This window comes from Streptomyces sp. ISL-99 (genome assembly GCF_018614005.1).
GTDB classification, from domain to species: Bacteria; Actinomycetota; Actinomycetes; order Streptomycetales; family Streptomycetaceae; genus Streptomyces; species Streptomyces flavidovirens.
Map to the genome: position 1 here is coordinate 1 of NZ_JAGGPC010000032.1, position 112976 is coordinate 112976.

Sequence of the window (112976 nt, forward strand, 5' to 3'; positions counted from 1 at the left end):
CCGAAGGCCGGTTCCGTCACCCACGCAGGGGTGACGGAACCGGCCTTCGGTCCCTACTGGCGCCGAGGGTCAGCGCTTGGCGCGCGAAGCCGTACGGCCGCGCTCCTTCTGGTCCAGGACGACCTTGCGGATACGCACGGTCTCCGGGGTCACCTCGATGCACTCGTCGTCGCGGCAGAACTCCAGCGACTGCTCCAGCGAGAGCCTGCGCGGCGGCACGACGTTCTCCGTGTTGTCCGCGGAAGCCGCACGCATGTTGGTGAGCTTCTTCTCCTTGGTGATGTTCACGTCCATGTCGTCGGAACGCGAGTTCTCACCAATGATCATGCCCTCGTAGACCTCGGTGCCGGCCTCGACGAAGATGACACCCCGCTCCTGGAGGTTGATCATCGCGAACGGGGTCACCGAGCCCGAACGGTCCGCCACCAGCGAGCCGTTGTTACGGGTGCGCAGCTCGCCGAACCACGGCTCATGGCCCTCGAAGATGGAGTGCGCGATGCCCGTACCGCGGGTCTGCGTCAGGAACTCCGTACGGAAGCCGATGAGGCCGCGGGACGGGACGATCCACTCCATGCGGATCCAGCCCGAACCGTGGTTCGTCATCGTCTCCATGCGGCCCTTGCGAGTCGCCATCAACTGCGTGATGGCGCCGAGGTGCTCCTCGGGGCAGTCGATCGTCATGCGCTCGATCGGCTCGTACTTCTTGCCGTCGACCATCTTCACGACGACCTCGGGCTTGCCGACGGTCAGCTCGAAGCCCTCGCGGCGCATCTGCTCGACCAGGATGGCCAGCGCGAGCTCACCACGGCCCTGGACCTCCCAGGCGTCGGGGCGCTCGGTGTCCAGGACGCGGAGCGAGACGTTACCGATGAGCTCCTTGTCCAGGCGGTCCTTCACCTGGCGGGCGGTGACCTTGTGGCCCTTGCCGCCCTTGCCGACCAGCGGCGAGGTGTTCGTACCGATGGTCATGGAGATCGCCGGCTCGTCGACCGTGATGAGCGGCAGCGCGATCGGGTTCTCGGGGTCGGCCAGGGTCTCGCCGATCATGATGTCCGGGAATCCGGCGACCGCGCAGATGTCGCCCGGGCCGGCCTTCTCGGCCGGCTTGCGGGTGAGCGCCTCGGTCATCATCAGCTCGGTGATGCGCACGTTGGACATCGTGCCGTCACGCTTGATCCAGGTGACCGTCTGGCCCTTGCGCAGCTCGCCCTGCTCGACGCGGCACAGCGCGATACGGCCGAGGAAGTTGTCGGCGTCGAGGTTGGTGACGTGGGCCTGGAGGGGGGCCGCCTCGTCGTACTCGGGGGCCGGGACATGCGCCAGGATGGTGGAGAAGAACGGCTCCAGGTTCTCGCTGTCGGCGGGGACGGTGCCGTCCTCCGGCTTGGTCAGCGAGGCGACGCCGTCACGGGCACAGGCGTAGACGATCGGGAACTCGATCTGCTCCTCGTCCGCGTCGAGGTCCAGGAACAGGTCGTACGTCTCGTTGACGACCTCGTCGATCCGGGAGTCCGGGCGGTCCGTCTTGTTGATGCACAGGATGACGGGCATCTTCGCCTGGAGCGCCTTGCGGAGCACGAAGCGCGTCTGCGGCAGCGGGCCCTCGGAGGCGTCGACCAGGAGCACGACGGCGTCCACCATCGACAGGCCGCGCTCGACCTCACCACCGAAGTCGGCGTGGCCGGGGGTGTCGATGATGTTGATGGTGATGACGTCGCCGCCATCCTTGGGGTGGTACTTGACGGCCGTGTTCTTGGCCAGGATCGTGATGCCCTTCTCACGCTCCAGGTCGTTCGAGTCCATCATGCGGTCGTCGAGGCTCTCGGCGGCGTGCGCGGCGAAGGCGCCCGCCTGCTTGAGCATGGCGTCGACCAGGGTGGTCTTGCCGTGGTCGACGTGGGCGACGATGGCTACGTTACGGATGTCGTGGCGCGTGGGCATGGGTGAGTTGCGCTTCTCTCGATCGTGGGATCGGGCGTCGTATTCGGTTCGTTTCCTCATACGCCCGCCGGGCGGTCGCGCCACGGCTACCCCCCATGGTACGGGGAGTGAGCCGCGTGAGCTTCCGGGGCGATCGGTACCGGCCCCGCACAAGGGCTCCGGGGGTCACGGGGAGCTGTGGCGGGGGACGGGATTCCGGCCGTGCGCGTGGGGGGTGGGGGTGCGGAGCTGTGCCGGGTCAAGGGGCATACAGCACCTTGCCCGCCGGGGCACCGGCGGGCAAGGGACTTGAGCCAATCCTGAGGGTTCTGAAGCGCTCCTGACCTGCTAGTTCTTCCCTTTCTTGGCGGTTTCGGCCTTCTTGAAGCCGATGTCCTGATAACGGGGGGTGGCGAAGCCGAAGGCGCCGGTGTTGGCGAGGCCGGGCTTGACCGCCACCAGCTCGGGACGCTGGAAGAGCGGGATGGACCCGGCCGCCGCCCAGATCCGGGCGTCGGCCCGTTTCACCAGGTCGCGGGCGGCTGCCTCGTCCAGCTCCGCCATGGCCTGGTCGAAGAGCTGGTCGATGTGGTCGGTGCCGACGCGCGTGTAGTTCTGCTCGACCACCAGCGTCCCGTCGGCGGCCGGCTCCGGCTTGGCGAAGATCGGGCGGGCGTCGGTGGCCGGGTAGGCGGTGGCGGGCCAGGAGTAGAGAGCCAGGTCGTAGTCGCCGGAGGCGATGTGGTCCTTGAAGTAGCTGTCGTCGGAAACCTTGACCATCTCTGTACGTACGCCGACGCGCTCCAGCATCCCTGAGATCTTCTCGCCGACAGTACGCAGTGACTCCGAACCGGGGCCCGACGGGAGCACGAAACGCAAGGTCAGGGGCTTGCCGTTCTTGCCGACGGGTCCTCGGGCGGCGTCGCCGGCCCTGGCCGGGGCGGCGGTCCCGAGCGGGGCGTAGGCGCCGGCGACGCCGCCCTTCTTCTTGCCGTCGGCGCTGTCCTTGGTTCGCGCGCTGCCGGCGCTGCCCTTGGCCCGGACGCTGTCCTTTGCCCCGATGCTGCCCTTCGCCCCGATGCTGCCCTTCGCCCCGATGAAACGTGCCTGCATGCGCAGCACCTGGCCCTGGAGCGCCGCGGCGGGCGCCGGGGCGAGGACGTACGTACCGGATTCCGTGCCGTAGGAGCCGCCCGGCTTGGAGTCGCCGGGCTTGGAGTCGCTGCCACTGTCGCTCTCGTCTCCGACGATGTACATGCCGTCGTCGGCTTCGCTTTCCGTACTCTTCTCCTTCTTTTCCGCTGTGCTGCCCGCCTTCGCACCGCCCGGCTTCTGCCCCGCCGCAGCCCCGCCCGGCTTCCAGCCCGCGTCCGCCAGCAGTGCCTGGGCGGCCTCGGTGTCCTGGTCGCCCAGCGCGCCGCTGCTGTCGGTGTACGCCTCCTGGCCGGCCAGCGCGAGGTGGCTGCCGAGGGGGTGCGCCGGCAGTCCGAGCGGCTTCAGTACGGCCTCGGCGAGCGCGCGGCGGTCGATGGCGCGGGCCACCGCGCGGCGTACCCGGTCGTCGGTGAGCGGGCCGGATGTGCCGTTGAGCGCGAGTTGCGTGTAGGCGGGTTCGAGGGACTTGCGGATGACGAAGCCGCGCAGTGCGGCCTGCTCGTCGGCGTACTTCTTGATCGCCTCGCGCGACTTCCTGCGGGCCTCCAGTTCCACGGCGGCCTCCTCCTCGGCCGACCCGTGGGCGATGGCCCAGGATCTGAGCGCGGAGGCGGGTGTGACGGCGGCGCCGGGGCCGTGGTTCAGCTGCTGCCCCTTGGCTCCCGCGTCCCTGGCGGCCAGGGCGACGCGGTCCGCGGTGCTGCGGCCGATGTCGGCGATGTCGAGCTCACCGGCGGCGAGCGCCGCGGCGCGCTTGTCGCGGGTCACCGTGCGGAAGACGAGCGTGTCGAGCTTCGAGGACTGCCCCCACCAGCGGGGATTGCGTTCGAGGGTGGCCTCGCCGCTCGCGCGGTCCAGCTCCTTGAGCGTGAAGGGTCCTGCCGTCGTCTTGAGGCCGGCGCGGGCGCCGTCGTTGAAGGAGTTGGGCTTGCCCATCACGTCCTTCGGGTAGAGCGGCGTGAAGAGCGAGCGCCAGTCCGCGTACGGCTTGGCGAAGGTGACCCGGACCTCCAGGTCGTTGGCGCCGCGCTCGATCCTCTCGATGCGCTCGTAGCCGGCGTTGCGGGCGGTCCAGTACGCCGTGTCCCTGCCGTTGAGCGCACGCCACTGGGCCACGAAGTCCGGCGCCCCGATCTCCCGGCCGTCGCTCCACACCGCCTGCTGGTTCATCTTGTAGAGCACGACCTGCTTGGGCTCGCGCTCGACGATCTCGGCGGACTCCAGGTAGTCGGGGTTGCGCTGCGGGCGGCCGCGCTCGTCGAGGGTGAAGAGCGACGGGAGTACGGCGCCCGCGATGCGCGTGGTGGAGGCGTCGGCGTCGGCCTGGAAGGCGTTGAGGGTGGCGGGCGTCGTGTCGACGGCCCAGCGGACCACGCCGCCGTCGGCGACCTGGTCGCGCCCGGCCGGGGCGATGTCCTGGGGGACGACCACCCCCTGCGCCTCGTCGTCGCCCGAGCCGCAGCCCGCCAGGGCGGGCAGCCCGAGCACCCCGGCGGTGACGAGCGCGAGGCAGCGGGCGGCTCGCGTTCGCTGAGGCCTGCGGTGGTTTGCCGGGGCTGCCTCCCCGCGTGGGACGCCGACGTGGGACATGGCTGGTACCTCCAGGGCCGGCCCGGCCCATCCCCTGTCGGAATGAGCCCGGTTTTTCACATTTGGCGGCATATGATGGTGATCACATCAACTCCGCTCAACTGAAATGGACCCCGCGCGTGAGCCGTCGGCGACACGGCGGCGAACCTCTCGAACCCCACCCGTGCGGCCCAACAGAAGGGGGCGCACGGGGGGCCGCGCGCCGAGAATCGCTGCACATCCCTTCACAAGAGGGGATGTGACGCGCGACACTCGCAGGCGCATGAGCGTTACCACGCGCCACCGTGGAAATGAGGGCACTACATGTCCCTGCAAAACGACCTGGCAGCGGTTCAGCGCTGCCTCGACAGTCTGGTCCAGTCGGTGGAACGGCTGGAGCAGCAGGTCGGCGGCGGCAGCCTGGAGATCAGGCGCGTACGCACCGACGCGGGCCATCTCCGCGAGAGCCTGGCCCTGCTGAGCGAGGCCGCTCCCACTCTGCGCCGGCCCGAGGCGCGTCCCGACCTGGTGTCCATCCCGGACGACCCGTACAACAGCGCGCTGTGGACCGACTCGGACGACGAGGGCCTCGGCGCACGCGACCGGCACGCGCCCTAGCGGTACGCACCGCCCCCGGCCCCCGCCCTGTCCCGACTGCCCGCTCCATACGGAGTCCTCGTTGGCCACTGGCACAGAACCCCAGCCCCGCACGGGCGTCCACGGCGTCCATGACGCCTCACGCGCCGCGATCACCGCCCGGCATCTGCGCACGGACCGCTGGTGGCTGGCGCCCGCGGCGACCGCCGCCGGGCTGCTCGCCTTCGTCGTCTACTCGACCTGGCGCGCCTTCGCGAACGCCGACTACTACGCGGCGCCCTACGTCTCGCCGTTCTACTCGCCCTGCCTGGCGGAGAACTGCGTACCGATGAAGGACGGCCCCAACTGGGAGATCTTCGGCAGCTGGTGGGGTCTGTCCCCCGCCCTGCTCATCCTGATCTTCCCGCTCGGCTTCCGGCTGACCTGCTACTACTACCGCAAGGCCTACTACCGGGGCTTCTGGGCGTCGCCCCCGGCCTGCGCGGTCGCCGAACCGCACAAGAAGTACAGCGGCGAGACCCGCTTCCCGCTGATCCTGCAGAACATCCACCGGTACTTCTTCTACGCCGCCGTCCCCGTCGCCGGGATCCTCACGTACGACACCGTGCTCGCCTTCCGCGACGAGCACTACGCGTGGGGCCACATGGGCCTGGGCACCCTCGTCTTCCTGGTCAACATCGTGCTGATCTGGGCGTACACCTTCTCCTGCCACTCCTGTCGGCACATCGTCGGCGGCAAGCTCAGACACTTCTCCAGGCACCCGGTGCGCTACCGGCTGTGGGGCTGGGTCGGCAAGCTCAACGCCCGCCACATGCAGCTCGCCTGGGCCTCGCTGCTCAGCGTCGCCCTCGCCGACTTCTACGTCTACCTGGTGGCGTCCGGTGCCTTCGACGACCCGCGGCTGTTCTAGATGACTAGGTGAAGGGTGTTTGATGACGCAGCTCGAACGGCAGGGGTGGGACGTCGTCGTGGTCGGCGCGGGCGGCGCCGGACTGCGCGCCGCCATCGAGGCGCGGGAGCAGGGTGCCCGTACGGCGGTCATCTGCAAGTCGCTCTTCGGCAAGGCGCACACGGTCATGGCGGAGGGCGGCATCGCGGCGTCCATGGGCAACGTGAACTCCGGCGACAACTGGCAGGTCCACTTCCGCGACACCATGCGCGGCGGCAAGTTCCTCAACCAGTGGCGGATGGCGGAGCTGCACGCGCGCGAGGCACCCGACCGGGTGTGGGAGCTGGAGACCTGGGGCGCGCTGTTCGACCGTACGCCGGACGGGAAGATCTCGCAGCGCAACTTCGGCGGGCACGAGTACCCGCGCCTCGCACACGTCGGTGACCGGACGGGCCTGGAGCTGATCCGCACGCTCCAGCAGAAGATCGTCTCGCTCCAGCAGGAGGACTTCCGCGAATTCGGCGACTACGAGGCCCGGTTGAAGGTCTTCCAGGAGTGCACGGTCACCCGGGTCCTGAAGGACGACGAAGAGCGGGTGGCGGGGACCTTCTGTTACGAGCGCGAGTCCGGCCGCTTCTTCGTACTGGAGGCGCCGGCTGTCGTGCTGGCCACGGGCGGCATCGGCAAGTCCTTCAAGGTGACGTCGAACTCGTGGGAGTACACGGGCGACGGCCACGCGCTGGCGCTGCTCGCGGGCGTCCCGCTGCTCAACATGGAGTTCGTGCAGTTCCATCCGACGGGGATGGTCTGGCCGCCTTCCGTCAAGGGCATCCTCGTCACCGAGTCGGTGCGCGGCGACGGCGGCGTACTGCGCAACTCCGACGGCAAGCGGTTCATGTTCGACTACATCCCGGACGTCTTCAAGGAGAAGTACGCGCAGTCGGAGGAGGAGGGCGACCGCTGGTACGAGGACCCGGACAACAACCGGCGTCCCCCCGAGCTGCTCCCCCGCGACGAGGTCGCGCGCGCCATCAACTCCGAGGTGAAGGCCGGTCGCGGCTCCCCGCACGGCGGTGTCTTCCTCGACGTGTCGACGCGCATGCCGGCCGAGACGATCCGGCGCAGGCTGCCGTCGATGTACCACCAGTTCAAAGAACTGGCGGACGTCGACATCACCGCCGAGGCGATGGAGGTCGGCCCGACCTGCCACTACGTGATGGGCGGCGTCGCCGTCGACTCCGACACCGCCGCCACCCGTGACGTCCCCGGGCTGTACGCCGCGGGCGAGGTGGCCGGCGGCATGCACGGCTCCAACCGGCTCGGCGGCAACTCGCTCTCCGACCTGCTGGTCTTCGGGCGCAGGGCCGGGCTGCACGCCGCGCAGTACGCGATCGGGTTCGGGGAAGGGGCCGCGCGTCCGCGACCGGACGCCGGCCAGGTCGACGCGGCGGCGGCCGAGGCGCTGCGTCCCTTCAGCGCGGAGGGACCCGAGCCGGGAGAGGCGGACGGGCGGCCGCCGGAGAACCCGTACACCCTTCACCAGGAGCTCCAGCAGACCATGAACGACCTGGTCGGCATCATCAGGCGCGAACCGGAGATGGAGCAGGCCCTGGAGAAACTGGCCGACCTGCGGGTACGGGCACACCGGGCCGGGGTCGAGGGCCACCGGCAGTTCAACCCGGGCTGGCACCTCGCGCTGGACCTGCGGAACATGCTGCTGGTCAGCGAGTGCGTCGCACGGGCGGCGCTGGAGCGTACCGAGAGCCGTGGCGGTCACACCCGCGAGGACTGCCCGGCGATGGAGCGGGAGTGGCGCCGGGTCAACCTGCTCTGCCGGCTGGCGGATGTGTCGGGCGGTCTGGCGCCGTCCGACGAGCCGTGGCGGGGCCAGATCTCGCTCGCACGGGAGACCACCGAGCCCATCCGCCCCGACCTGCTCGGCCTCTTCGAGAAGGAAGAGCTGGTCAAGTACCTCGCCGAAGAGGAGCTCCACTCATGAGCAGCTACACGGCGGCCTTCAGGGTCTGGCGCGGTGACGCGGACGGCGGGGAGCTGGAGGACTTCAAGGTCGAGGTGAACGAGGGCGAGGTCGTCCTCGACATCATCCACCGCCTCCAGGCGACCCAGGCGTCGGATCTCGCGGTGCGCTGGAACTGCAAGGCGGGCAAGTGCGGTTCGTGCAGTGCGGAGATCAACGGGCGGCCGCGGCTGCTGTGCATGACGCGGATGTCGGTCTTCTCGCGCGAGGAGACGATCACCGTCACACCGCTGCGGGCGTTTCCCGTCGTACGCGACCTGGTGACGGACGTGTCCTTCAACTACGCGAAGGCGCGGGAGGTGCCCGCCTTCGTACCGCCTCCGGGGGTCGCGGCGGGCGATTACCGGATGCAGCAGATGGATGTGGAACGCTCACAGGAGTTCCGCAAGTGCATCGAGTGCTTCCTGTGCCAGGACACCTGCCATGTGATGCGCGACCACGAGGAGAACAAGGCGTCCTTCGCGGGGCCGAGGTTCCTGATGCGGATCGCCGAGCTGGACATGCATCCGCTGGACGCGGCCGCCGGGGCCGGACTCGACCGCAAGAAGACCGCGCAGGACGAGCACGGGCTCGGCTACTGCAACATCACCAAGTGCTGCACGGAGGTCTGCCCGGAGAACATCAAGATCACGGACAACGCCCTGATCCCCTTGAAGGAGCGGGCGGTCGACCGTAAGTACGACCCGCTGGTCTGGCTGGGCGACAAGATCTTCCGGCGCACGGAATAGAGCCGGATCGTCCCGCGCTTCACCTGTGGCCCGAGCGCCGGAAGTCGGCGCGAAGCTAGGGACGAGACGACGGGGTACGTACGCATGTGGAACGGTGACGCACTCGATCTGGACGCCTACCTGGCACACCTGGGGTACGAGGGAGACCGCTCCCCCACCCTGCAGACGCTGCGCGAGCTGCACCGCGCGCACGTGCTGAGCGTGCGCTGGGAGAACCTGGACGCGGTCCTGCGCGGGGATGTCCCGCTCGATCTCGCCACGCTCCAGAGCAAGATGATCGGCAACGCGCGCGGTGGCTACTGTTTCGAACACGTCTCCCTGTACGCCGCTGCCCTGGAGCGGCTCGGGTTCACGTTCTTCGCGGTGCTGGGCCGGATCCGGATGGGCTCCCCGAAGCTGCTGCCCACCACGCACGCCATGCTGATCGTGGACATCGACGGGCGACGGTGGCTGAGCGACACCGGCTTCGGGGCGAGCCCGCTGGAGCCGATCGAGATGAAGGCGGACGGGACCGGGACAGCGACGACGGACGGCGTGTGGGCCTACCGGCTCCGGCGCGGGGAGGTCACGCCGGGTGCAGAGGGGTGGACGCTCTACCAGCCGGCGCGCGAGGGGGAGAGCGACGACACCGGTGACGGGTGGATGGCGCGGCACACCTTCACTCTCGACCCGCAGTACCCGGTCGACTTCCGGACGGCGAACCACTTCATCGCCACCAGCTCACACTCCCCCTTCAGCTACCGCCCCTTCATCCAACGGGTGCTCCCGGACCGCCTCCACCTCCTGGACAACCGCACGCTGACCACGGTCCGGCCGGGCGCGGACGGGGGGCCGAAGGTGCGGGAGCTGGAGCCGGAGGAGGTGCCGAAGGTCCTGTCGGACGTGTTCGGGATCGACCTGACCCCGAAGGACGCAACCCTCCTCCTGACCAAGCTGGTCTGACCCCCTGCGGGCTCTGCCCCCGGCCCGGCCGTCCGGTCGCGGGTCGCGCAGCGTGGACATAACCTCGCAAACGTGACGCGATCCGCCGCCGCCCGGCTACTCCTCAGCACACTGCTGGCCGCGTGGTGCCTCGCCCTGCCCGCCGCCTGGGGCGCCCGCGCCGAAGACCCCATCGGCCTCTCCCGCGACGGCCAGATCACCGACAGAGTGGGCGCGCTCGGCAACCGTACGAACGACGTCGAAGCCGCGCTGGACCGGCTCTACGACACCCGCCGCGTCCAGCTCTTCGTCGCGTACGTCCGTGACTTCTCCGGGAGATCCGCGCAGAGCTGGGCCGACGACACCGCGGAGCGCAACGGGCTCGGCCGCGACGACGCGCTGCTCGCCGTCGCCACCCACGACCGGCAGTACGCCTACTCCGTCGACCAGGGCTCACGCCTCAGCGACGCCGAACTCGACGACGTCGCCAGGACCGCGATCGAGCCCGCCCTGCGGCAGAACGACTGGGCGGGTGCGGCGATCGGCGCCGCGGACGGTTACGCCGCCGTGCTTGCCGGGAGGCCCGTCCCGGTGCCCGACATCACGCCGGGCGTCGCGGACCCCGGCGGCGGGCCGGACGACGGCGCGAGCGGCGCCGGCGACCTGGTGCTTCCCGTGGTCGTGGTCGGCGCGGCCGGTGCGCTGGCGGCGTACACGTACACCCGGCGCAGACGGCGGTCGACCACCCGCACCACCCCTGGACACCGCGACCGGGCGGCCCAGGAGCCGCAGACCCCGCTGCCCGAACTCGACGCGCGGGCCACACGCGAACTCGTCGAGACGGACGACGCGATCCGCACCAGCGAGGAGGAACTGGGCTTCGCCTCCGCCCAGTTCGGCGAGGAGGCGGCCCGCCCCTTCGGCGAGGCGCTCGCGTACGCCAAGAAGGAACTGGCCGTCGCCTTCCGGCTGCGCCAGCAGCTCGACGACGCCTACCCGGAGGACGACGCCACCCGCCGCCGCATGCTCGACGAGATCACCGACCGCTGCACCGGGGCCAACCGCCGGCTCGACGCCGAGTCGGAGTCCTTCGACCAGCTGCGGGCCCTGGAGCAGAACGCCCCGCAGGCGCTCGCCACCGCCGAAGCGGCCTTTCGCGATCTCGCCGGGCGTGCGGGCACGGCCGAGGCGATGCTGACGGCCATGCGGCAGCGGTACGCCGACTCCGCGGCCGCGCCCGTCGCCGGCCACGCCGGGCAGGCCAAGGACCGGCTCGCCTTCGCGACCACCAGCCTCACCGAGGCCCGGCAGGCCGTGGACGCGGGCGACACGGGCAGGGCCGCGGTGTTCGTACGGGCGGCCGAGGGCGCCGTAGGCCAGGCGGCCACGCTCATCGACGCCATCGACCGCCGCGCACGCGAACTCGCCGAGGCGGCGGGCAAGCTCCCCGGCGCGCTGACGGAGACGGAGACCGATCTGGCCGACGCGCGCGGCCTCCTGGAGGGCGGGGGCGCGACGGCAGACCTGTCGGGACGTATCGCCCGCGCCGAATCCGTCGTGGCCGGCGTACAGGGCGAGAAGGAGTCGGGGCGCTACGACCCGATCGACGCCCTGCGCCGCGTCGAGGAGGCCGACGCGGTACTGGACGAGGCCCTGGCGGGGGCGCGCGAGCGCGAGACGGCGGGACGCAGGGCGCGCACACTGCTCGACCAGGCCACGCTCACCGCCCGCTCCGCGATCGGCGCGGCCGCCGACTACATCACGACGCACCGGGGCGCGGTCGGCAGCCAGGCCCGCACCCGCCTCGCGGAGGCCCAGCGCCACCTCGAACGGTCGGCCGCCGCCGCTGCCTCCGACGACGCGCGGAGCGCGCTCGCCGAGGCCCAGCAGGCGGACGCCATGGCCAGGCAGGCGCAGAGCCTGGCAGAAGACGACGTACGCGGGTACGGCGACCAGTTCGGCGGCGGCTTCGGAGGCGGAATTGGCGGCTTCGGAGGCGCAGGAGGCGGCGGAGGCCTGAACGGCGCGGTGCTCGGCGGCATCCTCCTCGGCGGCCTCCTCGGCGGCGGCCGGGGCGGGGGCTTCGGCGGCGGTGGCTTCGGCCGGAGTCCCGGCAGCTTCGGCGGCGGCGGTACGCGGGGGCGCAGAGGTGGCGGCGGCCGGTTCTGACCGTACGAACCGACAGGCCAGGACACCCAAGGACAGACACCCAAGGACAGACATCCAGGGACGTCAAGGAGACACGCATGACGAAGCAGACCATCCTCGGCCGCGTGACCCAGCTCGCGCGGGCCAACATCAACGCGCTCCTCGACCAGGCCGAGGATCCGCAGAAGATGCTGGACCAGCTGATCCGCGACTACACCAACAACATCACGGAGGCCGAGGAGGCCGTCGCCACGACCATCGGCAACCTGCGGCTCCTGGAGCTCGACCACAAGGAGGACGTGGACGCGGCCAGGGAGTGGGGCGTCAAGGCGCTCGCCGCCAGCAGGAAGGCCGACGAGATGCGCGGCGCCGGGCCGGCGACGGAGGCGGACCGGTTCGACAACCTCGCGAAGGTCGCGCTCCAGCGCCAGCTCCGGTCCGAGAAGGAGGCGAAGGCAGCCGAGCCGGTCATCGCGATGCAGACGGAGGTCGTCGACAAGCTCAAGGCCGGCCTGGTCCAGATGAAGACCAAGCTCACCGAACTGACCTCCAGGCGCGACGAACTCGTCGCCCGCGCCAAGTCCGCTCAGGCACAGAACCAGATGCTGGACGCCGTCAAGAACATCGACGTCCTGGACCCGACGAGCGAGCTGAGCCGCTTCGAGGACAAGATCCGCCGCGAGGAGGCGAGGGCCATGGGCAAGCAGGAGCTGGCCGCCTCGTCCCTGGACACCCAGTTCGAGCAGCTGGACAACCTGGGCGACGACGCGGAGATCGAGGCCAGGCTGGCCGCCATGAAAACCCAATGACCGGCGTACCGCCGTACCGCTGTACCGCCGTCAGAAGAGGCTCAGCAACTGGTCGAAACTGAGCTCGCCCTTCTTCTCCTTCTCCGCCTCCCCCGTCGGCAGCGCGAGTTCGAACCAGACCGTCTTCCCGCGCGGTGTACGCCGCGATCCCCAAGCGGCGCTGAGCAGCCCCACCAGCTGGAGCCCGCGCCCGCCCTCGTCGGTGTCGCGGGCCCGGCGCCGCCGCGGCTGTACGAGCCCCGCGTCCCACACCTCGCACACGAGCGTACGGTCGAGGAGCAGCCGGAGCCTGATCTCGCCCTCGCCGTACCGCAGCGCGTTGGTGACGAGCTCGCTGACCAGCAACTCCGTGGTGTCCACCAGGTCTTCGAGGCCCCAGGTGACGAGCTGCGCCCGCGCCAGTTCCCGGGCCCGGCCCACCGAGCGGGGCTCGCGCGGCAGGCGCCAGTCGCCGACCGACTCGGCGGGCATCCCCTGGACGCGGGCCATGAGCAGGGCGATGTCGTCCTCGCCGTGCCGGGTGTCGAGGGTGTTCAGTACGTGGTCACAGACGTCTTCCAGGGGATGCGCCGGACCGGCGAGCGCGGCGCGGAACGCCAGCAGGCCTTCCTCCAGCGGATGGTCCCGTGACTCGACGAGCCCGTCGGTGTAGAGCGCGAGCAGCGCGCCCTCCGGCACCTCGACCTCGACCTCCTCGAACGGCTCCCCGCCGACACCGAGCGGCATCCCCGGCGGTACGTCGAGCAGCAGCGCCTCCTCGCCCGGTTCGACGAGGACGGGCGGCAGGTGGCCGGCGTTGGCGAACGTACAGCGGCGGGTGACCGGGTCGTAGACGGCGTACACGCAGGTCGCGAGGTAGACCTCCGACAGGTCGGCTTCCCGCGCCTTGTGGGCGGCGCGCGACGCGTGCTGTGCGCCGCTGGGTGAGCCGAGGCCGCGCGCGATCTCGTCCAGCGCGGACAGGACTTCGGCCGGCTCCAGGTCGAGCAGGGCCAAGGTCCGTACCGCCGTGCGCAGTTCGCCCATGGCGACGGCGGCGCGCAGGCCGCGTCCCATGACGTCGCCGACGACCAGGGCCGTGCGGTGGCCGGGCAGTTCGATGACGTCGAACCAGTCGCCGCCCACCTCGGTCGCCGTGTTGCCGGGCAGGTAGCGGCAGGCGATGTCGAGTCCGGCGGCCTCGGGGTCGCCGGGTGGCAACAGGCTGCGCTGGAGGATCAGGGCGCGCTCGTGCTCGCGCCGGTAGAGGCGGGCGTTGTCGATGCAGACGGCGGCGCGGGCGGCGAGTTCGGTGGCGAGCGCCAAGTCGCGTTCCCCGAAGGGCTCGCTGCCCTTCGTACGGGAGAACTGGGCGAGGCCGACGACGGTGTCGTGGGCGACCATCGGCACGGCGAGCGTGGTGTGGACGAGGCTGCCGTCCGCACCGGGTACGGCCTGGACGCGGGCGGTGCGCAGGGCGCTCGCGCAGGGTGAGTTGAACGGGTAGCGGTGTACGGCGCCCACCTCGGTCGGTCCCGGATCGTCGCCGTCGGCGACGCATGCCGGAGCGGACAGCGGGCCCTCGGAGACGGCGCTGGCGAAGGCGACACGGCGCAGCTCGGCGCTGCCGTCGGCCCGGCCCGGCGGGGCTTCGTCGCCGGCCAGGAGGCCTTGGTAGAGATCGACGGACGCGAGGTCGCAGAAGCCGGGAACGGCTACGTCAAGGAGTTCACGGGCGGTGGTCTCCAGGTCGAGGGAGTTGCCGATGCGGGCGCCGGCCTCGTTCAGCAGGGCGAGGTTGCGGCGGGCGTCGGCGGCCTCGCGGGCGGCGACATGGCGGCGCGTCACGTCGGTGGCGAGCCCGGCGACGCCGATGGCGCGGCCGGATCCGCTGTGCACCCGGTAGAGGTTGACCGACCAGTGCCTGCGCTCCGTCTCGCCGGGGGCGGTGCCGACGATCTGCATGTCGGTGACGGCCTCACCGGTTTCCAGGACGCGCTCCAGGGCGGCGGTCATGCGATCGGCCTCGTTGCGGGTGAGGTAGTCGTGGACAGTGCGGCCACGGTGGTCTTCCACGGCCCCGCCGAAGACGGTGGCGAAGCGCCTGTTGGCGCGCTGCACGGTGAAGTCCGTACCGAACAGCAGGAAACCGAAAGGAGATTGGCCGAAAATGGCCTGCGAAGCGGCGAGATCCGTCTCGATCCGGCGTACGGCACTGACGTCGACGACCAGGCAGAGCGCGGCCTGTTCGCCGTCGGGTGTGACGCTGGGCATCACGTAGATCTCCGCGATGCCGTGCGCACGCGCCCCGTGGCGCACTCCGCCGCCTTCACCGCCGGGCATCCGGAAGGGGACGAGCCCCGTCCACTCCTTGCCGTCGAGGATCTCGGAGAGCCGGTGATGTCCGCGCACCCGCAGCTCGGGGGGCATGAACGCCTCGATCGGATCCTTCCCGACCACGTCGGACGCGGGCAGGCCGAACAGCTCCTCGGCCCGCCTGCTCCACTGCTCGACCAGCCCGCCCGGGCCGATCGAGAAGGACGCGACTCTTATGTAGTCGTAGATCGAGCCGGGCGGGCTGCTTTGCCACATCACTTCGCCCGCTGCCGCCGATATCTCGTTCACGCGACCGTCCCCTCCAGCTCAACGCACCGGACCGGTCCTTCCCGCAGTATTCAGCACTACGGCCACAACCGGCACGGCGTTCACGATCACAGCACGGTCTCGTTCCTTTTCGGCCAGGGGGCGGAGAGTCGCGAAGTGATCGTTGTCCCTTCACTCTTCTAACCAGGGAGAGCCAGCTCGAACCACACCGTCTTGCCCGTTCTGCCCCGGCGGGTACCCCACCGCCGAGCGGAACGGGCCACCAGTTGCAAACCGCGTCCTCCCTCGTCATCGGCGTCCGCGACCCGGGTCAGGGGCGGATCCGGAAGAGGGTCCGAGACTTCGACCACCAGTACGAGGCGAGCGTCCGCAGGGTGGCCGTCGATGTCGGGGCGTACGAGACGGACCCCGATCGGCCCGGAGGCGTACCGCAAGGAATTGGTCACCAGCTCACTGACCAGCAGTACGGTGACATCGCAGACGGTGTCGAGCAGGCCCCAGGCACCCAGCGCGTCGCGGACGGCGTGGCGGGCGCTGCGGACGGCGTCGGGCTCAGCAGGGAACGTCCACTCGGCGCAGTCGCCGTCGGTGTAGATCACGCCGCCCACATCCCAGATGCCAGACCAGCCGCAGACCCGCGCCCTTTTTCGAGGGGCTAATCAGGACATACCCGATATAAGGTCCGGGCTACCGCTGACCTGGAAGCACCGTGGCACGAACGGCGTACGGGGCGGCCACGCACGCCCTGCGTCAGTCGCCGAGTCTCAGGCCTGCGCGGCAGGCCCCGGCAGCGCACTCAGGCGGCGTACCGCCTCGGCCACGGCGGGGCGGTCCTGGGGCAGCCAGTCCACGGAGTCCGCCTCGTGCGGACGAAGCCAGCGCAGGTCGTCGTGGTCCTGGAGGGGACGGGGGGTGCCGGACAGCAGCCGGGCGGTCCACACGTGCAGGACGTAACCCGGCTTCAGCGGCCACTCACCTGGGATGCGTTCCAGCACGTCCGTCTCGACGCCCAGCTCTTCGCGCAGTTCGCGTACGAGCGCCTGCTCCGGCGTCTCACCGGGCTCCACCTTGCCGCCGGGCAGCTCCCAGCGGCCCGCCAGCTCGGGCGGGGCACTGCGGCGCGCGGCCAGCAGCCGGCCCTCGTCGAACACGGCCGCACCCACCACCACGACACGATCAGTCATGACCGGAGCCTACGACGGTCGTCCGCGCCTACTGGACGCTCTGGCCGATCCGCTCGACCCAGTAGAGCTGCTTGTGGCCGCGGTCGTCGAGACTGTCGGCGATCTCCTGCGCCTCGGCCCTCGTCGCGTACCGGCCGACGCGGTAGCGGTTGCCGTTGTCGTCCTGCCGAATGACCAGCCAGGGCAGCACAGCGCCGCTGTCGTTCATGGTGCGCCCCCGTCCACCGGTGAACTCGTCTCTAAGGATCTCCAGGAAACCGCAATCCGCATATGCCCGAGCCTACGCCTGACCTTTACGCAGCGGATACGCTTTTACACAAAGAGGTACGCATTGAGTCATGCGGGCAGGGGCGCACTCCGAAGAGTGCGCCCCTGCCCTTCCGCCGCGGCCCCCCTCAGCCCTTGCGCAGTACCGGCACAGGCATCAGCACGGGGCCCGCAGCCGCACCCCCCTTGCGGCACGCGTCACCGCAGTGCGCGTCGAGCGAGCAGCACAGCGAGCAGATCGGCCCCGACCGGGCGGGGCAGTCGGCGATGTCCGGCAGCTCGTACGCCGTCTCACAGACGGCGCACGTGTGAGTGGCGGTGACGTCGCCGGCCTCGACGTGGGGGCCGTTCACCGGGTTCGGGCGGGCCAGGTAGTACTTGCCCCGGGTGAGCCAGGCGATCAGCGGGCACAGGACGAGCGCGAGACCGGCCGCGATGAAGGTGGAGAAGGCTTCGGCGTACCGGCCGAAGAGTCCGAAGAAGGCGAGGATCGAGACGGTGGAGGCGATGACCATGGCCCCGAATCCGGCCGGATTCACCGCGTACAGATAGGCCCGTTTGAATTCGATGTACGGCGGGCTGAGACCGATCCGCTTGTTGATCACGAGGTCGGCGGCGACGGCGACGATCCACGCGATTCCGACGTTCGAGTAGAAGCCCAGCAGCTTGTTGAGGGCCGCGAACATGTTCATCTCCATCAGCGTCAGCGCGATGGCGAGGTTGAGGAAGATGTACCAGACCCGGCCGGGGTGCTTGTGCGTGATGCGGGAGAAGAAGTTCGACCAGGACAGCGAACCGCTGTAGGCGTTGGTCACGTTGATCTTGATCTGGGAGACGATCACGAAGAGCGCGGCGGCGGGCAGGGCGACGGACCCCAGCCACGGCTTGAGTGCCTCGATCTGCGGTGCGATCGGCTCAAGGGCGTGCGTCTTGCCGACGGCCTCCAGCGCGACGAACGCCAGGAAGGCACCGCCGAGCTGCTTGGCCGCGCCGATGACGACCCAGCCGGGTCCGGCGGCCAGCACGGCGAGGTTCCAGCGGCGCTTGTTCGCCTCGGTTTTGGCAGGCATGAAGCGCAGGTAGTCGGCCTGCTCGCCGATCTGGGCGATCAGCGAGAGCGCGACTCCGGTACCGAGTCCGAAGGCGATCCACGAGAAGCCGGAGCCCGCCCCCTCCGTGCCGCCGAAGGACGTGAACTCGCCCCAGGCGTCCGGCGCCTCGAAGGCCAGCACGAGGAAGGGCAGGACCAGACCGATCAGCCAGACGGGCTGCGTCCACGCCTGCACCTTCGCGAGCGCGCCCATCCCCCGGAAGACGATCGGGATGACGATGAGCGTGGTGATCAAGTACCCGGTCTCTACCGGGAGTCCGACGGCCTGGTGCATGGCCTGCGCCATGATCGAGCCTTCGAGCGCGAAGAAGATGAAAGTGAACGAGGCGTAGATGAGCGAGGTCAGCGTCGAGCCGAAGTAACCGAAGCCGGCGCCGCGCGTGATCAGGTCCATGTCGAGGCCGTACTTCGCGCAGGCCCTGGCGATCGGTATGCCGGTGAGGAAGATGATCGCGGCGGCACACAGGATCGAGGCGAGCCCGCTCGTGAAGCCGTACGTGAAGACGATCGACGCGCCGATCGCGAAGTCGGCCAGATACGCGATGCCGCCGAGTGCCGTGCCCGCGACCATCGACGGCGACCAGCGGCGGAAGGAGTGCGGCGCGTACCGGAGCGAGTAGTCCTCGCGGCTCTCGTCGGCGGCAAGCTTCGCGTAACTCCGCTTGGGCGGCTGTCCGTCAGGAGTCCTGGTAACAGGTGTGGCGGTGTCCGTCATCGGTGACTTCCCGTTCGTCGTTCGTCAGTCCGGTGTGCGGGTGCTGATACGAACGGGAAGTTAGGGCCGGGACATGACAGGGCGTCGCAGCCGTTGATTGCCCCGCTGTTACGGGACCGGACGAGGCGTTAACTCACGATCACGACGGACGGACAGGGCGTCCGCGTACCGGTCACTCATCGGTCACTTCACGGGCAGGTGGTATGCGATCCGGTACCGGTCGGCCGGGACCACCACATCGGCCGTCTCCACCGCCATCCCCGACGCGTAGTACGTCCGCTCGATGACCAGCACCGAATGCCCCGGTACGCCGCCGAGCCTGAGCAGCTCCTCCGCGAGGCCGGGCCGGGCGCCGACCTCCTCCACCACGTTGTCCACAACGATGTCGATGGCCGCCATCCGCTCGACGACGCCGCAGCCGGCCAGCGGCCCCTCCTCGGGGAGCATCACGGGCGTACGCCCCGTCACGGCCAGGGGCTCCCAGGAGGTGGAGAGCATCATCGCCTCCCCGGCGTCCCTGAAGACGTACCGCGTGCGCATCACCCGGTCGCCCTCCTGGATGCCGAGCCGCTTGGCGATGGACGAAGTCGCCTCCTCCTGCTCGCTGCTGGACTCCCAGGTGCCGCGCGCACCGGCCTCCGACTGCTCCTGCCGGAATGGTGTCGGGGGCACCGTCCCCCGGTAACCGCCGCGGGAGACGCGGCGCGGGACGGGCTGCTCCCGTACGTACGTACCGGAGCCGGAACGGCCTTCGACCAGGCCCTCCGCCATCAGGACCTTGCGGGCCTCCAGCGCCACGGTGTCGGAGACGCCGTACTCCTCGCGGATGCGGGCCTGCGAGGGGAGCCGGGTGTGGGGTGGCAGGGAACCGTCGACGATCTTCTGCCGTAGATCGCCCGCGACGCGCAGATAAGCCGGCTGCTCACCGAATGTCACTGGCCACTCCCATCAGGTTGACAGACAGCAACAGACTCGCAACCGTGGGTTGTTGACCGCAAGCGCAGGCCAAAGTTTCACCCGAAGTGATGACTTGTCTTTACGCAGGAACTTAGCGGGGTATAGAGCCCGCTGCCCCCTCCGGGACCCTCACCTCTTCGACAACTTCTCCGCCCCTCGCACCTCCGCCCGACGACGCACCGTCAGGTTTGCGGTGCGGAGGAGCGCGGCAGGGGGCGGCCGCCGAAGCGACCGCCCCCGCCGGGTTGTTCAGCGCGTCAAGTACGCCGCGTCAGGAACGCCACGTCAGAACGCCGCGTCAGGAACGCTCAGAACTGCAGCGCCCAGGAGTCGATCTTCCCGGTGTCGTACGCCGCGTTGTCGCTGACCCGCAGCTTCCACGTGCCGTTGGCCACCTCGGAGGAGGCGTTCACCGTGTAGGTGGTCATGAGGTTGTCGCTGCTGCCGCCCGTGCCGTAGCCCTTGAGGGTGTAGGCCGTGCCGTCGGGGGCGATCAGGTCGACCTTGAGGTCACCGATGTAGGTGTGCTTGATGTCGACCGGCACGCTCAGCGTCGCCGGTGCGTTGCCGGTGATGCCGCTGACGGTGACCGGCGACTCCACGGTCGCGTTGTCGCTGATCGTGTAGTCGGTGAGGTTCTCGAACTTCTTGCCCGTGGGAGGCGGCGTCGTGCCGGTGCCGACGTACAGCAGACGGTTCGGCGAACCGGTTCCCGGGCTGGTGACGACGCCCGTGGTGGCGGCCGAGGTCAGCGCGCTGGAGACCTGGGCCGGGGTGGCGGTCTTGTTGGCCGCCAGGTACAGGGCGGCCGCGCCGGCGACGTGCGGGGAGGCCATCGACGTACCGGAGATGGAGTTCGTCGCCGTGTCGCTGCTGTTCCAGGCCGAGGTGATCGACGAACCCGGCGCGAAGATGTCGAGGATGCTGCCGTAGTTGGAGTAGCTCGCCTTGGCGTCGGTGCTGGTGGTGGCGCCGACCGTGATCGCCTCGGCCACCCTGGCGGGCGACTTGGTGGAGGCGTCGGTGCTCTCGTTGCCCGCGGCGACCGCGTAGGTGACGCCGGAGGCTATGGAGTTGCGTACGGCCGTGTCGAGGGCGGCGTCGGCGCCGCCGCCGAGGCTCATGTTCGCGACGGCCGGCTTGACGGCGTTCTTCGTCACCCAGTCGATGCCCGCGACAACCTGGGCGGTGGTGCCGGAACCCTGGTTGTTGAGGACGCGGACGCCGACGACCTTGGCCTTCTTGGCCACACCGTACGCGCCGCCCGCGACCGTACCGGCGACGTGCGTGCCGTGGCCGTGGCCGTCCTGGGCGGTGTTGTCGTTGTCGATGGCGTCGTAGCCGTAGGAGGCGCGGCCGCCGAAGTCGCTGTGGGTGATGCGTACGCCGGTGTCGATGACGTACGCGGTGACGCCCTCACCGGCGGTGTCCGGGTAGGTGTAGCTCTGGTTCAGCGGCAGGGCCTTCTGGTCGATGCGGTCCAGGCCCCAGGACGGCGGGTTGGGCTGCGTCGCGCTGACCGTGAAGGTGCGGTTCTGTACGACGGAGTCGACGGCCGGGTCGGCGGCGAACTTCTTCGCCTGTGCCTCGGACAGCTCGACGGCGTACCCGTTGAGGGCCGCGGTGTACGTCCTCTTGATCTTGGCGCCGTACTCCTTGGCGAGCGCCTTGCCCTCCGCCGAACCGGCGTCGGCCGCCGCCTCGTCGAGGGTCACGATGTAGCTGCCCGCGATGGTTCCGGGGGCTCCGGCGTTCAGGATCCGCCCCTCGGCGGCGGTGGCCGCGGTGGCGGGCAGGGCGGAGGCGGCGCCGAGCGCGAGGGCTACGACGGCGGTGGCACTGGCTACGACAACTCTTCGCCGGGAACTACGCATCACGGACATGTGAGGGGTCCTCCTCATTGGCGGTGCGCTGGTGGGGGGCGGTGCGGCCTTACGGCAGTGCGCAGTGCGGCAGGGGCATGACAAATGAACGCTTCGGAGTCCGCGTCTTTCCCACGCCTTGCTGCCAGGCGAAAGATTGGCGCATCCATAGGAATCCCACAAGAGTCAATTCGGACCCGCAATGTGCCGGCCACACAGCCGTCATGAGCGTCCGCCGGGCACGCCGCTGCCTAGGCTTCCCGCATGACGATCCCGACGGCTTCGACCCCTCCGGCGGCTTCGACAGCGTCCATGACGTACCGCTGCCCGGCCGACGGCTCCCGCGCCCCCGTCGAATCCCTCGCCTGGCACTGCCCCACCTGCGGCGGACCCTGGGATCTCGACTTCACCCCCTCTTCGCCCGTACCGCTCAACTCCCTCACCGGGCGGGTGAATTCACTGTGGCGTTACGAGGAGGCGCTGCCGCTCGCGGGCCCGGCGGCCGGCGTGACGCTCGGGGAAGGCCGCACTCCGCTCATCCCTCTCACCGACTCTATTTCGGCCAAACTCGACTTCCTGATGCCGACGCTGTCGTTCAAGGACCGCGGCGCGGTCATGCTCGCCGAACTCGCCCGCCGCCTCGGCCCCGGCCGGGTTGCCCGCGTCGTCGCGGACAGCAGCGGCAACGCGGGCACGGCGGTCGCGGCGTACTGCGCACGGGCCCGGCTGCCCTGCACGGTGTACGTCCCCGAGGCGACCTCCCCCAAGAAGACCGAGCAGATCCGGGCGCACGGCGCCCACGTCACCCTGATCCCCGGAGACCGCGAGGCCACGGCGGTGGCCGCCCGAGCGGCGGCCGACCAACCGGGGACCTTCTACGCGAGCCACGTCCACAACCCCTACTTCCTGCACGGCACGAAGACGTACGTCTACGAACTGTGGGAGGACCTCGGCGGCCGGCTCCCCGACACCGTCGTCGTCCCCGTCGGCAACGGCACGCTGCTGCTCGGCGCGTGGCTCGCGATCGGCGAGCTGCACGCCCAGGGGCTCATCACCGGCCGCCCCGCACTGATCGCCGTACAGGCAAAGGCGGTGTCGCCGCTGGCGGCGGCGTTCCGGGCGGGCGCGCAGGATCTGCCCGGCGATACGCCGTCCCACACGCCGCCTCCCACGCTCGCCGAGGGCATCGCGATCCCCCGCCCGCCGCGCGCCGCCCAAATCCTGCGTGCTGTACGGGAGTCGGGTGGAACCTTCCTGACCGTGACGGAGGACCAGCTCCGCGCCGCCCAACTGGACCTCGCCGCACGCGGCCTCTTCGTCGAGCCGACCGGCGTGGCGTGCTGGGCCGCGATGAGCGCCCATCCTCCACAGGAGGGCCGCACCGCGGTGGTCCCGCTGTGCGGCGCGGGGGCGAAGACGGGGCTCGCGGCCCAGTAACTAGCCGATCGACGTGTCCCCGAAGGACTCCAGCAGCTTGCGCAGCGAGTCGCCGAGGCGGTCGCTCTCCTCGCGGCCCAGTTCGCTCAGCATGCGGGCCTCGTTGGCGAGATGGGCTGCCATGTACTCGCGGGTGACCTCGTGACCGTGCTCGGTGAGCCGGATCCTCACGGTGCGCCGGTCGCCGCCGCCCTCTTCGCGGACGCGCTCCACCAGCCCCTTGGCCTCCATGCGGTCGATGCGGTTCGTGATCGCGCCGGAGGTCACCATGGCGGCCTTGAGGAGCGCGCCGGCCGGCAGGGCGTACGGCGGGCCGGAACGCTGCAGCGTGGTGAGGACGTCCACCTCGCCGAGTTCGAGGCCGCGCCGGGCCGCGAACGTCCTGAACTCCTTGTCCAGTACGCGCCCGAGGCGCTGAAGCCGTCCGAGGACCTGCACGGGCCAGAGGTCTTCCACCAGGTCCGGGCGCTCCTTGGCCCACTGGCCGATGATCGCGTCCACCGCGTCGCTCATCCCTAACTCCCTTCAACCGCACACAATCTCAACGTTAAGAGACTTGACGTTGAGAGAGGAGGCCTGTTTTTATCTCAACGTTGAGATTATCAAGGTCGAACAACAGGAGCTCTCATGCCCGAGCCCGCCGCCGGCGCGAATCCCACCATCACTGCCGCCACCGCCCCGCCGGGCCCGGCCCGGGTGCGCCAAGTCCCGGCGCTCTGGCTCGCACTGCTCGCCACACCCGTCGCCGCAGGCGCCAACAGTCCCGTACTGATCCTCCCCGACATGGCCGGCTCGTTCGGGGTGCGGCCGTCGTCGGTCACCTGGCTCGTCACGGCGTTCGCGTGGGCCATGGCGGTCGGCACCCCGCTGATGGCGAGCCTGCTGCGCCGCCGCGGCCTGCGCACGACCCTGCGCGTGAGTACGGTCCTGGTCCTGGCCGGAACCCTGCTGGTCGCCCTCGCACCCTGGATGGCACTGGCCCTGCCCGGCCGGGCGGCCCAGGCGGTGGGCGGCGCGGGTCTCATCACCTCGGCCATGAGCCTTGCCGGTTCGGTACGCCGGATGGGCGTCATCACCGCCGGCTTCGGCGTGCTCGGCGCGGTCGGTCCGCTGCTCGGCTCACTGCTCGCCGACGCACTCTCCTGGCGCGTGTCGCTCGCGGTCTCCGTACTCGCGCTGCTGGCCCTCCCGGCGGTGACCCGCGATGCCCCGCGTACGCACCCGGCCCCCGCCACCCCCTTCGACGGACGCGGGGCAGCGCTCCTGGTGGCACTGGCCACCGCCCTGGTCTTCGTCCCGCACCTCCCGCTGCCGGCGGCCGGCGCGGCGCTCGCGGCGGCCGCACTCCTGGCCGCCCACGTCCGCGCCCGCCCCGACGGCTTCGTTCCCGCCGCACTCCTGCGCACCCCGGCATTCCCCCTGGCCGCGCTGCTGGCCTGCGCCCTGGCGACGTCGTACTTCACGCTGCTCTTCGCGGTGCCCCAGCTCCTCGCCGACCGTACGGACTGGTCCACCGCCACCATCGGCACCGGCCAGCTCGTCGCCCTCCTCGCGGGCTCCTTCCTCTCCCTGGCCCTCGCCGCGGTCTCGGCCCGGCTCGGCAGGCGACGGGTCCTCACGGTCCTGATCACCTTGGGCGCGCTGGCCCCGGTGACAGCCGCCGTGAGCCCCTGGGCACCGCTGCTCCTCCTCGTAGCCGCGGCGGCCGTCTTCACGACCACGGCGGGCAACGCCACCCTCGCGGTGTACGCGACCCAGGCCGCGCCGGCCTCCCAGCGCCCCACGGTGATCGGCCTGTTCAACCTCTGCTACCAGCTCGGTGGCGCCTTCGGCCCGGCGATCGCGGCACTGCTCACCCTCACCTGAGCCCTCACGCCGTACAGACCACGCTGTGGGAAAATGGTAGGGACATGCCACTACTCCGACCCGGAGGTGGATCATGGGGCAGGCACGTGAGGTCATGGACCGGCTCACTGAAGCGCTCACCACGGGCACGGACCTCAAAGCCGTCATGGAGTGTTTCGCGGAGGACGCGGTCGCCATCACCCCGGACGGGGAAATCCGGGGCCGGGACAACATCGGTGAGTACTGGCGTCAGATGACGGACGCGATCCCGGACAGCGAGTACAAGTCGGTGCACAAGCACGAGTCGGGCAACACGGCGATCGACGAGGGCTTCTTCACCGGCAAGAACACCGGCCCGCTCGTCCTGCCGTCCGGCGAGAGCCTGGAGCCGACGCAGAAGGACGTCAGGGTACGGGGGTGTGACGTAGCGACGGTCGAGGACGGCAAGATCGTCAGCTACCGGCTCTACTTCGACCAGCTGGACTTCCTCGGACAGCTCGGCCTCCTGCCGAACGCGCCGACTTGAGTCCCACGCCCCCAGGGGACTTACGGGCGACGTAATAGACGTTGAGGATGTCGCCCTCCACCTCACGCACCTCGACGTCGTCGAAGCCGGCCTCTCCCAGCATCTGGAGCGCCCGCTGCGTGCCCCACACCGTGCCGAGGCCGGCGCCGCCTTCACCGAGCGAGACGGTCATGCAGTAGAAGACCGAGAAGGTGTAGAGGGTGGGGCCGAGCGGGTGGTCGATGTTCTCCTCCAGCCTGCTGGAGGCGGCGATGTCGCCCATCAGGAACACCCCGTCGTCCCGTAGCGCGGCCGCCACGGCCGACAGTGTGCGCTCCGGCCGCGCCAGGTCGTGGATCACGTCGAAGGCCGTGATCAGGTCGTACGACCCGGCCAGTTCGGCCGAGTCGGACACCACGAACCTGGCGTTGTCGAGCCCGAGCAGCTCCGCCTCCTCCCGCGCCTCCGCGATACCGGTGTCGGAGATGTCCACGCCGAGGAACTGACTGGCGGGAAAGGCCCTGGCCAGCAGATTGACGGCGTGGCCCTGTCCGGTACCGATGTCGAGCGCGTTGATGCCCTCGCTCAGCCGCTCGGGGAGGCCGGGCACCAGCGGGATGACCGTGTCGACGAGCGCGGCGTCGTACACCCGCGCCGTCTCCTCCGCCTGGAGCTCCTGGAATCGCGGATACGCCGAGTACGGGACGCCACCGCCCCGGCGGAACGCGTCGAGCACCTTGTCCTCGACGTTGCCCAGCATCGCCAGGTCCTGCATGAAGGAGGCGAGGTTGCCGGGTCCGGCGGCCCGGACGAGGGAGGCGGCGTGCTCGGGCGGCAGCCGGTAGGTGCCGCGAGCCGGGTCGTACTCGATGAAGCCGCCGACGGTCATCCCGCCGAGCCACTCCCGTACGTACCGCTCGTCGAGGCGGGTGGCCTCGGCGATCTGCGGACTGGTCGACGGCGGCAGACCGGCCATGACGTCGAAGAGCCCCGTCCGGTGACCGAGGCTGCACAGATACCCCAGGCAGGAATCGTTGAGTACGCGAAGCATCCGCTCCGCGAACTGTTCCTTCCGTACGGGGTCGAGCGCCTGCTCCGTCATCTCGCTGTCCTCCCTGGCGCCCGCCAGGTCACCACCGACGGCGGGCGGAACGGGCTCCACCTTCCATGCTCCGCCGGTCGGACCACGCTCTCCACCCAGAACACTCACGGACTCACGGACTCACCCGAACGCCCCGGCCACCTTGATTCACGCCCCTTCCGCCCGTCGCATGGAGTGGACACAGGACGCGCGGGCTCATCGGGGGCTCGCCCCCTGCCGACGTGCGGAGAGGCCGCCATGTACGTTCGCACCACCTACGCGACAGGCGATCCGGCCAAGCTCGACGACGTAACCGAGGCCATCAGCACCGAGGGGCGCAGGCTGCTGGCGGAGCAGCCGGGTTACCGCGGGATGGGCTTGTTCGTCGACCGCGAGCTCGGGAAGCTCCTGGTGGGGTCGTGGTGGGAGGACGAGGAGAGCCGGCAGGCCAGCGACGAACGCCTGCGCGAGCGCCGCGCCGAGCTGATCGCGCCGTTCGCCGGCACGGTGGCGACCGACAACTGGGAGGCGGCGGTCGCCAGTCCCCCGGAGGGGCTGGAGCCCGGTGCGTGGTTCCGGCTGGTCCGCCTCGAATTCGAGCCCCGCGACGCGGACCTCCTGGTGGAGACTTTCCGCAACACCGTCCTGCCCAGGCTCCGCGACATCCCCGGATTCGCGGGTACGTCGCTGCTCATCGACCGCGCCAGGGGCCGGGCCACCGTGGGCGCGTTCTACACCGACCGCCAGGCGCTCGCGGCGTCCCGCAGCGCCGTAGCGGCGGTACGGGCGGAGGCCACTTCGCAGGCGCGAGTGATCACCCGCAGCATCGAGGAATTCGAAGTGGTCCTGGCCCAGGTGACCCGCCCGTCCTGACGGACGGAACGTTCGAAGCGGCCGCCGAACGACGATCTCCCTGTCCGTAACCCAGGTAGACGAGGGGGTGCTCGTCGTTCATCCCGCACAGTGGCGCGGGCAAGAGCAGGAGCCGCATCGGTGATGTCGTTGTCGGTGGCAACCCCTTCGGGCACCAGCAGCGACGCGGCCTCAAGTATCCCGACGACATCCATGCGCCGAAGACGGATCAGCAGCACAACGCCCCCTCTTGACGGCGGCAATCGCTAGGGTTGGCTCATGACCGCACTGCCCGACTGGATGCGCCCGCCGCGCGCGGAAGGCTGGTTCGCGGAGGACCTGGACCGCCTCCCCGAGGCGCCACGCCACACCGAGCTCATCGACGGAGCACTCGTCTTCATGATGTCGCCCCAGCGGGCCTGGCATGGCCGCCTCGTCACCGCCCTGACCACCACACTCATGGCGCAGGCGCCGGCTGGCTTCGAGGTCGAGCGGGAGATGACGATCCGCCTCGATGCCCGCAACCGCCCCGAGCCGGACCTCTTGCTGACGGACCTGCCCTACGACCCGGACCGCACCTGGTACGCCCCAGAGGACGTGAAGCTCGTCGTCGAGGCCGTATCTCCCGAATCCGCCCACCGCGATCGCACCGTAAAACTTCGCAAGTACGCAGAGGCCGGCATCCCGCACTACTGGTGCATCGAGGATGAGGACGGGGCCCCCGTCGTCCACGTCTACGAGCTCGACGAACCCACCGGCGCCTACGCGCCCGCCGGTATCTTCCGGGGCAGCCTCCAGCGCCCGGTGCCCTTCGAGATCAGCGTGGACCTCGACAAGCTCACACCGCCCCGAAGCAGCTGAACAGCCAAGCACCCTGTCAGCACGGGAATGCGGAAGGGGTCGGACTCGTCAGAGTCTGCCCCCTTCTGACCTGCACATTTGAAGAAATCTTTTCACGAGCAGTAACGGGATAGTCGCAGATTGAAGCGGAATATCGACCACAGAGCTGTGCCCTGTACGTTCCAGGAGGCGCGTCGAGCGCGATCCCAGCACGGTAGGAATCTCCCGTCACCTGGTGCCCGACCGCCACTCCGTGGTCATTAGCGAAGCATCACGCAGCACCCGCAGCAGAGTTCTCCGCATCCGGATCGATCAGCCTGTGCGGTTGAGTCCCGAACCCCACCCTTGCTGTGTGTCCGTTGCTTCGAGGAGAGCAGGGCACGCTTGTCAGTGGGATCCGGCATGCTAGAGGCGATCTAGAGCCGAGGGGGCGGGACGTGGGTGGAGTTGACACAGCACGGGGCATGGGGTTCCAGACAGCGTGTGCCATTCTGCAACTGATCCGTACCCCCGAGCAGTTTCCGGAGGCCGACACCTTTCGGGTGGAGGGCGCCGACGAGGCCATCGACTTCGAGGTGCGCGACGCGCAGGGGCAGCCGCTTTTGCTCGCCCAGGCAAAGACCCGCATCGAGCCGGGATCGTGGTCAGGTCCGGAGTTGGTGCGGCTTACCCGTCGATGGGGAGAGGCCGACCTTGGCGGTACTGCGGTGTTGCGGTTCCTCTCGGACGGTCCGGTGCACACGTCGGGGCAGGCCGTGCGGGACGCAGCAGCGCGGGCTCGCACCGAGCCGGACACGGACCGGTGGCTGACTGCGTGCGCGTCCCTGCGGACCTCGATCACGCTTACCGCCGAGGACCACTTGCTCCTGCGACGGCTGGAGATCGAGACCCGGATCGGCCCGTGGGACCAGATCCTCGACCAGGCCCGGTTGGAGCTATTGCGGCTGTCCCCCATCGCCATGGCGGCCGCCGAGGTCGACAGCACTGTCGAGGATTGCTGCCGGCCTGCGAGGGGGCGCATGTGCTGGTGACCACTCGCGACTCGGCCTGGGCGGCGGCGGACGGCGGGCTGGTCGTGGAACGGATGACGGCCGAGGAGGCCACTGCCTGGGCTGGGGAACGGCTACCAGATGTCTCCAAGTCCGAGGTGTACGCACTGGTCGACGCGGTGGAGGGTATCCCGCTCGGCATCGCCCAGGCCACCGGTTACATCGCGGCGACCCAATGCCCGGTCGGCGTCTATCTAACGGAACTCGCCGACTGCCGGTCCCGGTTGCTCGACGATCCCGGTTTCGTGCCGCTCGACTACCGGGAGGGGGCGACGCTGACCGCGACGGTGACCCTCAGTGTGGGAAGGGTGCTCGACCAGGCCCTGCATTCGCCTGAGACCTCGGGACGGCATCTCGCCGTCGGGGTGCTCGCCCGCTGTGCCTTGCTTGCTCCTGACTTCATTCCGCTCCATCTCGCGACGCTCGACCTTCCGCCCGGATCGTCCGTCTACGGTGCCGTGGCGGAGCTACGCCGGTTCTCCCTGGTCGACCCCCGGAACGGCATGCTGGCCATCCACCGCATCGTCCAAGAGGTCATCCGCGCGATGATGACGGAAGACTAGCGGTCAGTAGTGATAGCGAGCCGCGAGGATCACGATCTCCCTGTCCGTGACCAGGTAGACAAGGCGGTGCTCGTCGTCAATCCTCCTCGACCACGCCCCGGGCAAGTGATACTTGAGGGGCTCGGGCTTGCCGATCCCCGTGAAGGGGTCACGCTTGACGTCCTCGATGAGCTTGTTGATCCGAGCGAGCATCTTACGGTCGTTCTTGAGCCAGGACGTGTAGTCCTCCCAGCCCTGGTCCTCGAAGACGAGCCTCACTCAGCACCCTCACGTGCCGCATCCGGCGAGTCGGGGTCGATCAGGTCTCGCTCGGACACGTTGATGTTGGCCAGGGCGTTCTCGTACGCCTTGAGCAACCGGCGAGCGTTCGCCGGAGAGCGCAGGAGGTACGAGCCTTCGCGTAGCGCCGCATAGTCCTCGGCCGAGACGAGCACCGCGTTGCCGTGCTTGGAGACGATCTCGATGGCCTCGTGGTTGTCGTTGACCTTCTTGATCAGCGGAAAGAGTGCCTTGCGGGCTTCGCTCGCAGTTATGGACATGACCTAACCCTTCCCGATAGTGGTACCGAATAACGTACCACTATCACCGCTCACGGACAGAGCAGATGCCTGACGAAGGATCAGGAATCCCAGCACCATCCCAGCACGGGAAGCAGCAAGGGGTCGACTCCCCGGGGAGCCGACCCCTTGCCACCTGCCAACTTGACGCAGCACCTAGCTCGTAGTAACGAGCTGATCAAACGTTGAAGCGGAATGTTTGGTACAGAGCTCCCACCTGCGGAAACGTGGTTTCTGGGGTGCCCATCCCAGCACCATCCCAGCACGGGAGTTCTATCCCAGCACCATGCAGCTCAGTCGCCTCACCGGCCGCCCCTTGACCCGTCGCCTGGGTGCTGACGCCGGATCCGGTCGGCGCCTCAGCCGGGTCCGCCTCAGTGAGGGGTGCCGGCCGCATCGCGTTCTGCAGGACCGTACGACAGCGGCCCCAGGCGCTCGGCAGCAGATGCCCGTAGATGTCGATCGTGGTCTTGACTGACCGGTGGCCCAGCCAGCGTGAGACCTCGTGGATCGGGACGCCGTGGGCCAAGGCGGTCGAGGCGAAGAAGTGCCGCAGGCTGCCGGGTGTGTATGTCGCCTTGCCGTCCGGGCCGACCAGTCCGGCCGACTGGCACGCTTTTTTGAAGTGGTAGCCGTAGGTGGACGCGGTGGGCATCGTGCCTTTGCCGTGGGACCGCGGGGAGAAGAAGGCTTCAAGCCTGCGCCGCTTGCCCCTCTGCCCTATGAAGATCACGGGCACCGGCTTCCACGTCGACAGGTGAGCGTCCATCTCCTGATCAACAAAGAGGGCGGTCGGGACGTCGCGGTATTCACCTTCCGTCCGATTTTTGAGCGGTACGAAGACCGTGCGGCAGTCCGCACGGTGGGCCATGGCGCTGACCTGCCAACGGATCCTGACGAATCCGGACCGTCGACATTCGGTGGAGAAGGCGAGGGCCTCGCTTGGGCGCTGGCCAGTGCCCGCCTGCAAATAGACCGCGAGCCGGTATTGCGGCGATATATTCGCCGCAATCAGATCGACCTCCGTCGGCGTCGGGATGTCATCTTCATCCGCTGCTGCCGGCCTCGCTCGGGATATCCGGGCCCCTCGTGCGGGGTTGTCCGGGATCTGTTTGTCGACTACGGCCGCCTCCAGCATGGCGGCCACCACGAGCATGCGATCGTTGACCGTGGAAGCCGCCAGGCCCGCACCCGATCCGTGCAGACTCTTGGCGAACTGTTCGAAGTCGCGGCGCGCCAGACTGGTCAGAGTCCTATGTCCCAGGCGCGGCACGAGGTGGTTGCGAATGAAGCCCTCGTAGTTGCGGCGAGTCGTGTCACCGATGGCTCGCCGCTCGACCCAGTCCTGTGCCCAAACCTGCAGGCGCACGGCTCCCCGAGCGGGGTCCAGGAGAGTGCCCGACTTCTTGGCGTTCTCGACGTGGACGACATAGGCATCCGCACCGTCCAGGCCAACTCTCCGAGAGAACGACTTCTCCCGTTGCCGGCCCCGCCTGCCGCCCGGCTCCCGATATCGCACTGTCCACCTGTGGCCGCACCTTGGGCGTTCGCAGGGATAGCTCGGGTCCCGGACATCCCGCTTGCACTTCTGGAAAACGCTGGCCACCCACGCCTCCTCTGCTCGTGCCGAGAGCGAGGCAGGCCGCTGTATCGCTCTCCCTGCGGCACACCAGCCCACGGCCATCCGCGTCAGCGATCCGTCCAGACCGGCGCGTGCTCCGCTTAGGGACCTCACCGCTGCGGCCACCGTCCGCCGAGCGCAGTCCTCCCTGATTCGCCCCGCACCCGAAACCGTGCTCCCTCTAATCAAGACAGGCAAGGAGAAATTGACCAAACCACCCCTTGCGGTGAATGTGTAGTCCCGCTTGTGCACGCCCCGGGCCAAAGGGGAAGTTCGGCGCGCCCTTCACCCAGCCGTGGAGGGACCATCCGCCTCCCGCCCCAACTGACGGGCGGCGGCGGGTGGCAAAGCGCCCCGGTCGGCCGGAACGGGATCTTCGGAGCGAGTGCTCGCTTCTCGCTGGCAGATCCTCGATCCGGAAGCAGGCTGAGGGACTGAGGGACGCGGGTCCTGAGAGGGGCGTCGAGCGCGTAGGTTGCCTGCACTCGACCCTCGATCGGCATACATGATTCGGACATCACCGGCAGACGGCCCTGCCGCGGCCTGGGTGAGAGATGGATCCCAGGCCAGCAGGCTGCCCGGGTTCTGGCGCCACGATCCACTCATTCGGACATCCCGGCCAGTGGAGGATCCGGGCAGCAGCCTGGAGCCCAGGGCCGTACGATGCAGGCGCAGGGGCCCGCTGATTTGGGTATACCTCTTCTAACAGGCAGTCCACATCGGAGGGTGACAGGCGTATGGCGGCGAACGCCGATCACCTGAAAGCTCTGGTGCGGGCGCACTCCGAAGCCAACGACGATCTCTTCTACAGCGTCGCTCTGCAGGTGGCGGCGAAGTCCGCCCGCCAGGGGCAGGGGAAGTTCGCGGTAGAGCTGCGTGAGCTGGTCGAGACCGCCCAACACCGGCAGGGGAAGCCCGACACCCAGCGTGCCGCTACCCCGGTGGTGCAGCCCCGTGGTGAGCTGACCAGTCTCCTGACGGCAGGCTACCCGGACACCCAGCTCGACGACATGACTCTGGACGCCGGACTGCGTGCCTCGCTGGACCGCGTGCTGCACGAGCAACGACAGCGAGCACGGCTGGAGCGCTTCGGCTTTACCCCGGTGCACCGCATTCTGCTGTCCGGGCCTCCTGGGACGGGCAAGAGCATGACGGCAGCGGCCCTGGCCGGAGAGCTGAAACTGCCCCTGTTCACCATTCGCCTGGACGGTCTGATCAGCCGGTTCATGGGCGAGACCGCCGCCAAACTTCGTCTGGTCTTCGACGCCGTGGCTCAGACCCGAGCGGTCTACCTGTTCGACGAGTTCGACGCTCTGGGAGCCGAACGGGCAGCAGGCAACGACGTCGGCGAAGCCCGCAGGATCCTGAACTCATTTCTGCTGTTCCTTGATGAGGCGCCCTCCGAGAGTCTCGTGGTGGCCGGCACCAACCACCACCAGCTTCTGGACCAGGCTCTGTTCCGCCGCTTCGACATGATCGCCACCTATGGCCCTCCCACCGGGGAGGAAGCTGTACAGGTGCTGCAGCGACGTCTAGCCGGAATGGACACAAGCACACTACGGTGGGGCCTCGTGACAGAACGTGCATCGGGCCTGAGTCACGCCGAGCTGGTCAAAGCGGCGGAAGCAGCAGCCAAACGAGCCATCCTGGCTGACCGGGACGTGGTGGACGAGCAGCTGCTGCTGGAAGCCCTGAGCGAGCGGCACGCCTCCCACCATGCCTGAGCCCGACTCTTCCGCACGGCTCAGTCCGCACCTGATCGTGCCCTGGGAGGCCGCCACCCTCACGCCGCGCTCCGAGGCTGCCGGCGGGAGCGGTCCGGACCTGGTTCAGCACACGGACCGGCAGGGGCACACCGACGCTTTGGTGGACGGGCTGGAGAAGGCCCGCCGTGAGGCGACCCAGCTCATGCAGCAGACGCCCGAGGACCGTCAGCCTGACGGTTTCGCGGTGCGTATCGAGGCGGCTCGCGACCATCCCCTGAGCCTGGAGCGCCTGGACGCATCTGGCCTGACCCTCATGAGCAGCCACCCGCAGACCGAGAACACTCAGCAGGACGCGCTGGTCTGGATCCCCTTCGACAAAGTCGCCTCGTTCACCCAGCAGATCGCCGACTTCACGGATAACACCCCCGGCGGCAACCCTAAACAGGCCCTGCTGGTGGCCAATATGGAACAGGTCCAGCGGGCTCTGCTGGAGCACCTCTGGCAGGAGCGGCAGGATCTGCCGCCGTTGGACGAGGAGCGGTGGTGGGAGTTGTGGTTCGATCCGCGGATCTCGCCGACGGCGGTTGCCACCTTGCGTTCCCTGGCCGAAGAACGTCGCTGGCGGGTCAGTGAACGGGCGATCCATGTCGGGGAACGCCTGGTGGCGCACGTCGCGACGACCGGTAACGAGCTGGCGTTCCTGTTGGCCACGAACGCCTGCCCTGCTGAGATCCGCAGTCCTACCTTCGCCGAGGGCCTCTACACCGTTGACCGCGAGTTCCGCGTGGACCTTGTCAAGGATCTCGCCGCGCGAATCGAGCCGGCCGCACCGGAGTCCCCGGCGGTATGCATCCTGGACACAGGGATAGCCCAGGAGCACGCCCTGCTGAAGCCCGCGTTGCACGAGCGCGCCTACAGCGTGCTCCCTGGCAGCACACCGGCCGACCGGATCGGGCACGGCACGCAGATGGCCGGGCTCGCCCTCTTCGGGGACTTCGCCGCAGCCCTTGAATCACAAGGTCCCGTCGTGCTCGGTCACGGCCTTGAGTCCGTGAAGATCCTCAACGACGCTCACACACCCGACGCGTCCCCGCGCACCTGTGCGGAGACGACCGCGAACGCGGTCGCGACCGCTGAGATCGGCAACGGCGGCCCCGCACCGTCCGGACGGGTCTTCTCGATGGCCGTCACCCGGGAGTCCGGGGAAGGGGAGAACGGCGTAGACGGCACCGCGACCCTGTGGTCAGCCACCCTGGACGCCCTGGCAGCAGGCACGGACGTCACCGTCCGGGACGACCGGATCGAGCTGATCGGAGCGCCCGATCCTGAAGCATCACGTCTGATCATCGTCAGCGCCGGCAACATCCGCGGTGCCGTGCCCCACCAGATGCGCCGCGACGACGGCACGCTGGATCCGCTGCTTCTGTCCGACCTGTCGCGCATCGAGGAACCCGCCCAGGCGCACAACGTACTCACCGTCGGGGCGTGCACGCATCTGGACGCCGTCCCCGATTCCGCTCTCTTCCGGGGATACCGTGCGCTGGCGGCGCCGGGCGCCCTGTCCCCCTTCAGCCGGACCTCGGTGGCGCTGACAAACGCGGCCATCACCAAGCCCGACATCGTTCTGGAGGGCGGCAACATGCTCGTCGCCCCTGACGACAGCGTCCTGGACGCCCACGATCTGGTGAGCGTGGCGACCACCCACCACGACCCGGCGCGTCAGCTGACCTGGACGAACGCCACGAGCGCTGCCACGGCCCAGGCGGCTGCGCTCGCCGCCACGGCGATGAGCGCCTACCCCGGGCTGCGGCAGGAGACGGTTCGCGCCCTTCTCGTCCACGAAGCCCAGTGGACCCCGGCCATGGTCGAGCAGGGCCTGTTCAAGAAGACCGGCACCCCCAAACTCGCCAAGGGCGACGTGATGCGACAGGTGATCCGCCGGTACGGATGGGGCATGCCCACCGCCGAACGTATCCGCAGCAGCGCCTCGAACGCCGTCACAATGATCATCCAGAACACCCTGGTGCCCTACAAGGTCAAGGGCGGACAGGTTCGCCTGGCCGAACTCAAGCTGCACGAGCTGCCGTGGCCCCTGGAACAACTGCGCGACCTGGCCGAAACCACCGTCGACCTGCGCGTCACGCTCGCCTACATGATCGAGCCCAATCCCGGCCGGCGCGGCATGCTCGGCCGCTTCAGCTACGCCTCGCACGGCCTGCGCTTCGCCATCAAGGGCTCCGCCGAATCCAGCGACTCCTTCCAGAGGCGACTGGTCGAACAGGCCGAACACGAGAGCGACGGCCTTGGCAACCCCAGGGCATTCGAGTCCAACAGCAGGTGGCTGGTCGGCCCCCGCGCCCGCAATCTCGGCTCCCTGCACGCGGACATCTGGCGCGGATCGGCGGCCGAACTCGCCGACTGCGGCACGCTCGCCGTCTACCCCGTCGGAGGCTGGTGGAAGGCGAACAGGCGCAACGACCGCATCGGCCTGCCCGTCAGCTACGCCCTCCTGATCTCCCTGCGCACACCAGAGGTCTCCACCGACCTGTATACGCCCATCGCCACCCAGCTCGGCGTGTCGATCGGAGTGGCTCCACACGCCCAGACCGAAATTATGGACGGCATCCCCATTCAGATGGAATTCGGCTGGTAGCTCCCCAGGCGGGTTCATCTGTGACACCGAGCCCCGCCCCTCGACGTGAGGCCCCGGCCCGACGCCGCAGCTTCGGTTCATCGTCGGCAGATAACCAGAACGCTCGAAGTTGCGCCACAGCAAAGCGGGAGAGCCCGTGGGCATCGGCGCCCGGGCGCTATCGGGCGAGGAAGGCGCGTACGGTTTTGCCGTCCGCCTGGCGGTTCACAGTGGTGGCGCGGGCGAGGCGGTTGACCATGGGCCAGCCGAAGCCCCCGGCGCCGCCGTTCAGGTCAGGGGTGCGCATGCGGGGCACCTGCGGGCTACGGTCGCGCACGGCCACCTCGACGCTGTCTGGGTGAGCGATCAGCTCCAGCGTGCAGGCGCCACCGCCATGACGCAGGGCGTTGGTGACGAGCTCCGAGACGACCAGGACCACGGTGTCGGCCGCCTCGGCTTCAATCGCCGGTACGAGCCCGTCGAGAAAGCCCCGGGTGCTCTCGCGTGCGCCGGCGACGGACGTCGCGGAGTGGAGGGGTGAGACATTGACGCTCATCGTGTCCATCAGGTCTCCCTGGTCTCTGGATCGTCAATGCTTCCTGTGCGTCCGGGGCTTGTGCCCCGGCTGCGGCGCGTCAACCCGGTTCATCCCCAGCCTCCATCACTGTTCGAGGTCGATTACCTCGCCGTCGAACATGGGGAAATCTGTGTCAGCTGGAGTAGACATTGACCAGTGCCGTGGTTATGGTTTCTCTCGTAACCGAGATCAACACGGCTTGGCAGGGACGAACTGCCGGGCAGTAGTACCGCAGTTGTAGTTCGCAGGACGGTTCGGTGGTGGAGTTCCGAAGTCAGGGTTGTTGCAGGACGGCGACGGGACTGACGACCGAACTGGATGGCCCGCAGTGATCAGGGGCCGTCGTGAGCAGTACCGCAGTTCGGTAGGTGCAGTTCGCAGTACCCAGCAGTGAAGGAAGTGAGCAGCACCTCGGTGAAGGCGTCGGCTGCGGGCGCGCGCACCGGGAGGTTCGGCAGTGGGGTTCTAAGCCAGAGCAGACGCAGGACGGGCGACGGGGCTGGCTGCCGAAGAGTGGCGCTGTCGCAGGCCACAGAGCAGTTCGCATCACCAGCAGTAGTAAGTGATCGATCCCAGAGGGAAGAACGGAGGAGCCAGGCGCCATCAGGATCGCCCGGGCGGAAGTCTTGAGCCCGGGTACCGCAGGACATCGATAGTGAGGTGGTCTCCGGTCGAGCAACCGCGATCCCCGCAAATCCGACAGCATCTTGGTCGGGTCTGCGGAAACAGAAGGTCGGCGCAGTATCAGGGCCGGCAGATGGTGTAGCAGTTCCTTCGGGGCCCTGGTGCCAATGGCACCAGGGCCCCTCCAGCGTGTTCCACAGAGAGGTGAGATGACAGCAGACGACTCGTTCGGCCGCCTTGACGACGGCTACCCCGTCTGCCTCCTGCGCGTCCGGGACGCTGACGCGCCAGTCGGTCACCTTCGGCTACCGGAACTGGAACGGGACCTGGCAGTGCAGGAGCTTCTGGTGCGATGAGATGCCCGCGCGCATCTCTGTGCGTGGCCGACCGGCACGAGGGCGGATCGGTGGAGATGGTCGTGGGAGCCACCAGCGGCACCGCCAACACCTGCAACTACGGGGACGTCGAGTTCTACCGGATCGGTGAGTGATTCTCTGGGCTCAGCCCCAGGCTTTCGCCCGCGCGCGCAACAGGTGGTGCCTGCCGGCGGTGGGGAGTCGATGCGGCGGACCATGGAACCGCGGCCCTCGCCACCCCTGTCGTCCGGGGCATGGGTTCACTGCGCGCCTCGGATGAACAGGCGACCGGTAGGCGGAGGACGCCCCTTCGCCGCCTCGCGGCGGTGAAGTGGCCCCAGTCCATCCGAGGTTTCACCCTGCCGAGGTGCGCGGGCCGTGCCATTCGCAGAACAGGACGGTGGCGTCGTCCTCCAGTCGTCCCTGGTGGTAGTCCATGACGGCGTGCATGAGACGGCGCAGCGTTTCGTCGAGGGGGAGGTTGTCGGCTTGATGGCGGATGATGAAGTCGGTGAAGCGTTCCACGCCGAACTCGCGGCCGTCGGTGTCGCGGGCTTCGGTGATGCCGTCGGTGAACAGCAGCAGCCGGTCGCCGGGCTCCAGCTGTTCGGTGCTCTGCTGGATCGGCAGATTGAATCCGCTGCCCATCGGCCCGGCGGGCGGGCAGTGCAGCGTGCTGGCCCAGCGGCCGCCGCGGATCAGCACTGGTAGCAGGTGACCGCGGTTGACCCAGCTGAATTTTCCGGTGTCCAGCTCGAGGTCGGCGAGGATGCCGGTGGCGTAGCGGCTGTGTCCGAACTGCTCGATGAGGGTGTCCTCGATGGCCGCGCTGGCGTCGGGGATGGTGGCGCCGGCGCGGCGGTGGCTGCGGCAGGTGGCCATGGCCAGGGCCGCGGTCAGGCCGGCAGAGGTGTCGTGGCCCATGGCGTCGAAGACCGCGAGGTGCAGGACATCCTCGGCCACCGCGTACTCGAAGGCGTCCCCGGCCACCTCGTAGGCGGGTTCCATGAAGGCGCTGACCGTGACCCGCCGGTCGGAGAACGTCCGCGGCGGCATCATGCTCCACTGCAGTTCCGCCGGTATCCCCATCGGCCGGACGCGGGTCAGCCGGGCGTGGGAGTCGCTGTTGGCCCGCTTCGAGGTCAGCAGCAGCCCGGCCATCGACGCCAGCGCCCGCATGACTTCCTCATCGGGTCGGCCCCCGTCCTCGTCGCCAGGGTCGACGTGCAGGACCCCCAAGCGTTCAGCGCCGTCCCGTACCGGCACCCAGCACGCCCCGCCACGGGCCGGCGCCGTGATCTCAGCCGTCTGGTAGGTGCGGCCGGGCAGTGTGCCCTCGATCGCGTACTCCTCGCCGCCCTTGCCGGCGCTCAGACCGAGGCCGGTGACCTCGCGCAGCACCTCCTCCTGGAGATCCGCCACGAACAGCCGTGCCCCGCCCACACCGGCTTCCTTCGCGGCCGTGTCGAGAAGGAGGGGCACCTGCTCGAACGGCGCCGAATGGCTGGCTGCCAACAGGCCGGTCAGTGCTCGCGCCAAGCCGAGCGCTGTCACGCCCGTCTCCGCAGCCCAGACTCCAGCCCGCCGCCGACATATTCCTCTTCTGCCATGACCCATCCCCACCAGCGCACGACCACACAGGCCCGCGAATAGACACACGCATACGCCACCGGGAACCACGGGACCCAAGCCCGAAGAAACAACACCGGCACGCCCACCCGGGACCCCTCGACGAGGGGCCGGCCAGGACAGCGGTCCCCGCAAGTCTCCCACCTGCCGGCAGGAGACGTGTATGAGACGTACGGGCCTTCGGCTCGGCGCACCGCAGCCAAGGGAGACGACGGCAGGGTGCGTCACCGTAAGGCTGGTGGCGTCCCTGTGGGCCCGGTACCGGTTGGGCAAAGGCTCTTGGAGTTTCCGACGGTCGTGCGGTGCTTCCGGGCACCCGCACCCGTGGTGATCGTCGCGGCGGCGCGACGACGCCCTGATCGTCCAGATGAGCGGAGCTGAGGATTGTGGACGCGGTGGGACCTCTCGCACGCTCCGCCCGGTGCCAGCAGGCGGAGTGACGGCCTCACGTTCGCGGCCGGCTCGAGGACGGCAACGTCGAGCGCAGAACTGGAGACCACCCGCTCAGGAGCAGAGCCGACGACCACCAGGACCAGGTCCATCGTCCGGCCGATGGGTTCCCTGTCCGGGCCAATTGCCCTCGCCAACAAGGGGCCGCCGGGGCTGTCCGTGGTGACGGATTCGACGGTGGTGCCGGTGATGACCTCCACCCCGTGGGCGCGGAGTTCGGCGTGCACCAGGGCCCCGAGTACAGGATCGACCGTGGGCAGCGCCTGGGGCAGCGTCTCGATCTGGGTGACAGCGTTGCCGCGGGTGGTCAGCGCCTCGGCCATCTCCAAACCGATGTATCCGGCGCCGATCACCACGGCCGTGGCCCGCCGCCGCTCCTCGATGCTCCGCATGACCTCGAAGGTGTCGCCCATGCTGTGCAGCAGGTGGACGGCGTCATGCGGCCCGAGAGCGCCGGAACCCGTGAGGCCGCTTGATCGGCGGCCGGGCACTGACCGCGCCGGTCCCCACGATCAGGGTGTCGTAGGGAGCAGTTCCGTGCGGCCGTCGCGCTTGCGCGGAGCGACCCGCCGCCCGGATACGTCGATGGAGGTGGCCCGGGTATTCGTACGGACCTCCATCCCGGTGGCCTTGAGATCGTCGGCCGTGCGGTGGACCAGGTCGGTCCACCGCACGGCCTCACCCGACACGTAGTCCGGGTTGCCGCAGATGGAGAAGTTCGGGTAGGCGTCGGCCACTACGACGGTGACTTCGCTGTCCGGATCGAGCTCCCGGGCACGCAGGCCGGCACTGATGCCCGCGTCACTCCCACCGATCGCCACGATGCGCTCCGGTCACCAGGGCCTCCAGGAGCGGGCGTCGTCGTACGAATTGGAGCAGAGCACAGGACCGCATGCCTGTCCGGCACCGTGAAACTGCTGCCGGGCGGGCATGTGGTCAGCCGATGACGTCGCCGAGGTCGCGTTCGAGCGCGGCCTTCGGCTTCGCACCGACGATGGTCTTGGTGACCTCGCCGCCGATGTAGAGGTTCATCGTCGGGATGGACATGACGCCGTACTTGGCCGCCGTGGCCGGGTTCTCGTCGATGTTGAGCTTGACGATCTCGATCTTCCCGCCGTGCTCAGCGGCGATCGCCTCCAACGAGGGAGCGAGCTGGCGGCACGGGCCGCACCAGGCCGCCCAGAAGTCCACCAGCACGGGCTTGTCGCTCGTGAGGACATCGGCTTCGAACGAGTCGTCGGTAACGTTCTTGAGAGCCATGGCGGCCTCCTTGGTACGGGGGTGGTCAGACCGCGGCCGGTGTCTTGTCCGGCTCGGCGCTCTGGGTGGTGTCGGTGAGGGCGGCGAGGTAGCGCTCGGCATCCAGGGCAGCCGCGCAGCCGGAACCCGCGGCGGTGATGGCCTGCCGGTAGGTGTGGTCGACGACGTCACCGGCGGCGAAGACGCCGGGGACGTTCGTGCGGGTCGACGGTGCCTCGACCTGGAGGTAGCCCTCCTCGTCCAGCTCCAGCTGACCCTTGAAGAGTTCGCTGCGCGGGTCGTGGCCGATCGCGATGAACAGCCCGGTGACGGCGAGGTCGCGGGTCTCACCGGTGAGGACATTGCGGAGCGTCAGGCCGGAGAGCATGCCGCCCTCGTCCTTGATCTCGGCGATCTCGCTGTCGAAGGCGAAGGAGATCTTGTCGTCGGCGAAGGCGCGGTTCTGCATGACCTGGGAGGCCCGCAGCGTGGAGCGGCGGTGCACGACGGTGACGGACTTCGCGAAGCGCGTGAGGAAGGTGGCCTCCTCCATCGCGGTGTCGCCGCCTCCGACCACGACGATGTCGCGGTCGCGGAAGAAGAAGCCGTCGCAGGTGGCGCACCAGGACACGCCACGTCCGGAGAGCTCGTCCTCGCGCGGCAGGCCGAGCTTGCGGTAACCGGAGCCGGTCGCGACGATCACGGCCTTCGCGCGGTGGACGGCGCCCGCCGAGTCGGTGACCTCCTTGATGTCACCGGTGAGGTCGACGGAGACGATGTCGTCGTCGATCATCTCGGCGCCGAAGCGTTCGGCCTGCGCCCGCATGTCCTCCATGAGCTGGGGACCCTGGACGCCTTCGGGGAAGCCGGGGAAGTTCTCGACCTCGGTCGTCGTGGTCAGCGAGCCACCGACGAAGATCGCGCCTCCGAAGACCAGCGGCTTGAGGTCGGCGCGCGCCGTGTACAGGGCGGCGGTGTATCCGGCGGGGCCGGAGCCTATGACGATGACGTTCCGGATGTCGTTGCTCATGACGCGGGCTCCGGCGCGATCTCCTTGATAAGGCCCTCGACCATGACCTTGATCTCGTCACGGATCGGGCGTACGGCCGCGACGCCCTGGCCGGCGGGGTCTTCGAGCTTCCAGTCGAGGTAGCGCTTGCCGGGGAAGACGGGGCAGGTGTCGCCGCAGCCCATCGTGATGCAGACGTCGGACTCCTTGACCGCGTCCACGGTGAGGATCTTGGGAGTCTCGGCGGAGATGTCGATGCCGACCTCGGCCATGGCCTCGACAGCGGCGGGGTTGACCGCGTCGCCCGGGTTGGAGCCGGCGGAGCGGACCTCGACCCGGTCTCCGGCAAGGTGGGTCAGCCACGCGGCGGCCATCTGGGAGCGGCCGGCGTTGTGGACACAGACGAACAGCACAGAGGGCTTCTCGGACATCGGGGTCTCTCTTGTCTCACGAACGAGTCAGGCGCAAGTGACATCAGCACCCGGTGGCGTCAGCAACCACTGATGTGACAGTATCAGCACATGATGACGTCAGTCGACACTGAACTGATCCGGGTACTGGGCGATCCGCTCCGGCTCCAGATCGTGACCCTGCTCGCCCGCGAGACTCTGTGCACCAGCCACTTGGTGGAGGAGACCGGTGCCCGGCAGACCAACCTCTCCAACCACCTGAGAGTCCTGCGCGAGGCCGGGGTCGTGGAGACCGAACCGTGCGGGCGCTTCACGTACTACAAGCTCCGCCCGGACGTCATCGCCCAGCTCGCCGGCCAGTTCGCCGACCTGGCCGAGTCCGCCCGTACCGCCGCCGAGAACAAGAGGGCCTGTCCGTGACCCCCACGCAAGCACCCGCGACGACCGAGGAGTCCTCGGTCGTCCAGAAGCTGTCCACCCTGGACCGCTTCCTCGCCGTCTGGATCCTCCTGGCCATGGCCCTCGGCCTCGGCCTCGGCCGTTTGATCCCCGGCTTGAACGACGCACTGGCGAAGGTGGAAATAGGCGGCATCTCCCTGCCGATCGCCGTCGGCCTGCTGATCATGATGTATCCGGTGCTCGCCAAGGTCCGGTACGACAAGCTCGACGCGGTCACCGGTGACCGTAAGCTGATGGTCTCTTCGCTGGTCATCAACTGGATCATCGGCCCGGCCGTCATGTTCGCGCTGGCGTGGATCTTCCTGCCGGACCTGCCCGAGTACCGCACCGGCCTGATCATCGTCGGCCTGGCCCGCTGCATCGCCATGGTCATCATCTGGAACGACCTCGCCTGCGGCGACCGTGAGGCCGCCGCCGTCCTCGTGGCCCTGAACTCGGTCTTCCAGGTCATCGCGTTCGGCCTGCTCGGCTGGCTCTACCTCGACCTGCTGCCCGGCTGGCTCGGCCTGGGCGAGGGCGAGACGCTCCACATCTCCTTGTGGAAGATCGCCTTGAACGTCGTCATCTTCCTCGGCGTACCCCTGCTCGCCGGTTTCCTCACCCGCCGCCTGGGCGAGAAGAAGATGGGCCGCGAGTCCTACGAGGCGAAGTTCCTGCCGAAGATCGGCCCCTGGGCCCTGTACGGGCTGCTCTTCACGATCATCATCCTCTTCGCCCTGCAGGGGAAGACGATCACCTCTCAACCGCTCGACGTGGTCCGCATCGCGCTGCCGCTGCTCGTGTACTTCGCGATCATGTTCTTCGGCAGCTTCCTGATCGGCAAGGCCATCGGCCTGGCCTACGACCGCACCGCGACCCTCGCCTTCACTGCGGCCGGCAACAACTTCGAGCTGGCCATCGCCGTGGCCATCGCCACCTTCGGCGTCACCTCCGGTCAGGCGCTCTCCGGCGTCGTCGGCCCGCTGATCGAGGTCCCGGTCCTGATCGCCCTCGTCTACGTGGCTCTGGCCTGGCGTAAGAAGTTCACCCCGTCCGCGCTCACCACCAGCACCACCCAGCACTGATGCACAGCCTCGGCTCCCGCCCGCACCCCGCCGTCCACGCCCCGGCCCGCGTCGCCATTCAGCCGGTGGCGGGAGCAGCGCTGCGCAGGGATGCAGCGGGAGCCGAGACGCCCGGCGCCGGTACGGCGGTGATCTGGTGACGCGAACGGTGGATGTCGTAGTAATTGGCGGCGGCCAAGCAGGACTCGCCGCCGGCTACTACCTGCGCCGCCAGAACCTCGACTTCGTCATCCTCGATGCCCAGCCAACCCCCGGCGGCGCATGGCAGCGCACCTGGGATTCGCTCCACCTCTTCTCCCCGGCCGCATACTCCTCCCTCCCGGGCTGGCTGATGCCCGTCCAGAATGGGGCGGAGTACCCGGACGCGGACCATGTCGTCCAGTATCTGGCCGCCTACGAGGAGCGCTACGCCCTGCCCGTCCAGCGGCCGGTCCGGGCAAGGGCCGTACACCGTGTTGGTGAGCAGTTGCGGGTGGAGACGGACACGGGTGCCTGGTCCGCCCGCGCGGTCGTCTCGGCGACCGGGACCTGGTGGCGGCCCTTTCTCCCTGCCGTCCCCGGCCGCGAGATCTTCGCCGGCCGTCAGCTGCACACCGTTCAGTACCTCAGCCCTCGCGAGTTCGCAGGGCAACGGGTCATCGTTGTCGGAGGCGGCAACTCCGGCGCGCAGATCGCCGCCGACCTCGCGCCGCACACCGATCTGACCTGGGTCACCCAACGGCCCGCGCGTTTCCTGGCCGACGACATCGACGGCCGCGCACTCTTCGACGCCGCCACCGCACGCCGCCGCGCCCTGGACACCGGGGACACGGACACAGGGGGCGTCGCCTCACTGGGCGACATCGTCGCCGTCGAACCGGTCCGCGCCGCACGAGACGCCGGCCTCCTCAAGGCCCAGCCGATGTTCGCCCGCCTCACCGAGGACGGTGCGGAGTGGGCGGACGGAACGAGAGCGGAAGCCGCAGCGGTCATCTGGTGCACCGGCTTCCGCCCCGCCCTGTCTCACCTCGCCCCGCTGGGCCTGCGCGGCGATCGCGGCCACATCCCCACCCACGGCACCCGGGCGGTGGGCGAACCGCGCCTGCATCTCCTCGGCTACGGCGATTGGACGGGACCCGCCTCGGCCACGCTGATCGGCGTCGGCCGCCCCGCGCGGGACGCCGTCCGCGAGATCGCCGCCCTGGGCTGACGTCTCCCCGGGCGGAGTCAGGGCGAGTCGAGGGCCGCGCTGTCCACCCAGCGCGCCAGGACGCTGAAAGCCGCAAGCTGTTCCAGGGCCTCGTGCTCCGGCAACTCCGGCAGCCCGTCCTCATGACTGTTGGGATTCCGGATGCCCGCAAAGCAGCCCTCGGCGAAGGACATCGCACCGCGGTGCACACTGCGGAAGGTGTCACTGCCGTCGTCCGCCATCAGACGCAGGCGAGGCTGACCGGGCTTGGCCGCGTCCTTGGAGAACACACTCTGGAACAGGGCGGTTTCGCTCACATCGCGGCGTGCGACCTTGTTCTGTGTTTCGGCGTTGACCTTCCGGGCAGCGGCGGTGACCGCCTCACGGAAGTGCCCGCTTCGCCACAGTGCTCTGGCCCCGTCCCACACCCATCGGTGCATGGTGCCCGCACTGAGCTGGGGTGAGTCGTCCCCGAGTCGCTCGCGAACTTCCGCGTCCCGCAGCAGGACGGCGTCAGCACGCTGGACCGCTTCACGGTGCTGGCACCAGCGGTTGACGGACTTGTTGCGGTCGTCGGGAACCTCGGTACGCCATCGCGGCAGGACCCGGTCCAGGATCTGTTCCACGACCTGGGCGCTGGCCACGATCTCGCGGCCTCCGCCGCGGTTGGCCAGGCTGCTGCTGATGACGAGCACGCCGGGCGGGTCGGGAGGTGAGTACAGCTCGGTCAGCTTCAAGAAACTGGCCAGCTCGGCTCGGGCCCATTCGATGTCGATGCTCATCAGAACATCATCCCTGCGGCCACTGACACCACACCGGCCTTTTACCAGCAGCGGAGGGTGGGCCTGCCTGGAACGTCAGGCAGCAGCAGACAGCAGCTGCCCCATGGCCGCAAGGACAGAGGGCTCCACGCGGTAGTAGACCCACGTCCCGCGCCGCTCGGAGCTGAGCAGGCCCGCCTCCCGCAGCTTCTTCAGGTGATGGGAGACCGTCGGCTGGGAGACGCCCACGTCGGAGATATCGCAGACGCACGCCTCGCCGCCCTCATGCGAGGCGACCGCGGAGAACAGGCGCAGCCGGACAGGGTCACCGAGCGCCTTGAACATCTTCGCCGTCCGCTCGGCCTCCTCCGCACTCAACGGCCGTTCGGTCAGCGGCGGGCAACACGGCACGACGACCGGCTCCAGCACGGGCAACGACCTGGTATTCGACATACGCCTATGTTGACACACATCGAATCAGCGAGCGAGGGGGTGGCAGCCCGCGCCCCTGCGAGACGGTCGGGCCGGGGGCGGGTCGGAGGGCGTCTTGCCCCTGACCCGCTCCCAGCCTCGCGGGCCGGCGGCTCAGAGGCCGGCGGCGGCCGGTGCCTTGCGGATGTGGGCGGCTAGGGGAGGAATGACGTATTCGGAGTCGCGGCCCACACCGCGCAGGGTGTTGGAGGCGAAGGACCGCTGGAATTCCAGGCCCAGATAGACCAGGCCGGGATGGGTCAAGGACAGCCCGCCGCTGTGCAGCGGCATGCCGTCGGCGTCCAGGGCGCCGAGCGGCTTGAGATAGTCCAGGCTGGGCCGGTATCCGGTGGCCAGCAGCACGGTGTCGGTCTTCTCGCGGCTGCCATCGGCCCATACGACTGCATCGCCTTCGAGGGCGGTGAACATCGCGCGCCTGGCCAGATGACCGCTCTCCAGGGCCTTTCGATAGCGACCGCTGTCCAGGACGAGGGTGCCGCCGACGTAGTGGATCAGCCAGGCCGGCGGCAGCTGGTCGAACCCGGTGGACGTCAGCCAGTGGTGCACGTCCCGGCCCTCCCGTATCCGTGAGAGGAACTGCACGGGGTTGCGGCTGGCGAGCGCTACCTCAGCCACCTCCGCGAGTTCGCATCCGACCTGGACAGCTGTATTGCCACCCCCCACGACAACGACCCTCTTGCCCGCATACGGTGCGGGGCTGCGGTAATCGGCGGCGTGCACCACCTCGCCAGTGAAGCCCTCCTGGCCAGGCAGGGCGGGCAGCAGTGGATTACCGAAAGCACCCGTGGCTGCGACGATCCCGGCCGCCCCCACGTTCCGGCCGTCGGCGGTTGTCACGCTGAACCCGTCCCCGTCGCGCTCGACGCTGACGACGCGGGTGCGCGTACGAACTTCGACATCCAGGCGGTCCGCGTAGCGGCTCAGGTAATCGACCACCTCTTCCCGGTGGGGATAGCGGTCTCCGTCCCCGCCGAACGGCAGGCCCGGCAGGGCACTGAACCGTGCCGGGGAAAACAGCGTGAGGCTGTCGTAATACCGCGGCCATGAACCGGCCGCATGGTCCGAGGCTTCCAGAACGACCGGCCGAAGCCTCTCCCGCACCAAAGCTTCGGTAGCGGCAAGGCCGGACTGCCCGCCGCCGATCACCACAACATCGAGTTGCTCCATCACGCACTCACACCATTCCGAGTTCGATGAATGTCTATGTTGACGTCTATCAATACAGGTGGCATGCTGACTGTGCAAGCCATCGACAGACGTCGAAACAATCTGGGGAGTCACCGTGAACGCGCCCACCACCGCCCTGCCCACCGTGGTGATCGGAGCCGGCCCCGCCGGCCTGGCTGCCGCCGCCCACCTCACCGGGCACGGTATGGAAACCCTGGTCCTGGAGGCCGGCCCCGCAGCGGGCAGCGCGGTGCGCGAGTGGGGGCACGTGCGGCTGTTCTCGACCTGGTCCGAGGTCGTGGACCCGGCCGCCGAGAAGCTCCTGTCCCCCACCGGCTGGACCGCACCCGACGGCAGCACATACCCCTCCGGTGCAGACTGGGCGGAGAAGTACCTCCAGCCGCTCGCCGACCTTCTCGGTGACAAGGTCCGCTACGGCGCCACCGTCACCGGCGTGTCCCGCCTCGGCCGCGACCGCATCGTCGACGCGGACCGTGAGCAGCAGCCCTTCACCGTCCGCGTCAAGAGCGCGGACGGCACCGAGGAGCGGATCCTCGCCCGGGCCGTGATCGACGCCTCCGGCACCTGGTCCACCCCCAGCCCCATCGGCGCCGACGGACTTCCCGCCCTCGGTGAGCACGCCGCCTCGGCCCGGATCTCCTACCGCATCCCCGACCTCAAGGACCCCGCCGTCCGCGCTCGGTACGCCGGAAAGCGCACCGCCGTCATCGGCTCCGGCGCCTCCGCCTTCACCGCTCTCGCCACGCTCGCCGACGTCGCGAAAGACGAGCCTGGCACCCACTCCGTGTGGATCCTGCGACGTGGGATCAGCGGCTCCACCTTCGGCGGCGGCAGCGCAGACCAGCTCCCCGCCCGTGGCGCCCTGGGCCTGGCGGCAAAGGCCGCCGTCGACGCCGGACATGCCGATGCCGTCACCGGCTTCCGCACCGAAGTCATCGAACGAGGTGACGACGAGCGCCTGACCCTGGTGGCTGAGGACGGACGCCGCCTCGACCCGGTGGACGAAGTCATCGTCCTGACCGGCCTGCGTCCCGACCTGTCGTTCCTGTCCGAGCTCCGCCTCGGCCTGGACGAGCGCCTTCAGGCACCGACGGAGCTGGCTCCGCTGATCGATCCCAACCAGCACTCCTGCGGCACCGTCTACCCGCACGGCCACCGCGAACTGTCCCACCCCGAGACGGGGGTCTACCTCGTCGGCATGAAGTCCTACGGCCGTGCCCCTACGTTCCTCGCCATGACCGGATACGAGCAGGTCCGCTCCATCACCGCCGCCCTCGCCGGCGACACCGAGTCCGCCGACCGCGTCGAACTCACCCTCCCCGAAACCGGAGTCTGCGGCGGCGCCGGACTCTTCGACGCCCCCTCCGCAGGAAAGGCGGACGGCGGCGGCTGCTGCGCTCCGGAACCCGCCCTGGTGCAGATCGGTGCCGCCGCGCCCGCCTCCGCTGCGGCTGCCGAGGTGCCCGCACCGTCTGGTGGCTGCTGCGCGTGACCGAGACCGACGCCCGCGGGGCCGCGACCGGAACAGGGGACCGGTCGCGGCCCCGCGGCGTACTCCCAGCCCTGTGCGCCACACAGATCACCAGCTGGGGCATCGTCTTCTACGCCTTCCCCGTCCTCAACCCCCAGATCACCGAGAACACCGGCTGGTCTGCCGGGGCGACCACAGCCGCGTTCTCCCTCGCGCTGCTCATCTCCGCGTTCGCCGGAATACGAGTGGGCCGGACCATCGATCATCGCGGTCCGCGTACCGTCATGACGGCCGGCTCCGTCCTTGGCGTGCTGAGCATCCTCATCGTCGCCGCCGCCCCGAACCTGATTCTCTTCTTCACCGGTTGGGTGTTGGCGGGATTCGCGATGGCGGCCACCTTCTACCAGCCCGCCTTCGCCGCCGTCACACGCTGGTGGGCCCCCGACCACGTCCGCGCACTGACCATCGTGACCCTCGCCGGCGGACTGGCCTCCACCCTTTTCGCGCCCCTCACCGCAGCCCTGGCCGACCACCTCTCCTGGCGCATGACCTACGCGGTGCTGGCCGTCATCCTCGCCGCCGTCACGATCCCCGCCCACGCGCTGGCGCTCAGAGCCCCCTGGCCCCCAGCACCATCGCTCTCGACGGTCCAGGCCGGTCAGTCCGCGAAGACGGTGGCCCGCACTCAACCCTTCCGCATGCTCGCGGTGGCACTCACCCTCTCCTCCTTCACCGTCTCGGCCGTGGTCGTCGCCCTGGTCCCGCTCCTGCTGGAACGCGGATACTCAACCAGCGAGGCAGCGTGGGCCCTCGGACTGGGCGGCGCCGGACAGACCCTCGGACGCGCCCTGTACGCGACTCTCGCCCGTCGCACAGGAGTCACCGCCCGCACCACCACACTGATCGCTCTCGGCGGCCTCACCACCGCGGCACTCGCGCTCACCCCCGGCCCATACGCCCTCCTGATCGCCCTTTCGACAGTCGCAGGGATAGTCCGCGGCAACCTCACCCTGCTCCAGGCCACCGCGATCACCGACCGATGGGGCACCACCCACTACGGCCGCCTGTCCGGACTCCTCGCGGCACCGACCACCACCGCCTCCGCCCTCGCCCCGTTCGCAGGTACCGCGCTGGCGATGCCGCTGGGCGGCTACCCGCAGCTGTTCGTAGCACTGGCAGCCATCTCCGTACTTGCTTCCGTAGGCGCACTCAGGGCCGCTCCACGTCGCACCGTCCCGTGTCGGTAACGACGCGCTCCGGCGGCATCCCGAAGGCGTACGTCCACACCCCATCCCGTTCGACCAGCGGCCTTGTGGCGGACGGGGCCCGGCGCAGAGTCGAGGAAGCCGGTCGCTCCGGCGTTGTGGTGGAGTGCATACGCTGAAGCGGCATCTCCATTACAGGGCCCCCGCGTGCAGAAACGCCGCTTTCGAGCGGATCATCCCAGCCACCGCCCCAGCACGGGAGCTATCTCAGCACCATGCAGCGACCAGACGCCCCGGCGGCCTGATTGGCTGTCCGTGGGCCGGGCACTTCGCCAGGCTTCAGGACCACGAAGCCGGAGTCGGCCCTCTCGACGGCTGGTATCGCCGGGCCTTCGCGTGTTCGGTGAGCGCCCGGTAAATGCTGGCCAGACTGGGGTGCGCGTGGCGTGCACCCATGATCACGCCGCCGGAGGTCTGGCCGGGGTCTTCGCCAGCAACCGGGTAAGGACCGTCGAAGCCGCTGACGCCCGCCGTACCTGTGATCAGTATGGGACCATCACAGCTGGTGGCCGGTGACGTCCCCACCTGGATCGTCGGCCAGCACGATGGCCGTGGAGATCCGCTTGCCCACGGGTTCGCGGTGTACCGCGAAACTCTGGCCGACCCTCATGACGATCTCCAGTCCGTGCTGGCCGATCCGGGTAGGGTCTGGCGCGAGAATCGCTGGCGGCGTCGGGTTGCTGTCCCACACGGTCACCTCGACCGCGCCGCCGTTGACTACCAGTGTCAGAAGACATGGGCCAGGCGCGTACTTGCGGGCGTTGGTCACCAGCTCACTGACCACGAGCTGCACCACGCCCATCGCGCGCCCGGACACCGGCAGACCGTGAACGGCCTGCACCTCGGTGAGGAAAGTACGGGCCACATCACGGGCGACGGCGATGTCTTCGCTGCCCTCGAATGCCCCGGACACCGAGATGACGTCCCCCAGTACCGACCGGTACTTACCGCCCGCTGTCTGCTCCATACCGGCAACCGTGCCCTCCCGTGCGCCACATCTGCCGCAACCCGTTTACCCCCGGACTCTCACATCAGACGTACACGGATCAGGTGCAGGACGGCAGTCTTGAGGGCGTCCGGGCGTCCGGGCGTCCGGGCGTCCGGGCGAGCGGGCGAGCGGGCGTCGACGCCGTGGCGTTCGACCAGCCGTTCGATGAGCCTCTGATGCTCGGCGGCCACCGCGGCGATGAGCGCGGGGGTGCTCGTCCACGGCGGCGTTCGCGGCGACCTCGTGGAGGTAGTAGGCGATGAAGGCCCGATCCCTCGCGTCGTCGTCCTCGGCCTCCACCTCACCGGCCTTCCTCCGGGGCCGGCGCCGCCTCGCACCGATCGCCAGATGAAGTGCTCAGAAGCAGAGGGCCCTGGCCGAACAGCGCGCGGGTCAGACGTGAGTCGCCGAAGCCGGGGGAATGGTCCTCTCGCTGGAAGCCTCCGCGAGTCTGGCGCGAAGGGTGCCGGCGAACTCTTCGGCGCGGGCCAGCTGGAGACGCAGTTCCTCAATTTTCCGGGCGGCGGCCTGCTCGTAGCTTCCAATCCGCTCCAGGAGCGCTGCACGTCTGGTGCTGTCGGCCGGCTGGGCGTCGAGGCGGTCGGTGGCATCGAGCAGGTCGCGCATCTCGTCCAGGGTGAAACCGAGGGGCTTCATCCGACGGATGACCATGAGCCGCTGCACGTCGGTTTCGGTGTAGAGGCGGAAGCCACCCTGAGAGCGGGCGGAGGGCAGGACGAGGCCGGTTTCCTCGTAGTGGCGGATGGTGCGCAGGGACAGTTCGGTCCGTGCGGCGACTTCGCCGATCTGCATGTGCTCATCGTCCACGCCTGTGGTCCTGGCCCTTCTCGTCGTGGTGAACCGCGTCCCGTGCGACCCACCGATCACCACTCTAACGTTAGGGTAGAGTTGCTGATGCGGGAGCGGCCCGGCCTATCCCGTTCTGCCGTCCCGGGGCCAATGGCGCCCCCGGCGAAGACCACTCGATTCTGCAGGAGAGAGCGTGCGCGAGCCCATGACGCCCGTCGCCGCCGCCTGCCCGCCGTGACCCTTCGCCCCCAGATGTGAGCTGCCCGGCCGCGTCCCCCGCGCCAGGCCGGTTCCCATCCTCCCCTTTGCCTTCCGGCCCCGTCAGGGCCGTCCGCAGGGTTCCGATCCGGCCCCTGCGCGCCCTTCCCGCACGCCCCGGCCTGCCAGTGGGCTGTGCCTGAGCCCGACAGGTACCTGTTTCCTTGTCTTCTTCCGTAGTGACTCCCGCCACGCGGCTACGCGGTCTGCGCCCGGACTGGCTGAACAACCCGAAGGTCTGGCGCACCGAGATCCTGGCCGGCCTGGTCGTCGCCCTGGCCCTGATCCCCGAGGCGATCTCCTTCTCGATCATCGCCGGTGTCGACCCCGCGGTCGGCCTGTTCGCCTCGTTCACTATGGCCGTGGTCATCTCGATCGTCGGCGGACGTCGGGCGATGATTTCCGCCGCCACCGGCGCCATCGCACTCGTCATCGCCCCCCTGAACCACGAATACGGCCTGGGCTACCTGATCGCCGCCGTCATCCTCGCCGGGATCATCCAGGTCGCCCTCGGCGCGCTCGGCGTGGCGAAGCTGATGAGGTTCGTGCCGCGCTCGGTGATGGTCGGCTTCGTCAACGCCCTCGCCATTCTGATCTTCATGGCCCAGGTCCCCGAGATGCACGACGTCCCCTGGCCCGTCTATCCGCTGATCATCGGCGGTCTCGCGCTCATGGTGTTCTTCCCGAAGATCACGAAGGTGATCCCGGCGCCGCTGGTGTCCATCGTCATCCTCACCGTCATCACGGTCGCGGCCGGGATCGCCGTGCCGACCGTCGGCGACAAGGGCGAACTCCCCTCGTCCCTGCCGGTGCCCGGCCTGCCGGACGTGCCCTTCACCCTGGACACCCTGACCACCATCGCCCCGTACGCCTTCGCAATGGCACTGGTCGGCCTGATGGAGTCGCTGATGACCGCGAAGCTGGTCGACGACATCACCGACACCCACTCCTCCAAGACCCGCGAGTCCATCGGCCAGGGCATCGCCAACATCATCACCGGCCTCTTCGGCGGCATGGGTGGCTGTGCCATGATCGGCCAGACGATGATCAACGTGAAGGTCTCCGGGGCCCGCACCCGCCTCTCCACATTCCTGGCGGGATCCTTCCTGATGGTGCTGTGCATCGCGTTCGGCCCGGTCGTCTCCGACATTCCCATGGCAGCCCTCGTCGCCGTCATGATCATGGTGGCCTTCGCGACCTTCGACTGGCACTCCATCGCCCCCAAGACCCTCAAGCGGTTGCCCGCCGGTGAGATCGCCGTCATGACCATCACCGTGATCGTTGTGGTCGCCACCGACAACCTCGCCATCGGCGTCGTCGTCGGCTCCGTCACGGCGATGGTCATCTTCGCCAAGCGCGTCGCCCACCTCGCCCGCGTCACCGCCATCACCGACCCCGACGGCAACACGGTGGTGTACTCCGTCACCGGCGAGCTGTTCTTCGCCTCCTCCAACGACCTCGTCGGCCAGTTCAACTACGCCGGCGACCCCGACCGGATCGTCATCGACCTGTCCGCAGCCCACATCTGGGACGCCTCCTCGGTCGCCGCGCTCGACGCCATCGAGACGAAATACAAGCAGCGCGGCAAGACAGTGGAGATCATCGGCCTGAACGACCCGAGCGCCGACCTCCACGGGAAGCTCACCGGCGAACTCACGAGCCACTGACCCCCGCCCGCGACCCTCACGGCCAAGGACCCAGGCGCTTGTGCCGAGGTCCCTTCGGCCCATTCCTGAGGTCCTACGTCGGCGAAGGACCGCGGTAGATGCCGAAGGTCCACAGGTTGCCCTCGGGGTCCCGCACGGCCAGGAATAGCAGGAAGAACATCTTCGCCCCCGCCTGCCCGGTGGTCGCGACCTCCACGGCCATCCGGTCATTAATCGTAGCCACCGACATTCATGCCAGCCGCGACCACGTGCTGACCCGCTGGGAACGAGCATTCAAGGACGGTACGCGCGCCCTCGGGGAGTCCAGCCCCGCCGGCGTACGGCTCGCCGAGACGGCGAAATTCTTCGAATTCGTCCAGTCCGAACTGGCGGGCATGATGGAACGCTGGCGCGAGACCCGCGGGGCTTGATGCGCTGCAGTACCCGTCGGATTCAGAGGGATTTGCCCTCCAGGGCTGAAAAGCTAGAGCGATGGCCGACGGGGCCGGGACGAACTAGTCCCGGCCCCGTCGGCCACTTGTACTTTGGCCCTGAACTCCCTCACGTCAGCGACGTGGTGACATTCATAGACTGAAGCGGAACTCCACCACAACCGGTTTGACCTGCGGATATGCGGGCGCGTCCCAGCACCATCCCAGCACGGGAATCTCGACAAAGTACAAGAAGATTCGACGCCGAGAACGCTACCTAACATGTGCGGGCGCCGGTGCACGGATGCTCGAAGCTCTGACCTGAGTTTCAGCCGCAGTCCTCGAACCGCACCATTGAGCAGATCCACAACGATCCGGCTGACGACGAGCAGGCCCTGCCCTCACCCGTCGAGGCATGCCCTGGCACGGCATGCGCGTTCCCGGCTCAGTCGGCGGTGCCGGGCTCCACGACCCACTCGGCTTGCAGCCCGCTCACCGAGGCGATCATGTCGAAGTCGCCGTCGTAGTGCAGGACCGTGGCCCGGTGCCGTTCGGCGGTTGCCGCGATGAGGACGTCGGCCAGCGACAGCGCCCGGTGAAAACCAGCGTTCAGCGCCAGTGCCTGGATCGCGAGTGCCCGCTCGAACTCCTCGTCATTGCAGGGCACGTAGTCGAAACCACGGAGCAGAGTACGCAGGCGCAGCGCCTCGGGCTTTCCGCGCGCCGAGTACAGAACCTCGTACTCGGTCGGGGCGCACACCGTTAGGAGCCCGTCACGGTCCAGCGCATCCAGCCGCGCCCGCACCGCCGGCTTGCCCCGGCGGGCCAGCGCGGACTTGTCGATGAGGTAGCGCCCCTTCACGCCGCCGAAGCCCCGCCTTCGCGCTTTAGCGAGCCGTCCGGATTCCGTGGCCCCGTCTGCGACCGGATCTCCGCGAACGCGTCCTCGAACTCACCCTCGTCAATGGCATCGAACAGCTCCCGGCGCAGCCGCAGCCTCACCCCCTCCTCCATGGCCGCCCGCACTGCGGCGGCCTTCGTCTTCACCCCGTACACCCGCATCGCCTGCTCGACGATCTCCTCGTCCAGATCGATCACAGTCCTGGCCATCAGTTATCCCTCCACAGCCCGACGACCCACCGATGATATCAATTCAGACTTAGAAATGACATCAGGAAGCTGAGGTGTCCCGAGGGCACCTAGATCAGGGGCCGAGTCGCTCCGGGCAGACCAGTCCTGTATCCGCCCTCACTATGCAGCGGGCGTACGTGAAAAACAGAGCGGGGACGTTGTTGCCGGCCCCATCGGCTGCCTGGGGCAGGCAGGAGGCGGCGGAGGGCCACATCCGTTGCTGCGGCAAGTTGTACTCGCGGGGCAGCCCATACCGCCGGGCCTCAGCGGAGTGAGCGATGAGGGCGCGGAAGATCGCAGCCTGACCGCCCCAGTACCTGGCGTTCGCCTCAACCCAACCAGTTCTCTCCCTAAACTGTCGCGCGAAGAGAGCGCAGACAGTGGGGTGGACCTATGCACCGGACCGTACGACTGGAACTCCTGGGGCTTGCTGACACAGACGATGACGAGTTGCTGCGCCTTGGAGGACAGCTGCGGCGCTCGCTCCAGGAGTTGGACGTACTGGACGTACGGTCCGGGCGCTCGGCAGGCCATATCTCGGAGGGAGCGAAGAGCAGCGAGCTGATCGCCGCTGGGTCGGTTGTCGTTACGGCCGCGTCGCTTGCTCTGCGTCAAGTCCTCCTACTCGCCGACACCTGGTTGAAGAACCGGCCTGTGCGCGGCATCAAGGTGGAGATGGAAGGCCGCGTGATCGAGTTGAGTGATGCCACGGCGGCCGAGCGGGCTCGTTTGATCGACGAGTTCCTCGCTCACCGCGAGGTTCCGGCCGAGGGCCAGTCCGAAGAGCGCTCCGCCGACCAGTCCTGACGATATGACCCCCCAGCCGTTCGGCAACGGAAACCGTGGGGCTCTGCTCATCGGTACAGGGACATACGATCACCCGGAACTGCCGGAACTCCGTTCACCCGAGGTGGACTGCACTCGCCTGGACGCCCTGCTGCGTGACCCAAAGATCGGCGCCTTCGAGGTGCAGACACTCATCGATGCCAACCGCGCCACATTGGAGCGGGCAATCGGCGAGTTCTTCCTCAGTGCTTGGGGCGACGACGTACGTCTCCTGTACCTCTCTGGTCACGGGATCGTTAGTCGTAGCGACAAGCTTCACTTCGCCATCCGTCAGACGGATCCCGCCCGACCTGCCTACACAACGATCTCGGCGGCGTTCATCCACGAGGTCATGGATGAATGCCGCGCTCGGAGCATCGTCGTGATCCTCGACTGCTGCTACAGCGGCCTCTTCCTTCCAGGGGCTAAGGGCGACGAGCCGGCAAGATTCGAGGAGGCGCTTGCCGGGCACGGCCGCGTCGTCATCACTGCTGGTACAAGGTCACAGAGAGCCTGGGAAGGGCAGCACCTCGACGCCGAGAGGCCCGCGCCGTCCCTCTTCACAGGGATGCTCATCGAAGGCATATCCAGCGGCGCTGCCGATCTCAATGGCGACGGTGTTGTCACCCTCCAGGAGCTCTACCGATTTGCCTGTGAGCGTCTCCACCAAGAGGGGGTCACGCAAACACCCCGTATGGGTGGCGAGATGCAGTACGACATCGCGCTCGCCAAGGTGCGGAAGCAACGGAAGTCGCGGTCCTCGCGAACAGACCGTACGGGCAGCCGGAATCGTAGATCTGCGGGGCCCCCAGCACGGCGCAAGCCTGAGCCCTGGCAAACCCGCGCAGCCTTCGGCCCTGCTCGACAGCCCATCCTGTCCGACGGCGTGCTTGTGGTGCATGAGCCATACAGGCTGCATGCGATCGACCTTGAATCTCGGCAACGGTCGCCCCTGATCAGGATGTGGTACCCCGGCAGCCCTGCCCTTTATGGGGGCGCCGCTTACTTCCCCGGTAAGGGCGGCCACTTGCAAATGACTGACCTGCGGACCGGGAAGCACCGAGCATCGCATCCGGTGGCAATCCGCGACGATTTGCTGGGCATTTCAAAGGATGTACTGTACGCACCTTCTCAGGACGGCACCCTGTGCGCCTTCGCCCCCTCGACACTTAGCCCCCTCTGGTCGCTTCCCTCAAACGGACTCACTGTCACCTCCGCACCCCAGGCAGCCGCCGGATACGCGCTATTCACGGCTGCAGAATCCCGGATGCCCGGCGACGCAGCAACCGTCAGCGCGGATCACATCGTGGCTATCTCCGAGGGAAGGGTGGTTTGGTGCTACAAGGCCGAGGCCCCTCTGTCTCCGGATTGGGCGGTGACGGACCACGGCGTCTACATGGCCTTGCAGCCGGAAGAACCTTCCTCATATCAGCGAATCGTGGCGGTAAACCCTGAGAACGGACAAGCGCTCTGGTCATTCGACACAAAGGCGCACCTCGCTGCGGCTCTGGTTGCAACGGAGGAAGTGTTGCTCTTCGGTGACACGGACAACCGGCTTGTGGCTCTCGACGCTAAGACTGGAACCCTTCGCTGGGATAAAGAGAAGAAGACCGACGGCCGCCTTCTCACCCGACCGTCTATTTCCGGTGACACTCTCTTCACAGCCGACCGCGCCGCGAAACTGGTTAGATGGAATCTGCTGACAGGTCGAAAGGTCCGAGCGCATGACCTCCTTGTGAGTCCGGACCGTCAAGGATTCCCCGCGATCATCAACGGTGTCGTGTACGCGACTGACGCCCGAGGTGACATACACGCGCTGCCCATATGAGTTCACCAAGCTGGCCCCTCACAGGTGCAATGCCGAACCACGGTCGAGTCCGTCGACGTTTGAGTTTCACTTTTGCGGAGAACGACTCACGCACGGCTCGTTCAGAAACTCAAGGTGGCACCCGTTAACAGCACCCGCTCCACCAGACGATTCCGAGTACCCCAGGGCGACCAGTGCACCGCCCGCCAGAGGCGCAACGACCTCCACCGATACACCCTCGGAGTGCCTCAGACGCGACGCCTTCAGCCTCGTCGGCCAGGAGGTCGGAAGTGTTGGGCGGGGTGACTGTGCGAGGTTGAGGCTCACCAGCCTACGGAAGGCGGAGGTGCACCCAAGGCATGGGCGGTGCGGTCCCAGGGGGCGGGACTACCTAGGGCAGGGGGCAGGTCACCTCCCAGCACTGAGCAGCTGCTGTTCCCAGCCCTCCTCCAGCATCGACGCGATCTGCCCGACCCTTACCAGGGCTTCGTCCGCTGCCTCGCCATCGAAGTCCCAGTCCGGAACGTTCCCTCGCCACTGGACGTCAACGTCATCGATCAACCGGTGCGCGAAGGAGTTGCGTCGTTTCCGAAGCCAGACCACATCCTCCTCAAGGGCTGCGGCGTCCAAAACCTCCGACCACCGGATAGCGAACTCACGAGCCTTTCGCGTCAGGCCGGCCCGGTGTAGAGCCGCGTCGCCGGGCTGGTCCAAGATCTGGTTCATGAGGGACTCAAGCGCGGCAACAGCAGCCACGATGATCACTCCAGCACTGATCTGCCGGATGTCCGAGTCCAGCATGAACACCGACTCATCGAGCGCCTCATCGGACTCGCCCTCCCAACCCTTGACCCTGTGCGAACTCGATGCGTGAGTGTCTACTGGAGAAGCACTCCTCAGCGTGTGCGGGGATGTACATCTCCTCATCCACTCCGCCCAACGGCTCGTTCGGCTCTTCGAGCATGCGTAGCCCCCTTCACACCTGTTCAGATCAGCAAGCATTCCACGTGTTCAGTGCTGGATCACGACCACTCCGGAACTGGCGGGAACGCCCCCGCCCAGGTGGCTGTAGACACAGAAGAGCTGAGCTGTACGCCAGGTTCAATCCCAGCACGGGCAGCCCACCCGCATCCCAGCACGATCCCAGCACGGTAGGGATGAGTAGGGGTGATGACGGGTGACGAGGAGTCAGCTATCCCAGCACCATCCCAGCACGGGAAAAAGCCAAGGGCCCGACCCCGAAGAGCCGGACCCTTCCTGACCTGCATGTTTGCCAGATCAGCGACGTGGTGGCATGTCGGCCGTTACACGTTGAAGCGGAACTCCACCACGTCGCCGTCCTGCATGACGTAGTCCTTGCCCTCCATGCGGGCCTTGCCCTTTGCGCGGGCCTCGGCGACCGAGCCCGTCTCGACCAGGTCGGCGAAGGAGATGACCTCGGCCTTGATGAAGCCCTTCTGGAAGTCGGTGTGGATCACACCGGCCGCCTCGGGGGCCGTCGCGCCCTTCTTGATGGTCCAGGCGCGGGTCTCCTTCGGGCCTGCCGTCAGGTAGGTCTGGAGGCCCAGGGTGTCGAAGCCGACGCGGCCGAGGGTGGCCAGGCCTGGCTCCTCCTGGCCCATGGACTGGAGGAGTTCCAGGGCCTCGTCGTCGTCGAGCTCGATCAGCTCGGACTCGATCTTCGCGTTGAGGAAGATCGCCTCGGCGGGGGCGACGAGTGCGCGCTGCTCGTTCTTGAAGTCCTCGTCGACCAGCTCGTCCTCGTCGACGTTGAAGACGTAGAGGAAGGGCTTGGTGGTGAGGAGGTGGAGCTCGTGGAGGAGCTGGCCCTTCTCCGTGCCGGCGGTGATGCCGGCGGCGAAGAGGGTGGTGCCGGCTTCCAGGATCTTCTGGGCCTCCTCGACCGCCGCCAGGACCGCGACCTTCTCCTTCTGGAGGCGGGACTCCTTCGTCAGGCGCGGGACCGCCTTCTCGACCGACTGGAGGTCCGCGAGGATCAGCTCGGTGTTGATCGTCTCGATGTCGTCCTTCGGCGAGACCTTGCCGTCGACGTGTACGACGTTCTCGTCCTTGAAGGCGCGGATGACCTGGCAGATCGCGTCGGACTCGCGGATGTTCGCCAGGAACTTGTTCCCCAGGCCCTCGCCCTCCGAGGCGCCGCGGACGATGCCTGCGATGTCGACGAAGTCGACCGTGGCGGGGAGGATCTTCTGGGAGTTGAAGATCTCGGCGAGCTTGGCCAGGCGGGGGTCGGGGACGCCGACCACGCCGACGTTCGGCTCGATGGTGGCGAACGGGTAGTTGGCCGCCAGCACGTCGTTCTTGGTCAGGGCGTTGAACAGGGTCGACTTGCCGACATTCGGCAGGCCGACGATTCCGATCGTGAGCGACACGTTGGCGACTTCCTGGAGTGAGGACTGGCCCGGGAGTGGACCGATCCCCCAGTTTACGGGCGGGGGGTGCGGGGTCGACGACGGGAACCTGGAGGGGAGCCCGGCGCGGGCTTCAGGGGGGCGTCGGCGGGCTCCTATCGGCCACGTGACGTCGAACGCACGGCCAAGGTCGGCCAAAGGGCGTGTCCCGCGCCTCATTCCTCCCTCCCCGCGACCTACGTTGTCCGGGTGGAGCAACACAGGGCACGTCCCCCTCGTCCCCAGCAGCGGTCGCAGACCCCCCTGCTCCCCTCGGGCGGGTCCGCCGACGCCGCCGCCGTCTACCGGGTGGCGGCGAGACCGGCACGTCCCGTGCCGCCCGTCGTCCTGGCCCTGCGGCGGCTGCCCAATCCGCGACTGACCGGGCTCGGCAGCGGACTGTTCGCCGCCGCCGTGATGCTCGTTCTCGGCGGGCTCGACCGGCTGCTGTTCGGCGGTTCACCGATCGTGTACGGGCTGCTGTTCCTGCCGGTCAGCGCCCTGACCGCACTGTGGGTGCGGCCCGCCGACCTGGTCACCGCGCCGATCGCCGTACCCATCGCCTTCGCCGTCGGCCTGGTGCCGATCGCCGGGGGCGCGAGCGGGTTCGGCAGCCGGATCATGGCGGTGGTCACGGCGCTCGCCGTGCACGCGGGCTGGCTGTACGGCGGCACGCTCGTCGCCGGGCTCATCGCGACCGTACGCAAGGTGCGGCTGATGGCGCGGCGGCGGGCGGCCCAGGCAGCCGCTCAGGCCGCCGCCCAGCGCGCCACCCGGCGCACAACCCCGGACCCGGTGGAGTAAGGGAGCAAGAAGCGGCGCGGCGCTAGGGGGCGGGGGCGGCCGCCGCCATCGCCGCGCCCACGATGCCCGCGTTGTTCTGGAGCTGCGCGGGGACGATCTCCGCGCGGACGCCCTCGATGAGCGGCAGGAACTTCTCGGCCTTGCGGCTCACCCCGCCGCCGATGATGAAGAGCTCCGGCGAGAACAGCATCTCGACGTGCGCCAGGTACTTCTGCACCCGGTGCGCCCAGTGCTGCCAGCTCAGGTCCTCGTCCTCCTTGGCCTTCGTGGAGGCGTGCTTCTCCGCGTCGTGGCCGTTCAGCTCCAGGTGGCCCAGCTCGGTGTTGGGGACGAGTCTGCCGTCGATGAAGAGTGCGCTGCCGATGCCCGTACCGAACGTGAGCAGGAAGACCGTGCCCTTGCGGCCCGCGCCCGCGCCGAACGTCATCTCGGCGACGCCGGCCGCGTCGGCGTCGTTGAGGACGGTGACGGGCAGGCCCAGGCGCTCCCCGAGCAGGGCGCGCGCGTCGACGTCGATCCAGCCCTTGTCGACGTTCGCCGCGGTACGGGTAATGCCTCCCGTGACCACGCCGGGGAAGGTGATGCCGACCGGGCCGCTCCAGCCGAAATGGCTGACGACCTCCTGCACGCACCCGGCCACGTCGTCGGGCGTCGCCGGATGCGGGGTCAGTACCTTGTGTCTCGGTTCCGCCAGGTCGCCGCGCTCCAGGTTCACGGGAGCGCCCTTGATGCCGGATCCGCCGATGTCCACTCCGAACACGTTCATGGATCCAACGTTACGGTGTGCCGCTGACAGCGTCGCTGAAAGTTACTTTCCGGAGAGGCGGGCCGCTTCGGCGCGCAGGTCGCGGCGGAGCTCCTTGGGCAGCGAGAAGGTGATCGACTCGTCGGCCGTCTTCACGGTCTCCACGTCGGCGTAACCGCGCTCGGCCAGCCACTCCAGTACGCCGTCGACCAGGACGTCCGGGACCGAGGCACCGGAGGTGAGGCCGACCGTGGTGACGCCTTCCAGCCAGGCCTCGTCGATCTCGTCGGCGAAGTCCACCAGGTGCGCCGCGGGGGCGCCCGCGTCGAGGGCGACCTCGACCATGCGGATTGAGTTGGAGGAGTTCTTGGAGCCCACGACGATGACGAGCTGCGCGTCCTCGGCCAGCTTCTTCACCGCGATCTGACGGTTCTGCGTGGCGTAGCAGATGTCGTCGCTGGGCGGGGAGAGCAGGTTCGGGAACTTCTGCTTCAGGGCGTCGACCGTCTCCATGGTCTCGTCGACCGACAGCGTGGTCTGGGAGAGCCAGACGACCTTCGACTCGTCGCGTACGGAGACGTTGGCGACGTCTTCGGGGCCGTCGACCAGGGTGATGTGGTCGGGGGCCTCGCCGGACGTGCCGATGACTTCCTCGTGGCCCTCGTGGCCGATCAGGAGGATGTCGTAGTCCTCCTTGGCGAAGCGGACCGCTTCCTTGTGGACCTTGGTGACCAGCGGGCAGGTCGCGTCGATCGTCGCGAGCTTCCGCTCGGCGGCCTCCTGGTGGACGGTCGGCGCGACGCCGTGCGCGGAGAACATGACGATCGAGCCCTCGGGGACCTCCGCCGTCACATCGACGAAGATCGCGCCCTTCTTCTCCAGGGTCTGTACGACGTACTTGTTGTGGACGATCTCGTGCCGGACGTAGATCGGCGCCCCGTACTGCTCCAGGGCCTTCTCCACGGCGATCACGGCACGGTCCACGCCCGCGCAGTAGCCACGGGGAGCGGCGAGAAGGACACGGCGGGCGGCGGTAGCAGTCATGTTCACCATCGTAAGGCCGCGCCACGGGCGCCAAAGGTCGCCTCGGTTCGCCTCTGTGATCAAGACTGGTCGCCCGGATCTACGTACGGAGGCGCGATGACCGTGACCGGGAGTAAGACGGCGGGGCTGCGGCGCAGTCTCGGATTCCGGGATCTCGTCGTCTACGGGCTGCTCTTCATCGCCCCCATGGCGCCCGTCGGCGTCTTCGGGACGCTCGACGCCAAGTCGCACGGCGCGGTGGCGCTCGTCTATGTCGTCGCGACGGTCGCGATGGCGTTCACCGCGTTCAGCTACGCCCAAATGGTGCGGGTCGTCCCCCAGGCGGGCTCCGTCTTCGCGTACGCCCGCAAGGCGCTCGGCGAGGGTCCCGGATTCATCGCCGGGTGGATGGCGATGCTCGACTACGTACTGATCCCCGCGGTCGCGTACCTCTTCTCCGGAATCGCGATGCACGCGCTCGTGCCGGCCGTTTCGCAGTGGGTGTGGACGGCGCTCGCGGTGGTGGTGACGACCGGGCTGAACATGTGGGGCGTACGGACGGCCGCGCGCGTGGGCTTCACGGTGCTGGCCATGGAGATCGTGGTGCTGCTGGTGTTCGTGGTGGCCGCCGTTGTGGTGCTCATGCAGGACGGGGCGCGGCGCGGCTGGCTCTCGCCGCTGTCCGGCGACGGTTCCATGGGCAGCTTCTCGCTCGCGGCGGTCGTGGGGGCGGTGTCGGTGGCCGTGCTGTCGTATCTCGGCTTCGACGCGATCGCGTCGTTCGCGGAGGAGGTGACGGGCGGATCGGCGAAGGTGGCTCGGGCGGTGCTGTTCTGCCTGGGGCTCGCGGGCGTGCTGTTCGTGACGCAGACGTATCTGGCGGCGCTGCTCCAGCCGGTGTCGGCGGCGGAGCTCGCCGCCGGTCCGGGGAAGCAGGGGACCGCCTTCTACGACGCGCTCGATACGTCGATCGGGACCTGGCTGGGCGATCTGGTGGCGGTGAGCAAGGCGATCGGCGCGGCGTTCGCGGCGCTGGCGGGGCAGGCGGCGGCCGGGCGGCTGCTGTTCGCGATGGCCAGGGAGCGGCGGCTGCCGCGCGTACTGGCGAAGGTCGACGCCGCTTCGGGCGTTCCGCGGATCGCGCTGGGGCTGGCGGCCGTGGTGACGCTGGTGGCGGCGGTGTGGGCGTCGCGGCGCGACGACGGTCTCGACCATCTGGTGTCGGTGGTCGACATCGGGGCGCTGACGGCGTTCGTGCTGCTGCACGTGTCGGTGGTGAGCTGGTTCGCCGTACGGCGGATGGAGGGGCCGCCGGTGTGGTGGCGGCATGTGCTGCTGCCGGTGCTGGGGGCGGCCGTTGCGGTCGCGGTGATCGTGGAGGCGTCGGGGACGGCTCAGGCCGTGGGGGCGGTGTGGCTGGTGGTGGGGCTGATCGTGGTGGCCGTGCAGCGGGGGCGTCGGACCGGTCCCGGTGTCAGTGCCGACGGCTAGCCTTCGTACATGGCTCTGAATACGTCCGCGGACGCCCCGCTGCCGGTCGGTCAGGTCTCGCGCCTCATCGGCGGGTGGATCGACCGGCTCGGCGCGGTGTGGGTGGAGGGACAGATCACGCAGATCTCGCGCAGGCCCGGCGCCGGGGTCGTCTTCCTGACGCTGCGTGACCCGTCGCACGACATCTCGGTGGGCGTGACGTGCTTCCGGCAGGTCTTCGACCCGATCGCGGACGTGGTGGCGGAGGGCGCGCGGGTCGTGGTGCGCGCGAAGCCCGAGTGGTACGCGCCGCGCGGGCAGCTGTCGCTGCGGGCGACGGAGATAAAGCCGGTGGGCATCGGCGAACTGCTCGCGAGGCTGGAGCGGTTGAAGAAGTCGCTGGCGGGCGAGGGGCTGTTCGCGCTCGACCGCAAGCGGCCCCTGCCGTTTCTGCCGCAGCGCATCGGGCTGGTGACGGGCCGGGCTTCGGCGGCCGAGCGCGACGTCCTGGAGAACGCGCGCCGGCGCTGGCCGGCGGTCCGCTTCGAGGTGCGGAACGTCGCGGTGCAGGGCGTGAGCGCGGTGGCGCAGGTGGTCCAGGCGGTCAAGGAGCTGGACGAGCTGCCGGACGTCGACGTGATCATCGTGGCGCGGGGCGGTGGCAGCGTCGAGGATCTGCTGCCGTTCTCGGACGAGCAGCTCGTACGGACCGTGTTCGGGTGCCGTACGCCGGTCGTGTCGGCGATCGGGCACGAGCCGGACTCGCCGCTGCTCGACCTGGTGGCGGACCTGAGGGCGTCGACGCCGACGGACGCGGCGAAGAAGGTCGTGCCGGACGTCGGCGAGGAGCTGGACCGCGTCCAGCTCCTGCGCGACCGGGCGCTGCGGACCGTACGAGGGCTGATCGACCGCGAGGAGCGAGGGCTCGCGCACGCGCTGGCCAGGCCGGTGATGGAACGGCCGCACCGGATGGTGGAGGACCGCGAGGCGGAGGTCGACGCCCTGGTGGCACGCAGCCGGCGCACGCTGGGGCATCTGCTGGACCGCGCGGACTCGGAGCTGTCGCACACCCGGGCGCGGGTGGTGGCGCTGTCCCCGGCGGCCACGCTGGAGCGCGGGTACGCGGTGCTGCAGCGGAGCGACGGTGCGGTGGTCCGCTCCCCGCAGGAGGTCACGGCCGGTGACGAGCTGCGGGCGCGGGTGGCGGACGGCGAGTTCGCAGTGCGGGTCGCGGAGTGACACCGCCGCCGGTCGCGGCTTCGCCCGGCCGCAGTCTTTTCACAGCTCTTACCTAAGGTGGATCACATGGCAGAGACGGACGAAGCAGCGACGACGCTCGGGTACGAACAGGCCCGGGACGAGCTGATCGACGTCGTACGGCGCCTGGAAGCGGGCGGTACGACGCTGGAGGAGTCGCTCGCGCTCTGGGAGCGCGGCGAGGAGCTGGCGAAGGTCTGCCGACGGTGGCTGGACGGGGCCAGGGCCCGCCTGGACGCTTCGCTCGCCGAGGAGAGCTGACGGCAGGCGCGGGGCCGGGGCAGCGCGGGGCCGGGGCAGCGCGGGGCAGTGCGGCGCGGGGCGAGGCGGGGCGAGGCACGAGTGCGTCTGCTGTGAGGCGGATCACCGCGTACCGGTTTTAGTTGAAACTTAACCTACTTTCGCTTACGGTGAGGTCACAGCCTGATCCCCCTGCACGTCCGGAAGGTAAGCCGCATGTCTCTCGTACTTGACCCCGCCGCCCAGGACCTCCTCTTCCGCGAGGCCCGCACCGCGAACACGTTCACCGACGAGCCGGTGACCGAGGAGCAGGTCCAGGCGATCTACGACCTGGTCAAGTTCGGCCCGACCGCGTTCAACCAGTCGCCGCTGCGCGTCGTCCTGGTCCGCTCCCCCGAGGCCCGCGAGCGCCTTGTCGCGCACATGGCCGAGGGCAACCAGCCGAAGACCGCCGCCGCCCCGCTGGTCGCGATCCTCGCCGCCGACAACGAGTTCCACGAGGAGCTCCCGGCCCTGCTCCCCCACTTCCCGCAGGCCAAGGACATGTTCTTCTCGGAGCGCCCGGCCCGCGAGTCGGCCGCCGGCCTCAACGCCGCCCTTCAGGCCGCGTACTTCATCGTCGGCGTCCGCGCCGCAGGTCTGGCCGCGGGCCCGATGACCGGCTTCGACTTCGCCGGCGTCCAGAAGGAGTTCCTGGACGACGACCACACCCCGCTGATGATCGTCAACATCGGCAAGCCGGGCGAGGACGCGTGGTTCCCGCGCTCGCCGCGCCTGTCCTACGACGAGGTCGTCACCACCGTCTGATCTTGCGACGCGACACCGCCTGATCACGTACGACGAAGCCGCCGCAACCCCGAGGGGTGCGGCGGCTTCGTCGTACGCGAATCACGCCATCAGGACTTCTTCGCTTCGAGCGCCTCGGCCATCTCCGTCAGCCGCTTCTGCGACGCCGTGCCCGTGATCACCGTCGTCGCGCCCTTTTCCTCGCGCACCAGCGCGTCGTACTTCGGGCCCTCCCAGCGCTGCCAGCTCTCCCCGCCGACGCGCAGGGTCTTCCCGGTCTTCGTCGCCTTCTGGCTGACCTTGTGGACGAACTTCTCCGCGGGCCCGCTCGACTGCTCGACCGCGACGTACTCCCGCTCCGGGTCGAGGAAGCCCAGATGCCAGGCGTCGCCGTCCTGCCGGTCGTACGAGACCGAAGTCGGCTTCCAGGTCTCCGGGAGCCCCACGGGGGCCGCCACGGGGTACGGCGCCGCCCGCCGCGCCGTGATGAGCTCGACCCGGTAGTCGACCGGCTTGACCGGGTCGGCCGAGTCGTCGTGCGGGATCAGCGTGTAGATCCCCGCGACGACGACACCGATCGCCGCCATCGACAGCATCATGTCCCGGACCGTCTGCTTGCCTTTCATACCTGCCACGCCCCCCATCGTCCCCCATGCCGCACCGCGGCCCGCGCGAGGGGCATCTCATCCCGATATGCCGCTCATACGTGCCCCCCTCTGCTCATTTTGTCGACGTACCGATAGAGTCGACACCACCCTCTACACTCCGGCCGTCGCCGTACAGAAAGGTGCGCTCCGATGACCGAGCACCATCTTCCGTCTCAGCTCGAGGTCTCACCCGAGGCCCCCGACCGCAACCTGGCCCTGGAGCTCGTCCGGGTCACCGAGGCCGCCGCCATGGCCGCCGGGCGGTGGGTCGGCCGCGGTGACAAGATCGGCGCGGACGGCGCAGCGGTGAAGGCCATGCGGACGCTCGTCTCGACCGTATCGATGAACGGCATCGTCGTCATCGGTGAGGGCGAGAAGGACGAAGCCCCGATGCTCTTCAACGGGGAGCGCGTGGGCGACGGCACCGGCGCCGAGGTCGACATCGCCGTCGACCCGATCGACGGCACCACGCTCAACGCCAAGGGCATGCCGAACGCCATCGCCGTGCTCGCCGCCGCCGACCGCGGCACCATGTTCGACCCGTCCGCGGTCTTCTACATGGAGAAGCTGGTCACCGGCCCCGAGGCCGCCGACTTCGTCGACATCAACGCCCCCGTCTCGGTCAACATCCGCCGGGTCGCCAAGGCCAAGCACTCGACGCCCGAAGACGTCACCGTGATGATCCTCGACCGCCCCCGTCACGAGGGCATCGTCAAGGAGATCCGCGAGACGGGCGCCCGTATCAAGTTCATCTCGGACGGTGACGTCGCGGGCTCGGTCATGGCGGTCCGCGAAGGCACCGGCGTCGACCTGCTCATGGGCATCGGCGGTACGCCCGAGGGCATCATCTCGGCCTGCGCGATCAAGTGCCTCGGCGGCACGATCCAGGGCAAGCTGTGGCCGAAGGACGAGGCCGAGCGCCAGAAGGCTCTCGACGCGGGTCACGACCTGGACCGCGTACTGCACACGAATGACCTGGTCAGCGGCGAGAACGTGTTCTTCGTCGCCACCGGCATCACGGACGGCGAGCTGCTGCGCGGCGTCCGCTACCGCTCGGAGACCGCCACCACGCAGTCGCTGGTGATGCGGTCCAAGTCGGGCACCATCCGCCAGATCGACTCGACGCACCGCCTCTCGAAGCTGCGCGCCTACAGCGCCATCGACTTCGACCGCGCGAAGTAGAGACAGCGGCGGCCCCAGGGCCACGCGACGGCGCCCCTCGCACGAGGGGCGCCGTTCTCCTACCCACCCGTCCTCGTACCCGTTCTCACACGCGCACGGCGAGCAGATAAAAACGCGTGATCTGAACCTCGTTGAGGTTGTCGTCCGAGACGAGATAGAGAGGCCGCCAGCCCTTCCGTTTCCCCGTGGTCCACGGCTCACCGAGCGCCATTCCTTCCGCGTTCTGGAGCAGCGGGTTGGCCTGCGGGCCCTTCGTCGCCACCTGCCCCGGGTCGCCGGGCGGGCACTCGGCGAGGTCGAAGAGCTTTTCGCTCCGTACGAACTCGTCGGCCGGCCTGCGGAACAGCGCCTGCTCCCCCGTCACGTCCTGCGCGCCCGTGAGCGACAGCCGCTGAACGCGGACCGCGTTGCCGATCCCGACGGCGTACTGCCGCTCCAGCGCCAGCAGTTGGTCCGCGCCGACCGCCACCAGTTCCGTCAGGTAGAGCCCGTCCGCGGCCCGGTAGGCGTATTGCCGGTCCGGTACGTACGTTCCGCCCGGCGTGCCCTTGTAGCGCTGGATGCGCAGCAGGTTGCGGCCGCGTGAGTCGCCGTCCTGAGACAGGGACGCTTCCATTCCGGCGTACAGATGCCGGCCGTCGGGAGAGAGCGCGAGCGCCTCGATGGTCCGGCCGGTCTGGGCGCCGCCGACGGGCCAGGGTTTGAACTCCTTCGGCACGGGCAGGTCGGCACCGATCTGGCGGCCGGTCGCCAGGTCGAATCTGCGGATGGCGGGGCCCGTCTCGGCCGCGACGAGGATCGTACGGCCGCCCTTCTCGACGACCAGCGCCTCCGCGTCCATCCAGGCGGGCAGTCTGCCGCCGGGCGCGGGGCGCAGGGTGGTGGCGGTCCGCGCCGAGGGTTCCAGGGTGTCGGCGCTGCCGGAGGGGCCGAGCCGGAGCGGGAACACCCGGTTGAATTCGTTGTCGGCGAGTGCGAGCGCCTCGCCGTTCCCGCCGGGGAGGAGTGCGAGGCCCGAGAGGCCCGCCAGCTTCTCGCCGTCGGCCTCCTGCTTGTTGAGCACGTCGGAGTGGTCGAGCAGGAAGGCCCCCGTGGCGCACTGCCCGGTCGCCGGGACCGGCTCGCGGGTGTGCTCCTGCCACCGGTCGACGGCCGGCATCGCGGCGAACCCGATCCCGAGCCCGAGCGCCCCGGCCACGACGGCCCACGGCCAGCGCCGCCCGCGCGGCGCGGGGGCGAGGGGATCGGGCGCCAGCAGCGGCGGCAGTACGGCGAGATTGCGGACGAACTCCAGGTCGCCGACGCCGTTCTGGCTCTCGTCCTGGGGCTCTTGCGGGGTGGGCAGATCGTCCCGCTCGACGACCCGGTCCCTGACCTCCCGGAAGACGGCGTGCAGCCCGAGCATCTCCGGACCGTCCGGGATGCCTTTGCGCAGTACGTCGACGAGCTCCCCCGTGAAGGCGCTGCACTCGTCCGGGTCGGGCGCGTGGGACGGGCGGTCGTGGGTCGCGGAGGTCATCACGTACGAGCCCTTGATGTCCCGCAGCGTCTTCACCGCCGCCCGCACTCCGAGGTCCGCGGCCACGGTCCCGGTCGGCGACATCTGGAGCACCTTGCCGCTGAAGCAGCAGTCGAGGATCAGCACCCGGCGCATCGCGGCGCCGTTGCCCTTCATCGCGCGGCGCACATAGCCCGCGTCCACGCAGGTCTCCGGCTTGTCCTCACTGGAGCCGGGGAGGGTGAGGCAGAGCCTGCTGTCGTCCCGGTCGAGCAGGCCGTGGCCCGCGTAGTAGACCAGGAGGGTGTCCATGGCCTGCTGGGCCGCGACCCTGATCGGGTCGCAGATGTCGGCGGACGTCCTCGGGTTCGAGACGGTCACGATCCGGTCTTCGGGGATGCCCCAGACCGACCTGTCGGTCAGCGCCGCGCGCAGTTCGATGAGGTTGTGGCGGACGCTGCGCAGCGGGGCGAGGCCCTTGCCGCCGGGGTATTTGTCGACACCGATCAGTACACAGGCGGAGCGGGCCGGGTCGATCCGCTGCGACCCGCTGTCCGGTAACGGCGTGGGGCCCGCGGGGCGGACGGCGGCCGTCACGGGAGGTGCCTGTCGGGGCGCGGTGGAGTGCCGTCCGGGGAGCCGGGGTCGACTGCCGCTGGAGGCTCGGGGGCGACTGCCGCTGCGGGTTCGGGGGCGGCCGGCGCTGCGGGCTCCGGGTCCGGTTCGGGCTCCGGCGGGGTCTGTCCGTGCGCGCGCATGATCTCCGCGATCCGCTCGGCGTCCGCGCCGAAGACATTGATCGTGATCGGGCTCCGCGGCCTGCGTGCCCGCCGCCACGCGTCGAACGAGAGCGGCAGCTGGGCCACCGCGGCGGCCGTGGACACCAGCGCGGCCACGGCTTCCGCGTCGATTCCCATCCGCCCCGGCACAGCGGTGCCTTCCGCGACCTTGTCGATGCGCGCGTGACCGCGCAGCGACAGGTCGTCCGAAAGCCACTTGTACAGGGACCGCAGATCCGCGTCACAATCCGGTCCCTCGGCCAGCTCGAATCTGATCTCCGTACCGTCCATGCGGTCCACGCGACTCCCCGTGCGCTCGGTCCCGTACAGGGTGGCGCGCGTCACACACACCCCACCCGATACTGGCACAACTGGCATGAAAGATCCGCCGGTTGCGGCCAGAAGCGAGGGAGAGCGAAGAGGAGTGGCCGGGGGGAGGGTCAGCCCGCGGCGGCGATACGGCTGCCGGGCGAGGAAGCCTTCAGTTCCATCTCGCGCCGCCTGCGCCTCGCCAGCACCACCCGGCGCTCGGCAGCGGTCAGGCCGCCCCAGACGCCGTACGGCTCAGGCTGGAGCAGCGCGTGCTCCCGGCACTCGACCATCACGGGGCATCGCGCGCAGACGCGCTTCGCGGCCTCTTCCCGCGCCAGCCTCGCGGCCGTCGGCTCCTTTGACGGGGCAAAGAACAGCCCGGCTTCGTCCCGGCGGCACACCGCCTCCGTGTGCCAGGGGCCGGCCTGATCCCGGGCCGGCGCACGCTGCGACGGAACGGCGGCGACCTGCAGGGACTGATGCGGCGGAAGCGGCACGGTCTACTCCTGACGACGGCTTCGGGAGCGAGCAGCGATGCAGCACTCCCTACCCGCTGTGCGCACGCCTATGCACAGGGTTTCGAACCGTCTCGGCTCGCGTCAGTGTCCGAGGTGTTTGCGCATGCGACCGCGCAGGTCCGCGACGCGCTTTCCGCGCTTGGGTTTCGCCTCGATGTTGCCGAACACCGAGTAGCCGTTGACCACCACGACCGGCGCCTCGGGGTCGTTGGCTTCGAGGGTGTCGACCTCGAAGTTGCCGAAGATCCCGGTACCGCCGCCGCGCAACGTGATGTTCTCGGGGACGCGCACTTCGACGTTGCCGCAGATCGAGGTCACGTTGATCACCGTCAGCCGCTGGCCGAAAAGCGCCTCGGTGAGGTCGATCTCGACGCTGCCGAAGAGCGCGAAGGCGTTCGTCCTGCCGCCGATCCGCCAGCGGCCCTTGCGCGTCGAGCCACTGAAGACGGCGACCAGGTTCTCCGCCGCGGCCGGCACCGAGGGATCGACCGGGTCGTACGCCGCCGGGGCCGGCTCGCGCCGGGCCCCGCCGCCGGGGGCGGGCAAGTCCTGGACCAGGGGCTCCAGTTCGGCGACGGTCTTGGCGCGGTAGACCGAGTCGATACGGTCGGCGTGCTCCTCGGCGGTCAGCCTGCCCTCGACCATGGCGTCGCGCAGGATGTCCGCGATCCGGTCGCGGTCCGCGTCCGACGCGCGGAGGGCCGGCTCCCGGGGAGCAGGCTCGGCGGGCACCGCGGGGGCGTTCGGCTGCGGCTGCTGGGGGTGCTTCTCGGCGTCCACCGCCCCAGCGTACCCAAACGCGATAGATCGCGACTAGTGCGCACGTCCGCCAACTGAGCCTTACCTCACAGACCCGGCGCTCCGCCGGAGTCTTACGCTGGTGGACGGGCTGCGCCAATGGAGGCCAGTTGCCGTCTGCCGAGTGAGGAATGGCCGTAATGCCAGAGTTTGCGTACTCCGATCTGCTCCCCCTGGGAGAGGACACCACGCCGTATCGCCTGGTGACCGCCGAGGGTGTCTCCACCTTCGAGGCCGACGGCCGTACGTTCCTCAAGGTTGGCCCCGAGGCGCTGCGCACCCTGGCCGCCGAGGCGATGCACGACATCTCGCACTACCTGCGGCCCGCGCACCTCGCCCAGCTGCGCCGGATCATCGACGACCCCGAGGCGTCCTCGAACGACAAGTTCGTGGCACTGGACCTGCTGAAGAACGCGAACATCGCGGCTGCGGGCGTCCTGCCGATGTGCCAGGACACCGGCACGGCGATCGTCATGGGCAAGCGCGGCCAGAACGTCCTCACGGAGGGACGGGACGAGGAAGCCCTCTCGCACGGCATCTACGACGCCTACACCAAGCTCAACCTGCGCTACTCGCAGATGGCCCCGCTGAACATGTGGGAGGAGAAGAACACCGGCTCGAACCTGCCCGCGCAGATCGAGCTGTACGCGACCGACGGCGGCGCGTACAAGTTCCTCTTCATGGCGAAGGGCGGCGGCTCCGCCAACAAGTCCTTCCTCTACCAGGAGACGAAGGCGGTCCTCAACGAGGCCTCCATGATGAAGTTCCTGGAGGAGAAGATCCGCTCGCTGGGTACGGCCGCGTGCCCGCCGTACCACCTGGCGATCGTCGTCGGCGGCACGAGCGCCGAGTTCGCGCTCAAGACCGCGAAGTACGCCTCCGCGCACTACCTGGACGAGCTGCCCTCGGAGGGCTCGCCGACCGGCCACGGCTTCCGGGACAAGGAGCTGGAGGAGAAGGTCTTCGAGCTGACGCAGAAGATCGGCATCGGCGCGCAGTTCGGCGGCAAGTACTTCTGCCACGACGTGCGCGTGGTGCGCCTGCCGCGCCACGGCGCCTCGCTGCCCGTCGCGATCGCCGTGTCCTGCTCGGCGGACCGCCAGGCCGTCGCGAAGATTACGGCTGAGGGCGTCTTTCTGGAGCAGCTGGAGAAGGACCCGGCACGGTTCCTGCCGGACACGACGGATGAACACCTCGGCGAGGCTGCCGAGGCCGGGGATGTCGTACGCATCGACCTGAACCGGCCGATGGACGAGGTCCTCGCGGAGCTCACCAAGTACCCCGTCAAGACCCGTCTCTCCCTCACCGGCCCGCTCGTCGTCGCCCGCGACATCGCGCACGCCAAGATCAAGGAGCGGCTGGACGCGGGCGAGGAGATGCCGCAGTACCTGAAGGACCACCCGGTGTACTACGCCGGGCCCGCGAAGACGCCCGAGGGTTACGCGTCCGGCTCCTTCGGCCCGACGACGGCCGGCCGCATGGACTCCTACGTCGAGCAGTTCCAGGCGGCGGGCGGCTCGAAGGTCATGCTGGCCAAGGGCAACCGCTCGAAGCAGGTCACGGACGCGTGCGGTACGCACGGCGGCTTCTACCTGGGCTCGATCGGCGGCCCGGCAGCGCGTCTCGCCCAGGACTGCATCAAGAAGGTCGAGGTCGTCGAGTACGAGGAGCTCGGCATGGAGGCGGTCTGGCGGATCGAGGTAGAGGACTTCCCGGCGTTCATCGTGGTCGACGACAAGGGCAACGACTTCTTTAGTCCGCAGCAACTCTCCCAGCCCACGTTCATGAGCATCCCGGTCCGCACAGCGGACTGACCCAACAGAGCGGTCTACGGAGCCCCCCTGCGTCCGCCGGGGGGGCTCCTGCGTGAGCGGCTGCCGGTTCCAAGTGCATGCATGAGCCCCGCCGCCCTCGGGCGGGCAGCGGGGCTCCGGGTGCTTCGTGGGGGTCTACCGGGGAGGAAGCTCCCCGCCACGGACGGCAGAGACGAACGAACTGAAGGCGGCAGCGGGGAAGACGAGAGCCGGACCTTGAGGGGCCTTTGAGTCCCGGATCGGGACAACGCCAGCGGCAAGGAAGGTGCGGGCGAACTCGACGCAGTTGCCGCCGTCGGTGTTGCTGTACGACGACTTGAGCCACTCGGCGCGGGACAGGTCAGGGGTGTTGCTCATGAGGTAGTTCCTCCATCGCGGATCTGATCAGCGCCGCTGTGCGCCGTGGCGACAGGGCGTGCGCCCTGAGCAAATCGTATGACCGGAGGCGGGTGCTGACAGTGTCTGGGTCCTCGATCAGCGCGCCTGAGTTGATCCCTTCCTCATAAGCGACCATCGCCCCGCCAGCCAACGTGAGGAGGGTGAGCGATCCCCCGAGCAGAGCATGTTCCCCATGGGCGAATGGGAGAACCTGAATGACGCTTGTGGGGGCATCTACGCGAGGCAGTAGCTCGGCAAGCTGACCACGCATAACTTCAGGCCCTCCGATGGGACGCCGAATGGCAGCCTCATCCATGATCACCGAAAGGTCGGGCGCGGTGTCGGCGGTGAGTATCGCCTGGCGACTGAGCCGAGCACGAACCTTTTCATTGATCTCGTCGTCACTCCCTCGGGGATTGCCGACCTTGAAGAGCGCACGTGCGTACGCATCCGTCTGGAGCAAACCAGGCACGACGTGACCGGCGTACTCGGCGATGACCTGGGCCTGTTCTTCAAGCTCCATGCGCTTGCGGTATCGGTCGGGGAACCACTCGTGCCGGGCAATGCCGTACAGACGTGCGAAGTGGCCGTCTGTGCCGAAGGCTGCGTCCAGCTTCTCGGACAGGTCGGGCGGCGGCATGTGCTCGGCTGCTTCGATGCGGGACAGGTGACTACTTGAGTAGTTCACGATCTCCGCTAACCGATCAAGCGACATGCCCTCGGCCTTCTCGCGACAGCGCCGGATCTCCGCTCCGTACAAGTGCCGCGCGGAGGCGTCCGGCGTGAGTTCGCGCGGTCTACGTCCCATGGCAACTCCCTTTTTCCCAGGCTGCGTTACGGGAGAAATCTCCCTGGTGAGCGTACGGGGAAACCCCCAACCTTGGGTTGAGCACGAGCCAATTGCAGCCACGACGTGAGGGGCGCAGGGACCATGGCGGATCACCTACCGAAGCGGCCACCCCGTGACGACCTGACGAAGCTTGAGGCTGACATTGATCGGCTTGACTTCTGGAGACTCGCGCCGGAAACGGTGAGCTTCCCCGACTGGGTGACGCTGCCTGCGGAAGTCCCACACGGTCCGTACGTCACCCCGACTAAGGCACTCCTCAAGGAGGTTGAGGCAGGGTTGGAACGGTTGGCGGAATGCGAGATCGGGACCGACCTTGAGCCCGTGCCTGTCACGGGATGCGACGTCTGCGCGGCGCTGAACAGGCAGCGCGAGTCCGCACGCGCCGTCGGGAGCTGGGCGACGGTCAAGAGCTGCAATGCCGAAATGACCAATCACACGCACCGCAGGGCGGACCGGTCATGAGCCTCGGATACCGGGTTGTTCGACCCCGGCGAGCTGAACAGAGATCACCAAACTTCGGCAGTCCACTCGACATTGACCTAGGCATGGTCGTCGTTGACCGGGATGACGACATGGTGGGCAGAGTCCGTGCCGTGCACGGGAAGTACGTCGAGATTGAGCGCCCCGCCGGATTGCGGTGGACCACGAACTACACCCGCCTCCGCCGGGCGACCGAGTACGAAGCCCGGCAGCTTAGGGCACTGGCGAAGCTGCTGCGTGATCAGCGGCGAGGCAGGCACCCGCTCCCCTAGATTTCGTCCCTGCCGGACGAATCCGCAGAGGTTCCCCCGACTTCGCGCAATCCCGGCAGGGACGGATTAAGCCCCCGCCCCACGGGCGGGCTATTACGCACATAACGGCAAGGAGATCAAGAGCCATGAGCGTGATCACAAACAGCGGCGGCGACAAGCTTCCCGGTAATCCCTACCCCGGCCCGCACCAGCCACCGACCCCCGATGGTGGCCCCGGCGTCCCCAACCCGCCCAAGATCTACGCGGTCGCCGCGCGGTGAGCACCGATACGCACGAGACACGTCCCAGCCTTACCGAGCTGGGACGTGTCCTCATGTCTGGTGACGCCCTTTCATCGGATTGGGCACCTACGTTCGCGGCCGTGCCCCGCTCGGCGTTCCTGCCGGAACTGATGTGGCCCTTCGATATGCGCGCCGGCAAAAGCGTGGCCATTTCGAAGAGCGACGATCCGACGGCATGGTTGGGGTATGCGGATTCTGACGTTCCGATCGTCACACAGTGGGACGACGGTACGCACAACGGCATAGAGCCGGGGCAGGTTTCAACTAGCTCTGCCTCTATGCCGAGCGTCGTGTTCCGGATGCTTCGGGACTTGGAGGTACAGCCCGGTAACCGAGCCATGGAGATCGGCACGGGGACGGGCTGGAATGCCGCTCTGTTGGCGCACCGATTGGGTGCGCAGAACGTCGTCACGGTCGAAGTTGACGATAGCGTGGCCGAGCAGGCTCGAACGGCTCTCGACCGGTTCGGGCTGCCCGTGCGCGTCGTCCACGGTGATGGCTTCAAGGGGTTTCCGGACGGGGCACCGTACGACCGGATCATTGCCACATGCGGTCTTCGGTCTATCCCGTTCGCGTGGGTGCAGCAGTGCAAACCGGAAGGGGCCATCGTTGCCCCCTGGGGGACGCACTACAGCAACGGTGATGCGGTCGCCCGACTCGTCGTTGCCGACGACGGAGAGAGCGCTTCAGGGCACTTCACGGGCCCTGTTGAGTTCATGAAGCTCAGGGCACAACGTCGCCCGCACGTGGACCATGACGCGTACGTGACCGGCAGCGTGGCCGATGGCGACGAGTCGTCAACAGATATCACCGAAGAAGAGTTCATCGGCGGGCAGTTCGGCCCCGAACGCTTCGCCCTCGGGCTCCGAATTCGCGACTGCTGCCACACCGTGGCCGAGAAACATGACGGGGCACGGCCTGTGTGGTTCTACGGGCTCGGCGATCATTCGTGGGCCTGCGTCATGTTCCGCGACGGGAAGAGCGCACGGGTCTGGCAGTCGGGTCCTCGACGACTGTGGGATGAGGCCGAGGCTGCATTCCGCTGGTGGGAAGGCAAGGGAAAGCCGGGGCATGAGCGGTTCGGGCTCACCGTGAAGGCGGAAGGGCAATCCGTATGGCTGGACGACCCGTCCCACTCTTGGCCTTCTTGAGACCGAGGAAGCACTGATCCGCATTTCGGCGAGCGGCGCACAGTTCTCAGGCATAAAAAAATGAGGGCACCCAGCCGGCGGCTGGGTGCCCTTCAATTTGGTTGTTCTGCAACTATGCGGCTGCTGCCTTTAGGATCTGCACCGAAGCAGCCTCGGCAATGGAAACGCCCGCCACACGCATGGTCAGCTTGAAGCCGACTTCATCTGAATCAAACCGCGCATCTTCGCTGATCTTCACCTGAGCATTCCGGCGCAGTCCGACCACGATTCGCGAAGCATCTGCAACGACGACCGTCTTGGCAGGCAGGAAGCCCGACACAAGAACGGGCAGGCCCCATGCGGTCGAAGCGGGGGAATCGGTCGGAGAGCCACCCTGGTAGGCACCAGAGCCGGAGCCTTTTCCTTCCGGAGAGCCGCTGCCATATCGGTAGAAGCCCACACGACGGACGGGCGGCCGTTCACTGCTTCAATACGCGACACGCTGTCTGCGAGATCGTCATAGGTCACCGTGACCTTTCCGGCCCCCAGAGTCGTGGACGTGCCCTGTGCGACGATGCCCTTAATGGGGTTGGCACCCGATCCGGTAAACGCGTCAGAGTCGAACTTCAGACTTGCATCTCGAAGCAGGTTGTCAGCGATGATGCGACGAAGGTCAACGGCCGAATCCTCAAGAACTTCAGTAGAAGCCCACTGGATCTCACCGATCTTCTTCGCGGCGAACTTGATCTCTCCCCAGACCATCTCCCCTTCGGGGATGGGCTGCCCTGCGGCTCACGGAGTCACCGGACGGCCGGAGCACCAAGGTCGTCACCGAGACCCGCGTCGTGTGCACCGATCCCGCGGCGCGGCGGGCGATGGGGCGCTACTGGCTGCTGATCCGTCCGTTCAGCGGCCTCACCCGGAGGCTGATGCTCGGGGAGCTGCGGAAGCGGGCGGCGGCGTGAGCAGGAGCCCAAGGGTGGCGGCGCTGCTGGATGCCGCCGTCTCGGTCATCGCCGCCGAGGGTCTGCGCGGCCTCACCCACCGGGCGGTCGACGCCCGGGCGAACGTGCCGGTGGGCTCGACGAGTTACTACTTCCGCACCCGCGAGAAGCTGCTCGCCGGCGTCGTCGCACTCATCGCCGAGGAGGAACTGGCCGACATCGGACAGGCCGAAGTGGCCGAGGAGTTCGCGTCCGCCCCGCCGGTCCGGCAGGTGGCCGACCGGTTCGCGGGCGTACTGGCCCACTGGCTCGGCCCGGAGCGAGAACGCACCCGGGCCCGGCTGGAGATCCTGCTGACCGCCGGCCGCCCCGACGACGAGACCGGCGCCGAACTGCGGCGCGCCAGGGAACGCTTCGTCGAGCAGGCGCAGCTCCTGGCGGCCGGGCTCGGCAGCCGGAACCCGGTGGAGGGCGGGCGGATCGTCGTGGCGTTCGCCGAGGGGCTCACCTACGACGGGGTGGTGCGGCCGGGGCCCGACACCACCGACCGGGCCACCCTGCGGCGGGCACTGGAAACCGTCCTCACCGCCCTGGCCGCACCGCCGCAGGGAGCGGAAGAGGGCGGGTGAGGCCCCCCGGCGGGCCGGGGGCGGGGGAGACCGGGGGGCCGCCGCGCGTGCGCGTGCGGTCTTATGGAAACGCACAGGAAATAACGGGATCATGCGGGGCCGGCGCGTGCGCGATGCGCGTGCGGGGCCTCGGCCAGCCGGGGCCCCGCACGCCCGTCAGGCGTCAGGCGAAGCGCTGGTTCGCCGCTCCCGTGCACGGCTGGAGCTTCAGCGGATCCTTCGCCGCCGCCAGCGTCACGCACAGGCCCGTCGCCGCCGCCGGGCGGATCGTGGAGCCGTCCCGTACGAACTGCTGGTTCGCCGCGCCCGAGCAGTTCCAGAGGACCAGTCCCGCACCCGCCTGGTACTTGGCGCCGGGGACGTCGAGGCACCGGTCATGGGTCAGTTCCGTACGGACCGACTTCTGGGCGGTGTCGTACCACCAGCCCTGGTTCCGGCCGCCGTGGCAGTCCCAGCCGCCCACCGCCGTCCCGTTGCGCGTCGTCGATCCCGGTACGTCGGCGCACGTCCCCGTCCCCGCGTTCCTCAGCGGCTTGTACGCGTCGTCCCACGCCCCCGCGAACAGCACAGGCTTTCCCGTACTCGCCGGGTCCGCACAGCTCGCCTCCCGCAGCGAGGAGTTGTAGACCTGGGTCAGGCAGGACGCGAAGGCCGCGTGGCCGCGGATGTTCGGGTGGAAGGACTGGCGGACCGAGTTCTCGTCCGGGGTGCCGGGCTTGGAGAGGTCGATGTACAGGCCGCGCGCCCACGGGTCCTCCATGCACACCTCGTGGCCGTGGAAGAGGCGGGAGTTGTCGAGATAGACGGAAGCCGTGTTCGCCGCCGCCCTGCGCATCCCCCGCTCGAAGGCCGAGACCGCGGTGTTGCGGCCCCAGGTCGCGTCGGAGTCGTACCCCGCACAGCCGCCGGGGATCTTGCCGGGGAAGTCCGGGTTGTCCTTGAAGTCGGGGCCGATGGGGCTCGGGTAGCCCATCACGACCATCTTGTAGTCGCCGTCGGCGTACCCGGCGCCGCGCATGACGGTCCGCAGGTCACGGACGGTCTGCTCGACCTTGGGCACGAGTGCGTCGACACGCCCCTGCCAGCCGGGCGCGTACTTGGGCTCGCAGGGTCCCTGGATCGTCAGCCAGCGCGTGACGCAGTCCGTCATCACCGGGCCGAACTGGAGGTCGTCGTTGGCGCCGGCGACCAGCAGGACCATCTTGATGCGGGTGTTGCGGGCCTTGACGGCCAGGTTGTCGCTCTGGACCAGCTCGTCGGCGTACTGCTTGCTTCCGCCGATTCTGATGTTTCCGGTGTAGGCGCCCGAGCAGGAGACGTTGTACGTGACGTCGGCCGGGATGCCGGTGCGGTGGATCGCGGCGTCCGGCGAGCGGTGGCACCAGTTGTCGGGGCCGTTGGTGCCGGGCTCGTACGTGCCGACCCCCTCGCCGGAGATCTCGCTGTCGCCGAGCGAGATCAGCCCGGTCTTCCGCTGGTCCATCGGCCGCTCGGCCGGGTCGCCGTAGAGCCTGGTGGCCTCGGCGGCGCGGACGGCCTCCAGTTCGGCCGGCAGGGGGGTGGAAGCGGATGCCGCCTTGTCGGCGGCGGTGGCGGGGGCCGTCGCCACCAGGCCGCCGCCCATGGCCGCCGCGAGTGCGGCGGCGGCCGCGACCGTAGAGCGAAGTCTGAGCCGTGTGCGCTGCATTGCGCCTCCCCGGTTTGTTGTTACCCCCGGTATTTACTGGTGGGTAGGCGACTTGGGAATACGCAGAACAAGACAAGTGCTCAACTTTTCCGAGGAGGCACGTGATCATGACGACCGACGACCACCAGGACGACTACCGCGTCGAGCACGACTCGATGGGTGAGGTACGCGTACCGGCCCACGCCAAGTGGCGCGCCCAGACCCAGCGGGCCGTGGAGAACTTCCCCGTATCCGGGCAGCGCCTGGAGCGCGCCCACATCGAGGCCCTCGCCCGCATCAAGGCGGCTGCCGCCCTGGTCAACGCCGAACTCGGCGTACTCGACAAGGACATCGCGCAAGCGGTACGGGAGGCGGCCGAAGAGGTCGCGGAGGGGCGCTGGGACGAGCACTTCCCGGTGGACGTCTTCCAGACCGGCTCCGGCACGTCCTCCAACATGAACATGAACGAGGTCGTCGCGACGCTCGCCACCGAGCGTCTGGGCAGCCCGGTCCACCCCAACGACCATGTCAATGCCTCCCAGTCGTCCAATGACGTGTTTCCGTCGTCCATCCACATCGCGGCGACCGCCGCCGTGACGGCCGATCTCATCCCCGCCCTCGACCACCTGGCGGCTGCGCTGGATCGAAAGGCGGCCGAGTTCGCGGACGTCGTCAAGTCCGGGCGTACGCACCTGATGGACGCCACTCCGGTCACCCTGGGCCAGGAGTTCGGCGGCTACGCGGCGGCCGTGCGGTACGGCGTCGAGCGCCTGCGGGCCTCCCTGCCGCGCCTGGCGGAACTCCCCCTCGGCGGTACGGCGGTGGGCACCGGCATCAACACCCCGCCCGGCTTCTCGGCCGCCGTCATCGCCGAGGTCGCCCGCTCCACCGGACTGCCGCTCACCGAGGCGCGCGACCACTTCGAGGCGCAGGGCGCGCGAGACGGGCTCGTCGAGACGTCCGGTCAGCTGCGTACGATCGCCGTCTCCCTCACCAAGATCTCCAACGACCTGCGCTGGATGGCCTCCGGACCCCGCACCGGATTGGCCGAGATCAGCCTTCCCGACCTCCAGCCGGGCTCGTCGATCATGCCCGGCAAGGTGAATCCGGTCATTCCCGAGGCCGTGCTGATGGTCGCGGCCCAGGTAATGGGGAACGACGCCACGGTCGCCGTGGCCGGCGCCGCGGGCAACTTCGAGCTGAACGTCATGCTTCCGGTGATGGGCAAGAACCTGCTGGAGTCGGTGCGGCTGCTCGCAAACGCCTCCCGGCTGCTGGCCGACCGTACGATCGACGGCATCACCGCCAACGTCGAACGCGCCCGCGAGTACGCCGAGTCGTCGCCTTCGGTCGTCACGCCGCTCAACAAGTACATCGGCTACGAAGAGGCCGCGAAGGTCGTCAAGAAGTCCCTCGCCGAGCGCCGGACCATCCGCGAAGTCGTCCTGGAGTCCGGGTACGTCGAACGCGGCGACCTCACCGAGCAGCAGCTCGACGAGGCACTGGACGTGCTGCGTATGACGCACCCGTGACCTGGGTCGCGGCAAGCGGCGGGCCGTACTCCTAAGATCTGCTCATGACAGATACGGCGGGCGGTGCGGGCGGGGCGCGTTGGGCGCCGGGGGACCACATCCTCTGGCGCTACCGCGGCAATGCCTCGGACCGGATCCACATCTGCCGTCCGGTCACGGTCGTGCGCGACACCGACGAACTGCTCGCGGTGTGGATGGCGCCCGGCACCCAGTGCGTGCGGCCCGTGCTCGCGGACGGCACTCCCGTGCACGAGGAGCCGCTCGCCACCCGGTACACGGCGCCGCGGACCACCACCACCTCGCGGTGGTGGGGCACCGGCGTGCTGAAGCTGGCGCGGCCGGGCGACCCCTGGTCGGTGTGGCTGTTCTGGGAGCGGGGCTGGCGATTCAAGAACTGGTACGTGAACCTGGAGGAGCCGCGCACCCGATGGGCGGGCGGCGTCGACTCCGAGGACCACTTCCTCGACATCGCCGTGCACCCGGACCGTGCCTGGTGCTGGCTCGACGAGGACGAGTTCGAGCAGGCCCGCCGGGTGGGGCTGCTGACCGACGAGCAGGCCGGGCGGGTACGGGACGCGGGGCGCGCGGCGGTCGGCCTGATCACCGCGTGGGGCGCGCCGTTCCGCGACGGGTGGGAGAACTGGCGGCCGGATCCGAGGTGGGCCGTTCCCCGGTTGCCCGATGACTGGGACCGCACTCCTGTTCACATCGCTCCATGAGACCCTTGAAACGCCCCCATGGGTCAAACGTAGGATCGCCTTCCGCAACACTGAGCGCACTGATCACATTGAGCTCTCTGGCAACTGGCGGGCTCGGAGCAAGAGCTGACCGTATGTCACCACAGGGGGTGGGAGCCGTGCCGGAGAGCGAATCTGCCGAGTTCAGGGCCCACCGTCCTGTCGAGGCCGCCCGCAGAGCGGGTATATCGCCACACAAAGCGATTGCATCGCACAAGCTCCCCGGACGGACGGAACCCCACGCGTGACGGAGCACCAGTCCACCTCGCACGAAGGCCGGCAGCCCCTGGTTGCCCGGCCGCACGAGCGCACCCGGCCGCGGCAGGAGGAGGCGCCCCCAACGGTGCCGAGCCCCGCGCCCGCTCCTGTGCCGGCCGGCGGCGGGTCTCCGGAACCGGCCGCGGCGGCCAGGAGCGAAGGTGACCGGCTGCGGTTCGTGGGGGCGGCGACGCGGCGGATCGCGCGCGGCATCGACCTCGACGAGATCGTCCTCGGGCTGTGCCGGGCGTCCGTGCCGACCTTCACCGACGCGATCCTCGTCTATCTGCGCGACCCGCTCCCGGTCGGCGACGAGCGTCCCGCCGTACCGTTCATGCTGCGCCTGCGCCGCACCGACCGGCTGCGTTTAGCGGACGACGGGGCCGAGGAGATCGACCTCCAGGTCGAGCCGCTGCCCGCTCCGCAGCTGTGCGAGGTACGCAGCGGAGGCGCTCTCGCCGAAGTACTCAGAGGCGTACGCCCGGTGTTCGGCGACTCCTCGTCCGCGCGGGCGGCACTGCCCGAGCTGCTCGGCGAAGCCATGGGCCTGCCCGACGGGCGCCGCGCGATCCTCGCGCCGCTGCGCGGCAGGCGCCGCGTGATCGGCGCCGCCGTGTTCCTGCGCCGCCCCGAGCGGCCCGCCTTCGAGGCCAACGACCTGCTGGTCGCCGCCCAGTTGGCCACGCACACCGCGCTCGGCATCGACAAGGCCGTGCTGTACGGCCGCGAGGCGTACATCGCCGACGAGCTCCAGCGCACCATGCTGCCCGACTCGCTCCCGCAGCCCACCGGCGTCAAGCTGGCCTCCCGCTACCTGCCGGCCGCCGAGACGGCCCGTGTCGGCGGCGACTGGTACGACGCGATCCCGCTGCCGGGCAGCCGGGTCGCGCTGGTCGTCGGTGACGTCATGGGGCACTCCATGACGTCCGCCGCGATCATGGGCCAGCTGCGGACGACGGCGCAGACCCTCGCCGGTCTCGACCTGCCGCCGCAGGAGGTCCTGCACCACCTCGACGAGCAGGCGCAGCGGCTCGGCTCCGACCGCATGGCGACCTGCCTGTACTGCGTGTACGACCCGGTCTCGCACCGCATCACCATCGCCAACGCGGGGCACCCGCCGCCCGTACTGCTGCACCTGGGCGGCCGGGCCGAGGTGCTGCGGGTACCGCCGGGCGCGCCCATCGGCGTCGGCGGGGTCGACTTCGAGGCGGTCGAGCTGGACGCCCCGGCGGGCGCCACGCTGCTGCTGTACACGGACGGCCTGGTCGAGTCGCGGCTGCGGGACGTGTGGACGGGCATCGAGCAGCTGCGGGAGCGGCTCGCCGCGACCGCGCAGCTGACGGGACCTGATCACTCGCCACCCCTTGAGGCGCTGTGCGACGACGTACTGGACATGCTCGGGCCCGGTGACCGGGACGACGACATCGCGCTGCTCGCCGCCCGCTTCGACGGGATCGCGCCGAGCGATGTCGCGTACTGGTTCCTGGAGCCGGAGGAGCAGGCGCCCGGCCGGGCCCGCCGCCTGGCGCGGCGGGCGCTGGCCCGCTGGGGTCTTGAGGAGCTGAGCGACTCGGTGGAGCTACTGGTCAGCGAGGTGGTGACGAACGCGGTGCGGTACGCCGAGCGGCCCGTGACGCTGCGGTTGCTGCGTACGGACGTACTGCGCTGCGAGGTCGGCGACGATTCGCCGCAGTTGCCCAGGCAGCGGCGGGCGCGGGACACGGACGAGGGCGGGCGCGGGCTGTTCCTGGTGAACCGGCTGGCGAGACGGTGGGGCGCTACGCGGCTGTCGTCCGGCAAGGTGGTCTGGTTCGAGCTGGCCACGCGCCCGTAGCCGATCCGTACGTACGACTGCGGCGGGCACCCGGGGGTGCCCGCCGCAGTCGTGTGTTCGCGCCTGTGTCCGTCAGGGGCGAGGCCGAGGCGGCCGGAAGTCGCCGTCGGAGCCACCGTCCGTACCGCCGCCGTCGGCTCCTGCGTCCGTGCCGCCGTCGGATCCGCCGCCGGAGCCTCCGTCCGCCCCGCCGTCGGAGCCGGCGGTGTCACCGCCCGGGTCCGGCGGGCCGATCGTGATGGGCGGCGGCGACGTCGGAGGCGTGGTGGACGGCGAGGTCGGGGGCGTCGTGGACGGCGTCGTCGGAGGCGTGGTGGACGGCGTCGTGGGCGTCCTGCTCGGGGTCGTCGAGGGCTTGCTCGGGGTGTTGGTCGGGTCGGGCGTCTTGGTCGGCGGGGGCACGTAGGCGTCGTCCGGGTCGATCTCCAGGTCGAAGTCGGCGTCGGAGCCGCCGCCGAGGGCGCCGAGCGTGTAGTCCGCCCAGATACTGGCGGGGAAGCCGCCGCCGCTGGCGCGGCCGGCGTTGGCCGTGCCGGTGAGGGAGACCTGTCCGCCGCCCGGCTTCGTGGACTCACCGAAGAGGGCTACGGCGGTGGAGAGTTCGGGGGTGTAGCCGACGAACCAGGCGGACCGGTTCTTCTCCGACGTGCCGGTCTTTCCCGCCGCGTTGTAGTTCGGGCTGGAGGCCCTGATGCCCGTACCGCTGTTCACGACTCCGGTGAGCACCTTGGTCACGCTGTCCGCCGTCGAGCGGTCGATGACCTGCTCTGCCGTCGGCTCGGGCATCTCGACCCGGCCGCCCGGGCGGTCCTTGTGCTCGGCGGACTTCACGATGGTCGGCGTGACCTTCTTGCCGTGGTTGTCGAGCGTCGCGTAGACGCTCGCCATGTCCATCGTGCTCGCGCCCATCACACCGAGGGACATGGCGGGACGCTCGTCGAAGCCGCCCTTGTCCTCCATGCCCATGTCGAGCGCGGTCTCCTTCACGCGCGGCGCCCCGACATCCACGAGCATCTGCGCGAAGACGGAGTTGACCGACTTGTTCATGGCCTGCTGGACGGTGATGGGGCCGTAGCTCTTGCCCAGGTCGTTCTGCGGGGCGAAGGGGGTGGCGCTGCCCTTGACGGGGCGCTTGCTCGTGCCGTCGTAGATCGTGCTGGGCGTGATGGGCTCGTCGTCCTGCGTCTTGGAGTTGCTCTCCAGGGCGGCGGCGAGGACGACGGGCTTGAAGGTCGAGGCCGGCTGGTAGTCGGACCGCGTGGCGTTGGAGAAATAGTGCTGGGTGGCGTCCACGCCCCCGTACATCGCGACGACCTTGCCGGTCTTCGGATCCACGGAGGTCGCGCCGGCCTGGAGGGTCGCGTCGACCTTGTTCTTCTTGCGGTCGAGCTTGGACTCCAGCTGCCGCTCGACCGCCCGCTCCAGCGCCTTCTGGCGCTTCTCGTCGATGTTGAGCGTGATCGTCCAGCCGCCCGCGTCGAAGTCGGCCTCGCTGACGCCCTGCTTCTTCAGCTCGCGCTTGGCGGCCTCGACCATGTAGCCGGTCTGGCCCTCCATACCGGCGGCGCCCTTGGGGTCCTGCGGTATGTCGAACCTCATGGCGTCGCGCCTGGTCCGGTCCAGCGCGTTCATCTCGATCATGTTGTCGAGTACGTAGTTCCAGCGCTCCTTGACCAGCTTCTTGCTGGTGGGGCTCGCCGCCGCCCAGTCGTACTGGCTGGGGGCCTGGAGGAGCGCCGCGAGGTACGCGCCCTGTTCGACGGTCAGCTTCTCGGCGTCGACGCCGTAGTACGCCTGGGCCGCGGCCTGGATGCCGTACGCGCCGCGTCCGAAGTAGCTGGTGTTGAGATAGCCGGCCAGGATCTCGGACTTGGTTTGCTTCCGGTCCACCTTGATGGAGATCACAAGCTCCCTGAGCTTGCGGGAGACCGTCTGGTCCTGGGTCAGGTAGTAGTTCTTGACGTACTGCTGGGTGATGGTCGAGCCACCCTGCTTGCCCTTGCCGGTGACGGTGTTGAGCAGGCCGCGCGCGGTGCCCTTGAAGTCGACACCGGAGTCCTTGTAGAAGTTCTGGTTCTCGGCGGCGACGAAGGCGGTCTGGACGTCCTTGGGGGTGTTGGCGAGCGGGACTATCTCGCGGTTGAGCTTGCCGGACCGGGCCATGATCTTGCCGTTGCTGTACTTGTAGACGTTGCTCTGCAGCTTGGCCTCGGCGTTGGCCGCCGGTACGGGCACCCATATGTACAGCGCCACGAAGACGCCCATCAGGAGCAGGCAAAGCCCGAAGAAGGTGCCCAGCATCTTCTTCCAGGTGAAGAGGCGGCGTATGCCACCCGCCTTCTTCGCCCGGCGCGCACCGCGCTTCCGGTTCTGTCGCGCTTCTGCTCGGCCCATTACTCCGTAACTCCGCTCATCGAGCCCCCGGATGTCAGCTCAGAAAGCTAACACCGCACCTGCGGACAAAGGGCTGCCGATCCGCTCTTTTCCGTACGTGACAATCAGCACCTGTCTCTCTGGAACCGACTCACGGGAGGGCTCCAGGGTTGCGAAAGTCCTCGCACAGGTTTACGATCCCCCGAAAAAGTGATATCACTTTGATAGACGACGACGGCCGTACGAAACCCGTACGGGACGAGCACCGAACCGGGGGCCCACCATGTCCGCAACCAGCACGCCCGCACCCAGCACGTCGGCACCCACCGACCTGCCCGACATGCCCGCGCCACGGGTGCGCGAGAGGGCCGCGCACAGCATCGGCGGCGGCCTCGCGCTGCTGCTCGGCCTGCTGGGTCTGCTGGCCGGGGTGGGCCTCGTCGCCACCGGCGCCACCTTCGCGTCGACCGGCCCGAAGGTGGCGCTGATCGTCACGGGCGTCGTGATCGCCTTCGCGGCGTTTCTCGCGATGTGCGGCCTCAACATGGTGGCGCCGGGCGAGGCCCGCGTCGTCCAGCTCTTCGGGCGCTACCGCGGCACCATCCGCACCGACGGACTGCGCTGGGTCAACCCGCTGACCACACGCTCGAAGATCTCGACCCGGATCAGGAACCACGAGACCGCGGTCCTCAAGGTCAACGACGCCTACGGCAACCCGATCGAGCTGGCGGCGGTCGTGGTGTGGAAGGTGGAGGACACGGCGCAGGCCACGTTCGAGGTGGACGACTTCCTGGAGTTCGTCGCCACCCAGACGGAGGCCGCCGTGCGCCACATCGCGATCGAGTACCCGTACGACGCGCACGACGAGGACGGCCTGTCCCTGCGGGGCAACGCCGAGGAGATCACCGAGAAGCTCGCGGTCGAGCTGCACGCGCGGGTCGAGGCGGCCGGGGTCCACATCATCGAGTCCCGCTTCACGCACCTGGCGTACGCACCCGAGATCGCCTCGGCGATGCTTCAGCGGCAGCAGGCGGGGGCGGTCGTGGCGGCGCGCAAGCTGATCGTCGAGGGCGCGGTGGGGATGGTCGAGATGGCCCTCAACCGGATCACCGAGCACGACATCGTCGAGCTCGACTCCGAGCGCCGGGCGGCGATGGTCAGCAACCTGATGGTGGTGCTGTGCGGCGACCGGGCCGCGCAGCCCGTACTCAACACCGGCACGCTCTACCAGTGACGGACGAGCCCGCGCAGCGGAAGCAGCCGCAGCAGCAGCGCAAGCAGGTGCTGCTGCGGCTGGACCCGGCTGTGTACGACGCGCTGGCTCGCTGGGCGTCCGACGAGCTGCGCAGCGCGAACGCGCAGATCGAGTTCCTGCTGCGCCGGGCGCTGTCAGAATCCGGCCGCCTCCCCGGCACCGCCGGCCCGATCCCCCGCCGGGGCCGCCCCCCGAAGCCACCGGCCCCGGAAACCTCCGACCCGGAACCCCCGCCGGCGACATAGGGGGCGCGGCGAAGCCCTGCGGGGCCTTTCCTCACCCCACCCCTTCCCGAACCGGGGCAGACCCCAGACCCCAGACGCCCTGGACTTCACCCCGCGGAGCCCTCGAACCCCGGCAACCCAAGCTGCCCGACCCCCGGCTCAATGCCTCACCCCGCACCACTTCAGCCTCCGGCGCTTGAGGAGCGGGGTCTGGGGCGGAACCCCGGTTCGGGAAGGGGCGGGGTGGGGGTAGGCCCGCCGTAGGCGTTCGAGCCACTATGCACTGCATGTATACCCACTGTGTATAGTGCTCCGCATGTCAATCGGCCACACCCTCCTCGGGCTCCTGGAGTCCGGCCCCCGCCACGGCTACGACCTCAAGCGCGCCTTCGACGACAAGTTCGGCCACGACCGGCCCCTGCACTACGGCCAGGTCTACTCGACCATGTCCCGGCTGCTCAAGAACGGGCTCGTCGAAGTCGACGGCGTGGAGTCCGACGGCGGCCCCGAGCGCAAGCGCTACGCCATCACCGAAGCCGGCATCACCGATGTCGAGCAGTGGCTCGCCCAGCCGGAGAAGCCCGAGCCGTACCTCCAGTCGACGCTCTACACCAAGGTCGTCCTCGCCCTCCTCACCGGCCGCAGCGCCGCCGGCCTCCTCGACGTACAGCGCGCCGAGCACCTGCGCATGATGCGCGTCCTCACCGACCGCAAGCGCCGGGGCGACCTCGCCGACCAGCTCATCTGCGACCACGCCCTCTTCCACCTGGAAGCCGACCTGCGCTGGCTGGAACTCGCCGCCGCACGCCTCGACAAGCTCGCCACGGAGGTACGCGCATGACTCCCGCCGGTTCCCTCCTCGTCGCCGACGGCCTCCACAAGGCGTACGGCACCACCCCCGCACTCGACGGCGCGCACTTCTCCATCGACCCCGGCGAGGTCGTCGCCGTCATGGGCCCCTCCGGCTCCGGCAAGTCGACCCTGCTGCACTGCCTGGCCGGGATAGTCACCCCCGACTCCGGCACCATCACGTACGACGGCCGCGAACTGTCCGCCATGCCGGACCGCGAGCGCAGCGCCCTGCGCCGCGGCGACTTCGGCTTCGTCTTCCAGTTCGGCCAGCTCGTCCCCGAGCTGACCTGCGTCGAGAACGTCGCGCTGCCGCTGCGCCTGAACGGCGCCAAGCGCAGGGACGCCGAGCGCGAGGCGCTGAAGTGGATGGCCCGGCTGGAGGTCGACGACCTCGGGCGCAAGCGGCCCGGCGAGGTCTCCGGCGGCCAGGGCCAGCGCGTCGCCGTCGCCCGCTCGCTCGTCTCCTCGCCCCGCGTCCTGTTCGCCGACGAGCCGACCGGCGCCCTCGACTCCCTCAACGGCGAGCGCGTGATGCAGCTCCTCACCGAGGCCGCCCGGTCCGCGAACACCGCCGTCGTCCTGGTCACGCACGAGGCGCGCGTCGCCGCGTACTCCGACCGCGAGATCGTCGTACGCGACGGAAAGTCCCGGAGCCCGGAGTACGCCGCATGACGAAGCTCCTCGACCGGCGCACCGGCACCCCACCGGCCCCCGCCACCGCCCCCACCGGCCTCGCCGCCTGGGTACGCGACCTCGGCCTGGGCATCAGGTTCGCCGTCTCCGGCGGGCGTGAGAGCTGGGCCCGTACGATCCTCACCGCCGTCGGTGTCGGCCTCGGCGTGGCCCTGCTGCTCTGTGCCGCGTCCGTGCCTTCGGTGCTCGACAGCCGTTCGGCCCGCCAAGAAGCCCGTACGCCCGCCGACACCTCGCGGGAATCCCGGCCCGAGGCCTCTGACACCACCGTGCTGTGGGCCGACGCCAGCACCGAGTTCCGCGACAAGTACATCGCCGGCAAGATCCTGCGCGCGGAGGGCACGCACCCGGTACGGCCGCCCGGCGTCGACAGGCTCCCCGGCCCCGGCGAGATGGTCGTCTCCCCCGCGCTCAAGGAACTCCTCGCGTCACCGGAGGGCAAGCTTCTCGCCGAGCGCCTGAACTACCGCGTCATCGGAACGATCGCCGACTCCGGCCTGCTCTCCCCCAGCGAGATCCACCACTACGTCGGGAGCTCCACCCTCACCGCCGACAACGGCGGGCGCAGGACCACGGCGTTCGGCCAGCGCCTCATGAGCGAGCCCATGAACCCGGTCCTCGTCGTCGTGATCATCCTGATGTGCGTGGTGCTCCTGGTGCCGGTGGCCATCTTCATCGCCACGGCCGTGCGTTTCGGCGGGGAGCGGCGCGACCGCCGCCTGGCCGCGCTGCGGCTGGTCGGCGCGGACATCCGCACAACGCGGCGGATCGCCGCGGGCGAGGCGCTGTTCGGTTCGCTGCTCGGGCTGGTCATCGGCGCCGGCGTCTTCCTCGCGGCCCGGCAGGTGCTGGGCGGCGTACAGGTGTGGCGAGTCAGCACCTTCCCCGGCGACATCACACCGGTCCCGGCGCTCGCCGCGCTGATCGCGCTCGCCGTGCCGGCCGCGGCCGTCGCGGTCACGCTCGCGGCGCTGCGCTCGGTGGCGATCGAGCCGCTGGGTGTCGTACGCAGCAACGGCACCCGGCGCCGCCGTCTGTGGTGGCGGCTGGTGCCGCCCGTTGCGGGCATGGTGGCGCTGATCATGACCGGCACCGTCGACGAGAAGACGCAGGCAGTCGATCCGTACCCCCTCGCGGGCGGTGCGGTACTGGTACTCGCCGGTCTCGTCCTGTTGCTGCCGTGGCTGGTCGAAGCGGTGGTGGGCCGGCTGAACGGCGGGCCGGTGCCGTGGCAACTTGCCACCCGCCGCCTCCAGTTGAGCAGCGGATCGGCCGCCCGTACGGTCAGCGGCATCACCGTCGCCGTCGCGGGCGCCATCGCCCTGCAGATGCTCTTCGCCGGGATCGACGACGACTTCATCGACGTGACCGGCCAGGACCCTTCGCGGGCGCAGGTCAGTGTCAGCGCGGAGGTCGCCAACGGCGAACTCGCCACCCGGATGATCACTGACTTCCGGAAGACCAAGGGCGTGAAGAGCGTGGTCGGTACGGTCGAGGCCATCGCGACCCGGCCGGGGAAGGCCGGCGGGGACGAGATCCAGCCGACGAGCACGCTGACCGTGGGCGACTGCGCGACCCTGCGCGAGCTGGCCCGTATCGCCTCGTGCGAGGACGGCGACACGTTCGTCGTGCACTCGGACGACGCCGAGCAGAACGACCGGGTGGACCGGACGGCCCGGATCGGCAAGGCGGTCAACCTGAACCCGTACTCGGAGGACGACGGCTCGAAGGCCGTGCTGTGGACCCTGCCGGAGTCGACGCGCAAGGTCGTGGCGAAGCCCGACCCGATGGGCCGCGTCCACGACGGCATCTTCGCGACGCCGGGTGCCGTGGCCGTGCCCACGCTGCCGGCGGCGACGACCGGGGCCCAGGTCAAGATCGACGAGGGGCTGCCGGACGCCGTGGAGTACGTACGCAACACCGCTGCCCGCATCGATCCCGCCATGCAGGTGTTCTCCCTCAGAGAGGTCGAGCGCAACAAGCAGTACGCGAGCGTCCAGAGCGGGCTGCTGGTCGGTGCGACCGGGACCATGGCGCTGATCGCCGCGAGCATGCTCGTCTCGCAGGTGGAGCAACTGCGCGAGCGCAGGCGCCTGTTGTCGGTCCTGGTCGCCTTCGGGACGCGCCGCGCGACGCTCGGCTGGTCCGTGCTGTGGCAGACGGCGGTACCGATCATCCTCGGCCTCGCGCTGGCGGTCGTGGGCGGCCTGGCGCTGGGAGCGGCGGTGCTGAGCCTGATCGAGAAGTCGGTGAGCGACTGGTGGGTGTTCCTGCCGTTCGCCGGGGCGGGCGGGGCGCTGATCCTGGCGGTGACGCTGCTGAGCCTGCCGCCGCTGTGGCGCCTGATGCGGCCGGAGGGCCTGCGCACGGAGTAGCGCAGCCCCGGGAAACCCTGGCGGGGCCTTTCCCCGACCCGCCCCTTCCCGAACTGGGGCAAGCCCCAGACCCCGGACGGGCTGGATTTCGCTGCTGCACCATCCAGCCCCTCCGGCGATTGAGGAGCGGGGTCTGGGGCGGAGCCCCTCACGCGGCGGAGCCGCAAAGTGTCACAGCGGGAAGGGGCGGGGTGGGGAAATAGCCCCCCGCAGCGGCAAGCTCAGCCCGCGCCCGCCACCACCCGCACCGGCAGCCTCCGCATCGCTTCCTTCAGCGCCTGCGCGAACGTCTCGAACTCGCTCTGCCGCGCCGCCCCCGTCCGCATCGCCAGCGCGACCCGACGCGACGGCGCCGGGTCGGCGAAGTACCCGGTCACCAGCCGGTCGTTGCGGTCCGTCTCCACCTTCACCGCCGTGCGCGGCAGCAGCGTCACCCCGAGGCCGCCCGCCACCAGCTGCACCAGCGTCGACAGACCCGCCGCCGTCGTCGTGACGGGCGCCCCCTCCGTACGGCCCGCCTCCCGGCAGATGTCGAGCGCCTGGTCCCGCAGGCAGTGCCCCTCGTCGAGCAGCAGCAGATGCAGCTCCTTGAGCGCGTCGCGCGGAATGTCCTCGCGCCCGCCCAGCCAGTGCTCCCGCGGCGTCACGAGCACGAAGTCCTCGTCGAAGAGGGGGAGTTCGGTCACCCCCGGCACCCCAAGCGGCACCGCCAGCAACAGCAGGTCCAGCCGCCCCGCCGCCAGCCCCTCCAGCAGCGACGACGTCTGCTCCTCGTGCACCTGAAGGTCCAGTTCCGGATACCGCTCGTGGGCGAGCGTGAGCACCGTCGGCAGCAGGTACGGCGCCACCGTCGGGATCACCCCGAGCCGGAGCACCCCGGTGAAGGGCGCCCGTACCGCCTCCGCCTCCTCCATCAGCTCGCCCACCGCGTCCAGCACGGCCCTCGCCCGCACCGCGAGCCGCTCCCCCGCCGGGGACAGCAGCACCTTGCGCGTCGTACGCTCGACGAGTTGCACCCCCAGCACGTCCTCCAGCGCCGAGACCGCCCCCGACAGCGCCGGCTGGCTCATGCCGATCGCGGCGGCCGCGTCCCTGAAGTGCAGGTACTCCGCCACGGCGACGAACGCCCGCAGCTGCGCCAGGCTGGGCTGCTTGGCCCGGACACCGCCCACGCCCCCGGCACCGTTTCCATTACTACTGGCCACTGATAACCACCTCCGATCGGATCAAGCCAGTCTAGCTATTTCTGCTATCAATGCTTCCTGTGTCACTGTGGGGATCCGTCCAAGCCCCAGGAAACTCCCGAAACGGGATTTCCCTCTCTGCAAGGAGCGCGCGTGCTCACTGTTGGTGACCAGTTCCCCACGTACGACCTCACCGCCTGTGTCTCCCTCGAGACCGGCAAGGAGTTCGAGCAGATCAACCACAAGTCCTACGAGGGCAAGTGGCGTGTCGTCTTCGCGTGGCCCAAGGACTTCACCTTCGTCTGCCCCACCGAGATCGCCGCTTTCGGCAAGCTGAACGACGAGTTCGCCGACCGCGACGCGCAGATCCTCGGCTTCTCCGGTGACTCCGAGTTCGTGCACCACGCCTGGCGCAAGGACCACCCGGACCTGACCGACCTGCCGTTCCCGATGCTGGCCGACTCGAAGCACGAGCTCATGCGTGACCTCGGCATCGAGGGCGAGGACGGCTTCGCGCAGCGCGCCGTCTTCATCGTCGACCCGAACAACGAGATCCAGTTCACGATGGTGACCGCCGGTTCCGTGGGCCGTAACCCGAAGGAGGTCCTCCGGGTCCTCGACGCGCTCCAGACCGACGAGCTGTGCCCGTGCAACTGGACCAAGGGCGAGAACACCCTCGACCCGGTCGCGCTGCTGGCCGGTGAGTGACCCATGGCCCTCGACGAGCTGAAGTCCGCCATACCGGACTACGCCAAGGACCTGCGCCTGAACCTCGGCTCGGTCATCGGCAACAGCGACCTCCCCCAGCAGCAGCTGTGGGGCACGGTCCTGGCCTGCGCGATCGCCTCGCGCTCGCCCAAGGTACTGCGTGAGCTGGAGCCGGAGGCGAAGGCCAACCTCAAGCCCGAGGCGTACCAGGCCGCCAAGTCCGCCGCCGCGATCATGGCGATGAACAACGTCTTCTACCGCACGCGCCACCTGCTCTCCGACCCGGAGTACGGGACGCTGCGCGCCGGTCTGCGGATGAACGTCATCGGCAACCCCGGCGTCGAGAAGGTCGACTTCGAGCTGTGGTCGCTCGCGGTCTCCGCGATCAACGGCTGCGGCCAGTGCCTCGACTCGCACGAGCAGGTCCTGCGCAAGGCGGGCGTCGAGCGCGAGACGATCCAGGAGGCGGTCAAGATCGCCGCGGTGATCCAGGCCGTCGGCGTGACGATCGACTCCGAGGCCGTCATGGCCGGCGCGTAGTCGTCAGCAGTACGTATGAGAGGGGCCCCGCGGACATCACGTCCGAGGGGCCCTTCACACGTGAGGCGTCGGCTGGCTCTTGAGCGCGGCCATGAGGTCCCGCATGTCCTCGATCATGGGGACTTGGAGCGGCGCCGTGTCCGGCTCGGAATCGTTCTCGTCCAGCGGCGGTTCCTCGTCCCCGTACCCCATGGTGGGAATGACCTGCAGGTCGAACACCGCGCCGCCGTCCAGGACCTTCAACCGCATGCCCGCCACCTCGCCGGGCACCGTCAGGAACGCCTTCTCCCCGAGGCCGGGACTCACGATCGCGTCCATCTTGGGCGGTACGACGTCGCCCCAGCGGGGCTGCTTCATGACCGCCTCGAACTCCGGCCCGGGGTCGGACTTCTTGTGCAACTCGACCCCCAGCAGGACCTCGTAACTCACTGTGGGCTCGCCCTTGGCCGGCTTTCCCGTCGGCTCGAACGCGAAACCGCAGGTGGCGGTGTCCAGGGCGCTGTCCTCACCCACCACTTCCAGGGGATCTTCCGACTTCTTTCCGAGGTTCAGCGACAGGGCTGTCAGCCGGACCTTGTCGCACAGCCCCTCGCCCACCCGGTATCCGCGCGTATCGACGGCGCCCCACGGCGCGTAGGTGTACAGCCCGCCCGCCCACACCACCGAAGCCGCCACCGCGCCGCCGACCGCCCACAACCACGGCCTGCGGCCGCGCGGCGCCGGAGGGCGGTCCTCGCTCGTCGAGGTCTCGGGCTCCGGCCAGGCCGCGAAGTCCCCCACCATCTCCGGCTCGGAGATCATTCCTGGACCGCCGCCGTCTCGCCCCGCGGCGTCGCAGGCTGCGGCACCGGACCCGGCTCCTCCGGCGCCGCGTGCATGGCCGCCTCCATGCTGTACGCCCGCAAGTAGCCGACCACCGTATTGGTCACGGCCACCAACGGCACCGCGACGACCGCCCCGCCGATACCGGCGACCAGGCCGCCCGCCGCCACCGCGAGGACGACCGCCAGCGGGTGCACCCGTACCGCGCGGCCGAGGATGAACGGCTGCAGCACATGGCCCTCGATCTGCTGTACGGCCAGTACGACGACCAGCACCATCAGCGCGCTGAACACGCCCTGGGTGACCAGAGCGACGACGACCGCCAGCGCGCCCGACATCACCGCGCCGACGAGCGGGATGAAGGCGAACAGGAAGATGAAGACGGCGAGCGGCACGGCCATCGGTACGTCGAGGAACCAGATCCCGAGGCCGATGAAGATCGCGTCGATCAGCGCGACGATCACCGTGCCCCGCACATACGCGGTGAGCGTGCGCCAGGCGCGCGGACCCGCACCCGCGACGCCGGGCCGGGCCTGCGCGGGCACCAGCTTGAGCGTCCACTGCCAGATGCGCTTCCCGTCGTACAGCAGGAAGAGCGTGGAGAACATGGCGAGCAGCATGCCGGTGAGGAACTCGACCATCACGGTGACGCCCTGGAGGCCCGCCGAGGTGATCTCCTCGGTGTTGGTGCCGACCGCGTCGGTGAGGTTCTTCGCGACGTCGTTGATCTGCTTCTCGGTCACATGGAACGGGCTGTTGAGCAGCCAGCGTTTGAGCTCCTCGATGCCGTCCTTGAGGCGGTCGGAGAGGTTGTCGAGGTTCTCCATGACCTGCCACACCACGAACCAGCCGACGAGCCCCATGATGACGAAGCCGAGGATCGCGGTGACGGCGGTGGCGAGGCCGCGCGGCAGTCCGATCCTCCGGAGCCGGGCGACGGTGGGCTGGAGCATCGCGGTGACGAGCAGAGCCGCGACGAAGGCGAGGACCACCAGTTGTACGGCGGTGATGATCTTCATCAGCACCCAGAGCGTGCCCGCCAGGACGAGCAGCCGCCAGCCGGCCTCGGCCGCGACGCGCATCCCCCACGGGACGGCGGCGACAGGGTCGGGCCTGGCGGCGACGGCGGGGGCGTAGGCGGGTGGCGCGGGGACGTGGTCGACCCCGGTTCCCGGGTCGTACGGCGCCGCGCCGCCGGGACCGGTGGCGTCGGCGGCCTCCGCCTCTGCCTCGGCCGCGGCGCGGCGCTCGTTCAACAGCTCTCCCATCCGGGTCAGCTTGGCGCCCGTACGGCCGAGCCATCCCAGCTGTGGCTTCGGCTGTGGCTGTGGCTGCGTTGACATGTCGCTCTCTCTTCTCCCCGTCGCATGCTCGCTCCCCCCGGGGAGACACCGGACCCCGACGGTACACGCGCAGAGCCCCTCACCGTAGGACGGTAAGGGGCTCTGCGAAGTTGAGCGACCGTGCTGGTACTAGTACCAGTTGTTTGCCTGCCAGAACGACCAGGCGCCACAGGGGCTGCCGTAGCGCTCGTCCATGTAGTTCAGGCCCCACTTGATCTGCGTGGCCGGGTTGGTCTGCCAGTCGGCGCCCGCGGACGACATCTTGGAGCCGGGCAGCGCCTGCACGAGGCCGTAGGCACCGGAGGAGGGGTTGCTCGCCCGGTAGTTCCACGTGGACTCGTGGTTCACGATGTTGCTGAAGCACTGGAACTGGTCGCCGGGGACCATCTGCCGCGCCATGGCCTGGACCTCGGCGACGGTGTACGAGCCCTTGGCCGAGAAGCTGGACGCGGAACGCGTCGCGGAGCGGCTGGCGGCGGCCTGCTTCTCCTCCTCGCGCTCCTTGGCCTCGGCCTCGGCCTTCGCCTTGGCCTCGGCTTCCGCTTCGGCCTTGGCCTCGGCGGCTTCCTTCTTGGACTTGGCGTCCTTGGCGGCCTGGAGGCGGGCCGATTCCTCCGCGGACTTCTTCGCGGTCACATCGGCGGCGTAGGCCTGTGCGTCGGCCTGCTGCGTCAGGGACGCGGTCTGCACCTGGGCCTGCTGGCCGGCAGGGATGTCTGCGAGGAGCGTCGTGTCGGCTGCGGTCACCTCGAAGTTGTCGTTCGAGGGCTGAGTGTCGCCCGAGGCGACGCCCACAACGGCGCCGACAGTGGTGACCGCGGTAGCCGAAGCCACGGCGAATCCCCGGACCGAAATCCGGCTCACACGGTTTCCTTCCAGCAGTGCCCGCTCGGGTGACCTCGCGGACGCAATCGTGCCCCTGGCACTGGCCTCCCCCTATTGCTAGGTCACGGGAGGCGCGGACCCGGTGGGCAACTCCTTTGCGGGAGCGCCGCGTGTGACTCGGGCGGCATACGGCGACGGCTGTTGAGTTGTCTGGTGTCGCATCCCTGAAGATGCGGGTGTGCCGTATGCGGGGCCTGACGGAAGCAAGACTCTGCCGGAAGCGGACGCCGGGAAGCAATTCTCCGTTGCGTGGGAAAGCTCACACGCCGTTTGCACCAGGAGTTTTACGGAAACTTGAGCGCAGCAGGACGCCGCCCGGCTAAGATCCTGGGTTCTGCCGGACGGCGCCAACTACCTTTCCCCCCTTACGGGGTCAACAGGATCAAAGGTGCACGTCCTCCAGCATTTCGGTCACCAGCGCGGCGATCTGCGAGCGCTCCGAGCGGGTGAGGGTGACATGCGCGAAGAGCGGATGGCCCTTCAACTTCTCGACGACGGCGACCACTCCGTCGTACCGGCCGACCCGCAGGTTGTCGCGCTGGGCGACATCATGGGTCAGCACCACGCGTGAATTCGCGCCGATCCGGGACAGAACGGTCAACAGGACGTTCCGTTCCAGCGACTGCGCCTCGTCCACGATCACAAACGCGTCGTGCAGCGAGCGGCCCCGGATGTGCGTGAGCGGCAGCACTTCCAGCATGCCGCGCCCCAGCACTTCCTCGATCACCTCGCGGCCCGCCACGGCCGACAGCGTGTCGAAGACCGCCTGCGCCCAGGGGCTCATCTTCTCGGACTCGGAGCCCGGCAGATAGCCGAGCTCCTGGCCGCCCACCGCGTACAGCGGCCGGAAGACCATCACCTTCTTGTGCTGCCGGCGCTCCAGCACGGCTTCGAGCCCCGCACAGAGCGCCAGCGCCGACTTGCCCGTACCCGCCCGGCCGCCCATCGAGACGATCCCGACGTCCGGGTCGAGGAGCAGGTCCAGGGCTATCCGCTGCTCGGCGCTGCGCCCGTGGATGCCGAAGGCCTCCCGGTCGCCGCGTACGAGCCTGACCATCCCCTCGGCGGTGACCCGGCCCAGCGCCTTGCCGCGCTCGGACTGGATCACCAGGCCCGTGTGTACGGGAAGGTCCGCCGCGGCCGGTTCGTACACCGTCTCCTCGGTGAAGAGGAGGTCCACCTGCTCGGCGGTGAGCGCCAGTTCCGCCATCCCGGTCCAGCCGGAGTCGGTGATGGCGAGCTCGGCGCGGTACTCCTCGGCGAGCAGGCCGACCGAGGACGCCTTGATCCTCAGCGGCAGGTCTTTCGACACGACGGTGACGTCGTACCCCTCGGCCTGGAGGCTGCGTGCCACCGCCAGGATCCGTGAGTCGTTGTCCCCCAATCGATAGCCGGCCGGAAGCACGCCGGGATCGGAGTGGTTGAGCTCGACACGTACCGTTCCGCCCAGGTCGCCCATCGGGATGGGGGCGTCGAGGCGTCCGTACCGGATCCGGCAGTCGTCGAGCAGGCGCAGCGCCTGCCGGGCGAAGTAGCCGAGTTCCGGATGGTGCCTCTTGGCCTCCAACTCCGTGACCACGACGATCGGGAGCACCACCTCGTGCTCGTCGAACCGGGACATGGCGTTCGGGTCGGCCAGCAGGACGCTGGTGTCGAGAACGTAAGTGCGCCTGTCGGGCATGCGGCGCTTTGTGCTGGTCACCACGGAAGGACGTACCCCCTCTGAAGACGAGCCTGAGGTCGGGGTGCGACGGCGTCGCGATCGGTGGGACCGGGCTCGGGCCACGATGCGCGGGCCGAGCTCCGGCCCTCCGCTTCGTCCACACTCAGCGCGTGGTCGTCCTGGTGCAACGGGCCTCCCGGGCGAGCGGGCTTGCCGCTCACTGAGATACGGCGTCCGTGGACCGGACGTCGACCTGGAAGGGGTATTCCCTCGAACACCCGCCGTCATGCCATGGCATATGACACGCCGTGAGCCGGGAACCGTCCCGGGACCTGTGAGGTGCTCGCGAGGTGGCGGGCGGGCCCGCGTCAGGCCCCGTAACGCCGGTGGCGGGCCGCGTAGTCACGCAGGGCGCGCAGGAAGTCGACCTTGCGGAAGGCCGGCCAGAAGACTTCGCAGAAGTAGTACTCCGAGTGGGCGCTCTGCCAGAGCATGAAGCCCGAGAGCCGCTGCTCGCCGCTCGTACGGATCACCAGGTCCGGGTCGGGCTGGCCGCGCGTGTAGAGGTGCTCCGAGATGCGCTCGACGTCGACGATCTCGGCGACCTCCTCCAGGGAGGTGCCCTTCTGCGCGTGCTCAAGGAGGAGCGAGCGGACGGCGTCGGCGATCTCCTGGCGGCCGCCGTAGCCCACGGCGACGTTGACGAGTATCCCGTCGTTGCCGATCGTGGCCTGCTCGGCCTCCTTGAGCACGGCCTGGGTACGGGCGGGCAGTACGTCCAGCGTCCCGACGTGGTGCACGCGCCAGCGGCCGTCGGCGGCGAGGTCGCGGACCGCGCCCTCGATGATGCCGAGCAGCGGCGTCAGCTCCGCCTCCGCGCGGTCCAGGTTCTCGGTGGAGAGCATCCAGAGCGTGACGACCTCGACGTCGGTCTCGGCACACCAGCCGAGCAGCTCCTGGATCTTGCTCGCGCCCGCCTTGTGGCCCTGCTCGGTGGTGCCGCCGGAGGCCTTGGCCCAGCGCCGGTTGCCGTCGAGGATCACGCCGATGTGCTTGGGCACCTGGTCGTGATCGAGGCGGCCTTCCACCCGGCGTGCGTAGAGCCTGTACACCAGGTCGCGCAGGTTCACTGGGTCTCACCTCATGGCGTCGTGCGGGTTCGGTACGTCCCTGGGACCAACTCCGGCACGCGCGGCTCCCCCAGCCGGGCACGTGCGGGTCCCGAAGCGGCCACACTACTGCGCAGGCGTCTCAGCGGCCCAACCCGGTCTGTCACAAGTCCGTGATAAGGAGAGGAATGTGACTGATTCCCCTTCGTACCTCGCCGCCGGTGACCGCTACGACTCCATGGAGTACCGGCGCACCGGCCGCAGCGGGCTCAAGCTGCCCGCCGTCTCGCTCGGCCTCTGGCACAACTTCGGCGACGACCGCCCGCTGGACACCCAGCGTGCGATCCTGCGCCGCGCGTTCGACCTCGGTGTGACGCACTTCGACCTGGCGAACAATTACGGCCCGCCGGCCGGGTCCGCCGAGCTGAACTTCGGGAAGATCTTCGCGCAGGACTTCGCCCCGTACCGCGACGAGCTGATCATCTCCACGAAGGCCGGGTACCTGATGCACCCCGGACCGTACGGCGAGTGGGGCTCGCGCAAGTACCTGCTGTCGTCCCTCGACGCCTCGCTGACCCGTATGGGCCTCGACTACGTCGACATCTTCTACTCCCACCGCTTCGACCCGGAGACCCCGCTCGAAGAGACGATGGGCGCGCTGGCATCCGCCGTGAAGCAGGGCAAGGCGCTGTACGCCGGTGTGTCGTCGTACAACGCGGAGCAGACCGCGGAGGCGGCCGGGCTGCTGCGGGACATGGGCGTACCGGCGCTGATCCACCAGCCCTCGTACTCGATGATCAACCGCTGGACCGAGGACGACGGCCTGCTCGACACCCTGGAGGAGGCCGGCATGGGCTGCATCTCCTTCGTGCCGCTTGCGCAGGGTCTGCTCACCGGCAAGTACCTGAACGGCATCCCGGAGGGCTCGCGCGCCACGCAGGGCAAGTCGCTCGACCCCGGTCTGCTGTCGGACGAGGTCGTACGCCGCCTCAACGGCCTGAACGACATCGCGCGGCGGCGCGGCCAGTCGCTCGCGCAGCTGGCGCTCTCGTGGGTGCTGCGGGACCCGCGCATGACGTCGGCGCTGATCGGCGCGTCGAGCGTGAAGCAGCTGGAGGAGAACGTCGCGGCGCTGGGCGGGCCGGCCCTGTCCGACGAGGAGCTGAAGGAGATCGACACCTTCGCGGTCGACACGGCGGGCACGAACATCTGGGCCGGGCGGGGCTGACGCGGCTGCCGCGGCTGACGGCGCGGGTGTGACGGCACAAAAAACGGGCCGGTCCGTGGGGGGGGGATACGGACCGGCCCGAGGGGGGGTTTCCACCATAACCCTTCGTAAAGGGTGCTCGCGCCCACGCCGTGCCGAAAGTCATCCGTGATTTTTTTGAGCGTGGCTGTACGGGGCCCTGAGCCCAGTCGGCACTAGGGAAAATACGCTTCTGCGGACTGCCGCCCGTCCCCCCGAAGAGCTAATCGGGCGAGGGGAGCGGACTTGACGCTCCGCTTACGCGACGTCGCGCTGCTTGGCGGCCAGGATCTGTTCCATGTGCTGGCTGGCCCACGCGCCGAGCGGTCCGAGGGCCGCGTTGAGCCCCTCCCCCATCTCGGTGAGCGAGTACTCGACGCGCGGCGGGACCTCCCGGTACACCTCGCGGTGGACGATGCCGTCCGCCTCCAGCTCGCGCAGATGCTGAATCAGCATCTTCTCGCTGACACCGGGCACCTGGCGCTTGAGCTGCCCGAAGCGGAGGGTTCCGCCGTCGTCGAGCGCCCAGAGGATCAGGGCCTTCCACTTGCCGCCGACCACGTCCATCGCGGCGTCGAGGCCGCAGACGTAAGGTCCGGTGCCCTTGTTCACTGCCAACTCCTCTGGTCCGTACACGCTGTGACCGACTGTCATCGAGTCTCATCGACTGTACGGGAGCGGCCGTTGGCGCAGCAGGGCCACTTCCCCCACCCCGCCCCTTCCCGAAACTGGGGGCAAGCCCCCAGACCCCCGCGCCCTTCGGGCGTGTCCTCAAACGCCGGACGGGCTGGATTTGGCGGGGTCTGGGACGGAGCCCCTCACGCGGCGGAGCCGCGAAGTGTCACAGCGGGAAGGGGCGGGTGGGGGAAGCGGGCCCCGCGCAGCGGCTCAGCGGCCGGCGGCCGGCCCAGAGCCCTCAGTAGCGCAACGCCGCCGCGATCCCGTGCGCGTCCGCCAGGGACTCGTCCGGCACGAAGATGACCTCGCCGTCCGCCGAAAGCACCGTCTCCACCAGCGAGTCGATGATGTCCTCCTCCGCGCCCGGCACCCCCGCCTCCTCGGGCTCCAGCAAAGTGAGCGTCGCCCGTTCCGCACCCTCGACCGTGTCGGGACGGGCCGTCACCCGCAGACCCTCCTCGACGACGAGCAGCGCGACCCGGCCCTCACCCGCCGCCTGCCACACGTCCTGCGCACCCGCCGAGTACCGCTTCCCGCTGCGCGCCTCGTCGAGTCCGCGCATCGCCCGCGCCGTATCGGCCTCGGCGAGGGCCCGGCGGGCCGGGGCCAGCTGGGCGGACATCTCCGCCGGCGTGGTGTTCAGCAGGCCGCCCGCCTCCACCTCCGCGGCGAGCGCCTGCCCGTGGTGGCTGATCTCGCGGTACGTCGCGATGTGCTGCGGCAGCCCGACGAGGACGACCGGCAGCCGATTGCCCTGGAGCACGGCGGTGAGCTTCCGGTCCGCCTCCGCGAGCATGTTGCGGAAGTCCTGGCTGGCCCACTGGCCGCCGTCACGGCTCGGCGCCCCGTCCCGCTCCGCACCGGACGTGATGACGGGATATCCCGAGTCACGGTCCTCGGTCACCTGATCACCCCGCCCGCGCCACAGACGGACCTCGCCCGTACTGAGCACGAGGACCAGGTACTCCCGCTCCCGCGCGGCCAGCGCGACCAGGTTGCGGGTGAGGTACGTCGTGTTGATCACGATGCGCTCCGGCACGGAGCCGCCGACGAGGAAGCTCCGGTGCTCCTCCGGCGAGGCGTAGACGACGAGGCCGTCACCGAAGTACTCCGGGTCGAGCGTGTCGGCGGCGGCGGCCAGCTGCTGGGCCACCGCGGTCGCCTGCGCCTTCGTGACCTCGGGGTCGTCGGCGAGGCGCTTCTCGGCCTCGGTGAGCAGGTTGCGCAGGCGGATGTGGTCCTGCTGGCTCTCCGGCCAGTGCCGGTGCGTGGGCAGTGTGACCGAAACCGCCGGGTACGGGCGGGGCTTGCGCAGTTCGGCGAGCAGTTCCGGGGTGGGGCGGGTCGGCTGCGTCATTCGGGCACTCCTGGCTGCGGCTGCGGCTGTGGATCGCGGGCAGGCGGCTTCCCGTGCCGCCCGCCCGTACGTGCGTTCATTGCGAGCATTGCCTGCGTTGCGTGCGTTACACACGTCTCAGGGCAACTTCTCACGATTGCGTGGTCGGCGCGCGCTCCCAGGCGACTTCAGACGGCCGAAGCGGCGAGTCCGCCCAGCAACAGCCCCGCCAGCGCCCCGGTGATCATGAAGGGGCCGAACGGGATCGCGGTCTTGCGCCCGGCGCGCCGCAGGATCACCAGCCCGACGCCGTACACCGCCCCGAGCAGGAACCCGGCGAACGCCCCGGCGAAGAACACCGGCCATCCGTACCAGGCTAGGGCGGTCCCGAGGGCAATGGCCAGTTTGACGTCGCCGAAGCCCATGCCGTTCGGGTTGATCAGAAAGAGGAGGAAGTAGCCACCGCCCAGAGCCACGCCGCCGAGCAGGGCGGTCGGCCACGACCCGCCGTCACCCGGCAGCAGCGCGGCCAGGCCGAGCAGGGCCGCGGTCGCGGCGGCGAGCGGCAGGGTCAGTACGTCGGGCAGCCGGTGCACCCGGCGGTCCACGACCGTCAGGAGCACCGCGAACGGCGCCAGCACCAGCCACACCGCGAGCTCCGGCCTGGCCCCGGTCCCGGCGGCGAGCAGTGCGCACGCGAGGGAGGTGACGAGGGCGTGGCGGACGGTGTGCGCGTACGCCGTCCGGGCGGGCGGCCGGTCCGGTGCGCCGGCCGGGTTACGTACCGACGCGGCCGCCCCCACCACCTCCGCGCAGCACGAGCAGCGCGCGGTGCCGAGCCAGCCGCGCGCCGGTCCCGTGAACGGGTGCCCGGCGGGGCAGGCCGCGCGCCACGGCTCCCCCGGCTCGACGGCGAGCCGGTAGGCGGCGCGCGGGACGAGCAGTCCGGTGGCGGCGCCCCAGAGGGCGGCGGCCGCGATCAGCGTGACGTACACGGCACGGAGCTTAGGCCGGGCGGGGCGGAGGGTCATGGGCCCGTGGACCCACGAAGGGCCCAGAGCCGCAGGACGCCCGCTACTGTCGCGCGTCATGGGGCAATGGCGGGACGGAGCGGGGACGTTGACGGTGGAAGGCGGCTGCGCCGGGCCCGTACCGCTGGAGATCGCGACGTCCACGCGGGCGCGCACGCGGGGGCTGCTGGGCCGGGGCGGGATAGCGGGAGCGATGCTGCTGAGCCCGGCGCGCGGCGTGCACACGTTCGGGATGCGGTTCGCGATCGATGTGGCATACCTGGACCGCGAGCTGAGGGTCGTCGCCGTACGGACCATGCCCCCGCAGCGCCTCGGCCTGCCCCGCCTCCGGGCACGGCACCTGCTGGAGGCGGAGGCGGGCGGGATGGAGGGGTGGGGGCTGCGGCCGGGCGTGCGGGTGGAGGTGCGGGTGGGGGTGCGCTGAGGGTTTCCCCACTCCCGGCCCACCCTGCCCAGCACCGCCGCTGCCGGCTACGTCGGCCCGTACGGCACGTCCTCCGCCACCCGCGGGTCGTAATACGTGACCCGCCACGCCGCCCCGAGCTGCCGCGCCAGCTCGCGCGCGAGGTGCGCGCCGCGCTCGGCGAACGCCGCCTCGTCCTGCGGGCTGGGGAAACCGGACGCCACGGGGTCGTCGCGGTTCAGGGTCGCGTCGTACGTGTCGCCCCATCGCTCCAGGTCCTCGGCGAGGCGCCGGTCGACGGGCAGTTCACCGGGCGCGACGTTGTCGCGGACGCCGTCGCTGCCGCGCACCCACACCGGATGGCAGTCATAATCCGCGGCCAGCCGCACCTGCCGCACAGCCTCTGCTTCTTCTGCTTCTTCTACGCCGTCGCTCACACCGTCACCTGTCTCGCTGTCCCGCACTCTTGGGGTTGGCGCCGACAACGAACCCGTTGTTCCCCACCGTCACCGCCACCCGCCGCTTCTGCCCCTTGAACTCGACCTCGTAGATGGGCCGCCCGTCTCCCTTTCCCTGCGTGCCGACCTTCTTGCCCTTGGTCGCAGCCTGCATCACCAGGTCGGGAATGTCCTCCCGGGCGACTCCGCTCCGCTCGAAATCATCGGCGTGCTCTTCGATGATGTGCTTGAGCCCCGCCCGCGAGTTGCCCTCCTCCAGGAACACGATCTTCCCATCGGCGTCGCGCTCGGCCCTGATGACCTTCTCCGGGTCGAACTTGACGCCCGTCTCCTTCATCTCGTCGAGGAGTTCCTTGTCCACGCAGTCGTTGTTGTGGACCAGGGCGTTCTGGCCGCCGACACCGACGTAATAGGTGTGGATTCCCTCGACGGTGAGGTCGTGGGTGGTCTGCCGCCGGGTGTGGTGTGCCACCGCCGTGACGGGCAGGGCGGCGCCGTCGGGGGCGCGTAGCTTCGCGCCGGGCCTGATGTCGCCGGCGTCCGTCCAGCGGTTCGCACCGCTGCCGGTCAGCCAGAAGGGGTGCGTGTCGGTGGCCGTGACGGACCGGATCCCGGCGGGGGTCCGGACGGTCAGGCGGGTGAATTCCTTGTCGTCGTACGTCGTGATGGTGTTCGTGACCGGGCGAGTGGTCGTCACCCCGCGGACGGGATCGGTCACGGTGACGCGATCGCCGGCGCGTACGGTCTCGATGGGGATGCGGGTGCCGTCGGCGAGGAGCACCGGAGTGCCGGGGAGGAAGCTGTGCGCGCCGGCACAGGTGATGGGCCTGTTGTCCGGCTTGTCGGGTTCCCCGGGTTTCTTCTCGTCGAGCTTGCGCTGGGCGGCGTCGAGTTTGTCCTGGGCGTCCTTGACACGCTTGCGGTTCTTGACCATGCCGGTGAGGCCGTCGTACAGGTCGTCGCCGTGCTTCTTCAGCTTCCGTACGAGCTCGGCGGCCTTCTTCCACTTCCACGGCGCGCCGTACTTCGCCGCGAGCTTGCCGACGGCTCCGCCGATCAGGCTGGTCAGTACATTGATGAGGGTGTCCGTGCAGGCTCCGGCGTTGCCCTTGGTGACGCAGTCGACGGCGTCGGTGATGCCGAGCTCCTCGGCCAGGATCTTGCCGAGTTCCTTTGCGGCCTGCTGCGCCTTCTCGCTGTCGCTCTGCTCGGCGTTCTTGGCGTCCTGGAGCTCTTTGAGGGCCTTCTCGTACGCGATCCGCTCAGCCGACTGAGTGCCGTCTCCGTCGCCGTCGCCGTCGCCGTCGGACGCAGGCTGCTCGCCACCTCGCCCGTCACCCCGCCCGTCACCGCCGTCGTCCCGCGCCTGCGGGTCGCCGCCACCTCCGGTCCCGCAGTCGCCGCCCCCGGTCACCCGGCACACCGCCGCGCCCACCTGCTGCGAGATGGCCTGTCCGAGCCCGGTGGCCACCAGCGCGGCGATGATGGCGGCCACGACCAGCACGAGGCCCGCGTATTCCAGCGTCGTCTGCCCGGACTGGGACTTGCGCAGCCCCAACAGGCGGGCTTGCGTGCGCGGTTGACGCCTGCGGGGCCGGCCGAAGTGGAGTGCCATGCCCGTGACCGTACGGAAACCGCCGCTTGCGGGCATGGGCCCACGGGCCCACGCCCGGGCTCAAATTCCTTCGGCCGTCAGGGCAGCTTCGCGGCCTGGGCCGTGGCGAGCCGGGCGGGGATCCCGGGCGTTTTCGCGTCGATGAAGTTCGCGGTGTAGAAGATGGCGACCGTCGATCCGGTCCGTACGAGCTGGAAGACGAGCGGCACCCTGGTCCCCTCGGACGACCCGGTGACCTGGTAGGCGAGGGCCTCCTGCCCGGCCTTGGGCGCGGGCAGTTCCTTCACCTCGGTGTACGTGGAGGGGCCGTCGCCGCCGGTCGTCCTGAAGCCACGGCCGCACGCTCCGATCGCGTCCTTCACGCCCTGGAGCACTTGCACCGCGCTCCCCTGCGGGTACGACGTCAGGATCTCGGTGACGACCGTCTGGTCGTCCTTGCCCTCCTCCGACTCGTCCATGAGGGTGCGGTGGACGGCGGCGGACGGGGCGGGCTCGGGGGCACCGTTGATGACGGCGGCGAGCGCCTGGCACTCGGGCTGCTCGGAGCGCTCCTTGCCGGTTTCACCGCCGCCCTGCAGGGGCGTAACGGCGAAGCCCGGTACGTCGCCGCTCACCAGGGCGACTTTCTCCAACTCACCTTTGCCGAGGGTCTCACCGGTGCTGGTGACGTGCTTGTTCGCGGCGTCCGGGGCCGGCCTGGGCGAGGCGGACTCCTTCCTCTCACTGCCGGACGAAGGCGTGCCACATCCCGCTGTGAGGCACAGAACCAGCGCCGCTGCGGCCGCCGTTGCTGTCTTCTTCACGACTCATCGCTCCTCTGCGTGCGCGGCCACTGAACGCAGGCACGGTAACAACGACACGCCCACCCGTGCGTGGGCCTGTGGACCCAGACGTCGCAGGGCGTGAGTTATCCACAGGGGTCGCGCGGGCCGGGCCCCGCCTGCGAACCTCGACGACATGAGCCGCACCACGGGGGAATCGGAACTGGTCTCGCTGACCGCATTGGCCCAGAGCCAGCGCGGTGTCCTGCTGACACGTCAGGCCGCCGAGCTGGGCGGGACACCGTCCCGCCTCCACCGCCGGCTCAAACGGGACGGCTGGACTCCGGTCCGCCGAGGAACCTGGGCCGTACCCGGACTCGCGGTCGACCGGACGGTAAGACTGCGAGCGGTTCAACTCGCCCACCCGCGACTGATCGCAAGCCACCGGACGGCGGCGTGGCTGCACGGGATCGAGCTGCCATGGACGACGAACACCACGGAGCCAGGGCTGGAGTTCACGACTCCCACTTCCACTCCCGCTCCCCCTCCCACGAGCACATCCATCACCCTGCCCCCACAGTCCCGCGTGCACCGGGCACCGCTGCCCACGGGAGCCACGGCGTACATCTCCGGCATCCGCGTCACCGCGGTCACCCGCACCCTCGCGGACCTGCTGCGGTCGAGCCCGAGGGAGGAGGCGCTGGTCGCCGTCGAGTCCGCGGTGTCCATCCGCCCGCTGCGGGGCGACCCGAAGTCCAGACGCCCCGCGTTCACGCACCTCGGAGCGATCGGCGACGCGCTGGAATCCGGCCCTCGGCGGGGCGTACGGACCGGGCGCGCCCGGCTGGCACTCGCCGACCGGAGGAGCGGTTCACCCGCCGAGACCGTAGCCCGCCTGCGCATACACGACGCGGGCCTGTGCCCCGAGCCGCAGGCGCACGTCAGACGGCCGGGCGGCCGGCGTCTGTCGGTGGACTTCCTGTTCCGGGCGGAGGGTGTGGCGGTGGAGATCGAGGGCTACGCGTACCACGGCGACCGAACGGCCCACGACCGCGACGTCCGCCGCTTCAACGAACTCGCCCTGTGCGGAGCCATCCGCAGGTCGCTGCGCTTCACCGCGTCCGACGTCTACCGCCGACCGGACACGATGATCGACGAGATCCGCAGGGCACTGGTACTGGCGAGCGGGAACTGCCGGCCTCTCCTCGCTCTACCCACCGAGCACGGCCTGAGCCGACGACGCGGCACCGTTCGGCGCTGTGCAGTTGGTACGTCCAACTCCCCCCGCCAAAGGGTCAGTTGTCGGTCGTCTATAGAGTTCCGCCATGACCACAGACAACCAGCCGGTGGACGCACCGGGCTCGTCCGTCACGTTCATCAACATCTTCGAAGTAGCTGCCGAGCAGCTCGACGCGTTCGCCGCCCAGTGGGAGGAGCGCGCCGCAATCATGAGCACCAAGCCGGGTTTCATCGACTCCCGGCTGCACCGGGCCCGCTCGTCGGAGAGCCGGTTCCAGCTCGTCAACGTGGCCCACTGGGAAAGCCAGGAGGCGTGGGAAGCCGCTACGGCGGACGCGGAGTTCCAGGCGCGAACCCGGGCCGCGCGGGAGAACAAGCAGACCCCGATCACGGCGAACCCAGCCCTGTACGACGTCGCTGTCGACTTCTCGTGACCCGCGGCTGACCATGGTGAGTCAGAGGCTGAAGACCCGTCGCGCGTTGCCGTCCAGGAACAGCTCAGTGGTCTCCTCGTCGAGTCCCAGTTCCTCCAGGTGTTCCAGCGCCTGGGAGGGAGTGATCATGGGATAGTTCGTGCCGAAGAGCACCTTCCGCCGTCCCCGCCCACGCAGATAGTCGACCAGTTCGCGAGGATAGCGGCGAGCGGTGTAGGCGCTGGTGTCGATGTAGACGTTCGCGTGCCTGTCGGCCACCGCGATCATCTCCGTGGTCCACGGGTAGCCGATGTGTCCGCACACGATGGTCGGTGGGCGGAAGCTGCCACAGCCACGGCACGACCCTGAAGGCCACGAAGCCGAGTTCCTCCACGGCGCGTCGCAGTTCACGCACCGCCTGGACCGGCTTGGTGAGGTCCGCACCCGCGACTCCCCGCAACCGTCCGTCTGACTGGGCGACGAACTCGGCAACCTCGTCGTTGCTGATCAGCGCACCCTGTGGCCCGTACCAGGCCGAAGACAGGCCGACTTCGACATCGGCTGCGGCCAACGCGGAAACCGTGGCCTCGACCGGTAGCGGTTCCTCAAGAAGCCCATGCCCCGTCCACCGGCGCAGCGACTCGAACATCTCGTGATTGGAGTGAAGGAGCGTGGGGTGCCGCATCCACGCGTCGATGACCGGCACGGCCCCTGCCCCTCTCCTCCCGCCACGGGTAACACCCGAGCAGGAAGCGGTTAAGCGGTTGCTTACCGACACACCAACGTCAACTAACCGGTGCGCAGCGTCGCCGTGAGCGTGAGGCTGCCGGGGAGCGCCGCGCAGGCGTCGCGCACGTGGGCGGCCAGTTCACCTCGTACGGGCATGCCCGGCTCGGGCACCCACGCGTCCAGCCCACAGTGGAACGCTGCGACCAGCATGTCCATGAGCAGCCGGGGCCGCACGTCGTCGAGCGCGGCAGCACCAACACCAGCAGCGCCACCGGCAGCACCACCGGCACCGGCAGGACCGGCCGCACCAGCGCCGGCATCAACATCAGCAACGGCGAAGTCCAGCCGCCGATGCAGGATGTCCAGCGCCGCCCGGCTCGTGCGGTGGCAGAAGTGCAGGCCGTGCGCATCCATCGACGGCGTACGCTCCGCCAGTTGCCGGCTCAGCAGCACGCGACGCGTCCAGCCGCCGTCCGCAGCCACCCTGTCCAGCGCCGCGAACAACGCCTCCCGCAGCATCTCCAGCACCGGGCGACCGCCCGGCTCCCGCGTCTCCAGCTCATCGAGAAAGGCCAGCCACAGGTCCTGCGTGGGGGCCATGGCCACGTCTTCCTTGCTGCTGAAGTACCGGAAGAACGTGCGCTTGGAGACCTCCACCGAGTCGCAGAGCTCGTCGAGCGTCACCCCACCGAAGCCCCGCTCGCCGAACAGATCCAAGGCGCTGTCGATCAAAGCCTGCCGCGTGCGCAGCTTCTTGCGCTCTCGCAGCGGCAAGTCGTTCGTCATGGGCGCCGTCATGGAGGCAAGGGTACCCAAGGGCACCTGAGAGGTAAAAGCCACTTGCAGACTTGTGCCACTCAGTGGCATAAATATGGCTCCTCGACCAACGAAAGGGTGCCCATGCGTGCTCTGCTCGTCGACCGTTCTTCCCGTCCCCTGTCCGCGTCCGCCGGACTGCGACTGGGAGAGGCCCCTGATCCCCAACCCGCCCCGCACCAGGCTCTGATACGGGTGACAGCGGCCTCCCTCAACTACGGCGAGGTCCGGTTCAGCCTGGCGGACACCCCCGACGGCACCGTCCTCGGGTGCAGGGTGCGCACGAGGTGGTGGCCGGGTCCGGACTCCTCCACCTCAAGGAGCCGGTGCACGGCGTCGTGGATCTCGTGGGGGGACAGCAGCTCATCGACGCCTACAGCATGCTGGCCGAGCGCGGCACACTGGTCGCCGTCGGGCACGCCGCGCATGAGGGCGAGACGTTTCCGTACGGCGCCCTCTTCGGCGACAACGGCCGGCACGACCGCTCGATCGTCACCTTCTCCCTGCCCGCCTGCCACGGCCTCGCCCCCGACCTGACATGGCTCGCACAACACGTCGCGTCCGGCGAACTCGACCCGCAGATCTCATGGCGCGGCAGCTGGGAGAAGGCCGGGGACGCCATCGGCGCCCTGCTAGAACGCCGGCTCCACGGCAAGGCGGTCCTGGACATCACGTGACGCCCTGACGCCTCGGCTCCCGGGGACTCCCCCGACTCCATGCCGTGTGTTACGGGGGCGGAGACACCGCCAGC

At 69.2% G+C, this 112976-nt stretch carries 109 protein-coding genes and 2 pseudogenes (1 of these 111 running past the window's edge); 51 read left to right on the top strand and 60 right to left on the bottom strand.

Features of this window, described 5'->3' with window-relative positions; genetic code table 11:
* Window positions 1-69: 69 nt before the first annotated feature.
* Window positions 70-1941: a translational GTPase TypA gene (gene typA, locus J7E91_RS20000; protein ID WP_214906664.1), complete on the bottom strand. Its 1872-nt coding sequence runs from the start codon at window positions 1939-1941 to the stop codon at window positions 70-72.
* Window positions 1942-2268: 327 nt separating this feature from the next.
* Window positions 2269-4665 (bottom strand): ABC transporter family substrate-binding protein, encoded by a 2397-nt coding sequence (locus J7E91_RS20005; RefSeq protein WP_214906667.1) that lies wholly within the window; start codon window positions 4663-4665, stop codon window positions 2269-2271.
* Window positions 4666-4968: 303 nt separating this feature from the next.
* On the opposite strand from J7E91_RS20005, the gene J7E91_RS20010 reads away from it, so the two are divergent.
* The 7 genes from J7E91_RS20010 (at window position 4969) to J7E91_RS20040 (ending at window position 12774) form a co-directional block, all read left to right on the top strand.
* Window positions 4969-5262, top strand: a complete 294-nt coding sequence (locus J7E91_RS20010; RefSeq protein WP_214906669.1) for a hypothetical protein — start codon at window positions 4969-4971, stop codon at window positions 5260-5262.
* Window positions 5263-5323: 61 nt separating this feature from the next.
* Window positions 5324-6151 carry a hypothetical protein gene (locus J7E91_RS20015; RefSeq protein WP_214906670.1) on the top strand — a complete coding sequence of 276 codons (828 nt, stop codon included), beginning with the start codon at window positions 5324-5326 and terminating at the stop codon, window positions 6149-6151.
* Window positions 6152-6173: 22 nt separating this feature from the next.
* Window positions 6174-8129: a fumarate reductase/succinate dehydrogenase flavoprotein subunit gene (locus J7E91_RS20020; RefSeq protein WP_214906672.1), complete on the top strand. Its 1956-nt coding sequence runs from the start codon at window positions 6174-6176 to the stop codon at window positions 8127-8129.
* Window positions 8126-8896 carry a succinate dehydrogenase/fumarate reductase iron-sulfur subunit gene (locus tag J7E91_RS20025; protein ID WP_214906674.1) on the top strand — a complete coding sequence of 257 codons (771 nt, stop codon included), beginning with the start codon at window positions 8126-8128 and terminating at the stop codon, window positions 8894-8896. The genes J7E91_RS20020 and J7E91_RS20025 overlap by 4 nt, the downstream gene beginning before the upstream one ends.
* 84 nt (window positions 8897-8980) lie before the next feature.
* Entirely contained in the window at window positions 8981-9838 is an 858-nt protein-coding gene (locus tag J7E91_RS20030) for an arylamine N-acetyltransferase (RefSeq protein WP_214906676.1), read from the top strand.
* A gap of 72 nt (window positions 9839-9910) precedes the next feature.
* On the top strand, window positions 9911-11986 hold the full coding sequence (locus tag J7E91_RS20035) for a TPM domain-containing protein (RefSeq protein WP_214906678.1): 2076 nt from the start codon (window positions 9911-9913) through the stop codon (window positions 11984-11986).
* A gap of 77 nt (window positions 11987-12063) precedes the next feature.
* Window positions 12064-12774: a PspA/IM30 family protein gene (locus tag J7E91_RS20040; RefSeq protein WP_214906679.1), complete on the top strand. Its 711-nt coding sequence runs from the start codon at window positions 12064-12066 to the stop codon at window positions 12772-12774.
* Window positions 12775-12804: 30 nt separating this feature from the next.
* Here J7E91_RS20040 and J7E91_RS20045 read toward each other — a convergent pair whose 3' ends face one another.
* The 7 genes from J7E91_RS20045 to J7E91_RS20075 all read right to left on the bottom strand — a co-directional run bounded on the left by J7E91_RS20045 (window position 12805) and on the right by J7E91_RS20075 (window position 21474).
* Window positions 12805-15345, bottom strand: coding sequence for a SpoIIE family protein phosphatase (locus J7E91_RS20045; RefSeq protein WP_251015983.1), 2541 nt, complete (start codon window positions 15343-15345; stop codon window positions 12805-12807).
* Between the two features lie 191 nt (window positions 15346-15536).
* On the bottom strand, window positions 15537-15965 hold the full coding sequence (locus tag J7E91_RS20050; RefSeq protein WP_214906683.1) for an ATP-binding protein: 429 nt from the start codon (window positions 15963-15965) through the stop codon (window positions 15537-15539).
* Between the two features lie 156 nt (window positions 15966-16121).
* Window positions 16122-16541 (bottom strand): (deoxy)nucleoside triphosphate pyrophosphohydrolase, encoded by a 420-nt coding sequence (locus J7E91_RS20055; protein WP_214906685.1) that lies wholly within the window; start codon window positions 16539-16541, stop codon window positions 16122-16124.
* A gap of 28 nt (window positions 16542-16569) precedes the next feature.
* Complete coding sequence (locus tag J7E91_RS20060) at window positions 16570-16749, bottom strand: SPOR domain-containing protein (protein ID WP_214906687.1); 180 nt, start codon at window positions 16747-16749, stop codon at window positions 16570-16572.
* Between the two features lie 187 nt (window positions 16750-16936).
* Window positions 16937-18634 (bottom strand): cytosine permease, encoded by a 1698-nt coding sequence (locus tag J7E91_RS20065; RefSeq protein WP_214906689.1) that lies wholly within the window; start codon window positions 18632-18634, stop codon window positions 16937-16939.
* Between the two features lie 183 nt (window positions 18635-18817).
* Window positions 18818-19570, bottom strand: coding sequence for a GntR family transcriptional regulator (locus tag J7E91_RS20070; protein WP_214906691.1), 753 nt, complete (start codon window positions 19568-19570; stop codon window positions 18818-18820).
* Window positions 19571-19899: 329 nt separating this feature from the next.
* A complete protein-coding gene (locus J7E91_RS20075; RefSeq protein WP_214906693.1) occupies window positions 19900-21474 on the bottom strand; it encodes a S8 family peptidase in 1575 nt (524 codons plus the stop codon).
* Between the two features lie 243 nt (window positions 21475-21717).
* Here J7E91_RS20075 and J7E91_RS20080 point away from each other — a divergent pair, with 243 nt between their 5' ends.
* Window positions 21718-22890 (top strand): threonine synthase, encoded by a 1173-nt coding sequence (locus J7E91_RS20080; RefSeq protein WP_374224745.1) that lies wholly within the window; start codon window positions 21718-21720, stop codon window positions 22888-22890.
* Here the strand turns inward: J7E91_RS20080 and J7E91_RS20085 are convergent, their stop codons facing one another.
* Window positions 22891-23403, bottom strand: a complete 513-nt coding sequence (locus J7E91_RS20085) for a MarR family winged helix-turn-helix transcriptional regulator (RefSeq protein WP_214906695.1) — start codon at window positions 23401-23403, stop codon at window positions 22891-22893.
* Window positions 23404-23517: 114 nt separating this feature from the next.
* Here J7E91_RS20085 and J7E91_RS20090 point away from each other — a divergent pair, with 114 nt between their 5' ends.
* Both J7E91_RS20090 and J7E91_RS20095 read left to right on the top strand, forming a co-directional pair.
* Window positions 23518-24756 carry an MFS transporter gene (locus J7E91_RS20090; protein ID WP_214906697.1) on the top strand — a complete coding sequence of 413 codons (1239 nt, stop codon included), beginning with the start codon at window positions 23518-23520 and terminating at the stop codon, window positions 24754-24756.
* 73 nt (window positions 24757-24829) lie between these two features.
* Window positions 24830-25261 (top strand): nuclear transport factor 2 family protein, encoded by a 432-nt coding sequence (locus J7E91_RS20095; RefSeq protein ID WP_214906699.1) that lies wholly within the window; start codon window positions 24830-24832, stop codon window positions 25259-25261.
* Here the strand turns inward: J7E91_RS20095 and J7E91_RS20100 are convergent.
* Complete coding sequence (locus J7E91_RS20100; RefSeq protein ID WP_214906923.1) at window positions 25188-26342, bottom strand: class I SAM-dependent methyltransferase; 1155 nt, start codon at window positions 26340-26342, stop codon at window positions 25188-25190. The genes J7E91_RS20095 and J7E91_RS20100 overlap by 74 nt on opposite strands.
* 237 nt (window positions 26343-26579) lie before the next feature.
* On the opposite strand from J7E91_RS20100, the gene J7E91_RS20105 reads away from it, so the two are divergent.
* The 4 genes from J7E91_RS20105 to J7E91_RS36095 all read left to right on the top strand — a co-directional run bounded on the left by J7E91_RS20105 (window position 26580) and on the right by J7E91_RS36095 (window position 29625).
* The gene (locus J7E91_RS20105; protein WP_214906701.1) at window positions 26580-27194 is read left to right on the top strand and encodes an antibiotic biosynthesis monooxygenase; all 615 of its coding nucleotides are present in this window, start codon (window positions 26580-26582) and stop codon (window positions 27192-27194) included.
* Window positions 27195-27452: 258 nt separating this feature from the next.
* Window positions 27453-28034 carry a Uma2 family endonuclease gene (locus tag J7E91_RS20110; protein ID WP_214906703.1) on the top strand — a complete coding sequence of 194 codons (582 nt, stop codon included), beginning with the start codon at window positions 27453-27455 and terminating at the stop codon, window positions 28032-28034.
* 443 nt (window positions 28035-28477) lie between these two features.
* Window positions 28478-29044 (top strand): hypothetical protein, encoded by a 567-nt coding sequence (locus J7E91_RS36090; RefSeq protein ID WP_251015973.1) that lies wholly within the window; start codon window positions 28478-28480, stop codon window positions 29042-29044.
* The gene (locus tag J7E91_RS36095) at window positions 29041-29625 is read left to right on the top strand and encodes a hypothetical protein (protein WP_251015974.1); all 585 of its coding nucleotides are present in this window, start codon (window positions 29041-29043) and stop codon (window positions 29623-29625) included. Before J7E91_RS36090 ends, J7E91_RS36095 begins: the two co-directional genes overlap by 4 nt.
* A gap of 3 nt (window positions 29626-29628) precedes the next feature.
* Here J7E91_RS36095 and J7E91_RS20120 read toward each other — a convergent pair whose 3' ends face one another.
* The 3 genes from J7E91_RS20120 to J7E91_RS20130 all read right to left on the bottom strand — a co-directional run bounded on the left by J7E91_RS20120 (window position 29629) and on the right by J7E91_RS20130 (window position 31551).
* The gene (locus J7E91_RS20120; RefSeq protein ID WP_214906705.1) at window positions 29629-29883 is read right to left on the bottom strand and encodes a Txe/YoeB family addiction module toxin; all 255 of its coding nucleotides are present in this window, start codon (window positions 29881-29883) and stop codon (window positions 29629-29631) included.
* A complete protein-coding gene (locus J7E91_RS20125) occupies window positions 29880-30164 on the bottom strand; it encodes a type II toxin-antitoxin system Phd/YefM family antitoxin (RefSeq protein WP_214906707.1) in 285 nt (94 codons plus the stop codon). Before J7E91_RS20125 ends, J7E91_RS20120 begins: the two co-directional genes overlap by 4 nt.
* Before the next feature lie 196 nt (window positions 30165-30360).
* A complete protein-coding gene (locus J7E91_RS20130; protein WP_308376804.1) occupies window positions 30361-31551 on the bottom strand; it encodes a tyrosine-type recombinase/integrase in 1191 nt (396 codons plus the stop codon).
* A gap of 989 nt (window positions 31552-32540) precedes the next feature.
* On the opposite strand from J7E91_RS20130, the gene J7E91_RS20135 reads away from it, so the two are divergent.
* Window positions 32541-33527 (top strand): AAA family ATPase, encoded by a 987-nt coding sequence (locus J7E91_RS20135; protein ID WP_214906711.1) that lies wholly within the window; start codon window positions 32541-32543, stop codon window positions 33525-33527.
* Window positions 33520-36162: a S8 family peptidase gene (locus J7E91_RS20140; protein WP_214906713.1), complete on the top strand. Its 2643-nt coding sequence runs from the start codon at window positions 33520-33522 to the stop codon at window positions 36160-36162. The genes J7E91_RS20135 and J7E91_RS20140 overlap by 8 nt, the downstream gene beginning before the upstream one ends.
* Before the next feature lie 157 nt (window positions 36163-36319).
* Here J7E91_RS20140 and J7E91_RS20145 read toward each other — a convergent pair whose 3' ends face one another.
* The 7 genes from J7E91_RS20145 to J7E91_RS20175 all read right to left on the bottom strand — a co-directional run bounded on the left by J7E91_RS20145 (window position 36320) and on the right by J7E91_RS20175 (window position 42456).
* The gene (locus tag J7E91_RS20145) at window positions 36320-36706 is read right to left on the bottom strand and encodes an ATP-binding protein (RefSeq protein ID WP_214906715.1); all 387 of its coding nucleotides are present in this window, start codon (window positions 36704-36706) and stop codon (window positions 36320-36322) included.
* A 1346-nt stretch (window positions 36707-38052) separates the two neighbouring features.
* The gene (locus tag J7E91_RS20150) at window positions 38053-39252 is read right to left on the bottom strand and encodes a PP2C family protein-serine/threonine phosphatase (protein ID WP_308376807.1); all 1200 of its coding nucleotides are present in this window, start codon (window positions 39250-39252) and stop codon (window positions 38053-38055) included.
* 299 nt (window positions 39253-39551) lie between these two features.
* Window positions 39552-40190, bottom strand: a complete 639-nt coding sequence (locus J7E91_RS20155; protein ID WP_214906719.1) for an FAD/NAD(P)-binding oxidoreductase — start codon at window positions 40188-40190, stop codon at window positions 39552-39554.
* A gap of 99 nt (window positions 40191-40289) precedes the next feature.
* Window positions 40290-40598, bottom strand: coding sequence for a hypothetical protein (locus tag J7E91_RS20160; protein WP_214906721.1), 309 nt, complete (start codon window positions 40596-40598; stop codon window positions 40290-40292).
* Between the two features lie 115 nt (window positions 40599-40713).
* Entirely contained in the window at window positions 40714-41037 is a 324-nt protein-coding gene (gene trxA / locus J7E91_RS20165; protein WP_214906723.1) for a thioredoxin, read from the bottom strand.
* 25 nt (window positions 41038-41062) lie between these two features.
* A complete protein-coding gene (gene trxB, locus J7E91_RS20170) occupies window positions 41063-42046 on the bottom strand; it encodes a thioredoxin-disulfide reductase (protein WP_214906725.1) in 984 nt (327 codons plus the stop codon).
* A complete protein-coding gene (locus J7E91_RS20175) occupies window positions 42043-42456 on the bottom strand; it encodes an arsenate reductase ArsC (protein WP_214906732.1) in 414 nt (137 codons plus the stop codon). The genes trxB and J7E91_RS20175 overlap by 4 nt, the downstream gene beginning before the upstream one ends.
* A gap of 90 nt (window positions 42457-42546) precedes the next feature.
* On the opposite strand from J7E91_RS20175, the gene J7E91_RS20180 reads away from it, so the two are divergent.
* Genes J7E91_RS20180 through J7E91_RS20195 form a run of 4 tightly spaced genes read left to right on the top strand, consistent with a single transcriptional unit; the run spans window position 42547 to window position 45147 of the window.
* Window positions 42547-42855, top strand: a complete 309-nt coding sequence (locus J7E91_RS20180) for a helix-turn-helix transcriptional regulator (protein WP_214906734.1) — start codon at window positions 42547-42549, stop codon at window positions 42853-42855.
* Window positions 42852-43958: an ACR3 family arsenite efflux transporter gene (gene arsB, locus J7E91_RS20185; protein ID WP_214906736.1), complete on the top strand. Its 1107-nt coding sequence runs from the start codon at window positions 42852-42854 to the stop codon at window positions 43956-43958. The genes J7E91_RS20180 and arsB overlap by 4 nt, the downstream gene beginning before the upstream one ends.
* Complete coding sequence (locus J7E91_RS20190; RefSeq protein WP_214906738.1) at window positions 43958-44098, top strand: hypothetical protein; 141 nt, start codon at window positions 43958-43960, stop codon at window positions 44096-44098. Before arsB ends, J7E91_RS20190 begins: the two co-directional genes overlap by 1 nt.
* A complete protein-coding gene (locus J7E91_RS20195; RefSeq protein ID WP_308376810.1) occupies window positions 44095-45147 on the top strand; it encodes an ArsO family NAD(P)H-dependent flavin-containing monooxygenase in 1053 nt (350 codons plus the stop codon). Before J7E91_RS20190 ends, J7E91_RS20195 begins: the two co-directional genes overlap by 4 nt.
* A gap of 17 nt (window positions 45148-45164) precedes the next feature.
* Here the strand turns inward: J7E91_RS20195 and J7E91_RS20200 are convergent, their stop codons facing one another.
* The 3 genes from J7E91_RS20200 to J7E91_RS20210 all read right to left on the bottom strand — a co-directional run bounded on the left by J7E91_RS20200 (window position 45165) and on the right by J7E91_RS20210 (window position 47546).
* Window positions 45165-45908 carry a TIGR02391 family protein gene (locus J7E91_RS20200; RefSeq protein WP_214906740.1) on the bottom strand — a complete coding sequence of 248 codons (744 nt, stop codon included), beginning with the start codon at window positions 45906-45908 and terminating at the stop codon, window positions 45165-45167.
* A 75-nt stretch (window positions 45909-45983) separates the two neighbouring features.
* Window positions 45984-46340: a helix-turn-helix transcriptional regulator gene (locus J7E91_RS20205; protein ID WP_214906742.1), complete on the bottom strand. Its 357-nt coding sequence runs from the start codon at window positions 46338-46340 to the stop codon at window positions 45984-45986.
* Window positions 46341-46472: 132 nt separating this feature from the next.
* Entirely contained in the window at window positions 46473-47546 is a 1074-nt protein-coding gene (locus tag J7E91_RS20210) for an NAD(P)/FAD-dependent oxidoreductase (RefSeq protein WP_214906744.1), read from the bottom strand.
* Between the two features lie 115 nt (window positions 47547-47661).
* Here J7E91_RS20210 and J7E91_RS20215 point away from each other — a divergent pair, with 115 nt between their 5' ends.
* Window positions 47662-49059: an NAD(P)-binding domain-containing protein gene (locus J7E91_RS20215; protein WP_214906746.1), complete on the top strand. Its 1398-nt coding sequence runs from the start codon at window positions 47662-47664 to the stop codon at window positions 49057-49059.
* Window positions 49056-50285, top strand: coding sequence for an MFS transporter (locus tag J7E91_RS20220; protein WP_214906749.1), 1230 nt, complete (start codon window positions 49056-49058; stop codon window positions 50283-50285). Before J7E91_RS20215 ends, J7E91_RS20220 begins: the two co-directional genes overlap by 4 nt.
* 514 nt (window positions 50286-50799) lie before the next feature.
* Here the strand turns inward: J7E91_RS20220 and J7E91_RS20225 are convergent.
* The 3 genes from J7E91_RS20225 to J7E91_RS20235 all read right to left on the bottom strand — a co-directional run bounded on the left by J7E91_RS20225 (window position 50800) and on the right by J7E91_RS20235 (window position 52119).
* Window positions 50800-51270 (bottom strand): ATP-binding protein, encoded by a 471-nt coding sequence (locus J7E91_RS20225; RefSeq protein WP_214906751.1) that lies wholly within the window; start codon window positions 51268-51270, stop codon window positions 50800-50802.
* Between the two features lie 59 nt (window positions 51271-51329).
* The gene (locus tag J7E91_RS20230; protein WP_214906752.1) at window positions 51330-51482 is read right to left on the bottom strand and encodes a hypothetical protein; all 153 of its coding nucleotides are present in this window, start codon (window positions 51480-51482) and stop codon (window positions 51330-51332) included.
* A 202-nt stretch (window positions 51483-51684) separates the two neighbouring features.
* Complete coding sequence (locus J7E91_RS20235) at window positions 51685-52119, bottom strand: MerR family transcriptional regulator (protein WP_214906754.1); 435 nt, start codon at window positions 52117-52119, stop codon at window positions 51685-51687.
* A 419-nt stretch (window positions 52120-52538) separates the two neighbouring features.
* Between J7E91_RS20235 and J7E91_RS20240 the strand changes: the two genes are divergently transcribed.
* Window positions 52539-54026 carry a SulP family inorganic anion transporter gene (locus tag J7E91_RS20240; protein WP_374224746.1) on the top strand — a complete coding sequence of 496 codons (1488 nt, stop codon included), beginning with the start codon at window positions 52539-52541 and terminating at the stop codon, window positions 54024-54026.
* A 73-nt stretch (window positions 54027-54099) separates the two neighbouring features.
* Here the strand turns inward: J7E91_RS20240 and J7E91_RS20245 are convergent, their stop codons facing one another.
* Window positions 54100-54249, bottom strand: a complete 150-nt coding sequence (locus tag J7E91_RS20245; protein ID WP_214906758.1) for a hypothetical protein — start codon at window positions 54247-54249, stop codon at window positions 54100-54102.
* Between the two features lie 25 nt (window positions 54250-54274).
* On the opposite strand from J7E91_RS20245, the gene J7E91_RS20250 reads away from it, so the two are divergent.
* The gene (locus J7E91_RS20250; RefSeq protein WP_214906760.1) at window positions 54275-54436 is read left to right on the top strand and encodes a hypothetical protein; all 162 of its coding nucleotides are present in this window, start codon (window positions 54275-54277) and stop codon (window positions 54434-54436) included.
* Window positions 54437-54881: 445 nt separating this feature from the next.
* On the opposite strand, the gene J7E91_RS20255 is transcribed toward J7E91_RS20250, so the two are convergent.
* Both J7E91_RS20255 and J7E91_RS20260 read right to left on the bottom strand, forming a co-directional pair.
* Entirely contained in the window at window positions 54882-55298 is a 417-nt protein-coding gene (locus J7E91_RS20255; protein WP_214906762.1) for a PIN domain nuclease, read from the bottom strand.
* The gene (locus J7E91_RS20260; RefSeq protein WP_062781983.1) at window positions 55295-55546 is read right to left on the bottom strand and encodes a type II toxin-antitoxin system VapB family antitoxin; all 252 of its coding nucleotides are present in this window, start codon (window positions 55544-55546) and stop codon (window positions 55295-55297) included. Before J7E91_RS20260 ends, J7E91_RS20255 begins: the two co-directional genes overlap by 4 nt.
* A gap of 471 nt (window positions 55547-56017) precedes the next feature.
* On the opposite strand from J7E91_RS20260, the gene J7E91_RS20265 reads away from it, so the two are divergent.
* Entirely contained in the window at window positions 56018-56374 is a 357-nt protein-coding gene (locus J7E91_RS20265; protein ID WP_251015975.1) for a hypothetical protein, read from the top strand.
* A 4-nt stretch (window positions 56375-56378) separates the two neighbouring features.
* Window positions 56379-58220 carry a PQQ-binding-like beta-propeller repeat protein gene (locus J7E91_RS20270; RefSeq protein WP_214906765.1) on the top strand — a complete coding sequence of 614 codons (1842 nt, stop codon included), beginning with the start codon at window positions 56379-56381 and terminating at the stop codon, window positions 58218-58220.
* Between the two features lie 387 nt (window positions 58221-58607).
* Here J7E91_RS20270 and J7E91_RS20275 read toward each other — a convergent pair whose 3' ends face one another.
* Both J7E91_RS20275 and ychF read right to left on the bottom strand, forming a co-directional pair.
* The gene (locus J7E91_RS20275; RefSeq protein WP_214906767.1) at window positions 58608-59000 is read right to left on the bottom strand and encodes a hypothetical protein; all 393 of its coding nucleotides are present in this window, start codon (window positions 58998-59000) and stop codon (window positions 58608-58610) included.
* A 503-nt stretch (window positions 59001-59503) separates the two neighbouring features.
* The gene (gene ychF, locus J7E91_RS20280) at window positions 59504-60592 is read right to left on the bottom strand and encodes a redox-regulated ATPase YchF (RefSeq protein WP_214906776.1); all 1089 of its coding nucleotides are present in this window, start codon (window positions 60590-60592) and stop codon (window positions 59504-59506) included.
* A gap of 228 nt (window positions 60593-60820) precedes the next feature.
* Between ychF and J7E91_RS20285 the strand changes: the two genes are divergently transcribed.
* The gene (locus J7E91_RS20285; RefSeq protein ID WP_214906777.1) at window positions 60821-61414 is read left to right on the top strand and encodes a DUF6542 domain-containing protein; all 594 of its coding nucleotides are present in this window, start codon (window positions 60821-60823) and stop codon (window positions 61412-61414) included.
* A 22-nt stretch (window positions 61415-61436) separates the two neighbouring features.
* On the opposite strand, the gene ppgK is transcribed toward J7E91_RS20285, so the two are convergent.
* Complete coding sequence (gene ppgK / locus J7E91_RS20290; RefSeq protein WP_214906779.1) at window positions 61437-62180, bottom strand: polyphosphate--glucose phosphotransferase; 744 nt, start codon at window positions 62178-62180, stop codon at window positions 61437-61439.
* A gap of 42 nt (window positions 62181-62222) precedes the next feature.
* Window positions 62223-63212: a 4-hydroxy-3-methylbut-2-enyl diphosphate reductase gene (locus J7E91_RS20295; RefSeq protein WP_214906781.1), complete on the bottom strand. Its 990-nt coding sequence runs from the start codon at window positions 63210-63212 to the stop codon at window positions 62223-62225.
* A gap of 87 nt (window positions 63213-63299) precedes the next feature.
* Between J7E91_RS20295 and J7E91_RS20300 the strand changes: the two genes are divergently transcribed.
* From J7E91_RS20300 to J7E91_RS20315, 4 genes are all read left to right on the top strand, one after another.
* Complete coding sequence (locus J7E91_RS20300) at window positions 63300-64673, top strand: APC family permease (protein ID WP_214906783.1); 1374 nt, start codon at window positions 63300-63302, stop codon at window positions 64671-64673.
* 9 nt (window positions 64674-64682) lie between these two features.
* Window positions 64683-65891: an exodeoxyribonuclease VII large subunit gene (gene xseA / locus J7E91_RS20305; protein WP_214906785.1), complete on the top strand. Its 1209-nt coding sequence runs from the start codon at window positions 64683-64685 to the stop codon at window positions 65889-65891.
* 66 nt (window positions 65892-65957) lie between these two features.
* Window positions 65958-66170: an exodeoxyribonuclease VII small subunit gene (locus J7E91_RS20310; RefSeq protein ID WP_028813069.1), complete on the top strand. Its 213-nt coding sequence runs from the start codon at window positions 65958-65960 to the stop codon at window positions 66168-66170.
* Between the two features lie 195 nt (window positions 66171-66365).
* A complete protein-coding gene (locus tag J7E91_RS20315; RefSeq protein ID WP_214906786.1) occupies window positions 66366-66956 on the top strand; it encodes a malonic semialdehyde reductase in 591 nt (196 codons plus the stop codon).
* Between the two features lie 89 nt (window positions 66957-67045).
* On the opposite strand, the gene J7E91_RS20320 is transcribed toward J7E91_RS20315, so the two are convergent.
* Window positions 67046-67561, bottom strand: coding sequence for a DUF4245 domain-containing protein (locus J7E91_RS20320; RefSeq protein ID WP_214906926.1), 516 nt, complete (start codon window positions 67559-67561; stop codon window positions 67046-67048).
* 171 nt (window positions 67562-67732) lie between these two features.
* Between J7E91_RS20320 and glpX the strand changes: the two genes are divergently transcribed.
* Entirely contained in the window at window positions 67733-68764 is a 1032-nt protein-coding gene (glpX, locus tag J7E91_RS20325) for a class II fructose-bisphosphatase (protein WP_028813072.1), read from the top strand.
* An 85-nt stretch (window positions 68765-68849) separates the two neighbouring features.
* On the opposite strand, the gene J7E91_RS20330 is transcribed toward glpX, so the two are convergent.
* The 4 genes from J7E91_RS20330 to J7E91_RS20345 form a co-directional block, all read right to left on the bottom strand.
* Window positions 68850-70859, bottom strand: a complete 2010-nt coding sequence (locus J7E91_RS20330) for an esterase-like activity of phytase family protein (RefSeq protein WP_214906788.1) — start codon at window positions 70857-70859, stop codon at window positions 68850-68852.
* Window positions 70856-71386, bottom strand: a complete 531-nt coding sequence (locus J7E91_RS20335; RefSeq protein WP_214906790.1) for a hypothetical protein — start codon at window positions 71384-71386, stop codon at window positions 70856-70858. The genes J7E91_RS20330 and J7E91_RS20335 overlap by 4 nt, the downstream gene beginning before the upstream one ends.
* 95 nt (window positions 71387-71481) lie before the next feature.
* Window positions 71482-71850, bottom strand: coding sequence for a WhiB family transcriptional regulator (locus J7E91_RS20340; RefSeq protein ID WP_214906792.1), 369 nt, complete (start codon window positions 71848-71850; stop codon window positions 71482-71484).
* 102 nt (window positions 71851-71952) lie between these two features.
* Window positions 71953-72651 (bottom strand): DUF1707 domain-containing protein, encoded by a 699-nt coding sequence (locus J7E91_RS20345; protein WP_214906795.1) that lies wholly within the window; start codon window positions 72649-72651, stop codon window positions 71953-71955.
* Window positions 72652-72809: 158 nt separating this feature from the next.
* On the opposite strand from J7E91_RS20345, the gene J7E91_RS20350 reads away from it, so the two are divergent.
* On the top strand, window positions 72810-74483 hold the full coding sequence (locus J7E91_RS20350; RefSeq protein ID WP_214906796.1) for a fumarate hydratase: 1674 nt from the start codon (window positions 72810-72812) through the stop codon (window positions 74481-74483).
* 135 nt (window positions 74484-74618) lie between these two features.
* Here J7E91_RS20350 and J7E91_RS20355 read toward each other — a convergent pair whose 3' ends face one another.
* Together J7E91_RS20355 and J7E91_RS20360 are read right to left on the bottom strand one after the other, a co-directional pair.
* Window positions 74619-74840: a DUF397 domain-containing protein gene (locus J7E91_RS20355; RefSeq protein ID WP_214906798.1), complete on the bottom strand. Its 222-nt coding sequence runs from the start codon at window positions 74838-74840 to the stop codon at window positions 74619-74621.
* A complete protein-coding gene (locus J7E91_RS20360; RefSeq protein ID WP_308376818.1) occupies window positions 74824-75576 on the bottom strand; it encodes a helix-turn-helix transcriptional regulator in 753 nt (250 codons plus the stop codon). Before J7E91_RS20360 ends, J7E91_RS20355 begins: the two co-directional genes overlap by 17 nt.
* A 680-nt stretch (window positions 75577-76256) precedes the next feature.
* Between J7E91_RS20360 and J7E91_RS20365 the strand changes: the two genes are divergently transcribed.
* The 3 genes from J7E91_RS20365 to J7E91_RS20370 all read left to right on the top strand — a co-directional run bounded on the left by J7E91_RS20365 (window position 76257) and on the right by J7E91_RS20370 (window position 77895).
* Window positions 76257-76463 carry a hypothetical protein gene (locus tag J7E91_RS20365; protein WP_214906802.1) on the top strand — a complete coding sequence of 69 codons (207 nt, stop codon included), beginning with the start codon at window positions 76257-76259 and terminating at the stop codon, window positions 76461-76463.
* Between the two features lie 125 nt (window positions 76464-76588).
* Window positions 76589-76723, top strand: coding sequence for a hypothetical protein (locus tag J7E91_RS36800; RefSeq protein ID WP_285439107.1), 135 nt, complete (start codon window positions 76589-76591; stop codon window positions 76721-76723).
* A gap of 53 nt (window positions 76724-76776) precedes the next feature.
* Window positions 76777-77895, top strand: a complete 1119-nt coding sequence (locus J7E91_RS20370) for a methyltransferase domain-containing protein (protein ID WP_214906804.1) — start codon at window positions 76777-76779, stop codon at window positions 77893-77895.
* 112 nt (window positions 77896-78007) lie between these two features.
* On the opposite strand, the gene J7E91_RS36100 is transcribed toward J7E91_RS20370, so the two are convergent.
* Window positions 78008-78334 (bottom strand): phage major capsid protein, encoded by a 327-nt coding sequence (locus tag J7E91_RS36100; protein ID WP_308376819.1) that lies wholly within the window; start codon window positions 78332-78334, stop codon window positions 78008-78010.
* A 17-nt stretch (window positions 78335-78351) separates the two neighbouring features.
* Window positions 78352-78636 (bottom strand): annotated as a pseudogene (locus J7E91_RS37350) (phage major capsid protein); the annotation flags it as partial.
* 199 nt (window positions 78637-78835) lie between these two features.
* Here J7E91_RS37350 and J7E91_RS20380 point away from each other — a divergent pair.
* On the top strand, window positions 78836-79447 hold the full coding sequence (locus tag J7E91_RS20380; RefSeq protein WP_214906808.1) for a TetR/AcrR family transcriptional regulator: 612 nt from the start codon (window positions 78836-78838) through the stop codon (window positions 79445-79447).
* A 163-nt stretch (window positions 79448-79610) separates the two neighbouring features.
* Here J7E91_RS20380 and J7E91_RS20385 read toward each other — a convergent pair whose 3' ends face one another.
* Window positions 79611-81134 carry a ricin-type beta-trefoil lectin domain protein gene (locus J7E91_RS20385; protein WP_214906811.1) on the bottom strand — a complete coding sequence of 508 codons (1524 nt, stop codon included), beginning with the start codon at window positions 81132-81134 and terminating at the stop codon, window positions 79611-79613.
* A gap of 107 nt (window positions 81135-81241) precedes the next feature.
* On the opposite strand from J7E91_RS20385, the gene J7E91_RS20390 reads away from it, so the two are divergent.
* From J7E91_RS20390 to J7E91_RS20400, 3 genes are all read left to right on the top strand, one after another.
* Window positions 81242-82645, top strand: coding sequence for an aspartate ammonia-lyase (locus J7E91_RS20390; protein ID WP_214906813.1), 1404 nt, complete (start codon window positions 81242-81244; stop codon window positions 82643-82645).
* 44 nt (window positions 82646-82689) lie between these two features.
* Entirely contained in the window at window positions 82690-83364 is a 675-nt protein-coding gene (locus J7E91_RS20395; RefSeq protein ID WP_214906816.1) for a DUF402 domain-containing protein, read from the top strand.
* Between the two features lie 262 nt (window positions 83365-83626).
* Entirely contained in the window at window positions 83627-85474 is a 1848-nt protein-coding gene (locus tag J7E91_RS20400; RefSeq protein ID WP_214906818.1) for a SpoIIE family protein phosphatase, read from the top strand.
* 72 nt (window positions 85475-85546) lie between these two features.
* On the opposite strand, the gene J7E91_RS20405 is transcribed toward J7E91_RS20400, so the two are convergent.
* Window positions 85547-87868 carry a transglycosylase domain-containing protein gene (locus tag J7E91_RS20405; protein WP_214906821.1) on the bottom strand — a complete coding sequence of 774 codons (2322 nt, stop codon included), beginning with the start codon at window positions 87866-87868 and terminating at the stop codon, window positions 85547-85549.
* A gap of 262 nt (window positions 87869-88130) precedes the next feature.
* Between J7E91_RS20405 and J7E91_RS20410 the strand changes: the two genes are divergently transcribed.
* The 5 genes from J7E91_RS20410 to J7E91_RS20430 all read left to right on the top strand — a co-directional run bounded on the left by J7E91_RS20410 (window position 88131) and on the right by J7E91_RS20430 (window position 93246).
* Window positions 88131-89081, top strand: a complete 951-nt coding sequence (locus J7E91_RS20410; protein WP_214906829.1) for an SPFH domain-containing protein — start codon at window positions 88131-88133, stop codon at window positions 89079-89081.
* Entirely contained in the window at window positions 89078-89347 is a 270-nt protein-coding gene (locus tag J7E91_RS20415; RefSeq protein ID WP_214906831.1) for a hypothetical protein, read from the top strand. Before J7E91_RS20410 ends, J7E91_RS20415 begins: the two co-directional genes overlap by 4 nt.
* Window positions 89348-89642: 295 nt before the next feature.
* Complete coding sequence (locus tag J7E91_RS20420) at window positions 89643-90167, top strand: PadR family transcriptional regulator (RefSeq protein WP_214906833.1); 525 nt, start codon at window positions 89643-89645, stop codon at window positions 90165-90167.
* Window positions 90164-90850, top strand: a complete 687-nt coding sequence (locus J7E91_RS20425; RefSeq protein WP_214906835.1) for an ABC transporter ATP-binding protein — start codon at window positions 90164-90166, stop codon at window positions 90848-90850. The genes J7E91_RS20420 and J7E91_RS20425 overlap by 4 nt, the downstream gene beginning before the upstream one ends.
* Window positions 90847-93246, top strand: coding sequence for an FtsX-like permease family protein (locus J7E91_RS20430; RefSeq protein ID WP_214906837.1), 2400 nt, complete (start codon window positions 90847-90849; stop codon window positions 93244-93246). The genes J7E91_RS20425 and J7E91_RS20430 overlap by 4 nt, the downstream gene beginning before the upstream one ends.
* Window positions 93247-93467: 221 nt before the next feature.
* On the opposite strand, the gene J7E91_RS20435 is transcribed toward J7E91_RS20430, so the two are convergent.
* Complete coding sequence (locus tag J7E91_RS20435; RefSeq protein WP_308376820.1) at window positions 93468-94451, bottom strand: hydrogen peroxide-inducible genes activator; 984 nt, start codon at window positions 94449-94451, stop codon at window positions 93468-93470.
* 132 nt (window positions 94452-94583) lie between these two features.
* Between J7E91_RS20435 and J7E91_RS20440 the strand changes: the two genes are divergently transcribed.
* A complete protein-coding gene (locus J7E91_RS20440; RefSeq protein WP_028813086.1) occupies window positions 94584-95138 on the top strand; it encodes a peroxiredoxin in 555 nt (184 codons plus the stop codon).
* Between the two features lie 3 nt (window positions 95139-95141).
* A complete protein-coding gene (locus J7E91_RS20445) occupies window positions 95142-95678 on the top strand; it encodes an alkyl hydroperoxide reductase (protein ID WP_214906839.1) in 537 nt (178 codons plus the stop codon).
* A 54-nt stretch (window positions 95679-95732) separates the two neighbouring features.
* Here the strand turns inward: J7E91_RS20445 and J7E91_RS20450 are convergent, their stop codons facing one another.
* The 5 genes from J7E91_RS20450 to J7E91_RS20470 all read right to left on the bottom strand — a co-directional run bounded on the left by J7E91_RS20450 (window position 95733) and on the right by J7E91_RS20470 (window position 101521).
* The gene (locus tag J7E91_RS20450) at window positions 95733-96479 is read right to left on the bottom strand and encodes a hypothetical protein (protein WP_214906841.1); all 747 of its coding nucleotides are present in this window, start codon (window positions 96477-96479) and stop codon (window positions 95733-95735) included.
* On the bottom strand, window positions 96476-97843 hold the full coding sequence (locus tag J7E91_RS20455; protein WP_214906843.1) for an AI-2E family transporter: 1368 nt from the start codon (window positions 97841-97843) through the stop codon (window positions 96476-96478). The genes J7E91_RS20450 and J7E91_RS20455 overlap by 4 nt, the downstream gene beginning before the upstream one ends.
* A gap of 129 nt (window positions 97844-97972) precedes the next feature.
* Entirely contained in the window at window positions 97973-98707 is a 735-nt protein-coding gene (locus tag J7E91_RS20460; protein ID WP_214906845.1) for a lytic transglycosylase domain-containing protein, read from the bottom strand.
* Window positions 98708-99110: 403 nt separating this feature from the next.
* Window positions 99111-100433 (bottom strand): PhoH family protein, encoded by a 1323-nt coding sequence (locus J7E91_RS20465; RefSeq protein ID WP_214906847.1) that lies wholly within the window; start codon window positions 100431-100433, stop codon window positions 99111-99113.
* A gap of 326 nt (window positions 100434-100759) precedes the next feature.
* On the bottom strand, window positions 100760-101521 hold the full coding sequence (locus J7E91_RS20470; protein WP_214906849.1) for an isoprenyl transferase: 762 nt from the start codon (window positions 101519-101521) through the stop codon (window positions 100760-100762).
* A 169-nt stretch (window positions 101522-101690) separates the two neighbouring features.
* Between J7E91_RS20470 and mgrA the strand changes: the two genes are divergently transcribed.
* Window positions 101691-102728 carry an L-glyceraldehyde 3-phosphate reductase gene (mgrA, locus tag J7E91_RS20475; RefSeq protein WP_214906851.1) on the top strand — a complete coding sequence of 346 codons (1038 nt, stop codon included), beginning with the start codon at window positions 101691-101693 and terminating at the stop codon, window positions 102726-102728.
* Between the two features lie 276 nt (window positions 102729-103004).
* On the opposite strand, the gene J7E91_RS20480 is transcribed toward mgrA, so the two are convergent.
* The 3 genes from J7E91_RS20480 to J7E91_RS20490 form a co-directional block, all read right to left on the bottom strand.
* Window positions 103005-103364: a winged helix-turn-helix transcriptional regulator gene (locus J7E91_RS20480; protein WP_374224749.1), complete on the bottom strand. Its 360-nt coding sequence runs from the start codon at window positions 103362-103364 to the stop codon at window positions 103005-103007.
* 298 nt (window positions 103365-103662) lie between these two features.
* The gene (locus tag J7E91_RS20485) at window positions 103663-104781 is read right to left on the bottom strand and encodes a chemotaxis protein (protein ID WP_214906853.1); all 1119 of its coding nucleotides are present in this window, start codon (window positions 104779-104781) and stop codon (window positions 103663-103665) included.
* A 167-nt stretch (window positions 104782-104948) separates the two neighbouring features.
* Window positions 104949-105755 carry an A24 family peptidase gene (locus J7E91_RS20490; protein ID WP_214906855.1) on the bottom strand — a complete coding sequence of 269 codons (807 nt, stop codon included), beginning with the start codon at window positions 105753-105755 and terminating at the stop codon, window positions 104949-104951.
* A 94-nt stretch (window positions 105756-105849) separates the two neighbouring features.
* Here J7E91_RS20490 and J7E91_RS20495 point away from each other — a divergent pair, with 94 nt between their 5' ends.
* Window positions 105850-106215 carry a DUF192 domain-containing protein gene (locus tag J7E91_RS20495; protein WP_214906857.1) on the top strand — a complete coding sequence of 122 codons (366 nt, stop codon included), beginning with the start codon at window positions 105850-105852 and terminating at the stop codon, window positions 106213-106215.
* 47 nt (window positions 106216-106262) lie between these two features.
* On the opposite strand, the gene J7E91_RS20500 is transcribed toward J7E91_RS20495, so the two are convergent.
* The 3 genes from J7E91_RS20500 to J7E91_RS20510 all read right to left on the bottom strand — a co-directional run bounded on the left by J7E91_RS20500 (window position 106263) and on the right by J7E91_RS20510 (window position 109070).
* The gene (locus J7E91_RS20500) at window positions 106263-106631 is read right to left on the bottom strand and encodes a hypothetical protein (RefSeq protein WP_214906859.1); all 369 of its coding nucleotides are present in this window, start codon (window positions 106629-106631) and stop codon (window positions 106263-106265) included.
* Between the two features lie 4 nt (window positions 106632-106635).
* The gene (locus J7E91_RS20505; protein ID WP_214906861.1) at window positions 106636-108267 is read right to left on the bottom strand and encodes a Hint domain-containing protein; all 1632 of its coding nucleotides are present in this window, start codon (window positions 108265-108267) and stop codon (window positions 106636-106638) included.
* 77 nt (window positions 108268-108344) lie between these two features.
* Entirely contained in the window at window positions 108345-109070 is a 726-nt protein-coding gene (locus J7E91_RS20510; protein ID WP_214906863.1) for a hypothetical protein, read from the bottom strand.
* A gap of 1283 nt (window positions 109071-110353) precedes the next feature.
* On the opposite strand from J7E91_RS20510, the gene J7E91_RS20515 reads away from it, so the two are divergent.
* Window positions 110354-110701, top strand: coding sequence for an antibiotic biosynthesis monooxygenase (locus J7E91_RS20515; RefSeq protein ID WP_214906865.1), 348 nt, complete (start codon window positions 110354-110356; stop codon window positions 110699-110701).
* A gap of 21 nt (window positions 110702-110722) precedes the next feature.
* Here J7E91_RS20515 and J7E91_RS37355 read toward each other — a convergent pair.
* A pseudogene (locus J7E91_RS37355) lies at window positions 110723-111365 on the bottom strand (amidohydrolase family protein).
* Window positions 111366-111469: 104 nt separating this feature from the next.
* Window positions 111470-112207 (bottom strand): TetR/AcrR family transcriptional regulator, encoded by a 738-nt coding sequence (locus tag J7E91_RS20525; protein ID WP_251015979.1) that lies wholly within the window; start codon window positions 112205-112207, stop codon window positions 111470-111472.
* Window positions 112208-112494: 287 nt separating this feature from the next.
* Between J7E91_RS20525 and J7E91_RS20530 the strand changes: the two genes are divergently transcribed.
* On the top strand, window positions 112495-112902 hold the full coding sequence (locus J7E91_RS20530) for a zinc-binding dehydrogenase (RefSeq protein ID WP_308376828.1): 408 nt from the start codon (window positions 112495-112497) through the stop codon (window positions 112900-112902).
* A gap of 49 nt (window positions 112903-112951) precedes the next feature.
* Here the strand turns inward: J7E91_RS20530 and J7E91_RS20535 are convergent, their stop codons facing one another.
* Window positions 112952-112976: the end of an SGNH/GDSL hydrolase family protein gene (locus tag J7E91_RS20535; protein WP_214906866.1), read on the bottom strand. It continues 803 nt past the right edge of the window; 25 of the gene's 828 nt are visible here — the last part of the coding sequence; its start codon lies beyond the right edge, outside the window — the gene reads right to left on this strand; the stop codon is at window positions 112952-112954.

Coding starts and splice junctions, on each gene's coding strand:
- J7E91_RS20225 (WP_214906751.1), bottom strand. CDS start 51,270: ATGGAGCAGACAGCGGGCGGTAAGTACCGGTCGGTACTGGGGGACGTC.
- J7E91_RS20180 (WP_214906734.1), top strand. CDS start 42,547: ATGATGACGTCAGTCGACACTGAACTGATCCGGGTACTGGGCGATCCG.
- J7E91_RS20055 (WP_214906685.1), bottom strand. CDS start 16,541: ATGACTGATCGTGTCGTGGTGGTGGGTGCGGCCGTGTTCGACGAGGGC.
- J7E91_RS20355 (WP_214906798.1), bottom strand. CDS start 74,840: ATGAGCAACACCCCTGACCTGTCCCGCGCCGAGTGGCTCAAGTCGTCG.
- J7E91_RS20175 (WP_214906732.1), bottom strand. CDS start 42,456: ATGTCCGAGAAGCCCTCTGTGCTGTTCGTCTGTGTCCACAACGCCGGC.
- J7E91_RS20075 (WP_214906693.1), bottom strand. CDS start 21,474: ATGTCCGTGATGCGTAGTTCCCGGCGAAGAGTTGTCGTAGCCAGTGCC.
- J7E91_RS20135 (WP_214906711.1), top strand. CDS start 32,541: ATGGCGGCGAACGCCGATCACCTGAAAGCTCTGGTGCGGGCGCACTCC.
- J7E91_RS20495 (WP_214906857.1), top strand. CDS start 105,850: ATGGGGCAATGGCGGGACGGAGCGGGGACGTTGACGGTGGAAGGCGGC.
- J7E91_RS20370 (WP_214906804.1), top strand. CDS start 76,777: ATGTCTGGTGACGCCCTTTCATCGGATTGGGCACCTACGTTCGCGGCC.
- J7E91_RS20060 (WP_214906687.1), bottom strand. CDS start 16,749: ATGAACGACAGCGGCGCTGTGCTGCCCTGGCTGGTCATTCGGCAGGAC.
- J7E91_RS20080 (WP_374224745.1), top strand. CDS start 21,718: ATGACGATCCCGACGGCTTCGACCCCTCCGGCGGCTTCGACAGCGTCC.
- J7E91_RS20395 (WP_214906816.1), top strand. CDS start 82,690: ATGACAGATACGGCGGGCGGTGCGGGCGGGGCGCGTTGGGCGCCGGGG.
- J7E91_RS20190 (WP_214906738.1), top strand. CDS start 43,958: ATGCACAGCCTCGGCTCCCGCCCGCACCCCGCCGTCCACGCCCCGGCC.
- J7E91_RS20270 (WP_214906765.1), top strand. CDS start 56,379: ATGACCCCCCAGCCGTTCGGCAACGGAAACCGTGGGGCTCTGCTCATC.
- J7E91_RS20145 (WP_214906715.1), bottom strand. CDS start 36,706: ATGGACACGATGAGCGTCAATGTCTCACCCCTCCACTCCGCGACGTCC.
- J7E91_RS20090 (WP_214906697.1), top strand. CDS start 23,518: ATGCCCGAGCCCGCCGCCGGCGCGAATCCCACCATCACTGCCGCCACC.
- J7E91_RS20140 (WP_214906713.1), top strand. CDS start 33,520: ATGCCTGAGCCCGACTCTTCCGCACGGCTCAGTCCGCACCTGATCGTG.
- J7E91_RS20095 (WP_214906699.1), top strand. CDS start 24,830: ATGGGGCAGGCACGTGAGGTCATGGACCGGCTCACTGAAGCGCTCACC.
- J7E91_RS20100 (WP_214906923.1), bottom strand. CDS start 26,342: ATGACGGAGCAGGCGCTCGACCCCGTACGGAAGGAACAGTTCGCGGAG.
- J7E91_RS20300 (WP_214906783.1), top strand. CDS start 63,300: ATGACCGTGACCGGGAGTAAGACGGCGGGGCTGCGGCGCAGTCTCGGA.
- J7E91_RS20450 (WP_214906841.1), bottom strand. CDS start 96,479: ATGATCTCCGAGCCGGAGATGGTGGGGGACTTCGCGGCCTGGCCGGAG.
- J7E91_RS20525 (WP_251015979.1), bottom strand. CDS start 112,207: ATGACGGCGCCCATGACGAACGACTTGCCGCTGCGAGAGCGCAAGAAG.
- J7E91_RS20350 (WP_214906796.1), top strand. CDS start 72,810: ATGCCAGAGTTTGCGTACTCCGATCTGCTCCCCCTGGGAGAGGACACC.
- J7E91_RS20125 (WP_214906707.1), bottom strand. CDS start 30,164: ATGTCCATAACTGCGAGCGAAGCCCGCAAGGCACTCTTTCCGCTGATC.
- J7E91_RS20505 (WP_214906861.1), bottom strand. CDS start 108,267: ATGGCACTCCACTTCGGCCGGCCCCGCAGGCGTCAACCGCGCACGCAA.
- J7E91_RS20420 (WP_214906833.1), top strand. CDS start 89,643: ATGTCAATCGGCCACACCCTCCTCGGGCTCCTGGAGTCCGGCCCCCGC.
- J7E91_RS20390 (WP_214906813.1), top strand. CDS start 81,242: ATGACGACCGACGACCACCAGGACGACTACCGCGTCGAGCACGACTCG.
- J7E91_RS20030 (WP_214906676.1), top strand. CDS start 8,981: ATGTGGAACGGTGACGCACTCGATCTGGACGCCTACCTGGCACACCTG.
- J7E91_RS20295 (WP_214906781.1), bottom strand. CDS start 63,212: ATGGTGAACATGACTGCTACCGCCGCCCGCCGTGTCCTTCTCGCCGCT.
- glpX (WP_028813072.1), top strand. CDS start 67,733: ATGACCGAGCACCATCTTCCGTCTCAGCTCGAGGTCTCACCCGAGGCC.
- J7E91_RS20085 (WP_214906695.1), bottom strand. CDS start 23,403: ATGAGCGACGCGGTGGACGCGATCATCGGCCAGTGGGCCAAGGAGCGC.
- ppgK (WP_214906779.1), bottom strand. CDS start 62,180: ATGAACGTGTTCGGAGTGGACATCGGCGGATCCGGCATCAAGGGCGCT.
- J7E91_RS20210 (WP_214906744.1), bottom strand. CDS start 47,546: ATGGAGCAACTCGATGTTGTGGTGATCGGCGGCGGGCAGTCCGGCCTT.
- J7E91_RS20020 (WP_214906672.1), top strand. CDS start 6,174: ATGACGCAGCTCGAACGGCAGGGGTGGGACGTCGTCGTGGTCGGCGCG.
- J7E91_RS20205 (WP_214906742.1), bottom strand. CDS start 46,340: ATGTCGAATACCAGGTCGTTGCCCGTGCTGGAGCCGGTCGTCGTGCCG.
- typA (WP_214906664.1), bottom strand. CDS start 1,941: ATGCCCACGCGCCACGACATCCGTAACGTAGCCATCGTCGCCCACGTC.
- J7E91_RS20365 (WP_214906802.1), top strand. CDS start 76,257: ATGGTCGTCGTTGACCGGGATGACGACATGGTGGGCAGAGTCCGTGCC.
- J7E91_RS20260 (WP_062781983.1), bottom strand. CDS start 55,546: ATGGCCAGGACTGTGATCGATCTGGACGAGGAGATCGTCGAGCAGGCG.
- J7E91_RS20405 (WP_214906821.1), bottom strand. CDS start 87,868: ATGGGCCGAGCAGAAGCGCGACAGAACCGGAAGCGCGGTGCGCGCCGG.
- J7E91_RS36800 (WP_285439107.1), top strand. CDS start 76,589: ATGAGCGTGATCACAAACAGCGGCGGCGACAAGCTTCCCGGTAATCCC.
- xseA (WP_214906785.1), top strand. CDS start 64,683: ATGGCTCTGAATACGTCCGCGGACGCCCCGCTGCCGGTCGGTCAGGTC.
- J7E91_RS36090 (WP_251015973.1), top strand. CDS start 28,478: ATGGGGTTCCAGACAGCGTGTGCCATTCTGCAACTGATCCGTACCCCC.
- J7E91_RS20410 (WP_214906829.1), top strand. CDS start 88,131: ATGTCCGCAACCAGCACGCCCGCACCCAGCACGTCGGCACCCACCGAC.
- J7E91_RS20425 (WP_214906835.1), top strand. CDS start 90,164: ATGACTCCCGCCGGTTCCCTCCTCGTCGCCGACGGCCTCCACAAGGCG.
- J7E91_RS20010 (WP_214906669.1), top strand. CDS start 4,969: ATGTCCCTGCAAAACGACCTGGCAGCGGTTCAGCGCTGCCTCGACAGT.
- trxA (WP_214906723.1), bottom strand. CDS start 41,037: ATGGCTCTCAAGAACGTTACCGACGACTCGTTCGAAGCCGATGTCCTC.
- J7E91_RS20105 (WP_214906701.1), top strand. CDS start 26,580: ATGTACGTTCGCACCACCTACGCGACAGGCGATCCGGCCAAGCTCGAC.
- J7E91_RS20360 (WP_308376818.1), bottom strand. CDS start 75,576: ATGTCGCTTGATCGGTTAGCGGAGATCGTGAACTACTCAAGTAGTCAC.
- J7E91_RS20485 (WP_214906853.1), bottom strand. CDS start 104,781: ATGACGCAGCCGACCCGCCCCACCCCGGAACTGCTCGCCGAACTGCGC.
- J7E91_RS20275 (WP_214906767.1), bottom strand. CDS start 59,000: ATGCTGGACTCGGACATCCGGCAGATCAGTGCTGGAGTGATCATCGTG.
- J7E91_RS20445 (WP_214906839.1), top strand. CDS start 95,142: ATGGCCCTCGACGAGCTGAAGTCCGCCATACCGGACTACGCCAAGGAC.
- J7E91_RS20005 (WP_214906667.1), bottom strand. CDS start 4,665: ATGTCCCACGTCGGCGTCCCACGCGGGGAGGCAGCCCCGGCAAACCAC.
- J7E91_RS20065 (WP_214906689.1), bottom strand. CDS start 18,634: ATGACGGACACCGCCACACCTGTTACCAGGACTCCTGACGGACAGCCG.
- J7E91_RS20200 (WP_214906740.1), bottom strand. CDS start 45,908: ATGAGCATCGACATCGAATGGGCCCGAGCCGAGCTGGCCAGTTTCTTG.
- J7E91_RS20320 (WP_214906926.1), bottom strand. CDS start 67,561: ATGAAAGGCAAGCAGACGGTCCGGGACATGATGCTGTCGATGGCGGCG.
- J7E91_RS20110 (WP_214906703.1), top strand. CDS start 27,453: ATGACCGCACTGCCCGACTGGATGCGCCCGCCGCGCGCGGAAGGCTGG.
- J7E91_RS20310 (WP_028813069.1), top strand. CDS start 65,958: ATGGCAGAGACGGACGAAGCAGCGACGACGCTCGGGTACGAACAGGCC.
- J7E91_RS20385 (WP_214906811.1), bottom strand. CDS start 81,134: ATGCAGCGCACACGGCTCAGACTTCGCTCTACGGTCGCGGCCGCCGCC.
- J7E91_RS20515 (WP_214906865.1), top strand. CDS start 110,354: ATGACCACAGACAACCAGCCGGTGGACGCACCGGGCTCGTCCGTCACG.
- J7E91_RS20045 (WP_251015983.1), bottom strand. CDS start 15,345: ATGTGGCAAAGCAGCCCGCCCGGCTCGATCTACGACTACATAAGAGTC.
- J7E91_RS20155 (WP_214906719.1), bottom strand. CDS start 40,190: ATGGGCGACACCTTCGAGGTCATGCGGAGCATCGAGGAGCGGCGGCGG.
- J7E91_RS20025 (WP_214906674.1), top strand. CDS start 8,126: ATGAGCAGCTACACGGCGGCCTTCAGGGTCTGGCGCGGTGACGCGGAC.
- trxB (WP_214906725.1), bottom strand. CDS start 42,046: ATGAGCAACGACATCCGGAACGTCATCGTCATAGGCTCCGGCCCCGCC.
- J7E91_RS20430 (WP_214906837.1), top strand. CDS start 90,847: ATGACGAAGCTCCTCGACCGGCGCACCGGCACCCCACCGGCCCCCGCC.
- J7E91_RS20455 (WP_214906843.1), bottom strand. CDS start 97,843: ATGTCAACGCAGCCACAGCCACAGCCGAAGCCACAGCTGGGATGGCTC.
- J7E91_RS20040 (WP_214906679.1), top strand. CDS start 12,064: ATGACGAAGCAGACCATCCTCGGCCGCGTGACCCAGCTCGCGCGGGCC.
- J7E91_RS20315 (WP_214906786.1), top strand. CDS start 66,366: ATGTCTCTCGTACTTGACCCCGCCGCCCAGGACCTCCTCTTCCGCGAG.